The following is a 112,006-nucleotide window of genomic DNA, read 5'->3' as shown; positions in this document are numbered from 1 at the left end:
GCCGCCCACGCCGAGCAGACGCCCGCGACGCCGACCATCGAGACGCTGGTCGACCACCTCAACGCCGAGCACCCCCGGGGTGACCGGGCCTGGACGGCCGCCGACACCCTCAAGAACGTGCTCGTGCAGCTGCGCCACCCCACCGGGGAGCGCGAGGCGCTGGCCATCGGCGTGCCCGGCGACCGCGAGGTCGACCTCAAGCGCCTCGAGGGCCAGCTCGAGCCCATCGAGGTCGAGCCGATGGACGAGGCGGCGCTCAAGGAGCACCCCGCCCTGGTCAAGGGCTACATCGGCCCCGGCGTGCTGGGCGAGGAGAGCGACTCGGGCATCCGCTACCTGGTCGACCCGCGCGTGGTCGAGGGCACCCGCTGGGTCACCGGCGCGAACGTCGACGGCAGCCACGTGCTCGACCTCGTCGCCGGGCGCGACTTCACCCCCGACGGCACCATCGAGGCCGCCGACGTGCGCGAGGGCGACTCCTGCCCGCGCTGCGACGACGGGACCCTGCGGACCTCGCGCGGCATCGAGATGGGCCACATCTTCCAGCTCGGCCGCAAGTACGCCGAGGCGCTCGACCTGCGGGTGCTCGACGAGAACGGCAAGCTGGTCACCGTCACGATGGGCTCCTACGGCATCGGTGTGACCCGCGCGGTCGCCGCGGTGGCCGAGGGCACCCTCGACGACATCGGGCTGTGCTGGCCGCGCAACGTCGCCCCGGCCGACGTGCACCTGGTCGCCGCCGGCAAGGACGAGTCGATCATCGCCGCCGCCGAGCGGATCGCCCACGAGCTGGCCGAGGCCGGCGTCGAGGTGCTCTACGACGACCGCGTCGGCAAGGTCAGCCCCGGCGTGAAGTTCAAGGACGCCGAGCTCATCGGGGTGCCGACCATCGTCGTGGTGGGCCGCGGTCTGGCCGAGACCGGCGAGGTCGAGGTCAAGGACCGCGCCACGGGCGAGAAGACCGGGGTCGCCGCCGACCACGTCGTCGCCCACCTGGTCGACCTCGTAGGCCGGTGAGCGCCGCGGGGGCGCGCGTGCCGGGCGTGCCCGGCGGACCGGGGGTGGACGCCGTCATCTTCGACTGGGGCGGCACCCTGACCCGCTGGCACGACGTCGACTTCCACGCCGAGTCGCTCGCGCTGGCCGGCGCCGTACGCCGCACCCCGAGCACCGCCGACGACGACCTGCTCGACGACCGCGGGGAGCACGCCGCCCGGCTGCTCGGTGCGGGAGAGGTGGTGTGGGGGCGCAGCCGCGACCACCAGCGCAGCGCCACCGTGGCCGACCTCTTCGAGGAGGCCGGGCTCGACCACGACCCCGACCTGCTCGCGGCCTACTTCGAGTTCTGGGAGCCGCACACCGCGACCGACCCCGAGGTGCGTCCGCTGTGGGAGGCGCTGCGCGCCGACGGCATCAAGGTCGGCGTCCTGTCCAACACGCTGTGGCCGCGCGAGTGGCACGTCGGGTTCCTCGAGCGCGACGGGGTCTACGGCCTCGTCGACGGCGACGTCTACTCCAGCGAGATCGAGTGGACCAAGCCCTCCCCGCACGCCTTCCGCGCCGCCATGCACGCGGTGGGCGTCGACGACCCGGCCCGCTGCGTCTACGTCGGCGACCGGCTCTACGACGACGTGTGGGGCGCCCAGCAGGCCGGGATGCGCGCGGTGCACGTGCCGCACAGCCGAATCCCCGCCGGCCAGGTCGGCCACACCGAGGGCGTCCCCGACGCCGTGGCCCACCGCCTCGCCGACGTGCACGCGATCGTCTCGGGCTGGCGCTAGCCGGCACCGCACTTCTGCAGGTTCGTGCACTGCACGAAGAGGAGGGGGCGCGGGCCTCGCCGCCGGCCCTCGGCCGGGCCACGATCAGCGCACCGGCCGCTCACCCTGCGGCCCCGCGTAGATCGAGGAACCCCGCAGATGACCCTGTCGCACCGTCTCCCCGCCGCCCTGCTGGCCCTGGCCACCCCCGCCCTGGCCGGCGTCCTGGTCGGCACCGCGCTCGCCGCCCCCGCCTCCGCCCAGGTGCCGCTCGACACCCTGACCCCGCGCGTCGCCGAGTGCGTCGAGGGCGGCCACGACGGCACCGAGGCCGCGCGTGGCGGCCCGCGCGGCACCGACCACCGCGAGGTGACGCGCCGCGAGCAGCGGCGCATCGAGCGCGACATGGCCCGCCGCCTCGAGGCGCGCGGCACCAGGCCGGCCACGGCCGCCCGCGCGGGCGGCACCGTCCCGGTCTACGTGCACGTGATGCGCGACTCCGCGGGCGGCGGCGACGTCAGCGACAGCCGCATCCAGCAGCAGGTAGACGTGCTCAACCGCAGCTTCGCGGGCCAGAAGTCGGCCAGCGCCACCGACACCGGCTTCCGCTTCACGCTGGCCGGCATCGACCGGTACAGCAACACGAGCTGGCACCAGGACAAGCAGTCCTCCACCTACCGCCGCCAGACCCGCCAGGGCGGCGCCGACGCGCTCAACATCTGGCTCGTGGACTTCGCCTACCTCGGCGTGGCCACCTTCCCGTGGGACTACGCCCGCAACGGCGCGATCGACGGCATCCGGGTCAACTACACGACGGTGCCGGGCGGCTCGGCGACCAACTACGCCGCCGGCGAGACCACCACCCACGAGGCGGGCCACTGGCTGGGGCTCTACCACACGTTCCAGGGCGGCTGCACGAGCAGCAACGACCTGGTCGCCGACACCCCGGCCCAGTCGAGCTCGACCACCGGCTGCCCGGCCGGACGCGACTCGTGCTCGCTGCCCGGCCTCGACCCGATCCACAACTTCATGGACTACAGCTACGACGACTGCTACCTCGAGTTCACCCCCGGCCAGTCGAGCCGGGCCAACCAGGCCTTCGCCGCCTACCGGTGACCCCGGCCGGCCCTTCCCGGGCCCTTCCCGGGCCCTCCCCGGGTCGGTCCGGGGTCGTCCCGGGCCGCTGCAGTTAGTTGCATTGCAGGTTTGTGAGGAGGCGAGTGGGGGGCGTGGGGGTGCGGCGCAGGGCATGATCTAGGCGTCAGGAGCGCCGGGCCCCCCAGCAGGGCGCTCCTGACGCCACGCCTGCGGGGGAGATCTCGGGACTCCCTCGCAGGCGGCCGGGGTCGCCGACGGGTGCCGCCCGGACGCTCCTATGGATCGTCAAGTGGTCTGAGGGTGTTCGAGTAGTCGGTAAAGGTCTCTGGCTATGTAGCGCTTGAGGCAGCGTTTGATCTCGGGACTGGTCTTGCCCTCGGCGGTGCGCCGGTCGCGGTAGTCGCGGGTTGGCTGGTGGCAGGCCATGCGGGTGACGGTCACGGTGTGCAGGGCCCGGTTCAGCTGCCGGTCGCCGTAGGGGTTGAGCCGGTAGCGGGTGGTGGTCTGGCCGCTGTTGGCCGGGATGGGCGCGACACCAGCGAGCATCGCGAAGGCGGCCTCGGAGTGGATCCGCCCTGGGTGGGACCAGGCGCACAGCACCACCGCGGCCACGATCGGTCCGACCCCGAGCTGGGCGAGCAGATCGGGTCGCCAGGACCGGACGATCGCCACGATCGCGCGTTGGTGCTCTGCGGCCTCCTTGCTCAGCTCTTGTGAGCGCTTAGCCAGGGTCCGGAGCATGGCGGCGGTGGTGGTGGTCTCGGTGTCCCACGAGGCGTGCATGCGCAGCGCGGCGGCGGTCCTGACCATCGCCGGCAGCTTCTGGCCGCGGAACCGGGCACGGAGGGGTTCGGGCGCGGCGATGACCAGGCTGAACAGCTGGCGCTGAGCAACGGTGGCGCCCTCGACTGCCGAGCGCCGGGTCGCCAACAACACCGACAACGCTTGCCGGTCACCGCCACGACGAGGGGTGCCGAGCCGGGGACGCGCCAGGGCCTCCCGGGCTGCCCGGACCGCGTCCAGCGGGTCGGACTTGGCGCCGTTGCGACGCTTGGCCCGTTCGGGTCGATCGAGCTCGATCACGAACTCCTCACCGCGCTGCAGGTGCCTGGTGAGCCCGGCGCCGTGGCCGCCGGTGCCCTCGATCGCCCAGGCGCGTAGCGGGTGCTCCTCAGCGAACTCCACGAGCTCGTCGTACCCCTGTGCGGTGGTCTCGACCGTGATCTCCTCGATCACCGCGCCGGTGTGTGCATCGATTGCGGCCGCCGAGTGAGTGTGGACGTGGGTATCGACACCGATGACGACATCGACGACATCAGTCAGACTGGTCATGCGTTCTCTCCTTGCCATGGACGGGGACGTGGTTCCGGTCCAGGGCGGAGATTCGGCAGGACTGTGACGGGACACGCCGGCGCGGTAACGCCGGCGGTCAAGCTCCTGATCAGGCCAGCTACTCCGACCGGGCCGGGGCCGGCAACCACGAACGGACAAGTCCTGGCGAAGGCACAAGGCCAGTCAGAGCATGGGTCACGTCCGTGGTCACCGACCACAGCCCAGCAGCATCAGGCTGCGAAGGGAATCCTCACAGTCAGCGCGGCTGACCCAGCCCCGGCAGCGGCTCGGCCGCGCCGCCGAAGCCGAGCACCGCCACCGCGGTCTCGGTCAGCACCGCGACCGCCGCTCGCCGGCGAGCCCCCGAGGTGGCCGCCACCAGCGCGGCGTACGTCGAGGCGCAGCGCTGCTCCAGCAGCGCCGCGGTGGCCGAGATCTGCTCGGGGGTGCCGTACGGGCCCGGGGCGTCGTACGCCGCCCGGGTGCCCACCGGCTCCTCACCGAGCCCACGCAGCTCGACCTCGAGGGCGTCGCGGCGACCGCGGTGGCCGGCCCAGGCCAGCGAGACCCGCTCGTAGAGCTCGGGCGTCGCCGAGAGGGAGGTGGCCGCGCCGAGCGTGCCGTAGACGTGGATCGCGGCGTGCTCGGCGGCCAGGGCCTCCTGCAGCGCCTCGACGGTGCCCATCAGGCACCACCGGCGGGGGAGACCTCGCCCAGCAGCACCTGCTGCTGGGACACCCCGGCGCACACCGCGGCCACCAGCCTGGCCAGGGCGCCGCTCTCGGCGTCGACCGCGAGGTCGACGAGCCGCCGGCGGGCGGTCTCCTCGCGCTCGCGCACCGCGTCGAGGGCGGCGGCCGGACGGCCCGGCACCCGTGCCCGTCCCCGGGGGCCGGGGTCGTCGGCGCCGGTGGCCAGCACCGCCTCGAGCTGGGCCCGGTGCGCCCGCAGCGCCGGCGCGAGCGGCCGGCGCAGCGCGCCGTGCCGGGCGCGGGTCGCCTCGAGCAGCGCGACCAGGGCGCCGACCTCGCCCAGCACCCCGGCGACGACGGCCACGTCGGGGTCCTCGCTGCTCGCGTCGGGTGTGAGATCGGTCGCGGGCGCGTCGTTGCAGGCGCCCAGCAGCAGCGGCAGGGGAGCCCCGGCTGCGAGGGCACGCAACGCGGTACGACGGGTCGCGGAGGGCTCGTGGGGCACCGCCCGACCCTACCGGCCGAAGCGCGTCCCGGGCCGGACAGGGGCTATCGTGGCTGCACCGCAACGCCCGCACCAGCACAAGAGAACACCGGAGGTCTCCGACCCGTGACCCAGCCCAACCAGGACACCACCAGGGACCGGATCGAGGCGGAGCTCGTCGCGCCGCTGCTGGCCCTCGAGCTCGACGTCGAGGCCGTGGAGATCACTCCGGCCGGCAAGCGGCGGGTGCTGCGCGTGGCCGTGGACAAGGACGGCGGCGTGACGCTCGACGACGTGGCCGAGGCCACCCGCGAGGTCAACCGGGTCCTCGACGAGTCCGACGTGATGGGGGAGCAGCCCTACACCCTCGAGGTGACCTCGCGCGGCGTGGACCGCCCGCTCACGCTGGAGAGGCACTGGCGGCGCAACACCGGCCGCCTGGTCAAGCTCACCACGGCCGACGGGACCACCCTGACCGGCCGCATCCTCACCGCGGGACCCGAGTCGGCCACCGTCGAGGTCGACGGCGCCGAGCGCGAGGTGCGCTACGCCGACGCGACCAAGGCCCTGGTGCAGGTCGAGTTCAACCGCCCGGCCACCGCCGCCGAGCCCGACGGCGACCAGGACGGCGACCAGGACGGCGACCAGGACGACGACCAGGACGGCGACGGGGACGAGATCACCGACGAGAACACCGACGAGTCGGGAGAGGACGCCTGATGGACATCGACATGAGCATCCTGCGGATGCTGGAGCGCGAGAAGGAGATCTCCTTCGAGGTCCTGGTCGAGGCGATCGAGCAGGCGCTGCTGATGGCCTACCAGAAGACCTCGGGCGCCTACGAGGAGGCGCGGGTCGAGCTGGACCGCAAGACCGGGCACGTCACGGTGCTGGCCGCCGAGCTCGACGACGACGGCAAGAAGATCGGCGAGTTCGAGGACACCCCGCAGGGCTTCGGGCGGATCGCGGCCACCACGGCCAAGCAGATCATGCTGCAGCGGCTGCGCGACGCCGAGGACGACCTGCGCTTCGGCGAGTTCGCCGGCAAGGAGGGCGACATCGTCTCGGGCGTGATCCAGCAGGGTCGCAACCCCGACGACGTCATGGTCGACCTCGGCAAGCTCGAGGCCCTGCTGCCCGTCAGCGAGCGGGTCCCCGGCGAGGACTACAGCCACGGCACCCGGATCAAGTGCCTGGTCGTCTCGGTGCGCAAGGGCATGCGCGGCCCCCAGATCACGCTCTCGCGCTCGCACCCCAACCTGGTCAAGCGCCTCTTCGCCCTCGAGGTCCCCGAGATCGCCGACGGCACCGTCGAGATCGCGGCCGTGGCCCGCGAGGCCGGGCACCGCACGAAGATGGCAGTGACCAGCAGCGCGTCGGGCGTCAACCCCAAGGGGGCGTGCATCGGGCCGATGGGCCAGCGGGTGCGCAGCGTGATGGCCGAGCTCAACGGCGAGAAGATCGACATCGTGGACTGGGCCGAGGACCCCGCGGCCCTGGTCGCCTCCGCGCTGTCGCCGGCCCGGGTCACCTCGGTCGAGATCGTCGACGCGGCCGCGCGCTCGGCGCGCGTGGTGGTGCCCGACTTCCAGCTCTCGCTGGCCATCGGCAAGGAGGGGCAGAACGCCCGCCTGGCCGCTCGGCTGACCGGGTGGCGCATCGACATCCGCAGCGACGAGGCCCCCCGCGAGACCGAGGTCGTGGCCCCTCCCTCCTGAGCCTCCCGGTTCGGTGCCTGGAGGTCCGACCCGCTAAGGTTGTCGGTGGTGGTCCATCCAGACGTTGTCCCTGCGCCCACGGCCGATCCCGCGTCCAGCGGGCCCGTCCGCACCTGCGTGGGATGTCGGGAGCGGGCCACCAAGGACGAGCTGTTGCGTCTCGTCGTCGGCTCGGACTCGCACGGCCACCCGGCCGTCGTGCCCGATCCCGGGGGCGGCGCGGCCGGCCGCGGGGCGCACCTGCACCCCACGACCGCGTGTCTCGACCTCGCCGTGCGGAGGAAGGCATTCGCCCGCGCGCTGCGCGTCAGCGGCGGGCCGGGGCTCTCCAGCGCACCGGTGGCCGAGCACCTCGCGGCCAGCAGCACGATCAGCAGCACCGAAGACAGCGAGGCGGTCCGATGACCGCCCGGACGACCAGGAACTGGAGCAGCAGCTCATGAGCACTCGATGAGTTCTTCCCGATGAGTTTGCACCACCACTAACGGTCCCCAGGACGCCCGTGACCCGGGTCTGGGGCCAGAAGGAGAATTGTGGCCAAGACCCGCGTACACGAGCTCGCCAAGGAGTTCGGCGTCGAGAGCAAGTTCGTTCTCGAGAAGTTCAAGGAGATGGGGGAGTTCGTCAAGTCGGCGAGCTCCACCGTGGAGCTCCCTGCGGAGATGCGTTTCCGCAAGGAGTACGGCGACAAGCTGAAGGCCCAGGCGCCTGCCAGCCCCGCCCCGGCCAGCCCGGCCTCCTCCGCCCGCCCCGGCCCCAAGCCGGGCCCCAAGGCGCCCAAGCCGGCCGCCGCCCCCGAGGCCCCGGCCCCCGAGGCGCCCGCCGCTGAGCAGGCGCCCGCTCCGGAGGCGCCCGCCGCCCCCGAGACCCCTGCCGCGCCCGCCGCCGAGGCGCCCGCCGCCGCGTCCGCGCCGCGTCCGGGCCCCAAGCCGGCTCCGCGTCCGGCCGCCAAGCCCGCCCCCGAGAAGGCCGAGCCCCAGGCCCCGGCCGCCAAGTCCGACGGCGGCGAGGGCGGCAAGCCGGCCCCGCGGCCCGTCGGTCGTCCCGGCACCCCGCGTCCGGGCAACAACCCGTTCTCCTCGAGCCAGGGCATGGGCCGCAAGCCCAGCCCGGCTCCCGGTGGCGAGCGCGGCCCGTCGGCGCCCGGCGCCGGCGACCAGCGCCCGCCGCGTCCGCCTGCCGGTCGTGACGGCGGCGCCCCCGGGCGCTCCGGCATGCCGCGCCCCAACCCGGCGATGATGCCCAAGTCCCCGGCCGCCTTCGGCTCGGGCCCCGGCGGTCGTCCCGCTCCCGGCGCCGGCCGTCCCGGCCCCGGTGGCCGTCCCGGTGCTCCCGGTCGCGGTGGCGCCGGTGCCCCGGGTCGTCCCGGTGGCGCGCCCGGCGGCTTCGCCGGTCGCCCCGGCGGCGGTGGCCGCCCCGGCGGCGGTCGTCCCGGCCAGCGCGGCCAGACCCAGGGTGCCTTCGGGCGTCCCGGCGGTCCCTCGCGTCGTGGTCGCAAGTCGAAGCGGGCACGTCGTCAGGAGTTCGAGGCCATGGAGGCCCCGACCCTGGGCGGCATGCGCGTCCGCAAGGGCAACGGCGAGGTCGTGCGCCTGGCGCGCGGCGCCTCGCTGACCGACTTCGCCGAGAAGGTCGGCGTCGACGCCGCCCAGCTGGTGCAGATGCTCTTCCACCTCGGCGAGATGGTCACCGCGACCGAGTCGGTCAACGACGCGACGCTCGAGCTGATCGGCGAGGAGCTCAACTACGTCGTGCAGGTCGTCTCGCCCGAGGACGAGGACCGCGAGCTGCTGGAGTCCTTCGACCTCGAGTTCGGTGAGGACGAGGGCGACGAGTCCGACCTGATGGTGAGGCCGCCGGTCGTCACCGTCATGGGTCACGTCGACCACGGCAAGACCAAGCTCCTCGACGCGCTGCGCAGCGCCAACGTCGTCGACAAGGAGGCCGGTGGCATCACCCAGCACATCGGTGCCTACCAGGTCACCACCGACGTCGACGGCAACGAGCGACGCATCACCTTCATCGACACCCCGGGTCACGAGGCGTTCACCTCGATGCGTGCTCGTGGTGCCCAGGCCACCGACATCGCGATCCTCGTGGTCGCGGCCGACGACGGCGTGATGCCCCAGACCATCGAGGCGCTCAACCACGCCAAGGCGGCCGGTGTGCCGATCGTGGTCGCGGTCAACAAGATCGACAAGGAGAGCGCGGACCCGACCAAGGTCCGTGGTCAGCTCTCCGAGTACGGCCTGGTGCCCGAGGAGTACGGCGGCGACGCGATGTTCGTCGACGTCTCGGCCAAGTCCGAGCTCAACCTCGACAAGCTGCTCGAGGCCGTCGTGCTGACCGCCGACGCCTCGCTCGACCTGCGGGCCAACCCCGAGCAGGACGCGCAGGGCCTGGTCATCGAGGCGCACCTCGACCGCGGTCGCGGTCCGGTCGCCACGATCCTGGTCCAGCGCGGCACGCTGCGCGTGGGCGACTCGATCGTGGCGGGTCCGGCGTACGGCCGGGTGCGCGCCATGCTCGACGAGCACGGCGAGTCGATCACCGAGGCCGACCCGTCGCGTCCCGCGATGGTGCTGGGCCTGACGGCCACCCCGGGTGCGGGCCAGAACTTCCTGGTCGTCGACGACGACCGGATGGCCCGCCAGATCGCCGAGAAGCGCGAGGCGCGCGAGCGTGCGGCCATGCAGGCCAAGCGTCGCGTCCGCCGCACGCTCGAGGACTTCATGGCCTCCATGGAGAAGGGGGAGAGCCAGGAGCTCAACCTGATCCTCAAGGGCGACGTGTCCGGCTCGGTCGAGGCGCTCGAGGACGCCCTGTCCGGCCTCGACGTCGGCGACGAGGTCAGCCTGCGGGTCATCGACCGCGGTGTCGGTGCGATCACCGAGACCAACGTCGACCTCGCCGCTGCCTCCGACGCGATCATCATCGGCTTCAACGTCCGGCCCCAGGGCAAGGCGACCGAGATGGCCGACAAGGAGGGTGTCGAGATCCGCTACTACTCGGTCATCTACCAGGCGATCGAGGAGATCGAGGCGGCCCTCAAGGGCATGCTCAAGCCCATCTACGAGGAGTCGACCCTGGGTCAGGCGGAGATCCGCGCGATCTTCCGCTCCTCCAAGATCGGCAACATCGCGGGCTGCATGGTCACCAGCGGCCTGATCCGGCGCAACGCGAAGGTGCGGGTCATCCGCGACGGCAACGTCGTGGCCGACAACCTCGACCTGGCCTCGCTGAAGCGGGAGAAGGACGACGCCTCCGAGGTCCGCGAGGGCTTCGAGTGCGGTCTGGTGCTCAAGAACTTCCAGGACATCAAGGAGGGCGATGTCGTGGAGGCCTTCGAGATGAAGGAGATCCCGCGGGCCTGACGGGCCTCCCGCCTCCGGCGGGACAGGAAGGCATGGCGCTCGCTCCGCTCGCCGCCTCTCCTGTTCCGCCGGACCAGGCTCGCTCCGCTCGCGGTCCGACGGGCTCGCACCGCGAGCGACACCAACTCATGAGCAGGACAGAACTATGACCAACCCCCGGGTGCGCAAGATCGCCGACCGGATCCAGGTGATCGTCGCCGAGATGCTCGAGCGTCGGGTCAAGGACCCGCGTCTGGGCTTCGTGACCGTCACCGACGTGCGCGTCACCGGCGACACCCAGCACGCCAGCGTCTTCTACACCGTGCTGGGCGCCGCCGGCCCCGGCGCCACCGACGACGAGGAGGCCCAGCTCGTCGCCACCGCGGCGGCGCTGGAGTCGGCCAAGGGGCTGCTGCGCTCCGAGGTCGCCAAGCAGCTCGGCATGCGCCTGGCGCCCACGCTGGAGTTCATCCACGACGCGCTGCCCCAGACCGCGCGCCAGCTCGACGAGGTGCTCGCGCGGGCCCGGGCGCAGGACGAGGCCGTCGCCGCCCAGCGCGGCGCGGCGTACGCCGGCGAGGCCGACCCCTACAAGAAGCCCCGTGAGGAGTCCGCCGAGGAAGCCGCGGACGAGGACGCCGTGGACGAGGACGAGCCGGAGGCGTGAGGCCCTCCGCGCCGGTGACCCCGGGGCTGGTCGTGGTCGACAAGCCCGCAGGGATCACCTCCCACGACGTCGTCGCCCGGGTGCGACGCCTGGCCGGCACCCGCAAGGTCGGGCACGCGGGCACCCTCGACCCGATGGCCACGGGCGTGCTCGTGCTCGGGGTCGACCGGGCCACCCGCCTGCTGGGCCACCTGATGCTCACCGAGAAGGCGTACGACGCCACGGTGCGGCTGGGGGTCGCGACCGGCACCGACGACGCCGAGGGCGAGGTCAGCGCCACCGCTGGCGCCGCCGGCGTCGACAAGCAGCAGGTGCGCGCGGCCCTGACCGGCTTCGTGGGCGACATCGAGCAGGTCCCGACCGCCGTCTCGGCGATCAAGGTCGACGGCAAGCGCGCCTACCAGCGGGTGCGCGACGGCGAGCAGGTCGAGCTCGAGGCCCGACCGGTGACGATCCACGAGCTCGTCGTCCACGACGTGCGCAGGAGCACCGTCGAGGACCTCGAGGGTCTCGAGGTGCTCGACGCCGACATCACGATGCGCTGCTCGTCGGGCACCTACGTGCGTGCGGTCGCCCGCGACGCCGGCGCCCTCCTGGGCACCGGCGGCCACCTCACCGCGCTGCGCCGCACGGCCGTGGGCCCCTACGACCTCGGCGTCGCCCGCACGCTCGACGAGCTGGCCGACGACTTCGCCGTGCTCCCGCTGGCCGTGGCCGCACGGGCCGCCTTCCCGGCCGTCGACCTCGACGAGCAGCAGGCCCGAGACGTGCGCGTGGGGCGTCCGCTCGACCTGGCGCTCGACACCCTGACCGGCGTCTTCGACCCCGACGGGGAGTTCCTCGCCCTCTACGAGCCGCGCGAGGGCCGGGCCCGCCCGGTCGCGGTGTTCGTGCAGGGTTGAGCCGGGGATAGGGTCGTGCCCGTGCAGCTCTGGCGTTCCCTGGACGACGTGCCCGCCGACCTGGCCCGCACCGCCGTCACCATCGGCAACTTCGACGGCGTGCACCTGGGTCACCGCCAGGTGCTGGCGCGAGCGCGTCGCGTGGCCGACGAGCGCGGCCTGGCACTCGTGGTGGTCACCTTCGACCCGCACCCCATGGCGGTGCTGCGTCCCGAGCACGCGCCCACCTCGTTGACCACGCTCGAGGCCCGCGCCGACCTGCTCGGCCGGGCGGGCGCCGACGCAGTCCTGGCGCTGCCCTTCGACCGTGACGTGGCCTCCTGGTCGCCGGCCGAGTTCGTCGACCGGGTCCTGGTCGAGGCCCTCGGTGCCGCGGCCGTGGTGGTCGGTGCCAACTTCCGCTTCGGCCACCGGGCGAGCGGCGACGTGGCGACCCTGGTCGAGCTCGGCGGCCCGCGTGGCATGAGCGCCGAGGGCATCGAGCTCGACGGGGGCCCGCAGGTGTGGTCCTCCACCTACGTGCGCACCTGCCTGGCCGCCGGCGACGTCGCCGGCGCGGCCGAGGCGCTGGGACGGCCCTACGCCGTGCGCGGCGAGGTGGTGCGCGGCGACCAGCGCGGGCGCGACCTGGGCTACCCGACCGCCAACGTGCCGATCGACGCGCGCACCGCTGCCCCCGCCGACGGCGTGTACGCCGGGTGGCTGCGGCGTCTCGACACGGGGGAGACCCTCCCGGGGGCCATCAGCGTCGGCACCAACCCGACCTTCGCCGGCGAGCGCGAGCGCCGGGTCGAGACCTACGTGCTCGACCGCACCGACCTCGAGCTCTACGGCGTCGAGGTCGAGGTCGGCTTCGTCGAGCGGCTGCGCGGGATGACTGCCTTCGACTCCGTCGACGAGCTGCTCGAGCAGATGGCCGCCGACGTCGCGGGCGCGCGCGAGCTGCTGCGCGAGACCCGGGGGGCCTGAGCGCGTGCCGTCGCGCCCCTCGCTGCCGCTGCGCGGACGGCACGGTCGTGGCGACGACCCGCTCGAGCGCACCGACTCGTGGTTCCTGGCCAACGGGCTGTCCTACTTCGTGCCCGAGAAGCGCACCGAGGCCCGGGCGGCGCTCTCGCCCCGGCGCACCGTGCCGCGGCTGCTGCTGGTGGCCCTGGTCGCCGCGGCGGGCGGCGGCGCGCTCGCCTGGGTGACCGGGCAGGTGAGTGCCGCTCCCGCGGTGGTGCTGTCGCTGGTCATCGCCGCCACGGTCGTCTACGCCCTCACCGTGCTCCACGCACGCCCGATCGTGACCTGGGCGCTGGCACGCACCGTCGCCGGGCTGCGCTCGCTGCTGCCGTTGGCGACCCGGGCGCTACCGCTGCTGCTGGTCTTCGTCACGTTCCTGTTCATCAACGCCGAGGTGTGGCAGCTCGCCGCCGAGCTCGAGACCGGTGCACTGTGGCTGGTCGTGCTGCTCTTCGCGGTGCTCGCGGTGGCGTTCCTGGCGGTGCGGCTGCCCGAGGAGGTCGACAAGATCGACGACGAGGTCGACGACGCCTTCCTGGTGCGCGCCTGCGCCGGCACCCCGCTGGAGGCCGAGTGCACCCGCCTGGTGGCCGACCCCGACGCCGACCCGGCGTCGTACGCGACGGTGACGGGCTTCGAGCGCGCCAACCTGGTGGCGTTCATGGTCGTCATCCAGGCCGCGCAGGTGCTGCTGATGGCCGGCGGCGTGCTGGTGTTCTTCCTGCTCTTCGGGGCCCTGACCATGGGAGTCGACGTGCAGTCGGCTTGGACCGGGCTCGAGCAGGACGACATCACCAAGCTGCCCTACCTGGTGCAGGTCTCGGTGCCGCTCGGCAAGGTCTCGCTGTTCCTGGCGGCGTTCTCGCTGCTCTACCTGGCGGTCTCGACCGTCACCGACGACACCTACCGCGAGCAGTTCTTCGGCCGCGTGACCCGCGAGCTCGAGCGGGCCGTGGGCGTGCGGGCGGTCTACCTGGCACTGCGCCACGAGCGCGGGGCGGCCGGCCAGGAGTGACCGGCCGCCCCGCGCGGCGTCAGGCGTCGAGGTCCTTCTCGACCAGGGCGGCGACCACGTCGACGTCACCCTGGTCGTCGCCGGAGACGGTGACCTGGTCACCCTTGCCGGCGCCCAGCGTCATGATGAGCAGGGCGGAGGACGCCTCGACGGGCTCCTCGCCGTCGACGGCGAGGTAGACCTCGGTGTCGAGGTCGGCCGCGGCCTCGGAGATGGTGGCGGCGGGGCGGGCGTGCAGGCCGACGGCGGAGCCGACGATCACGGTCTTGCTGGGCATGGTGCTCCTCTGGGTGGTGTGGCGGACGCCGCGTCCGCCGGCGCCTTGTCCGCAGGGGCTGCGGCCTGCGCGGGGGTGAGCACGTCGCCGACCAGCGCCACGACCTGCTCGGCGGTGTCCGCCGCGCGCAGGGCGTCGGTGAAGGCGGGCTTCACCAGCGCGCGGGCGAGCTTGGTGAGCAGCTGGAGGTGGGTGGTGTCCCCGCCCTCGGGGGCGCAGATCAGGAACGCCAGGTCGGCCGGTCCGTCCTTGGCGCCGAAGTCGACCGCTGGAGCGAGGCGCGCGAAGACCAGGGTGGGCTCCTGCACCGCGGCCGTGCGGCAGTGCGGGATGGCGATGCCACCCGGGAGGCCCGTCGCGGAGGTCTCCTCGCGGGCCAGGACGTCGCGCACCAGCTGGTCGCGGTCGTGGCTGCGCCCGGCGGCCACGACCACGTCGGCCAGTGCGTGGATGGCCTGGTGCTTGTCGTCGCCGAGGTCGGCGTCGAGGCGCACGAGGTCCTGGTTGATGAGTTCTGACATGTCACCCTCCCTGGGTGTGGAACAGCTCGTGCACGCTGACCAGGTCCGGGTGGACCTGGGCGGGACACGGGATGGTGGTGCCGGGCAGCCCGGCGGCCGCACTGCCGTACGCGACGGCGAGGGCGAGACGGTGGTCGGTCGACCTGCGCTGCAGGTCGCCGAGCAGGTAGCCGAAGAGGCTGGAGTCGCCCGCGCCGACCGTGCTGACCACGGTCGTGGGCGGGGGAGTGGCGTGCCACGCGCCGCTGGCGTCGACGAGGACCGCGCCGTGCGGGCCGAGGGTGACCAGCACGGTGCCGACGCCCTTGTCGACGAGCAGACGGGCCGCGTTCGCGGCCGCCAGCGGGTCGGCCTCGAGCAGGTCGGGGTCCTGGCCGGTCAGGGAAGCGAGCTCGGCGCCGTTGGGCTTCATCAGGTCCGGAGCAGGCCCGGGCAGGGCGTCGACCAGTGCCCGCAGGGCCGCGTCGCTGGTGTCCACGGCCACCTTCGCTGGGCTCTCGGCCAGCAGGGCGACGAGGTCGGCGTACCAGCGGTCCGGGGTGGCCGGCGGCAACGAGCCCGCCAGCACGACCCAGTCGGCCGTGCCCGCGCGCAGGTGCAGCGACTCGGCCAGGGCCGACAACAGCTCGGGAGTCGCGTCGGCCCCGGGGCTGTTGAGCTTCGTGGTGGTGCCGTCGGGCTCCGTGACGGTGATGTTCACGCGGGGCGCGTGCGCGCTCGGCACCGGTCGTGCGTCGATGCCGGCGGCGAGCAGCTCGTGGACGAACGGGTCGTCCTGGGGCGCCGGCAGCACGGCGAGCGAGGGGATGCCGGCGGCCACGCACGCCCGGGAGATGTTCACGCCCTTGCCACCGGCCTGCGAGAGGACCGAGGCCACGCGGTGCACCGAGCCGCGCTCGAGGGGGGCGTCGAGGGTGACGGTCCGGTCGTGGCTGGGGTTGGCGGTCAGGGTGAGGATCATCCGACGAGCACCTCCACGCCGGCCTCGGTGAGCTCGGCCCGGGCACGCTGGCTGATGCCGGCGTCGGTGACCAGCACGTCGACGGCGCCGAGGGGGGCGAACTGCACCAGGGCCTCCTCGCCCACCTTGTGGCTGTCGGCCAGGACCACGACCCGGCGTGCAGCCCCCACGAGGGCCCGCTTGGTCGCGGCCTCCTCGCTGTCCGGGGTGCTCAGGCCGTGCCCGATGCTCAGACCGTTGGTGCCGACCACGGCCACGTCGGCGCGGATCCGGCCCAGCGCCTCGACGGTCTCGGGACCCACCGCGGCCTGGGTGGTGGCCCGGACCCGCCCCGGCAGGAGGTGCAGGTCGACCTGGGGGCGCCCGGCGAGGCGGCTGGCGATCGGCACCGAGTGGGTGAAGACCGTGAGCGGCAGGTCCGCGGGGAGCAGTGCTGCGAGCCGTGCCGTGGTCGACCCGGCGTCGAGCAGGAGGGCCGACCCGGCGCCGGGCAGCAGCTCCAGGGCGGCGCGGGCGATGGCCTCCTTCTCGTCGAGTCGGTCCAGGTCGCGCTCGCCGAGGCCGGACTCGAGCGTGGCGAGGGCCTGCGAGGGGACCGCGCCCCCGTGCACCCGGCGCAGCAGCCCGAGCCGCTCGAGGGCCGACAGGTCGCGTCGGACGGTCTCGCTGGTCACCTCGAAGGCATCGGCCAGCTCGGTCACCGAGCGACGGCCCCGCTCGGTGACGAGCTGGACCATGGCCTGCTGGCGCTCCTGGGCATACATCGGCTGCGTCCTCCTGGCGAGCGACCGCTGTGGCGCGGATCGCTATCTGTGTTTGTGTTTTTTTATGCCCGAATAGGTTTGACTGTCAACCCCTTGCGGCGATATCTTGTGAGCATGGTCACCAACACCACCCTGCGCGGCACCCCCGTGGTGCCCGGTCTCGTCGTCGGGCCCGCCGTCCTCGTCCGTGCCGACATCGACCCCGCGGCCGTGGCGTCGTACGACGCGACCGCGCTCGACGAGGGCGCCGCGCTGACGGCGTACGACGAGGCCGTCGAGGCGGTCGCGCACGGCTACGAGCAGCGCTCGGCCACGACCTCGGGGGCGGCCGCCGAGGTGCTGACGGCCAGCGCAGGCCTGGCGCGCGACCGAGGGCTGCGCTCGGCGGTGCGCAAGCACCTGCGCGCCGGGGAGGACCTGCTGGGAGCCCTGTCCGGCGCGATCGACCAGTTCGTCGGCATCTTCACCGAGATGGGCGGGCTGATGGCCGAGCGGGCCAGCGACCTGCGTGACATCGAGCGGCGCACGCTCGCCCACCTGGTCGGTGCCCCCGAGCCCGGCGTCGCGCGGCCCTCGGTGCCCTCCGTGCTCGTGGCCCAGGACCTCGCGCCGGCCGACGCCGCCGGTCTCGACCCGACGGTGGTGCTGGCCCTGGTCACCGAGCGTGGTGGCCCCACGAGCCACACCGCCATCATCGCCCGCCAGCTGGCCATCCCGTGCGTGGTGGGCGTGGCCGGGGCGCTCGCGGTGCCCGAGGGCGGCGACCTGCTCGTCGACGGCACCACCGGTGGGGTCGAGGTCGCCCCGGACCCGGCAGAGGCGCAGGAGCGGGTGCTGGCCGACCGGGCCCGGCGCGAGCAGGTGGCGGCCTGGTCGGGGCCCGGCGCCACCGCGGACGGCGTGCCCGTCAAGCTCGTGGCCAACGTCGCCGACACCGAGTCCGCCGCCACGGCCGGCGCGGAGCCGGTGGAGGGCGTGGGGCTCTTCCGCACCGAGCTGTGCTTCCTCAACCGTGCCGACGAGCCGGGCGTCGAGGAGCAGGCCGCCATCTACGCCGAGGTGCTGCGCCCGTTCACGGGCCAGGTGGTGGTGGTGCGCACCCTCGACGCCGGCTCCGACAAGCCGGTGGCCTTCGCGACCCAGGTGGGGGAGGAGAACCCCGCGCTCGGGGTGCGCGGACTGCGTCTCTCCTTCGACAACCCGGCGCTGCTGGTGCGCCAGCTCGACGCCATCCGGCTCGCCGCCGACCGCACGGGTGCCGAGGTGCAGGTGATGGCGCCGATGGTGGCGACCGTGGCCGAGGCCGCCGGCTTCGCGGGGCTGGTGCGTGAGCGGGGCCTGCGCGCCGGGGTGATGATCGAGGTGCCGGCCGCGGCCCTGCTCGCCCACCGCATGCTCGAGGTCGTCGACTTCCTCTCGATCGGCACCAACGACCTGACCCAGTACACGATGGCCGCCGACCGGATGGCCACGGACCTGGCCCACCTCACCGACCCGTGGCAGCCCGCGGTGCTCCAGCTGATCGCCATCACCGCGCACGCCGGGCGCCAGGCGGGCAAGCCCGTGGGGGTCTGCGGTGAGGCCGCCGCCGACCCGCTGCTCGCCTGCGCCCTGGTCGGCATGGGCATCACGTCGCTGTCGATGGCGCCGGCAGCCGTCCGTGCGGTCGGGGCCCGGCTGGCCGGGGTGAGCGCCGAGACGTGCGAGGAGGTCGCCGAGGCCGTGCTGGGGGCCACCGACCCCGCGGCCGCCCGCGCGGCGGCGCTCCTCGTGGTGGAGCGCCGGGGCTGACCCCGGCGCTGACCCCGGGGCTGACCCCGGCGCGGCGGGGAGCCCGGAGACCTGCGCGCGGGTGGGGTGGTCTGCTCCGGTCGCGCTGCCGAGTTTGAACGACGGGCCAGGTGGACACGATGGTCCGAGGCGCCCTCACCCATCCCCTGAGCCGGGCGCCACCGACGAAAGGACACACCATGGGTTACGGACTCGGAGCCTTCCTGATCGCTCTCGGCCTCATCCTCGCGCTCGCCGTGCAGGACGCCATCGAGGGCGTCGACCTGCAGATGGTCGGCTGGATCCTGACCATCGTCGGCCTCGGCGTGCTGATCCTGACCGCGGTCACCCTCAACTCCAGCCGCCGCAAGGGCACCACACAGACCACGACCCACCCCGACGGCTCGGTCAGCGAGCGCCGCACCGAGCACGACCTCTGAGCACGGCCCCGGGGCTCGACGGCCGAGCCCCTCGCTGACCCGCCACGAGCGGCGTCCGGCCCGGGATTTCGGGTTGGGCGCCGCTCGTCGCTATTGTTGCCCGGTTGCCGTAGAACGGCCGCGGACCAAGAGTGCCCGGGTGAACAGGCCCCGGCGCGCCGCGCAGCGAGAGCCCCAGCAGGGGCGAGAAGGGAGCCCGCATGTCGATCGGAACCGACGCGGAGACCAAGAAGAAGATCATCGCAGAGTACGCCGTCGCCGAGGGCGACACCGGCTCGCCCGAGGTGCAGATCGCGCTGCTGAGCCACCGCATCAGCCACCTGACCGAGCACCTGAAGACCCACAAGCACGACCACCACAGCCGTCGTGGCCTGCTGCTCCTCGTGGGTCAGCGCCGCCGGCTGCTGAACTACCTCAACAAGTCCGACATCAGCCGGTACCGCTCGATCATCGAGCGCCTGGGTCTGCGTCGCTGACCACGCACCACTCGTGAAGGGCGGAGCGGCTGCCCGACTGGGCAGCCGCTTCGTCGCATTCCGGGCCCGGAGCACTAGGCTCGGGCCTGCACAACTGAAGAACCCACACCAGGAGCGACCCGCGCGCACCGGCCCGGTCCTCGGTAGTGGCTCTCAGCACCGCGAGCGAGCGGTCTGCGGGCCTCGATCGAAGACCGGCCCCCGCACCACCGGCGGGCCTGGCAACGCCCCCCGCCACGCAGCGGGACGCGGCGGATCGCTCCGTGAGAAGGACAAGGATCCCTTTTGACTGAGAACACCATGGCCGAGCCCGTCATCTCCGCTGTCGAGACCGTCCTCGACAACGGCAAGTTCGGCACCCGCACCATCAAGTTCGAGACCGGGCTGCTGGCCCGCCAGGCCGCCGGTTCGGTGACCGCCTACCTCGACGACGACACGATGCTGCTCTCGGCGACCACCGCCGGCAAGCACCCCAAGGACCACTTCGACTTCTTCCCCCTGACGATCGACGTCGAGGAGCGGATGTACGCCGCGGGCCAGATCCCCGGCTCGTTCTTCCGCAGCGAGGGTCGCCCGGGCGAGGACGCGATCCTCACCTGCCGCCTCATCGACCGGCCGCTGCGCCCGACCTTCAAGAAGGGCCTGCGCAACGAGGTCCAGGTCGTCATCACGGTGATGGCGCTCAACCCCGACCAGCCCTACGACGTGCTCGCGATCAACGCGGCCTCGATCTCCACCCAGCTCTCCGGCCTGCCGTTCTCCGGCCCCGTCGGCGGCGTGCGCGTGGCGCTCATCGAGGGCCAGTGGGTCGCCTTCCCGACCCACACCCAGCTCGAGGACGCCGTCTTCGACATGGTCGTGGCCGGTCGGGTCACCGACACCGGCGACGTGGCCATCATGATGGTCGAGGCCGAGGCCACCGAGCAGGCCTGGACCCTGATCCAGGGCGGCGTGCAGGCGCCCACCGAGGAGGTCGTGGCCAGCGGCCTCGACGCCGCGAAGCCCTTCATCAAGCAGCTGTGCGACGCCCAGGCCGAGCTGGCCAACGTGGCCGCCAAGCCGGTCCAGGACTTCCCGGTCTTCCTCGACTTCGAGGACGACGTCTACGAGGCGGTCTCCTCGGCGGTCAAGGCCGACCTGAGCACCGCGATGACCATCGGTGACAAGCAGGAGCGCGACGCGCGCACCGACGAGCTCAAGGCCGGGCTGCTCGAGAAGCTGGCCGGTCAGTTCGAGGGTCGCGAGAAGGAGATCGGCGCGGCGTTCCGCGGCCTCAACAAGGAGGTCGTGCGCGAGCGCGTGCTGCGCGACAAGGTCCGCATCGACGGTCGCGGCCTCGCCGACATCCGCCCGCTGCACTCCGAGGTCGGCCTGATCCCGCGCGTGCACGGCTCGGCGCTGTTCGAGCGTGGCGAGACCCAGATCCTGGGCGTCACCACGCTCAACATGCTCAAGATGGAGCAGCAGCTCGACACCCTCTCCCCGGAGAAGTCGCGCCGCTACATGCACAAGTACGTCTTCCCGCCGTTCTCCACCGGCGAGACCGGTCGCGTGGGCTCGCCCAAGCGCCGCGAGGTCGGCCACGGCGCCCTGGCGCGCCGCGCGCTGCTGCCGGTGCTGCCCAGCCGCGAGGAGTTCCCCTATGCGATCCGCCAGCTCTCCGAGGCGATGGGCTCCAACGGCTCCACCTCGATGGGCTCGGTCTGCGCCTCCACGATGTCGCTGCTGCACGCGGGTGTCCCGCTGCGCGCCGCCGTCGCCGGCATCGCGATGGGCCTCATCTCCGGCGAGGTCGACGGCCAGACGCAGTACGTCGCGCTGACCGACATCCTCGGCGCCGAGGACGCGTTCGGCGACATGGACTTCAAGGTCGCCGGCACCCGTGAGTTCGTCACCGCGCTGCAGCTCGACACCAAGCTCGACGGCATCCCCGCCGAGGTGCTGGCCGCCGCGCTGACCCAGGCCCGCGACGCGCGCCTGGCGATCCTCGACGTGATGGCCGAGGCCATCGACGCCCCCGAGGAGATGTCGCTGCACGCGCCGCGGATCATCACCGTCAAGGTGCCCGTCGACAAGATCGGCGAGGTCATCGGCCCCAAGGGCAAGGTGATCAACCAGATCCAGGACGACACCGGCGCCACGCTGTCGATCGAGGACGACGGCACCGTCTACATCGGTGCCACCAACGGCGAGGCTGCCGAGGCGGCCCGCTCGGCCGTCAACGCGATCGCCAACCCGACGATGCCCGAGGTCGGCGAGCGCTACCTCGGCACCGTCGTCAAGACGACGAACTTCGGCGCGTTCGTCTCGCTGATGCCGGGCAAGGACGGGCTGCTGCACATCAGCAAGCTGCGCGGCCTCGCCGGCGGCAAGCGGGTCGACTCCGTCGAGGACGTCGTCTCCGTCGGCCAGAAGCTCCAGGTCGAGATCGGCGAGATCGACGACCGCGGCAAGCTCTCCCTCGTGCCCGTGCTCGAGGAGGGCGCCGAGGGCGCCGACGAGGTCGTGGACGAGAGCACCGAGCAGGAGTGACCTCCCGCGCCTGACCAGCTGCACCGGCCGACCCGCTCGAGACGACCTCTCGGGCGGGTCGGCCGCTTTTCCCAGGAGGACCACGTGAGCCACACCCAGCACACCAGCACCGCACCCCCGGCGACCCGCACCGAGGACCTCGCCGACGCACCCGGCGTACGCCGCAGCGTGCTGCCCTCGGGCCTGCGCGTGGTCACCGAGCACATGCCCGGCGTCCGCTCGGCGGCCGTGGGGGTCTGGGTCGGTGTCGGGTCCGTCGACGAGGACGACACCCTGCACGGGTGCTCGCACTTCCTCGAGCACCTGCTCTTCAAGGGCACCCGCTCGCGCTCGGCGCTCGACATCTCGATCGCCCTCGACACCGTGGGCGGCGAGTTCAACGCCTTCACCGCCAAGGAGTACACCTGCTTCCACGCGCGGGTGCTCGACGAGGACCTGCCCCTGGCCGTGGACGTGCTCGGGGACATGATGACCGACAGCCTCCTCGAGGCCGTCGACGTCGAGGCCGAGCGCGAGGTGATCCTCGACGAGATCGCGATGCACGACGACGACCCCGACGACGTGGTGCACCAGCTCTTCGCCGAGCAGGCCTACGGCGCCACCTCCGACCTCGGCCGCTCCATCGCGGGCACCGAGGCGAGCATCCGTGCGCTGACGCGCGAGCAGGTGCACGGCTTCTACCGCCGCCACTACCGCCCGGCCACCATGGTGGTCTCGGCCGCTGGCAACGTCGACCACGACGACGTGGTGCGACTGGTCGAGCAGGCCTTCGGGCGCGGCGGCTTCCTCGACGTGCTCGAGGAGCCGGTGCCCGTGACGGGCACCGGAGCCGCGGTGCCGGTGACGCCGGGCCGCTCCAGCGAGAAGCGCCCCTTCGAGCAGGTCAACGTGGTGCTGGGCATGGAGGGGCTGCGCCGCGACGACCCGCGCCGCTTCGCGCTCGGCGTGCTCAACACCGCCCTGGGCGGGGGCACGTCCAGCAGGCTGTTCCAGGAGGTGCGCGAGGTGCGCGGCCTGGCCTACTCCGTCTACTCCTTCGCCGGGCACCACGCCGACTCCGGGCTGGTGGGCGTCGGGGTGGGCTGCCTGCCGGGCAAGCTCGACGCTGTGCTCGAGGTGGTGCGCGCCGAGCTGGCCAAGGTGGCGGCCGAGGGCATCAGCGCCGAGGAGCTGTCGCGCGGCCAGGGCCAGCTGCGCGGTGGCCTCGTGCTGGGCCTGGAGGACTCCGGCTCGCGGATGGCCCGCATCGGCAAGGCCGAGCTGGTGCACACCGAGCTGCTGGGCATCGAGGAGGTGCTGCGCCGCATCGACGCCGTCACGCTCGAGCAGGTGCGCGAGGTGGCCGCCGACGTGTTCGCGCGACCCGAGGTCCTCGCGGTGGTCGGCCCGGCCTAGGCATCACACCTAGGCCCGGGCCGACCGCGTGGGCTCAGCCCCCGACGGGACCCTCGTTGCGCGCGGCGTCGAGCACGCGGCGTACGTCGGCGGCGGGGGTGGGGGAGGACGGCGGCATCCCCGCGGCCTGGCCCGGCTTGGCGGCGGAGGCGTCGGCGTCGGGGTCGAAGTAGACCGCGCCGTAGGCAGGCGTGCCGGGCTCGAAGCGCCAGCTCTCGGCGAGGTCGCCGGCCACGACGGTGTCGTAGCCCAGCGTGTCGAGGAACGCGGTGGCCTCGCGCAGCGCGGCCTCGTCGTCACCGGCGATCGGCAGCGCCGAGCGCTCGGGGGAGCCCGAGGGCCGGGCCAGCTCGGGCAGGTGGCCGTAGAAGATGTTGTTGAAGACCTTCACGACGCGCGCGCCGGGCAGGTGCTGCTGGACCCAGGCGCTGGTGGTGGTGCTGCGGTCGTCGAGCGCGGCGACGTTGCCGTCGCGCTGCGGGTAGTAGTTGCTGGTGTCGAGGACCAGGCGCCCGGCCAGGGCCTGCGCCGGCAGCGAGGGCACCGCCTTGAGGGGCACCGTCACGACGACGACGTCACCGGCCCGGGCCGCCTCCTCGGCGGTGGCGGCACGGGCGCGGGGGCCCAGCTCGGCCACCAGGTCGGTCAGGGTCTCGGGGCCGCGGGAGTTGCTCAGGACGACGTCGTGTCCGGCGGCGACCGCCAGCCGGGCCACGCCGCTGCCGATGTTGCCGCTGCCGATGAGTGCGAGAGTTGTCATGGAGGGAGAGCGTCGTCGCGTCCCTGCTGATTCCCCGGCGGCGCGGAGGCGGACGTCACGCCGCCCGGGTGGTGCGTGGTCGGCTCAGCCGATGCGCTTGCCGATGATGCCGACCACGGCGGGGGCCTTGCGCTGGACCACCGAGACCCGGAAGCCGCCCTGGGCCAGGGCCCCCGAGGCCTTCTCGACGATCGTGGGCACCTGCTCGGGCCGGGTCGCCTCGAAGAACAGGTAGACCGCACCCCCCGGGAGCACCCGCTCGTGCAGCAGCGCGATCTCGTCGGCGCAGTCGCGCACCCAGAAGAGGTTGACGTTGAACGCGTAGACCTTGGTCAGGCGCTTGACCGGCACCCGCAGCGTCGCGAGGTCGATCTGGCGCACGGTGAGCCGCCCCGCTTCGACGTACTGCGCGCAGCGCCGCTTGGTGCGGTCGACACCCGACTCGGAGCGGTCGATGGCGAACACCTTGCCGGCGCTCACCCGGCTGCAGATCAGCTCGGCCCCGGCCCCCGGGCCGCAGCCGATCTCGAGCACGTGGTCGTTCGGCTGGAGGTCCATGATGTCGACCGCCCACCGGATCCGTGCCGGAATCGTCTGCAGTGCCATGGCAGCAGCCTGCCAGAAACTCTGCCTCGCGTGTCGCGGAGGTCCCCCCTGGACGCTCCCCGCGTGTCGCGCAGCACGTGTGGGAGGCTGGGTGGTCGTGACGGACCAGGAGCGAGGACACGGTGGCGAGAGCGTGCTGGAGGTAGGCGTGCTGGGCGCGCGGGGCAAGGTCGGCAGCGAGGTGTGCCGGGCCGTCGAGGCCGCCGAGGACACCCGCCTGGTCGCCGAGGTGGACGCCGGTGACGACCTCGAGACGCTGGTGCGTGCCGGGGCCCGGGCCGTCGTCGACTTCACCCACCCCGACGTCGTGATGGACAACCTGGAGTTCTGCATCGGCCACGGCATCCACGCCGTCGTCGGCACGACCGGCTTCGACGAGGCCCGCCTGGCCACCCTGCGCGGGTGGTTGGCCGACTCGCCCGGCACCGGCGTGCTGGTCGCCCCCAACTTCTCCATCGGTGCGGTGCTGATGATGCGCTTCGCCGCCGCCGCGGCGAAGTTCTACGAGTCGGTCGAGATCGTCGAGCTGCACCACCCCGACAAGGCCGACGCGCCCTCCGGGACCGCCTGGCGCACCGCCGAGCTGGTCGCGGCAGCGCGTCGCGACGCTGGCTGCGCGCCGGTGCCCGACGCCACCTCGACCTCTCTCGAGGGGGCCCGCGGCGCCGACGTCGAGGGCATTCGGGTGCACGGACTGCGCATCCGCGGACTGGTCGCGCACCAGGAGGTCGTGCTGGGCGGGGTGGGGGAGACGCTGACCATCCGCCACGACTCCCTCGACCGCGCCTCGTTCACCCCCGGTGTGCTCACCGGCCTGCGGGCCATCACCGGGCGCCCGGGCCTCACGGTCGGCCTCGAGCACCTGCTCGACCTCGACGCCTGAGCGGGGCTGCCTCACCTTCCTGCAGCGCGAGAAGCTGAGGCGGCCGCCTGGTTCCTCCCGCCCCTGTCGTGGGACAGGGTCGGTGCCGCGACGCCCGCTCGGAGGCGTCGCGGGAGAGAGGAACCGGATGAAGACCACCATGGGGCTGGCCACCGCCGCCGTGCTCGCCGTCGGCAGCCTCGGCGTCGCCACCGCGACCGCCGCGACCAGCCAGGCAGCACCGACCGCACCGACCACCACGATCACCGGCCTGAGCAGCGCCGACCGGGGCGACGACGCCCGCGTCGCGGCCGCAGCCGTCGAGGCGCTGCGCGCCCACCCGCGTGCCGCCCGGGCGAGCACCGGTCAGTCGGTGGAGGTCACCGACACCGTCGTCGACCCCGACGGGGCGACCCACGTGCGCATGGAGCGCACCTTCCGCGGCCTGCGGGTGCTCGGCGGCGACCTCGTCGTGCACCAGGGGGCCGGGAGCGACGCCTGGAGGGGCGTCTCGCAGACGCTCGACGCGCCGCTGGCGCTGGGCACCACCCCGACGCTCGGCGCCGACGCCGCCGGCACCCGTGCGCTGGCGCCGGCCGAGGCGCTGCGCGAGGTCGCGCAGCTCGAGCGGTCGGGTCGCCCCACGCTGGTCGTCGACGCCCACGGCGCCGAGCCGGTGCTGGCCTGGGAGGTCGTGACCACCGGGGTGCGCGCGGACGGCACCCCCAGCCGCCTGGCCAGCTACGTCGACGCCCGCACGGGCCGGGTGCTGCGCCGCGAGGAGCAGATCCACACCGCCGACGGGCAGGGCGAGTCGCTCTACAGCGGCACCGTCGCCCTGCAGGTGACGCAGAAGGGCTCCTCGCACGAGCTGCGCGACGCCACGCGCGGCGGCAACCACACGACCGACATGAACGGTGCGACCGACGGCTTCGCGTGCTCGGCCTTCGGATGGAGCTGCAAGACCGGCACGATCGTCACCAGCCCGAGCACGACGTTCGGCGACGGCACCGGCGCGGACCCCGACACCGCCGCCGTCGACGCCCAGTACGGCACCGCCGTGACGTGGGACTACTTCAAGGGCGAGCACGGGCGCAACGGCATCTTCGGCAACGGCTCGGGCTCCTACAACCGGGTGCACTACGGGCGTGACTACGTCAACGCCTTCTGGGACGGCCAGAAGATGACCTACGGCGACGGCGACGGCGTCGACTACGGCCCGCTGGTCTCCCTCGACGTGGCGGGGCACGAGATGACCCACGGCGTCACCCAGAACACCGCGAACCTGACCTACTCGGGGGAGTCGGGTGGTCTCAACGAGGCCACCTCCGACATCTTCGGCACCATGGTCGAGTTCTACGCCGCCAACAGCGAGGACCCCGGCGACTACCTGGTGGGCGAGGAGTTCGACCTGCGCAACGGGCGTGGCTTCCGTCGCATGGACAACCCGATCGCCGACGGCACGTCGCCCAACTGCTGGTCGAGCAACACCAAGAACCTCGACGTGCACTACTCCTCGGGAGTGGGCAACCACTTCTTCTACCTGCTGGCCGAGGGGTCGGGCTCGACGACCTTCGGCGGGGTCGCGCACAGCTCGACCACCTGCAACGGCTCGACCATCACCGGCATCGGGCGCGAGGCGGCCGCCGACATCTGGTTCCGGGCGCTCAACGTCTACATGACCTCGAGCACCACCTACGCCCAGGCCCGCACCGCCACCCTGGCGGCGGCCCGCGACCTGTACGGCGCCGGCAGCACCCAGGCGAGCGCGGTCGCAGCCGCCTGGAGCGCGGTCTCGGTGTCCTGACGCCAGTGGCCCCGACCGGAGCCGGCACACGCTCGAGGGGCGTGCACCGGCTCCGGTCGCTGCCCGGTCGGTCTCATCCGGTCAACAGTCGCAGCAGCGCCGCGGTGGTGGCCGCGCCGGCGACCACGAGCAGGAAGGGGGCGCGCAGCGCCAGCAGCACCACGGCCGCCCCGAGACCGGCCGCCCGGGCGTCGAGCACCAACCGCTGGCCGTCGCTGCCCACCTGCACCGCCACCAGCGCGGCGAGCAGGGCGACCGGCACCAGGTCGGCGGTGCGGCGCACCCAGCCCCGGTCGAGCACCGACGCGGGCACCGCCAGGCCGGCGAGCTTGAGCAGGTAGCAGCCGACACCGCCGGCCAGCACCGCCAGCCACAGCCCGCTCACGGTGCCCCCCGGCGCGGGAGCAGCCCCATGAGCAGCGCGACGCCACCTGCGGCCAGCACGGGTACGCCCGCCGCTGTGACGGGGACGAGCCCCAGCGCGACGGCTGCGGCCAGGAGTGCCGCGACCCGGTGCACGGGGTCGGCGAGGCGCGGCCACAGCAGCGCCAGGAAGGCCGCTCCGACCGCGGCGTCGAGGCCGTAGGTGCGCGGGTCGCCGAGCACCGTGCCGCCGACCGCGCCGAGCAGGGTGAACAGGTTCCACAGCACGAAGATGCCGCCGCCGGTGACCAGGAAGCCGAGCCTGGCCAGGGCGGGGTCGCCACGGGTCACCGACATCGCCGTCGACTCGTCGATGACCAGGTGTGCACCCAGCGCCCGGCGGCGACCCCGCCAGCCCAGCAACGGGCCGAGCCGAAGGCCGTAGAGGGTGTTGCGGGTGCCCAGCAGCCACGCGGTGGCCGCCGCCGAGACCGGGGCCCCGCCCGACGCGACCACGCCCACCAGGGCGAACTGCGAGGCACCGGTGAACATCACCAGCGACAGCGCGCAGGTCTGGGCGACCGAGAGCCCCGAGGCCACCGACACGGCGCCGAACGAGACGCCGTACGTGCCGGTCGCGAGGGCGACGCCGAGGCTGTCGCGCACCACCGCCCGCCGCTCGGCGGTCACGCTCTCGCCGGGGGGAGGAGGAAGAGGCGCGCCGGTCACGCCCGGGACTCTAGGTGTGGTGGGTGCCGCGCGTCGCGCGCGGGCTCAGGTCCCGCCGCGGGGGTGGCGCAGCGCGGGGGCGGTGTGCGCGCCCGTGTGCGCGCTCGGCCAGCCCCCGTCGAGCACCAGCCCGAGCAGCGCACCGGCGCCGGCGCCGGCGAGCGTCGTGAGGGCCACCGGGACGCCCGGGCTGCTGAGAGCCACGGAGAGGCCGGTCAGCGCGCCGAGGCAGACCAGCAGGGCGACGAGCACCGAGCGGTGCAGCCGGGGGAGCGGTCCGAGCATGAGGAGGGTCCTTCGATCCGGTGCGGCCACGGTGGCCGCGTCCATCCACCCGTTCCTTTACCCTGGTGGGCCCTCGGCAATCCCGCCCGTACGGGTGGCACCGGGACCCGGTGGGCGGCGGTGGTCGGCGGTGGTCGGGGCGACGGTCCTCAGACGAGGGCGGTGTGCAGGCGGACCTGCTTCACCGTGACCGTGCCGCTGCCGTCGAGGTCGAGCTCGCGGTGCGCCCCGTCGCTGTCCCAGCCGGCGCCGACGAGGAAGGCTCGGGTCGTGTCGTCGGTGGCCACCAACCAGGTCACGGCCCGGGTGAAGCGGTCGGCGCGCAGCGTGTCGACGGCCGCCTGCTGCAACCGCGACCCGTGGCCCTTGCCACGCTCCTCCGGGTCGAGGACCAGCTCGGTGAGCTCGCCGTCGGAGACCGGGTCGCAGTCGGGGTCGGTGGCCGGCGTGGTGATCGCGAAGCCGACCACGCGGTTGCGCTCGAGCGCCACGAGGGTGCGATGCCGGGCGTCGGCCGGGCGCGCGAGGGCCTGGGTCCACGCGGCGGTCACGGCCTCGAGGGCCTCGGGGCCCGAGGGCAGCGACTCGGCGGGGACCAGCCCGGCGTACATCACCGGCCAGGCGCGCAGCTGCAGGGCGGCGACGGCCGCGGCGTCCTCGGCCCAGGCCACGCGCACGGACACGTCGGCGGTGGGGCTGCTCATGGCCTCATCCTCGCAGCAGCGACCGCGGGCCCTCCGGTGGGGTGAGACGCCGTGGGTAGGTTGGAGGCATGGAGATCCGCAACCTCGGAAAGAGTGGCCTGAAGGTCTCGGCCATCTCGTACGGCAACTGGCTCACCCACGGCTCGCAGGTCGAGGAGGACGCCGCGCTGGCCTGCGTGCGCCAGGCCCTCGACGAGGGCATCACCACGTTCGACACGGCCGACGTCTACGCGAACACCGCGGCCGAGACGGTGCTGGGCAAGGCCCTCGCCGGCGAGCGCCGCGAGGGCCTGGAGATCTTCACGAAGGTCTACTGGCCCACCGGCCCCGGCGCGCACAACGACCACGGGCTCTCGCGCAAGCACATCATGGAGTCGATCGACGCCTCGCTGCGTCGCCTCCAGACCGACCACGTCGACCTCTACCAGGCGCACCGCTACGACCACGAGACGCCCCTGGAGGAGACGATGGAGGCCTTCGCCGACGTCGTGCACGCCGGCAAGGCGCACTACATCGGGGTCTCGGAGTGGCGCGCCGAGGAGATCCGCGCGGCCCACGCGCTGGCCCGCGAGCTGCGCATCCCGCTCGTCTCCAACCAGCCGCAGTACAACCTGCTGTGGCGCGTCATCGAGTCCGAGGTGGTGCCCACCTGCGAGGAGCTCGGCATGGGCCAGGTCGTCTGGTCCCCGATCGCGCAGGGGGTGCTGACCGGCAAGTACCGCGTCGGCCAGGACCACCCGGCGGGCTCGCGCGCGACCGACGAGAAGGGCGGCGACAAGATGATCAGCCGCTGGCTGCAGGACGACGTGCTGCAGCGGGTCGAGAAGCTCGAGCCGCTGGCCGAGCAGGCCGGGCTGTCGATGGCCCAGCTGGCCGTCGCCTGGGTGCTGCAGAACCCCAACGTCTCGTCGGCGATCATCGGCGCCAGCCGGCCCGAGCAGGTCAGCGACAACGTCAAGGCCGCCGGGGTGCGCCTCGACGACGACCTGATGGCCGCCATCGACGAGGCCGTCGCGCCCGTCGTCGAGCGCGACCCGGCGAAGACGGTCTCACCCGCTCGGCGCGAGTTCGGCTGAGCCCTGGTCCGTGGGGCGGTGCGGACGGGCCAGGTCACCCGCGCGGCCCAGCCGCACCGCTCCCCACGTCGAGACGACCAGCCCCAGCAGCACCACGGGCTCCCAGCCGTGCCGCACGGTGTCGCCGAGCAGGGCCACCCCCACGGCCGCCGGCACGAACGTCTGGCCCACGTTCATCGGTGCCGTGGCCGACGACACCGCGGCGCGGTCCATGCCCAGCGAGTAGAGCCAGAAGGCCACCAGGCTGAAGGACGGCACCGCCAGGGCGCAGACCAGCACCGGTCCGTCCACCGGCAGCTGCACGCCCCGCACCGCCACCGCCGAGCCCGCGTAGCCGAGCCCGGCGAGCGCTCCCAGCCCGGCGGGGCCCAGGCGGTGGCGCAGCACGCTGGCCAGGGCGAGGGCGAGCGCCGCGAGGGCCAGCACCAGCGCCAGCACCGGGTCGGTGCGGGTCGCGCCGGCGCTGCCCGAGCCCGCCGCCAGGAGCACCAGCCCGAGCACGACCAGCCCCACCGAGGTCCAGTGCGCTAGCCCCAGCGGCTCCTCGACGTGGCGCTGGGCCAGCGCCGCGACCGGCAGCGCCATGGCCACCGTGGCCTGGGCCAGGTAGAGCGGCAGCCACCAGATGGCCACGACGTGCAGCAGGAAGCCGCCGAGGTAGGCGGCCAGCACCAGCCACGTCCACGGGTCGCGCACCGAGCGCGCCACGAAGCCGGCCAGGTGCCCCGGCGGCGCCGGGTGACGGCGTACGCCATGGGCCTGGGCGACCGCGCCGCACCCGAAGAGCACGGCACCGAGCAGGCCCGCAGCCAGGCCCACGGCCTCCAGCGGCCCCACGGCGCCGGCCTAGCGGTAGTGCTCGGGCAGGCTCTGCCCGATCTTGACCTGCGTCTTGGGCAGGCGCATGAAGCGCATCTGCATGGCGCGGGTGATGGCGTAGTAGGTGGTGCCCTTGTGCGAGTCGTCGGGGAAGCGTGCGACGAGCTCACGACGCAGGCGGAAGCGCAGCAGCACCATGTCCATGACCACCAGCAGCATCGCCAGCAGCAGCACCGAGCTGCCGAAGCTGGCCAGCCCGGCGTTGCCGGAGTAGCTGAGGACCATCGTCACCAGCAGGATGGGGATCATCAGCTCGACGAAGGAGAAGCGGGCGTCGACGAAGTCGCGGGTGAAGCGGCGCACCGGGCCCTTGTCGCGGGCCATCAGGTAGCGCTCCTCGCCGGCCTTCATGCCGGCCTTGACCCGGGCGGTCGACTCGCCGCGCGCCGAGCGCTGGGCCTGGGCCATCTCGCGGCGGGTCCGCGGCGGCTTGGCCCGGGCCCGGGCCATCGCCTCGGCCTCCTTGCGCGTCGGCGTGGGGCGACCCTTGGTGCTGGGCCGCTCGGTCGTGGGCCCGGCGCCGGGGACGGCGGAGGAGGTGGTGTCCGGGACGGGCTCGCTCTTGCTGCGACGGAACAACGCTGGACCTTCTGGTGGGGGACGCCGCGCGGGCGACCGGGGGTGGGACGGCTGGGCCCTCCAGCCTACCGGCGAGCCACCGCGACCCCCTCGCGGCACCTTGCCGTCGAGCCGTAAGGTGAGGTGACCCGCAGCACCACACGCGACCGACCGGAAGAGGGACCGCACCACCATGAGCCTCTGGAAGCGCATGACCTTGATCTTCCGCTCGAAGGCCAACACGGCCCTCGACCGCGCGGAGGACCCGCGTCAGACCCTCGACTACAGCTACCAGCGCCAGCTGGACCTGCTCTCCAAGGTACGTCGCGGCGTCGCCGACGTGGCCACCTCGCGCAAGCGCGTGGAGCTGCAGATGAACCAGCTGCAGCAGCAGTCCGACAAGCTGCAGGCCCAGGCGCAGAAGGCGATCTCGGTCGAGCGCGAGGACCTGGCCCGCGAGGCGCTGACCCGCAAGTCGGCGCTGACCCAGCAGATCGACGACCTGCGCGCCCAGCACGCGCAGCTGCAGGGCGAGGAGGAGAAGCTCACCCTGGCCCAACAGCGGCTGCAGGCCAAGGTCGAGTCCTTCCGCACCCGCAAGGAGACGATCAAGGCGACCTACACCGCCGCCGAGGCGCAGACCCGCATCAACGAGGCGATGTCGGGGATCGGCGAGGAGATGGGCGACGTCGGCATGGCGATCCAGCGCGCCGAGGACAAGACGGCCAACATGCAGGCGCGCGCCGGCGCCATCGACGAGCTGATCGCCTCCGGGGCGCTCGACGACGCGAGCTCGCTGAACCGCGGCGACGACATCTCCCGCGAGCTCGACGCGATGAGCAGCCACTCCGACGTCGAGGCCGAGCTGGCCCGGCTCAAGGGCTCCGCCCAGCCCGGCCAGCTCGAGAGCGGGGGCGACATCCTCGACTCGCAGCCGGAGGGCGAGAAGGTCGAGCGTCCCGAGGACCGGGCATGATCGTCCGCATCCTCGGCGAGGGCCAGCTCGACGTCCCCGACGAGGCCATGGAGCGCCTGAACACGCTGGACGCCGAGGTCGAGGCGGCCGTGGAGGCCGGCGACGAGGCCGCCTTCACCACGGCGCTCGCCGCGCTGCTGGAGGCGGTGCGTGCCGAGGCCGCCCCGCACCAGCTCGACAGCCTCGACGAGTCCGACCTGATCCTGCCCCCGGCCGACGCCACGATGGCCGAGGTCGCGCAGATGCTCAGCGGCGACGGGCTGATCCCGGGCTGATCCCCAGGGGATCGGGATCGGCGCCTGGACGACGACCGACCGGGCGCCGCCCAGGCTGCTTGGACCACGGGGGAGGATGAGGGCATGGCACGCACGCGTTTCGTCGGCGACGCCGGGCTGACCGCCCGGATGACGCTGGTCATGTTCCTGCTCGGCCTGCTCTTCGTGGTGCTGGTCGGCTCGCTGATGGCGGTGGCCGGCGGGTACGGCGGCACTGGTCTCGCGATGATCGTCGGCCTGGCCGGCATCGGGGTCGCGGTCTACCAGTGGTGGAGCAGCGACACCGTGGCCATGAAGGCGATGCGGGCCCGCGAGGTGAGCCCCGAACAGGCGCCCGAGCTGCACGGCATGATCGACCGGCTCTGCGCCATGGCCGACATGCCCAAGCCCCGCGTCGGCGTCGCCGACTCCCGCATCCCCAACGCCTTCGCCACCGGCCGCTCCCCGGACCGCTCGGTGGTGGTCGTGACCACCGGCATCATGAACACGCTCACCGCCGAGGAGCTCGAGGGCGTCCTCGCCCACGAGCTGTCCCACGTGGCCCACCGCGACGTGCTGGTGATGACCGTGGCGTCCTCGGCCGGCATCGCCGCCGGCATGCTCACCTCCGGTGCGCGCTACGGGATGCTCTTCGGCGGCAACCGGCGCGACAACAACAACAGCGCGTTGCCGGTCTGGCTGGTGATCCTGCTGGTGAGCGTCGTCGTGTACGCCGTCAGCTTCGTGCTGCTCAAGCTGCTCTCGCGCTACCGCGAGATGGCCGCCGACCGGGCGGGCGCGTACCTGACGATGAAGCCGCAGGCGCTGGCTTCTGCGCTGCAGAAGATCACCGGTGAGATGGAGGCGGTGCCGCAGAAGGACCTGCGTGCCAGCTCGGCGATGAACGCCTTCTTCATCGCCCCGGCGATCAAGGGCGTCTCGATGCGCAGCCTGACCTCCACCCACCCCAGCCTCGAGCAGCGCCTCGAGCAGCTGGCCAAGATCCAGGCCGAGCTCGGCCGCCCGACGGGCTGAGGGGCAGCGGTGGGTTTCCTCGACTCCATCCTGGGCCGCAGCCGGCCCAAGCAGGCCGACCTCGACGCGCTGTTCGGGGTGCCGAGCGCCGCGATCACGCTGCAGGCCTCGCTGGGCCTGCGGCCCACCGGGCTCGGCTCGGTCTGCTACCGCGCGGCCGGTGGGGCGGCCTTCGCCGAGACCGAGGCCGAGATCCTGACGCTGCTGCGCAACGCCGCCGACGCCCCCGAGGTCAGCACCTCCCACGACGAGTTCGGCTACACGTGGCTGGTCGTCGACGACGACCCCGACGACGTCGGGGGCCTGGTCACCGACCTGCACGCGGTCAACACCACCCTGGAGTCGCAGGGCTTCGGGCCGGGGCTGCTGTGCTCGCTGGTGCCCTTCGAGGACGCCGCCGGACGCCGCGTCGGTCTGGTCTACCTCTACAAGCAGGGCACCTTCTACCCCTTCGCCCCGCAGCCCGGTGGCGCGCGGCAGCGCGACAGCCTGCTCGAGATCAACCTGCGCGAGACGCTGAGCGGGGAGCTGCCGGTCGAGCAGCAGGCGTCGCGCTGGCTCGCGCTGTGGGGTGCGCCGGGCCTCTAGGGCCTCCGGTCCCGGCCCGCCGAGAGTCTTTGCAGGACGCGCCTCGTTTTCGGGTGCGGCGCGTCAGGAGGGCTCCCTAGACTGGGCGCCGTCCCGCCGTGGCACCACTCCCTCCTGTCCGGCCCCGGCCGGACGACTGGAGGAACGCGTGCTGGAGCAGCTGTCGGACCACGCCCCCGTCGTGGAGGACCGGCGCCGGGTCCTGGAGATCGACCGCTACCAGGTGCTGCTCGACCCGCCCCGCAGCGACCTCGTCGCGCTGGTCGACATCGCGGCCCAGGTCGCCGACGTGCCCCTGGCGACCATCAACCTGATCACCGACGTCGCCCAGCACCAGATCGCCACGAAGGGATTCGACGCCTCCGTGTGCACCCGCGAGGACTCGATGTGCAACGTGGTGCTGCACGAGGGCGTCCCGGTGGTGGTCCCCGACGCCTCCCAGGACCCCCGCTTCGCCGACAACCCGTTCGTCACCGGGGAGATCGGCGACGTGCGCTTCTACGCCACCCACCAGCTCGTCACCCCGCACGGAGTGGTGATCGGGACCCTGTGCGTCTTCGACACCGTGCCCCGTGAGATCACCGACGACCAGGAGCGTGCCCTGGCCGAGCTGGCCGAGCGGGTCGTCGACCTGCTCGAGCTCGAGCTGCGCACCCGTGAGCTGGCCTCGTCGGTCTGCGAGCTCGAGCGGGTGCGCGACGAGCTGCAGCGCTCCAACAGCCAGCTGACAGCCTTCGCGGGCCAGGTGAGCCACGACCTGCGCAACCCGCTCACGGCGGTGCGGATGTCGCTCTCGATGCTCGCCGAGGAGGTCGAGGCTGGAGGGCTCGACCCGGTCACGGCCGAGTACCTCGTCGGGCGGGCCGAGAAGGGGGCGGAGCGGATGCAGGCGCTGATCGACGACCTGCTCGCCTACGCCCGCATCGGTGGCCAGATCGCCAGCAAGCCGGTCGACCTGGGCGGGCTGGTCCAGGACGTGCGCGACGACCTGGCCGAGGCGCTGGGCGGTGCGAGCCTCGAGGTCGGCGGGCTGCCGGTGGTCACCGGCGACCCGGTGCAGCTGCGGGCCGTGGTGCAGAACCTGGTGGCCAACGCCGCGAAGTTCGTACCCGCGGGCCAGAGCGCCCGGATCCGCGTGCACGCGAGGCCGGCCGCTGCCGGCTGGCGCGTCGAGGTGGTCGACCACGGGCTCGGCATCGCGCCCGAGGACCGTGAGCGCGTCTTCGAGCCGCTCACCCGCACCCACGCCGACGTACCCGGCTCGGGGATCGGCCTCGCGACGGTTCGTCGCGTGGTCGACGCGCACGGCGGGACCATCGGGATCGAGGAGACGCCCGGCGGCGGCACCACGGTGTGGTTCGAGCTGCCGTCCCGCGAGCAGTAGTCACCCGCGACGAGCAGTCACCTTCGCACCACCGACCGGTCACTCCGACCCCCAGGCCGGTGCGAAAGTGACTGGTCGACGGTGCGGAAGTGACTGCTCGTGCGTCAGTCCTTGGCGGTGCGACCGGGCAGCGCCAGCATCCGCTCGAGGGCGACCAGCGCCTCCCGCTCGGTGTCGGCGTCGACCTCGATGCGGTTGACCACGGTGCCGGCCGCCAGCGACTCGAGCGCCCAGACCAGGTGCGGCAGGTCGATGCGGTTCATCGTCGAGCAGTAGCACACGGTGCGGTCGAGGAAGGCGATGGACTTGTCGGGGTGGCTGTCGGCCAGGCGCTTGACGAGGTTGAGCTCGGTGCCGATGGCCCACGACGAGCCGGCCGGGGCGGCCTCGATGGTCTGGATGATGAACTCGGTCGAGCCGACCAGGTCGGCCTTGAGCACGACCTCGTGACGGCACTCGGGGTGCACCAGGATCTGGATGTCAGGGTCCTGGGCGCGCAGCGCGTCGACGACGTCGGGGGAGAAGCGGCCGTGCACCGAGCAGTGGCCCTTCCACAGGATCATCTTGGCGTCGCGCAGCTGCTCGGGGGTCAGGCCGCCGCTGGGGCGGTGCGGGTCCCAGACCACGCAGTCCTCGAGGGTGAGGCCCATCTGCAGCACGGCGGTGTTGCGGCCCAGGTGCTGGTCGGGCAGGAAGAGGACCTTGGCGCCACCCTCGACGTCGGGCAACTGGTCGTAGGCCCACTCCAGCGCGACCTCGGCGTTGCTGGAGGTGCACACGACGCCGCCGTTGCGCCCGCAGAAGGCCTTGATGTCGGCGCTGGAGTTCATGTAGGTCACCGGCACCACGGCGTCCTGGATGCCGGCCTCGGCCATCGCGTCCCAGGCGGTCTCGACCTGCTGCAGGCGGGCCATGTCGGCCATCGAGCATCCGGCCGCGAGGTCGGGCAGCACGACCTGCTGGTCGGGGGAGGTCAGGATGTCGGCCGACTCGGCCATGAAGTGCACGCCGCAGAAGACGATGAACTCGGCGTCGGGGCGGGCCGCGGCCTCGCGGGCCAGCTTGAAGGAGTCGCCCGTGACGTCGGCGAACTGGATGACCTCGTCGCGCTGGTAGTGGTGGCCCAGCACGAAGACGCGCTCGCCGAGGGCCTCCTTCGCCGCGCGCGCACGCGCGACCAGGTCGGGGTCGGACGCGGCCGGCAGGTCACCGGGGCACTCGACCCCGCGCTCGGACTGCAGGTCGACGCCACGGCCCAGCGGCAGCAGCGGGAGGTCGACGGTCGTCATGGCCCCATCGTAGGCGCCGACCTCACAGCAGCGAGCCGTGGTGCAGGTACGGCGACGGCGGACGCATCGCCCGCAGCGCCAGGTAGCCCACCGTCCAGACCTCCAGCCGGGCGGCCAGACCGATGTCGAGGGCCCACTCGTTGGCCGCGGTGACGTGCGCGACCTCGGTCTGCTCGGGCCCGTCGGCCAGCGCCGACCACAGCAGCCGCCCGGCCGTGCGGCGGTTCGTCGCGGCCAGCAGCGCCACCCGGCCGTCGGGGTAGGCGTAGGCGTAGCCGGACCCGGTGGAGGTCTCGGAGACCAGCAGCCGCGACTGCGTCATGAGCAGGGGGTGGTCGGCACCGTGCGCGCTCCCGCGGGCCTGCCGGTCGACCGAGTCGAGCAGGTCCTGGTCACCGGCGCTGCCCTCGCGCACCTTGTCGCCCGTGCCGAGCGGGATCGCGGTGCGGTCGAGGGTGCCGCGCAGCACCATCTGCGGGTGCAGCGAGAGCCCGGCCTGGCGGTAGACGCGGACCGCGCGGGGGTCGGCCGAGCTCGACAGCATGCCGCGCAGGGCGCCCCGGCCGTGGTGCAGCGCTGCCGCCAGCAGCGGCTTGCCGACGCCGCGGCCCTGGTGGCCCGGCCGCACGGCGTACGTCGAGAGGATCCAGGTGCCCTCGCGCACCAGCGAGGTCACGACCCCCACCATCGTGCCGTCCTCCTCGGCCACCCAGCAACCGCCCGGGTCGGTGCGCAGCAGGTGCTGGGTGCGGGCCTGCCACGACCGGCTCCGGCCGCCCTGCCGCGGCTCCGGCTCGGGCCAGGCGCGGGGCAGCGTGAGCCGGTCGAGCGCGTGGAGGCTCTCCGAGCTGACCTGCTCGGCCTCGGCGACGTCGTCGGGGCGCATCGGGCGGATGGCGGCGGTCGGGCTCGGCACCTGCCCACCGTAGGCGGCAGCGCCGTGGCCGGGCCCGCCCGCGGCTGCGAGGATGCGCCCATGCGAGTCCTGGTCGCCCCTGACAAGTTCGCCGGCACTCTCACCGCCGTGGAGGCCGCCGAGGCGATCGCCGCGGGCTGGCGGCGCCACGCGCCCGGCGACGAGCTCGACCTGGCGCCGATGTCGGACGGCGGCCCCGGCTTCGTCGACGTGCTGCACGCCACCCTGGGCGGCGAGCTGCTGGTCTCGACGGTGAGCGGCCCGCACGGCGAGGAGGTGCCGGCCACGGTGCTGGTCGTCGGCGAGACGGCGTACGTCGAGACCGCGCAGGCCTGCGGGCGGCACCTGGCCGCCGAGGGCGACCCCGAGCTCGCGACCACCGTCGGCGTGGGCCAGCTGCTGCTGGCGGCGCTCGCGACCGGCGCCACCACGGTCGTGGTCGGCCTCGGCGGCAGCGGCACCAACGACGGGGGAGCGGGGCTGCTGCACGCCCTGGGCGCCACGACCGAGACCGGACGGCTGGACGCCGGCCCGGCCCGCTTCGGCGATCTCGCCGCCGTCGACCTGGCTCCGGCGCGCGAGCGCGTGGGCCGGGTGCGGCTCGTCGCCGCCAGCGACGTCGACAACCCGCTGACCGGCCTGTTCGGCGCCACCAAGACCTACGGCCCCCAGAAGGGCATCGCCGAGGAGCGCCACCTCGAGGTGGACGGCTGGCTCGAGCGGCTGGCCGCCGCCACCGACCGGCGCACCTCGCTGCAGAAGGGGGCAGGGGCGGCCGGAGGGCTGGGCCACGCGCTGCTGTGCCTGGGCGCGGTGCGCGAGCCCGGCATCGCCCTGGTCGCCGAGGCCGTGGGGCTGGCCGACCGGGCCCGCGCCGCGGACCTCGTGGTGACCGGCGAGGGCGCCTTCGACTTCTCCAGCCGCTCGGGCAAGGTGCCGTACGGCGTCGCCGAGGTCGCCGCCGAGGCGCTGCGGCCGTGCGTGGCGCTGGCCGGGCAGGTGCTGGTCGGCTCGCGGGAGATGCGCGCGCTGGGCGTGGAGTCGGCGTACTCGCTGGTCGACCTCGTCGGTGAGCAGCAGGCCTTCGAGGACCCCGTGGGCAGCCTCGAGGCGCTGGGGCAGCGGGTCGCCCGGACATGGTCGAGGGAATAACCCGGCGTGGCCTACCCTTGACCCGGAGACCGCTGCAGTCGACGACGTGCCGGCGGCCCGCACCAGACCACGCAGCACGCAACCCATGTTGGGAGCACAGACATGACCGAGCAGGTGGAGACCACTCCTGAGCGCCGCACCGACAGCATCAACCTGAGCCCGGTGGCCGCAGCCAAGGTGCAGAGCCTGCTGGAGCAGGAGGGACGCGACGACCTCGCGCTGCGCATCTCCGTGCAGCCCGGTGGCTGCTCGGGCCTGCGCTACCAGCTCTTCTTCGACGAGCGCACCCTCGACGGCGACGTCGTCACCGACTTCGACGGCGTCAGCGTCGTCGTCGACCGGATGAGCGTGCCCTACCTCAACGGCGCGATGATCGACTTCGTCGACACCATCGAGAAGCAGGGCTTCACCATCGACAACCCCAACTCGACCGGCTCCTGCGCCTGCGGCGACAGCTTCCACTGAGCAAGGACGCGCCAGCGGACTTGCTGTTGGTGGTCGAGCAAGGCGCACGGCTGAGCCTGCGAAGCCGTGACCGCCGTGCCGAGACCCAGTTGCTGATGGGTCAGAGCACCGCCCAGCACCAGCACTGAGACACACCGAAGCCCCCGGACCGACCAGGTCCGGGGGCTTCGTCGTACGCCGGAGCGCTCAGTCCAGATGCAGCGACAGCGCGTTGGCGAGCCGCTGGGCGGCCTCGCCGACCTCGATGTCGCGCTTGGGCACCTCGCGGGGGAAGTCGGCGAAGTGGATGCTGGGGGCGGGGCGGACCGCGGCGCGCGCCACGGCTGCGGCAGCCACGGCCTCGCGGCCCACGCTCAGGTGCAGGGCGCGGCCGGCGGCCTCGCAGTCGGTGCCCATGTCGCTGATGGGGGCCAGGTCGTCGTAGGCGAGCCGGGCCGAGGGCCCGACGGGGCCGGGGGAGGACGTCGAGGAGGTCATGGCCGTGACGCTAGGGGCTACTGGGGGGTACTCCCAGCAGTACCCGCAGGTAGTGTTCGCGCCGTGCCCGACACCTCCTCGACGCCCCTGACCGACCCCCCGGCCGACCCCCAGGCGGTGGTCCCGACCGGTGGCCCGCTCCTGGTCGCCGGGTCGATCGCGACCGACCACCTGATGAGCTTCGCCGGGAAGTTCGAGGACTCCCTGGTCGTCGAGCAGCTGCACAAGCTGTCGGTCTCGTTCCTGGTCGACGACCTCGAGATCCGCCGCGGCGGGGTCGCGCCCAACATGTGCTTCGGGATGGCGCGCCTGGGCCTGCGCCCGGTGCTGGTGGGATCGGCGGGCGAGGACTTCGCCGACTACCGCTCCTGGCTGGAGCGCCACGGCGTCGACTGCGACCACGTGCGGATCTCGGAGTCGCTGCACACGGCTCGCTTCGTGTGCACCACCGACACCACGATGGCCCAGTTCGCCTCCTTCTACCCCGGTGCGATGAAGGAGGCCCGGCTCATCGAGCTGGCCCCGATCGTGGCCCGGGTGGGGGCGCCGTCGTTCGTGCTCATCGGCGCCGACGACCCCGACGGGATGCTGCGCCACACCGACGAGTGCCGCCAGCGCGGCTACCCCTTCATCGCCGACCCCAGCCAGCAGCTCGCCTTCGGCGAGGGCGACCTGATCCGCCCGCTGGTCGAGGGCGCCGCGATCCTCTTCAGCAACGAGTACGAGTCGCACCTGATCCAGCAGAAGACCGGCTGGTCGGCCGACGAGGTGCTGGCCCGGGTGGGCGTGCAGGTCACCACCCTGGGCGCCGACGGCGTGCGGGTGCTGCGCGCCGGCGAGGACGACATCGTCGTGCCCGCCGCCAAGAACGTCACCGCGGTCGAGCCGACCGGCGTCGGCGACGCCTTCCGTGCCGGCTACCTCGCCGCGACCGCGTGGGGCCTCGACCTGACCCGCAGCGCGCAGGTCGGGTGCGTCCTGGCGGCGTACGTGGTGGAGACCGTCGGCACCCAGGAGTACAGCTTCACCGCCGAGCAGTTCCTGGCCCGGCTCGAGGAGTCCTACGGCGCCGAGGCGGCCGCCGACGTGGCGCCGCACCTGGCCGCAGCGCACCAGGCGCGCTAGGTCAGCCGCCGCACCAGGTAGCGGGGGACCCCGTCGTCGGCGGCGTCCTCGCCCAGGTACTCCTGGCCGCGCATCCGGCACCAGGCCGGTACGTCGACCCGCGCAGCCGCGTCGTCGGCGACGACGCCCACGACGTCGCCGACCGCCACCTCGGGCAGCGCCCGCGCCAGGTCGATCACCGGCAGCGGGCACAGCCGGCCGCGGCAGTCGAGCTCGCGCAGGTCCGCGCCGGGCTCGGGGGTGCTCACATGCCCACCCGCGCGCGCAGGTCGGCGACGACGCCGGGCAGCACCGCGAGCAGCCGCTCGACGTCGTCGGCGCCGGTGTCGCGGTGCAGGGAGACCCGGGCGTTGCCGTGGGTCAGGGCGCCCATCGCGGCCAGCACGTGGCTGGGCTCGAAGGTCGACGACGTGCACGCCGAGCCGCTGGCGACCCCGAAGCCGTGCCTCTCGAGCTCGTGGACCAGCGCCTCGCCGTCGACGTAGAGGAACGAGAAGGTCACCAGGTGGGGCAGCCGGTCGTCGGGGTCGCCCACCACGTCGACGTCGGGGATCACCGTGACGCCCTCGCGCAGTCGGGCGACCAGGGCGTGCTGGCGGGTCGCCACCTCGTCTCGCTCGGTCACCACCGCCTGCAGCGCTGCTGCTGCGGCCAGGGCCGCCGGCACGTTCTCGAAGCCCGAGGTGCGCTCGTCGACGCGGTCGTCGCCGGGGAAGGGGGAGGCCCAACGGGCGCCCTTGCGCACCAGCAGCACCCCCACGCCGGGCGGGCCGCCCCACTTGTGCGCGGACGCGGCCGCGGCGTCCCAGCCGCGGGGCAGCGCCCGTCGCCCGGCGGCGGCGCAGGCGTCGACGAAGAGCGGGACCCGCCCGTCGAGGCGCGCCGCGACCTCCGCGACGGGCTGGACGGTGCCGACCTCGTGGTTGGCGGCCTGGAGGGCCACCACCCCGGTGCCGGGCGCGACCAGGTCGACGACGTCGTCGGGGGAGACCCGCCCGTGCCGGTCGACCGGCACCACGGCGCCCGGCACGCCGCTGCGCCGGGCCCACCAGTCGGCGGCGTGGCCCACGGCGCTGTGCTCGACGGCGCTGAGCAGCGTGGCGTCGCGGCCGTCGGCACGGCCCTCGAGGAGCCCGAGCAGGCCCCGGTGCACGGCCTCGGTGCCCGAGGAGGTGAAGGAGACCTCGTCGCGGCGCACCCCCAGCGCCCCGGCCACCACCTCGCGGGCGTTGTCGAGCAGCAGCCGGGCGTCGCGGCCGGCCCGGTGCAGGCGCCGCGGGTCGCCCCAGCCACGCTCGTGCGCCGCGGCCAGGACCTCGCTCGCCGCGGGGTGCAGCGGCTCGCCCGAGGCCGCGTCGAGGTCGACCGGCGCGGCATTCGTCACAACCGCCACGGTAGGCCACCCTGTGCAGCCGGACGGCTGGTGGGCGGGGTACTCTGACGCCAACTTCTGATCGCTTGAGAGGAAGGCTCGTTCGTGAGTCTGCAGCTCCCCCAGATGGCACCAGGACGTCGGCGGGCCTCGGCCCGTCGTGCGGGCCTGGGCGCCACGCTCGGCCTCGGCCTCGTGCTGCTCGCCGGTTGTTCGTCGGAGTCCCGCGGTGAGTGGGAGCGCCTGGCCATGCCAGAGCCCATCACCGAGCAGGGCGAGTCGACCCTCGCGCTGTGGCAGGGCGCGTGGATCGCGGCTCTGATCACCGGTGTCGTCGTGTGGGGCCTCATCGCCTGGGTGGTGGTCGCCTACCGCCGGCGAAGCGACGACGAGGTCCCGGTCCAGACGCGCTACAACCTGCCGCTGGAGATCTTCTACACGGTCGCGCCGATCATGATGGTCGTGGTGTTCTTCGCCCAGACCATCCGGGTCCAGGACATCGTGCTCGAGGAGTCCCCAGCCCCCGACAACATCGTCGAGGTGACCGCCCAGAAGTGGTCGTGGACCTTCAACCACGGCATCGGCGCCGTCGACGTGGCAGCTGACGAGGACAACGAGGACGACGAGTTCCCCTACGAGGGCTACGCCTACCTCGCGGGCACTCTCACCGACATCCCCACGTTGGTGCTGCCGGTCGGTGAGACCACGCGTTTCAACCTGCACTCGCCCGACGTGATCCACGACTTCGGTGTACCGGCGTTCCTGATCAAGATGGACGTCATCCCGGGTCGCGTGAACTCCTTCGAGGTCACTCCCACGACCGAGGGCACCTTCAAGGGCAAGTGCTACGAGCTCTGCGGTGCCTACCACTCGCGGATGCTCTTCAACGTCGAGGTCGTCAGCGCTGAGGAGTACGACGCCTACGTGGCGGACCTGGCCGACTCCAACCTCGCCAGCACGGGCGTCCAGGCCGAGCTGCCCATCCTCGGAGGCGAGGACGCCCGCACCCAGGTGGGCCTCGCATCCACCCGATCCGGAGGAGAGGGCCAGTGAGCGCCGCCACCGCCCAGAGGCCGACCGCACCCGGCGAGCCCCGCAAGCCGCTCGGCCAGCTGGCCGTGCGGATGATGACGACGACCGATCACAAGCTGATCGGCAAGATGTACCTGATCACCTCGTTCGCGTGGTTCCTCATCGGTGGCCTGATGGCCTTGGTGATCCGCTCCGAGCTGGCTTTCCCGGGCCAGCAGGTGGTCAACGAGGAGCTCTACAACCAGCTCTTCACCATGCACGGCACGATCATGCTGCTGCTCTTCGCGACGCCGCTGTTCTTCGGCTTCGCCAACGTGATCATGCCGATCCAGATCGGCTCACCCGACGTCGCGTTCCCGCGGTTGAACATGTTCAGCTACTGGCTGTTCCTCTTCGGCGGCCTGATCGCCGCATCGGGCTTCCTGACCCCTGAGGGCGCAGCCTCCTTCGGGTGGTTCGCCTACACCCCGCTGTCCAACGCCGTCAACAGCCCCAGCGTGGGCGGTGACCTGTGGATCATGGGTCTGTGGATGGCCGGACTCGGCTCCATCCTGGGCGCGGTCAACTTCATCACCACGATCATCTGCATGCGCGCCCCCGGCATGACCATGTTCCGGATGCCGTTGTTCGTGTGGAACACCTTGATCACCAGCCTGCTGGTGCTCATCGCCTTCCCGGTGCTCGCCGGCGCGCTGCTGATGCTCGAAGCGGACCGCATCCTGGGGGCTAACGTCTTCGACACCGCCCACGGCGGCGCGATCCTGTGGCAGCACCTGTTCTGGTTCTTCGGCCACCCGGAGGTCTACATCATCGCGCTGCCGTTCTTCGGCATCGTGACCGAGATCTTCCCGGTCTTCAGCCGCAAGCCGCTGTTCGGCTACGTCGGCCTGGTGGGCGCGACCCTGGGCATCGCGATCCTCTCGGTCGCGGTCTGGGCGCACCACATGTTCGTCACAGGCGCGGTCAACCTGCCGTTCTTCTCCGGCATGACGTTCCTGATCGCGGTGCCGACCGGCGTGAAGTTCTTCAACTGGATCGGCACGATGTGGGGCGGGTCGCTGTCCTTCGACACCCCGATGCTGTGGTCGATCGGCTTCCTGACCACGTTCCTGTTCGGTGGTCTGACCGGCATCATCCTGGCCAGCCCGCCGCTCGACTTCCAGGTCTCGGACTCCTACTTCGTGGTCGCGCACTTCCACTACGTCGTCTTCGGCACCGTGGTCTTCGCGATGTTCGCGGGCTTCTACTTCTGGTGGCCCAAGTTCACGGGTCGGATGCTCGACGAGCGGCTGGGCAAGCTGCACTTCTGGATCCTGTTCATCGGCTTCCACCTGACCTTCCTGGTCCAGCACTGGCTCGGTGTCGAGGGCATGCCGCGCCGCTACGCCGACTACCTGCCCGACGACGGGTTCACCCTGCTCAACCAGATCTCCACCGTGGGTGCGTTCCTGCTGAGCCTGTCGATGCTGCCGTTCTTCTACAACGTGTGGATCTCGCGCAAGGCACCGCTGGTCGAGGTCGATGACCCGTGGGGCTGGGGTCGCTCGCTGGAGTGGGCCACCTCGTGCCCGCCGCCGCGCCACAACTTCGTGACCATCCCGCGCATCCGCTCGGAGTCGCCGGCCTTCGACCTGCACCACCCGGAGATCGCGGCCATCGAGCTCGACCAGAACGAGGCGGCGCGCGAGGGTCGCTTCGCCGACGCCCCCGACATGGCCGGGCGCGGAGAGACCGTGGGTGAGCGTCGGTCCACCGGCACTCGGTCCGACGACGGGAAGGACAGCTGATGAGGGCCGAGGCCTTGATCTTCGCGATCTGCACCGTGTTCCTGGTGCTGATCACCCCGGCGTACTGGTTCATCACCAGTGCCGGCGACACCGGTGGCGACTGGACGGGCACCTCCGCCCTGACGATGACCACGCTGCTCACCCTGATGGTCACCTTCTACCTCGGCTTCCACGCCAAGAAGATGGAGCCGCGTCCGGAGGACCGCAAGGACGCCGAGATCGCCGACGGCGCCGGAGAGCTGGGCTTCTTCCCGCCGTACTCCTGGTGGCCGCTGTGGGCCGCGCTGACCCTCGGCACGATCGTCTTCGGAGTTGCGATGACAGCATGGTGGCTGGCCATCATCGGAGCCGTCCTGGGTGCCGTGGCCACCTCCGGGCTGGTCTACGAGTACTACCGCGGTGAGCACGCGCACTGAGCGCCCTCCCGACCCACCACCACGACGACTCCGCCCTCGGGCCGCGGAGTCGTCGTGTCCTCCTCGTCGACCAACCGGCAACATGACCTCCGAGCTCCCGGTGCCTCGCGCTCGCCCCGACGACGGCGACGTACGGCAGCCTGGCCGCGCTGGCGGTTTCCCTCAGCGTCCTGGGCGCCTACGAAAGTGCCTCCGACGTTGCGGACCACCTGCACACCGGGCCGGCCACCCGTAGTGCGGACGGGCCCCAACGGGTGCCGGGCCGGCCCCGGTCGGGCTGCGCAGCAAAGTGCGCAAGCGCGCGCAGGACGTGTCGGTCGACACGCTGCTCGAGGTCGACGCCGCCGGCGGCGACCTGCTGGGGGTGCGGGTCACCTCCGCCGCCCGGGGGGACGGGCCGCCGTCAGGACGGCTCCTGGCGGGCCACCGAGCGGCTCGAGCCCGGCACGGCGTACGTCGTGCGCGCGCGGGTGCGTGGCGCCGACGGGCCGGTCGTGCGCGAGCGCCGCTTCCGCACCGCCGACCTGTCGCTGTCGCAGCAGACCTATGCCTCGGTGGCCCCGCTGGCCGGGGAGACGGTCGGGGTCGGGATGCCGGTCGTGGTGCAGTTCGACCTTCCGGTCACCGACCGGGCTGCGATGGAGCCCGAGATGGCCGTCGAGTCCACGCCGCGCCAGGCCGGCTCCTGGCACTGGCTCAGCGACACCGAGGCGCACTACCGCCCCAAGGAGTACTGGCAGGCCGGCAGCGAGGTGGTGGTCGACCTCGACATCAACGGCGTCGACGCCGGGGGAGGGATCTACGGCCAGGAGAGCCGCGAGGTCGCCTTCACCGTGGGGGAGGCCCACGTCTACCGCATCGACGCGCAGCGCCACACCATGGAGGTCTTCTCCGAGGGCCGGTTGCTGCGCACCATCCCGATCACCACCGGCAAGGCCGGGTTCACCACCCGCTCCGGCACCAAGGTGGTGATGGAGAAGTACGAGTCGAAGCGGATGGACTCCGAGACCGTCGGCATCGGCGGCGACGAGGCCTACGACATCGCCGACGTGCAGTGGGCGATGCGGCTGACCAGCTCGGGGGAGTTCATCCACGCCGCGCCCTGGTCGGTCGGCAGCCAGGGCAGCGCCAACGTCTCGCACGGCTGCACCGGTCTGAGCACCGAGCAGGCCGCCTGGCTCTACTCGATGACCCGGCGCGGCGACGTCGTGGAGTACACCGGCACCGACCGGGCGATGACCCTCGACAACGGCTTCGGCGACTGGAACCTCGGCTGGGCGGAGTACCGGGCCGGCTCCGCCCTGGGCTGAGCCACCCGGCACGACGAAGGCCCCCACCCGACGGATCGGGTGGGGGCCTTCGTGTCGTGCCGGTGCCTCAGTGGCTGCCGCGCAACGTCTCGCCCTCGACGGCGTGGTGTCCGTCGAACTGGTGGCCGTCGGCCGAGTGGCCCTCCAGGGGCGCCTGCAGCTCGTGCTCGTGCTCGGCGTGGTGGTGCGCCTCCTCGAGCTCGGCCGCGGTCGGCTTCTGCACGTTGTCGGCGTACCAGGTCTTGTTGAGCCTGGCCCGCAGGCCGCTGAGTCGACCGCCGGGACGACGTACGCCGTTCTCGTCGGTCTCCGCCTCGGGCGTCCACATCTCGTCGCGGTCGCGCGCGGTGAGGGTGTAGGCCGAGGCCGGGGCGATCGGCAGGTGCCGCTCGCTGTAGCCACCCTCGGGGGAGCGCATGATCACGCCCGTCTCGTAGCCGTGCAGCAGCTTCTCCTGGTCGTGGCGCTGCAACGAGATGCACCAGCGCTTGGTGATCATGAAGGCGATCACCGGACCCAGGAAGACCGCTACCCGCAGGAAGTAGGTGATCTGGTTGATGCTCAGGTTGAGCTTGATCGCGATGATGTCGTTGCCGCCCGCAGCCCACATCAGGCCGTAGAACGTCATCAGCGCGACCATGATGGCGGTCCGGGTCGGGGCGTTGCGCGGGCGCTCCAGCAGGTGGTGGTCGCGCTTGTCCCCGGTGATCCAGGACTCGATGAACGGCAGCATCAGCAGGATCGTGAACATCAGGCCGGGCAGCACGATGACAGGCAGGAAGACGTTCCAGGCGATCGTGTAGCCGAACAGGTGGGTCTCCCAGCCCGGCATGATGCGCAGCGCGCCGTCGGGCCAGCCCATGTACCAGTCGGGCTGCGAACCTGCCGTCACCTTGGTCGGGTCGTAGGGGCCGAGCTTCCAGACGGGGTTGATGTTGAGCAGCGCACCCATCATGGCGGTGACACCGAAGACGATGAAGAAGAAGCCACCGGCCTTGGCGGCGTACACGGGGAGCATCGGGAAGCCGACGACGTTCTCCTCGGTGCGGCCGGGACCAGGCCACTGCGTGTGCTTGTGGTAGACGAGCAGCAGCATGTGGGCCGCGATCAGCCCCAGCAGCAGGCCGGGGATCAGCAGGACGTGGATGGTGTAGAGGCGCGGGATGATCGAGTCACCCGGGAACTCGCCACCGAAGAGGAAGAACGACATGTAGGTGCCCACGACCGGGATCGACTTCATGAAGCCGTCGGCGGCGCGGATGCCGGTGCCGGAGAGCAGGTCGTCGGGCAGCGAGTAGCCGGTGAAGCCCTCGAGGGTGCCCAGCAGCAGCAGCAGCGAGCCGATGACCCAGTTGAGCTCTCGCGGCTTGCGGAACGCACCGGTGAAGTAGACGCGCAGCAGGTGGATCATCATCGAGGCGATGAAGATGTTGGCTGCCCAGTGGTGCATCTGGCGCATCAGCAGGCCGCCGCGGACGTCGAAGCTGATGTTGAGGGTCGAGGCCATCGCCTCGGACATGTGCAGCCCGCGCAGCTGGTCGTAGGAGCCCATGTAGGTCACCTCGGCCATGCTCGGCCGGTACCAGAACGTCAGGAAGACACCGGTCAGCAGCAGCACGACGAAGCTCCACAGAGCAATTTCGCCGAGCATGAAGGACCAGTGGTCGGGGAAGACCTTGCGCAGGTTCTTCTTCATGGCCGTGCCCAGGCCCAGGCGCTCGTCGGCCCAGTTGGCCACGACTCCTGCCTTGCCGGGCTTCTTGGCTGTCGCGGCCGAGCTGTTGCTCGTCGCGACCTTGCTGGTGTCCATGCTCACAGCTCTGCCTCACCCTGCTCGCCGATGTCCTTGTGGTCACGTTCCCAGTAGCTGGGCCCCACCGGCTCGGTGAAGTCGCTCTGCGCGACCAGGAAGCCCTCGGCATCGACCGCCAGCGGGAGCTGGGGAAGATGCCGTCCGGCGGGACCGAAGACGACACGCCCGGAGTCGGCGAGGTCGAAGGTGGACTGGTGGCAGGGGCACAGCAGGTGGTGCGTGGTGCGCTCGTAGAGCGAGATCGGGCACCCGACGTGGGTGCAGATCTTGGAGTAGCAGACGATCCCGTCGACCGACCAGTTGTCGCGCCCCTCGCCGGGGATCACGTCGTCGGGGTCCATCCGGACCACGACGACCGCGGCCTTCGACTTCGCCACGTACAGCTCGACGCCCTCGATCTCGGGGTAGCCGTTCTCCTCGGTCGGGAAGATGGCCTCGGGCTCGGCGTTGACCAGGTCGCCGACCTCGAGGTCGGCGGCGCGGATCGGGGTGCCGATGACATCGCGCACAACACGCATGTCGGGCTTCCAGATGGTGTTCTCGAGGCCCGCGTCGGGGCCGCTGGCTGCTGCCTGGCTGGGTGTGGGGCCCAGGTCGCGGAACAGCACCACGGCCGGCGCGAGCAGCAGGGTGATCGAGGCGATCAGCGAGTTGCGCACCAGCGGGCGACGCGCGATGCCGGACTCCTCGAGCCCGGCGTCGAGGGCGGCCAGCGTCGCGGCGCGGTCCTCGTCGGAGGAACGGGCCGGGTGGCGCATCTCGACCATCTCGTGGTCGGCCATCAGCTTGCGGGCCCACTGGATGATCCCGACGCCGATGAGCAGCAGGGCCATGCCCAGCGTGGTGCCCAGGGCGATGTTCGAGGCGCCGAGGCCCAGCACCGTCTCCCAGCTGTCGCCGACGTCGAAGGAGAAGTAGGCCACCACGAAGAGGACCGCGAAGACCGAGGCGAGACCGAACATCGTCGCGACCTGGCGCTCGGCTCGTCGTGCCGCGTCGTCGTCGACGTCGGTGGGTCGCCAGGTGTGCTCGGGGAGGCCCGGGTTGGCGATCGGCTCCTCGGTCGTCGCGGGCAGGTGCTTGCCGGCCTGCTCGCCGTGCTGGATGTCCGTCACGAAGTCACCTTCTTCTTCGATCGGGTGGTGTGCGCAGCGATCCAGATCGCGAAGGCGACCAGACCGCCGATACCGACCAGCCACGCGAAGACGCCGTCGGTCACGGGGCCGAGGCCGCCCATGCCGAAGCCGCCGTACCCGGGCTGCTCCTCGAGCGACTTCAGGTAGGCGATGACGTCGCGCTTCTCCTCGGGTGCGAGGTTGCCGTTGCTGAAGCTGGGCATGTTCTGCGGGCCGGTCAGCAGGGCCTCGTAGATGTACTTGGACTCCACGCCGTCGAGAGCCGGGGCATAGCCGCCGCGCGGCATGGCGCCACCCGATCCCTCGAAGTTGTGGCAGGCGGTGCAGTTGGTCAGGAAGATCTGGCCACCACGGACGACCGCCGCCTCCTTGGCGTCGTCGTCGAGACCCTCGATCGAGTAGTCGGACTCGTCGGGGATGGCGGGGCCGGGGCCCAGCGAGGCGACGTACGCCGCGAGCTGGGCGGTCTCCTCCTCCGAGTAGGTGACCGGCTTGCGGGGAGCCTGGGCGCCGGGCTGGGCCATCGGCATCCGGCCGGTGCCGACCTGGAAGTCGACCGCCGCGGCGCCGACGCCGACGAGCGAGGGGCCGAGGTTGTTGCCGTCGAGCGTGCTGACGCCCTCGCCGTTGAGGCCGTGGCAGCTCGAGCAGCCCACGAGGAACAGCTCGCGGCCCTTCTCGACCTCGATGGCCAGGGTGTCGGAGTCCTGCGCCTGGGCGGGGGCCAGCGCGGTGTAGAGACCACCGGCGGTCACCAGGCCGACCAGCAGCAGGACGAGTCCGGCCAACGGGCCGCGACGGTGACGGGAGAGGCGACCGGCGGAGCGGTTCACGAAGCGCACTGGGGGTCCTTGGGTTCGGGGTGCAGCGACTCAGGAGTTACTTGACAAGGTAGATCGTGGCGAAAAGCCCGATCCAGACGACGTCGACGAAGTGCCAGTAGTACGAGACGACGATGGCGCTGACGGCCTGCTCGTGGGTGAACTTGCGGGCCAGGTAGGTGCGCCCCAGCACGAGGAGGAAGGCGATGAGGCCGCCCGCCACGTGGATGCCGTGGAAGCCGGTCGTCAGGTAGAACATCGAGCCGTAGGCCGAGTCCTGCATCGTGACGCCCTCCTGCACGAGGTTGGCGTACTCGACGGCCTGGCCGGCCACGAAGACCGAGCCCATCAGGTAGGTCAGGATGAACCACTCCCGCAGGCCCCACAGCTTGAACTGCAGCAGCGAGCCGGTGCGCCCCGCCTGGCCGCGCTCGGCGGCGAAGACGCCGAGCTGGCAGGTCAGCGAGGACAGCACCAGGATCGTGGTGTTGGCCAGTGCGAAGGGCACGTCGAGGAGCTGGGTGTTCTGCTCCCACAGGTCCGGACTGACCGAGCGGATCGTGAAGTACGCCGCGAAGAGCGCCGCGAAGAACATCAGCTCGCTCGAGAGCCAGATGATGGTCCCGACACTGACCATGCTGGGTCGGTCGTGGTGCCCGTGCAGACGGGATGCTGGGAGGGTTGCCGCTGTCGCCACACGAGCATTATGTCCTGCGATCTGAACGAGGTCACCCCGACCCCCGGTTAGTGCCGGGTCATAAAGTTCACAACGTGCCGTTCCCCGCTCCAGTCCCCTCGCAGGAGGTCTCGTCGTGCTCGCGATGACCATCGGCGCCGGCCTGCCCGCCTTCTCCCTGGGAGAGGTCCTGGGGCAGTGGTCGCTGGCCCCGGTGCCCACGATCGGGACCGTCTGGGTGGTGGGTCTCTACCTGCTGGGCGTGCGGCGGCTGCGGGCCCGCGGGGACCACTGGCCGGTGGGGCGCACCGTCGCCTTCGTGGGCGGGGGGATGGGCTCGTTCTACTTCGCGACGGCCTCGGGGCTGGCGGCGTACGACACGACGCTGCTGAGCGTGCACATGGTCCAGCACATGATCCTGTCGATGCTGGTGCCGCTCGCGCTGGCGCTGGGCGCCCCGGTGACCCTCGCGCTGCGCACGCTGCCGCGGCGCCCGCGCGGTTGGCTGCTGGCGCTGCTGCACTCACGCCTGGCCAAGGTGCTCTCCTTCGCGCCGCTGGCGTTCCTGCTCTACATCGTCTCGCCGTGGGCGCTCTACTTCACCGACTGGTACCGCGCCTCGCTGGAGTCGGTCTTCGTGCACGAGATGATGCACGTGCACCTCGTGGCGGTGGGCGCGCTGTTCTTCTGGCCGCTGGTGGGCATCGACCCGCTGCCAGGTCGCCACGGCTACCCCTTCCGGATGCTGCTCACGGTGCTCACGCTGCCCTTCCACGCGTTCCTGGGCGTCACGATCATGGGCCAGTCCACGCTGCTGGCCGGCGACTACTACCCGCGCCTGCGCGAGGGGCCGATGGGCTCGTGGCTGCCCGACCCCTACGACGACCAGCAGTTGGCCGGCGGCATCCTGTGGGGCTCGGGCGACCTGATCGCCCTGACCTTCTTCGCGGTGCTCTTCACCCAGTGGGTGCGCTCCTCGATGGCCGAGGCCAAGCGCGAGGACCGGCGCCTGGACAGGCTGGAGGCGCGCGAGCAGGCCGCGGCGTCCGCCCGCACCGGCGACGGGTAGCATCGCCGGCGTGAGCGACACCACTGCCTCCCGCACGCCGTTGAAGGTGCTCGTCTACAGCGACGACGTCAACACCCGCAAGCAGGTCATCCTGGCGCTGGGCCGACGCCCGCACCCGGACCTGCCCGAGCTGAAGTACGTCGAGGTCGCCACCGAGCCGGTCGTCATCCAGAACATGGACGCCGGCCACATCTCGCTCGCGATCCTCGACGGCGAGGCCGTGCCCGCCGGCGGCATGGGCATCGCCAAGCAGCTCAAGGACGAGATCCACCAGTGCCCGCCGGTGGTCGTCCTCACCGGCCGCCCCCAGGACGCCTGGCTGGCCACCTGGTCGCGCGCGGAGGCGGCCGTGCCGCACCCGATCGACCCCCTCCAGCTGGCCGAGGCCGTGGTCGCGCTGCTGCGCGCCCGCGTGCCCGCCACCACCGCCTGAGCGTGGGCGCCTGGCCCGAGGTCCTCGGCGCGCTCGTCGCGGGGGAGGACCTGAGCGCGGCCCAGACGGGCTGGGCGATGGGCGAGATCCTGGCGGGTCAGGCCACCGAGGCCCAGATCGCCGGCTTCGCCGTCGCGCTGCGCGCCAAGGGCGAGAGCATCGAGGAGGTGCTCGGGCTGGTCGAGGCGATGTACGACGTCGCCACCCCGCTGAGCGTCCCGGGCCGCACCCTCGACGTCGTCGGCACCGGCGGTGACCGGTCGATGTCGGTGAACATCTCGACGATGGCCGCGATCGTCGCCGCCGGCGCGGGCGCCCGCGTGGTCAAGCACGGCAACCGCTCGGCCTCCTCGACCTCGGGCACCGCCGACGTGCTCGAGGTGCTCGGGGTGCGTCTCGACCTGCCGGCCGCCCGGGTGGCCGAGGTCGCCGAGGAGGCCGGCATCACGTTCTGCTTCGCCTCGGCCTTCCACCCCGCGCTGCGCCACGCGGCCGTGCCGCGTCGCGAGCTCGGCATCGGCACCACCTTCAACCTGCTGGGCCCGCTCGCCAACCCCTCGCGCCCGGCCGCGCAGGCCATCGGCTGCGCCTACGCCGGCAAGCCGCCGCTGATGGCCGGCGTCTTCGCCCGCCGCGGCGTCGACGCCTGGGTCTTCCGTGGCGACGACGGCCTCGACGAGCTCACCACGACCACGACCTCGTCGCTGTGGGTGGTCCACGACGGCGAGGTCCGCACCGAGACGGTCGACCCGGCCGCCCTCGGCCTGGCGCCCGCGACCACCGCCGACCTGCGCGGCGGCGACGCGGCCCACAACGCCGACGTCGTACGACGGGTGCTGGCGGGGGAGCGCGGACCCGTGCGCGAGGCGGTGCTGCTCAACGCCGGCGCCGCCCTGGCCGTGCACGACGAGCCCGCCGCCGACCCGCTGCCGGCCCTGGCCGCCGGCATCGAGCGCGCCACCCGCGCCGTCGACTCCGGTGCCGCCGCCGCGACCCTGCAGGGCTGGGTCGAGGCCTCCGCAGGCTGAGCCGACCCGGCCTGAACTTCCCCCCGACCCGGCCTGAACTTCCCCCCGACCCGGCCTGAACCTCCCCCCGACCCGGCCTGACCTTCCCCCCGACCCGGCCCATACTTCCCCCCGACCCGGCCTGAACTTCCCCCGACCCGGCCTGACCTTCCCCCGACCCGGCCCATGCTTCGTGGGTGCCGGGACGGGCCGACTCGGTGAGAGATCCAGGCCGGGTCAGCGCGAAGTTCGGGCCGGGTGGGCGGGAGATCTGGGCCGGGTCGGCACCGGTCAGGCGGGGGCGAGGTCGAGCACGTAGGAGTCGGCCTCGCGGTGGAAGCCCAGGTGGTCGTAGTAGGCGCCGACCATGCCCGGGGCGGTGACCACGCGGCGGAACCCGAGCTCGCGCAGCGTGTCGCTGCGCCGCCACACGAACTCGCCCGGGGTGAAGTCGCGGAAGCGCGGGGTGACGTAGTCGAGGCGCACCTGGGCGACGTCGCCCAGGTCTCCCTCGCGGCGCACCACGACGACCCCGACGGTCTCGTCGCCGCGCTGGACCAGGAAGGCGTGGTCGCCGTCGGGGTCGGGCCGGCCGTCGAAGTCGGGCTGGAAACGGGCGATGTCGCTGCGGTGGGTGCGCAGCACGTGGTGCAGGTAGACGTCGTCGGCGCGGACCTCGAGGACCTCGAAGACGTGGTCGTCGTGGCGGTGGCCGAGCAGCTTGACCAGGAACCAGACGTTGATGGCGCTGGTGACCGCGTTGAGGCCGACCATCGGCCAGACCTCGATGATTGCGTTGAAGACCAGGAGCGCGACCCCGGCGGCGAGGTTGAGCACCCGGAAGCGCAGCACCCGCTGCTGCATCAGCGAGAAGACCAGCAGGGCGCTGCCGCCCCAGCCGAGCACGTCGAGCCAGTAGTCGGCCAGGAGGTCCACGAGCGGCCTCAGTCGAGCCCGAGGGAGAAGGCGCTCTCGAGGTCGTGGCGGGAGTAGGCGCGGAACGCGATGTGGGTCTCGGTCGACGTCACGCCGGGGACCTTGTTGAGGGTGTCGGCCACGACGCTGGCGACCTCGTCGTGGTCACGGACCCGGACCAGGGCGATCAGGTCGATCTGTCCGGTGACGGAGTAGACCTCGGAGACCCCCTCGAGGGCGGCGATCTGCTCGGCCACCTCGGGGATGCGGGCGACGTCGGCCTTGACGAAGACGATGGCGGTGATCACGCAGGTCACCGTAGCGCCTCAGCGCGCGGGACGGTGGGCGGTGGCGAGCGGGCGGCGCTCGTCGTCGGGCACCAGCCGGCGCCGCGACTCCGCGACCGCGTCGTGCACCGCGAGGTGGCGGGTCGCCCCGGCCACCGGGCAGGCCCACTCGCCCGTGACCTCGACCAGGCGCACCTGGTCGAGCTCGAGCCAGCGCAGGATCTTCTCGGTCTCCTCGGCGCTGGCTGCCGGCACCGGGCCGGGGGCGTCGCGCACGGTCTCGGCCGCGGCGCGCAGCTGGTCGACGTAGGCGTGGGCGTCGGCCCCGGCCGGGATGACTCCGGCGGCGGCGAGCCGGCCGTGGCGCACCACGTGCACCGCCCAGCGGCCGTCGTCCTCGCGGCGGGCGGCGACCACCTCGGGGCAGCCGGTCAGCGCGCTGAGCCGCTGGGTGCGGGCCGCGGCGCGCACGAAGGAGGCGAGCCGGTCGCGGTGGGAGCCGGCCTCCTCGAAGCGCTCGTCGGCGGCCAGCAGGCTCATGCGGTGGTTGATGGTCTCCACGACGTCGTCGGGACGGTGCAGCAGCGCGTCGCGCAGCTGGCGCACGAGGGCGGCGTACGACAGCTCGTCGACGCTGCCGTCGCAGGGCGCCAGGCACTTGCCCATCTCGGCGAGCACGCAGGCGCTGCGCGAGGGTCGGCGTGCCAGCCGGTCGGTGCACTGGCGCACCGGGAACGTCTCGTGCAGCGCCGACAGGCAGCTCTCGGCGGCGCGCTTGGAGGAGAACGGGCCGAGGTAGTCGGCGTCGTCCTCGAGGACCCGGGTGACCAGCGAGAGCCGCGGCCACGGCTCGCGGGTGAGCTTGAGGAAGTGCATCTTCTCGGGGAAGCGGGAGCGCCGGTTGTAGCGCGGCTTGTGCTCGGCGATCAGGCGCAGCTCGCGCACCTGCGCCTCGAGAGGGGTCGCGCACTCGACGTGGTCGACACGGTCGGCCAGCCGCACCATCTCGCCCATGCGCGAGCGGGTCTCGGAGGCAGTGAAGTAGGAGCGGACACGGGTGCGCAGGTCGCGGGAGGTGCCGACGTAGAGCACCCGCTCGTGGTCGTCGCGGAAAAGGTAGACGCCCGGCGCGTGCGGCAGCTGCTCGGCGAGGTGGCGCTTCTTGCGCTGGGCGGCGCTGACGCGCGCGGAGAAGGTCTGCAGCTCCTCGAGGGTCTGCACACCGACGCTGCCCAGGCGGGCGAAGAGCCCGTGCAGCACGTCGACGGTGGCGCGGGCGTCGGCGAGCGCGCGGTGGTTGGGCGTGGTCTCGGCGCCGAAGAGACGGGCCAGGGAGGAGAGCTTGCAGTTGGGGGCGTCGTCGCGGGTGATGACCCGGCGCGCGACCTTGGCGGTGTCGACCACCTCGAAGCGCGGCCAGGGGCGTTGCTGCTCGGCGGCGAAGTGCTGCAGGAAGCCGACGTCGAAGGGCGCGTTGTGGGCCACCAGCACGCAGCCGGCGGCGAACTCGAGGAAGGCGGGCAGTGCGGACTCGATGCCGGGGGAGTCGGCGACCATCGTGTTGGTGATGCCGGTGAGCACCGAGATGAACGGCGGGATGGCGGTGTGCGGGTTGACCAGGGTCTGGAACTCCCCGAGCACCTCGCCGCCGCGCACCTTGACCGCGCCGATCTCGGTGATCATCGCCCCGTGCGCCGCCGAGCCGCCGGTCGTCTCGAGGTCGACCACGCAGAAGGTGAGGTCGCGCAGCGGACGGCCCAGCTCGTCGAAGCTCAGCTGCGCCTCCCGCGGCGGGGTGCTGGTGACGGTCTGCGCACGGGCCCTGCTCATGGTGGCGACGCTAGGCGCCGGCACCGACAGTGCGCGGTAGGCGCGCGCCCTAGGGTGGGCACAGGTGCGGTCGAGGACCGGTGTCGAGCAGTGAGGAGGCGGGGTGGCGGAGCACGAGCACGCTGCCGGCGCCGACGGCGATGCCGAGGTCGCGCTGGAGGACCTGCCGGTCGCGGTGCGCACGCGGGTCGTCGCCGTGGTCGCCTCGGTGCTGCCGGAGGTCACCGGGCTGCCGCCCGCGCTGCGGCGGGTGGCCGGCTTCGCGCCGGCCCGCCGGGCGCGCCTGGGAGGTACGGCGATCGCGGCCGCCCTGGCCGACCCCGACCTGCGCGAGCGGGCCGCCCACCAGGTCGCCACGGCCCGTGCCACGGAGGTCGCGGCGCTGCGCGAGGGCGGGGCGGGCGACGCGCTGGAGGACGCGGCGCTCGGGTGGCTGCTGCGCCCCCGCGGCTGGACCCGGCGCCTCGACGACGCGGTCAGCACGGTGGCGGCACGCGAGGAGAGCGCCGAGCGCTCCCGCGAGGCGCGGCTGACCGAGCGGGCCGAGCAGGCCGAGCAGGCGGTGCGCGAGGCGCGCGCGAGCCACCGCGCCCAGCTGGACGAGCAGAAGTCGGAGAACGCGACGCTGCGTCGCCGGCTCGGCGAGACGCGGGCCGCCGAGCGTGCGGTGCGCGAGGAGCTGGAGCAGGCGCGCGCCGAGGTCGAGGGCGCCCAGGCGCGGGAGCAGGCGGCGCTGGCGGCACAGGAGAAGGAGCTGCGGCGGCTGCGGGCCCGGGTCGAGACGCTCGAGGCGCAGGCCCAGGCCCAGAGCCAGGCGCAGCGCCGCGCGGACCGCACCGAGCGCGACGACGCCACCGCCCGCGCCCGGGTGCTGCTCGAGACGCTCGTCGACGCCGCCGCTGGGCTGCGCCGTGAGCTCGGCCTTCCGGCGGGCTCGACGGCGCCGGGGGAGTCGGTGGAGCAGCGGCTGGAGGACGACGCCGCCCGGGACGGCGCCCGTGCGGTGAGCGCACCGATCACGGCCTCGGTGCTCGAGCAGCACCTGGCGCTGCCGCAGGCCCGGCTGGTCGTCGACGGCTACAACGTCACCAAGACCGTGTGGTCGTCGACCTCGCTGGAGACCCAGCGCTCCCGGCTGCTGGCCCTGCTGGCGCCGCTGGTCGCGCGCACGCGCGCGGAGACGACCGTGGTCTTCGACGCCGCCGAGGTCGACGTGCGCCCCGGCGTCACCGCGCCGCGCGGCGTCAAGGTGCTCTTCAGCCCGTACGGCGTCATCGCCGACCGGGTCATCGAGGACCTCGTCGCCGCCGAGCCCGAGGGCCGCGTGGTGGTCGTCGTCACCGACGACCAGGAGCTGCGGGCCCGGACGCGTGCGCGGGGCGTGCGGCACGTGTCGTCGCGGGTGCTGCTGGACCTGCTGGCGCGCTGAGCGCACCCGCGGACAGCCCGCCGGCAGCCCGTCGCGACACGCCGGGACACGCCGTCGGTGTGTCGCCGCGGCGCCGTTGTCGGTGGCCCCTGCCAGCCTCACCTGCATGACGACGAGAATCGACTGCGACACCTGTGTGGTCCGGGGACTGGCCTGCCACGACTGCGTGGTCTCCGTGCTGCTGGGGCCGCCGCCCGAGCTGACCATCGACGACGACGAGAGGGCGGCGCTCGACGCGCTGGCCGCGGGCGGGCTGGTGCCTCCGCTGCGGCTGGTCGAGCCGGTCAGCGGCCCCGAGGCCGAGTCGGCCTGACCGGGCGAGACCCGGCCGCCGGTCCAGGCAACCTGTGGTGCATGTGACCTGTGTGACACGGGTGGCTCCTGGGGCTGCGACGTCCGCAAATTCGATGGCGACGCGCGGCGGATGATTGGTCTCGGCGCCAGCCAGCGACTAACGTCCGTGGCTGGTGTCCGTGGGAGTGGATCGTCCTGGTCCGCGCGGACACCGCGTCGAGTCCGGAGCGCACGCGCTCGGGAGCCGGGGAACCATCGGTCGTGGGGTCGCACCCTCCTGCTCACCCGGCAGACGTCGATAGCTGAGGGAGACCGCCCACTCGTGCTTCACGGTCACAAGCGCCTGACCACGGCCTTCGCCGGAGCCCTGCTCGTGGGAGCAGTGGCCCTCGTGCCCACCAGCCCGGCCCAGGCCGAGCCCGACATCGACGACGTGCAGGCCCGCGTCGACAAGCTCTACCACGAGGCCGAGCAGGCCTCGGAGCGTCACAACGACGCCCGCATCGAGCTGGAGGAGCTGCAGCGCGAGCTCGACGCCGTGCGCGCCGACCAGCAGCGCCAGGACGAGCAGATGAGCTCGGTCCGCGAGCAGGTGCGCGACTCGATCGTGCGCACCTACCAGGGCCAGAGCCTCTCCGCCGTCGGCCAGGTCGTCGTCGCCGACGACCCCAGCGCCTTCCTCGCTCAGATGTCGACCCTCAGCGCCTACGACGGCCTGCAGGACCAGCTCTTCGACACCTACTCCCTCGAGGTCGAGGCGCTCGACATCCGGCGCCAGGCCACCGCGGCCCAGGCCGCCGAGCTCGCCGACGTCGAGGAGGAGCTCGCAGAGGAGCAGGCGACCATCGACGAGAAGGTCGAGGAGGCCGAGGCACTGCTCTCGCGCCTCAAGACCGAGGAGCGCGAGGCCCTCGAGGCACGTGAGGCGGTCGTCTCGCGCGACGCCCAGCGCACCGAGACCGCCCCGGTGGCGGCGCCCGCCTCGGGTCGTGCGGCTGCCGCGGTGCAGTACGCCCTGGCCCAGGTCGGCAAGAGCTACGTGTGGGGCGCGGCCGGCCCGAGCGGCTTCGACTGCTCCGGCCTGACGATGATGGCCTGGCGCCAGGCCGGCGTCTCGCTGCCGCACTCGTCGAGCGCCCAGTACGGCGGCGGCACCAAGGTCTCGACCTCGGCGCTGCAGCCGGGCGACCTGGTCTACTACTACAGCCCGATCAGCCACGTCGGCATCTACATCGGCAACGGCCAGATCGTCGACGCCGCGAACCCGAGCACCGGTGTCCGGATCACCAGCGTCGACTCGATGCCCCTCGTCGGGGCCACCCGACCCGGCTGATCACGCTGGCCAGCACCGCACGTCGAGAGGCCGGTCGCCCACGCTCGTGGGTGGCCGGCCTCTCGCTGTCCCTGCTGCTGGTGGTGCTCGGGCTCGTCGTCTGGCGCGCCCTCGACGACCCGTACGTCGCCACGCCGGGCGCCGAGCCCGGGGCGGCACCGACCGCGCGGCCCGGGCAGGCGGCCGCCGCCCTGGCCGACCTCGAGGCCGCGATCTCGAGCGGCGACGCGGAGGCGGCCGCGGCGCTGGCCCCCGACGACGACCCCGCGGCCGGGCGCCGGCTCCGTGATGTCGTCGAGAACGCTGCGGACCTTGGGCTCGAGGGCGTGACACTGCGCTACGTCGACCAGGAGGGCGGGACCGACCCGCAGGGAGCCTGGCGCGCCGTGGTCGACGTGACCTGGCAGGTCGCGGGCTTCGACCCCGCCCCGGCGCGCAGCGAGGTCGTCTTCGCCCTGCGCAACGTCACCGGCGGAAGCGACGGGACCAACGGGACCGAGGGCAGCAGCGAGCGGGTGGCCGTGACGGCGGCCGGGGTCGCCGGCGGCCGGGCGCCGCTCTGGCTCACCGACGACCTGCGGGTGCGGCGTACGGACTCGCGGGTGGTGGCGGTGGCCGGCTCGGCCCGCGACCTGGCCCGCTACGACCGCCTCGCCAAGCGGGCCGTCCCCGTGGTGCGCAGGGTGCTGCCCGGCATCGGGCGCGGGCTGGTGGTCGAGGTGCCGCGCACCGCCGCCGGCCTCGACGCCGCGCTGGGCGTCGACGAGGGCACCTACGCCGAGGTCGCGGCCGTGACGACCAGCCCGGACGGCGAGGTCGTCGACGGCGGTCCGCTGCACGTGCTGGTCAACCCCGCCGAGATGGATCGGCTCGAGCCGGTCGGCGCGCAGGTCGTGATGAGCCACGAGGCCGTGCACGCGCTCACCGAGGCGCCCACCAGCCGCGCCCCGTTGTGGCTGGTGGAGGGCTTCGCCGACTACGTGGCGCTGCGCGACGTCGACCTGCCCGACACCACCCTGGCCGCGCAGGTGGTCGACCAGGTGCGCGAGAGCGGGGTGCCCGAGGCCCTGCCGGGCCCCACCGACCTCGGGGTGGGCGCGCCGTACCTGGGCGCGGCGTACGAGGCCGCCTGGCTGGCCACGCGCGAGCTGGCTCGCGCGGGCGGCCAGGACGTCCTGGTCGAGCTCTACCGGTCGGCCGGCGCGGGCGAGGACTTCGCCGCCGCGCTGCGCGAGGTGGCGGGCATCAGCCAGGCCGAGCTGACGCGACGCTGGCGCGACGAGCTGCGCTCGCTGGCCGACGAGGCGGGAGCGGCATGACGCACACCCGCACCGCCTGGGCGGTGCTGCTCCTCGCGGGGGCGGCCTTCGCGCTGCTGGCGTGGTGGCTGGTGCCGTGGGATCCGGTGCCGGGCGGGCGCCCCGAGCCGGTGGACCCGGAGGACTACTTCACGCCTGAGCACATCGCCCGCGCCGAGTCGTTCTCCACCTGGGTGCGGACCTGGAGCCTGGGCTCGCTGGGCGTCTCGCTGCTGGTGGCGTGCGTGGTCGGCTTCACCTCGCTGGGTCGCCGCCTCGTGGCCCGGCTGCCTGGGCCGTGGTGGGCGCAGGTGGTGCTCGTGGTCGCGGTCCTCGAGGTCCTGGGGCGCACGATCACGCTGCCCTTCGCCGTGCTGGTGCGCCGGCGGGTGCTGGAGGAGGGCCTCTCGACCCAGTCGTGGCTCGGCTTCGCCCGCGACCTGGCGGTGCGCGAGGGCCTGGCCGTCGTGGTGACCTCGGTGGGCCTGCTCGCGCTGATGCTCTGCGCCCGGCGCTTCCCGCGGCGCTGGCCCGCGGTGGCCGGGGGAGTGCTCGGCCTGCTGGTGCTGCTCGGGTCGTTCGTCTACCCGCTGTTGGTCGAGCCGCTCTTCAACGACTTCGAGCCGCTCGAGGCCGGGGCGCTGCGCACCGGCGTGCTCGAGCTGGCCGACGCCGAGGGGGTCGGTGTCGACGAGGTGCTGGTGGCCGACGCGTCGCGGCGTACGACGACGCTGAACGCCTACGTCTCCGGTTTCGGCGGGACTCGCCGGGTGGTCCTCTACGACACCCTGGTGCGCGACCTGCCGCAGGACCAGGCGCTCTCGGTGGTCGCCCACGAGCTGGCGCACGCCAAGCACGACGACGTGCTCGTCGGCTCGCTGCTCGGCGCGGTCGGTGTGGCCGCCGCCGTGGGGCTGGCCGGGGTGCTGCTGCGCCGTCACGACGTACGCCGCGCGGGCACGGTGCCGCTGGTGCTGGCGCTGCTGGCCGTGGGCACGGTGCTCGCCGCGCCCCTCCAGAACGGGATCAGCCGGACTGTGGAGACGCGTGCCGACGTCGAAGCCCTCCGGGCCACGGGGGACCCGGAGGGCTTCGTCGAGCTGCAACGTCAGCTGGCGGTGCGGTCGCTAGCGGAGCCGGTGCCTGGGACGCTCTACTGCGTGTGGTTCAGAAGTCACCCATCGACGGTGGCCCGGCTTGCGCTGGCGTTGCCGACTACTCGGGGGCAGGTGTCACGCCGTTTTCAGTGAGCTCGTCGGAGGTCCCTGAGAATGCAGCGTCCAGCTGGTCGCCGAGCAGGAACACGGCCGTGATTACGACGGCGGCGATGCCGGCGACAAGCAGTCCGTACTCCACCGCGGAGGCGCCGCGCTCGTCCATCTTGGCCTTCTGGCCGGCGATCATGGTCATCAGAAACTGCAGCATGGTGGTCTCCCTCAAGACACGGTCCCGGACAGGGGTGGGACCTGATGCATCTCAGCATGCTGGCGCAGCGCCCCGCCGCGGATCGGGAGAAGGTTTGCCGTCGTGGTAGCCCGTTCGGACTACCCCTGCTCGCGAGCGGTCAGCGCTCGCCCGGGTTGCGCTGAACCGAGGACAGCAGGCCGACCCGCATGGCAGTGACCAGCGCCTGCGCCCGGTTGGCCGCGCCGAGCTTCTGGTAGATCTTCGCGATGTGCGACTTGGCGGTCGACTCGCTCATGTAGAGCTTGTCGCCGATCGCCGCAGCGCCCAGCCCGTCTGCCAGCAGCACCAGCACCTCGTGCTCGCGGTCGGTGAGCCGGGTCGACTCGGCCGCGCCGCGGCGCATCATCGCGCCGACCAAGCCGGAGCAGACGAAGGAGCGCGGGGAGACCTTGGCGTGCCGCGCGGCCTTGACCACCTCGTCGGAGGGGGCGTCCTTGCCGACGAAGCCGGAGGCGCCGGCCTCCATCGCGGCGAAGATCTGGTCGTCGCCCGAGTGCATGGTCAGCACCACGAGGCCGACCTCGGGATGGTCGCGGCGCAGAGCACGCACGATGTCGAGGCCGGTGCCGTCCTGCAGCTGCAGGTCGGTGACCACGACGTCGGGACGGTGCTCGGCGAAGAGGGCGAGGGCCTCGGCGACCGAGGCGGCGGTGCCGACCACGCTCATGTCGGCGTGCATCTCGAAGACGCCGCCGAGGCCGTCGCGGATCAGCTGGTGGTCGTCGACCAGCATCACCCTCGTCAGCGACTCGCTCATGTGGACACCTGGATCTCTCGGGGGGACTCGCTCGCCTGCCGGGTGGGCGGGGGCGGGTGCCCGGACGATACCGCGACGGCGACCCGGAGCCCGCCTCCCGGCGGCTCCTCGATGTCGAGGTGGGCGCCGATCAGCGCGGCGCGCTCGCGCATGATGCCCAGTCCGTAGGAGTCGGCCCGGGCGTCGAGGGGCAGCCCGATGTCGCCCAGGCCCCGGCCGTTGTCGGTGACGGAGATGGTGGCCGCGGGGGCGTCGACGTGGCACTGCACGCGGATCAGGGTGCACTGGGCGTGCTTGACGGCGTTGTTGAGCGCCTCCTGCGTGATCCGGAAGAGCTCGGCCTCGACCTCGCCGCGCAGCCGCTGCGACTTCTCGTCGAGGGTCACCTCGATGGCGACGCCCGAGAGCTGGCTGAGGTTGCGCGCTAGCGACCCGATCGCCGCCCCCAGGCTCTCGCTCTCGCCCACGGTGGTGCGCAGCGTGACGACCGACCGGCGCACCTCGGCGACCACCTCGCTGACCCGCTCGCGCAGCATCAGGAACCGCGCAGCCTGCTCGTCGGAGGCGGGCGTGGCGGCGAGCGCGTCGACGAGGTAGCCGAGCGAGGCGATCTCCTGCGCGACGCCGTCGTGCATCTCGCGGGAGAGCCGGCGCCTTTCGTCGGCGGTGGCCGCGTCGCGGAAGGCCGTGAAGAGCAGCGCCGTCTCGAGGTGCACGGTGCTGACCTCGAGCTGGCGGGTCAGCCGGCGCACCGTGCGCGGCAGGTCGAGCGCGCCCGGGTCGAGCCGGTCGGAGAAGACGCCGGCGACGATGCCGGGCTGGCCCGACTCGGGACGCAGCGGGAAGGCGAAGGTCTGGCCGTCGGTCTCGAGGCGTCCCGAGCGCTGGGCCAGCCGGGCCAGCAGGGCGGTGTGCGTCGAGCCCGAGTCGTCGAGGGTGCGGCTCAGCAGCGGTGTCAGCTCGTCGTCGCCGACGTAGAGCACCAGGTCTGCCGTGGGCAGCTCGTCGCGCACCGCGCTGAGGATGGCGCCACCCAGGCTACGCGGCTCGAGGCCCGAGCTGAGCCCCTCGGAGAGCTGGTTGAGCTCGTGCAGCAGCGAGCTGGCGTGCCGGTAGGGCAGCAGCGGGTCGGGCTGGCCGAGGGCGGAGCGCAGGAACGAGGCGATCATCCCGAGGCCGAGGCCCATGGTCAGCCAGGTGAAGGCCGCCAGCAGCTCGTCGGTGCTGAGCGACGCCTCGCCCAGCCCCAGCACCAGCGCGGCGGTGGGCACGACGGTGCCGAGCGCGGCGAGCACGCCCTTGGCGCCGCAGCGCAGCCCGGCCACGAACGGGGGTGCAGCCAGGGCGCCGAGGATGGCCGGCGAGCTGCTCAGCGCCAGCAGGCAGGTCGTCGTCACCGCGGCCGACTCGAGCACCGTCAGCAGGAGCGGTCGGGAGCGGGCGCGCTGCTCCACCGGGACGAGGCCGACCCACAGTGCGCCCAGCACCGCGAGGCCCAGCAGTCCGCCACGGTCCTGGCCCCACAGCAGGGGGCCGCCGATCGCCAGCAGGACGAAGGCGCGGGCGGCGGCGTTGATGCGCAGCGCCTGGCGGTGGGCTAGGAGCACGGGTGGATCATCCCAGACCATCCATGATCCCGATCGCCGCCGGGCCCATCACGGCCACGAAGAGGCAGGGCAGGATGAAGAAGATCAGCGGCACCGTGATCTTGACCGGCACCTGCTGGGCCTTCTCCTCCGCGCGCTGGCGGCGCTTGACCCGCATCTCCTGGGCCTGGATGCGCAGCACCTGCGCCACCGGGATGCCGAACGAGTCGGCCTGCACCATCGCGCTGACGAAGGACTTGAGGTCGGCGACGTCGGTGCGCTCGGCCATCGCGCGCAGTGCATCGGAGCGGCCCTGGCCGATCTGCATCTCGCGCAGCACCCGCGCGAACTCCTCGGCCACCGGGCCCTCGGTGTTGCGGGCCACCTGCTGCACCGCGGCGTCGAAGCCGAGGCCCGACTCGACGCTGATCGTCATCAGGTCGATGGCGTCGGGCAGGTCGCGGGTGATCCGCTGGGTGCGGTCGTAGGCCTTCTGGTAGAGGTACAGCCCTGGCGAGAAGAAGCCCAGCACGAGCCCGGCGACCACGGCGACGATGAACGTGGGTGTCGAGAGCCCGAGCAGCAGCGCCAGGACGACGCCGGCGACCAGGCCGGCGACCGCGCCGACCACCTTGCCGGAGACCACCCGGTCGACGTCCCAGCCGCGGGGGTTGCCCGCGAGGTCGAGCTTGCGGCGCACCCGGTCGGCGGAGTCGGCGCCGGAGAGCCGGCGGCCGACCGCCAGGGCCCGGGCCTGCAGGGGCTCGAGGACCCGCTCGGAGAACGGCCGGTCGACCTCGTCGGTCAGCTCCTCGGGCGCGTCGGTCATCGCCTGCAGCACCGCCAGCGACCTGCCGACCCCGCTGGCCTCGGCGTCACTGGTGGTCGCGGCTGCCAGCAGCACCAGGGCGGCGGCGATCATCACGACGCCGAGGAGGAGCAGCACCACCATCTCAGACCTCCACCTTGATCAGCTTGCTCATCCAGAACGCGCCGATGGCCAGCCACAGGCCCGCCCCGACGAGCATGACCAGCCCCCGGGGGTCGGTGAAGAGCACCATCACGTAGTCGCGCTGGGTGAGGAAGAGGTACGCCAGGAAGAGCGGCGGCAGGCCGCCCAGCACGTACGCCGACAGCTTGCCCTCGGCCGCGAGCGCGGAGACCTGCCGGCGGATGTAGGCCCGCTCGCGCATCGTCCCGGCGACGGTGTCGAGCAGCTCGGCAAGGTTGCCGCCGACCTGGCGCTGGATGCGGATCGCCATCACCACCCACTCGAAGTCCTTGCTGTCGAAGCGCTCGGCCACCCCTTCGAGCGCCTCCTCGAGGGTGACGCCCAGGCGGGTCTCGGCGAGCACGCGGCGGAACTCGCCGGCGATCGGCTCCTGGCCCTCGCGGACCACCGTGTCGACCGACTGGCTCAGCGACAGGCCGGCGGACAGCGACCCCGAGATCAGCCCGAGGGTCTCGGGCAGCAGCTCGTTGAACTTCTTGCGGCGGCGCGAGCTCCGCAGGCCCAGGTAGAGCCAGGGCCCGAGCAGGCCGAGCACGACGAGGAGCAGCGCGACTCCCAGGCTGCCGCCGCCGAGCAGCAGGCCCAGGAGCCCTGCGCCGACGACGATGCCGACGTGGACCAGCAGCCACTCGGGGGCCTTCAGCTGGCTGCCGGCGCTCTCGAGCCGGGCGGCGATGCGGGCCTCGAGGCCGCGGCTGCGGCGCAGCACCTGCCCGGCCGCCTCCTTGGCCTGGGCCAGCGCCTGCTCGGGGTCGACCCGGGCCGGTGCGGCGGCCGAGGAGCCGGGGCGACCGGTGGCGGCGGCGTACTGCTCGACGCGCTCGGCAGGGCCGGCGGCCACCTGGCGCCGTGGCACCAGGAGCACGGCGAGCGCCACGAGCCCGGCTCCGAGGGCCAGCACGCCCGCCCACATGGTCCAGCCGGGCGCGCTCCACCCGTTGTCGCTGCGCACGAGGTCGTCGACGCCGGTGCCGCCGGCGACCGACTCGGCGACCGGCACGAACGCCTCGGCGACGACGGGTCCGGTGGGCGAGTCGAGGGTGACCCGCACGGTCTGCTCGGTGGCGCCCAGGTCGCCGGGCACGGCGGCGGTGACCAGCAGCTGTCGGTCGAGGGCGTCGGCCTCCGCGGCGAAGGCGGCCGCCAGCGCCTGGCTCGTCGCCGGCACGACGCGACCCTCGCCGGCCTCGGCGAGCTCGCGCAGGGTCGGCTTGGCGCCCTGCAGCGAGATGACGTCGAGGCCGATGCCGGAGGCGGCCACCGCGGCGGTGGCCTCGGCCAGCGGGGTCGAGGTGGTGTCGGCGCCGTCGGAGAGCACCAGCACGGTGCGCTGGCCCTCGCTGCCGGCCAGGTCGACCGCGGCCAGGACGGCGTCGTGGAGGGCCGTGCCGCGGCTCAGCGTCAACTCGTCGACGACCGTGCGGGCCGCGTCGCGGTCGGCGGTGAGTGCCTGCGGGGTGGCCACGTCGCCGGCGAAGGTGACCACGCCGACCAGCACGTCGTCGGGCACCAGGGCGAGGAAGTCGCGAGCGGCCTGCTGCGCCGCCTCGAACCGCTCGCCCGACATCGAGTTGCTGGTGTCGATGGCGAGCACCGCGCTGCGCCGGACCGTGCTCGAGGAGCCGGCCGGCTCCGCCTGCGCGCCGACGCTCGCTCCGCCGACTTGCACGGCCACCGAGGCCGGGTCGACGTCGGCGTCGGCGGGCACCGAGACCAGCAGGGAGACGCCGTCGGCGGTCGGCTCGGCGTACGAGATGCTCGCCCCCTCACCGGCGGTGCCCGTCGCGGTCGCGGGGCTGGTTCCCAGCAGCACGGGCACCAGCAGCGCCCAGACCAGCAGGCCCAGCAGCGGCAGCAGGAGGAGCGGGTGCCGGGAGCGCATCAGATCCGGTCCGTGGCGAAGATCAGCGGGTCGACGGTGACGTTGGCGTAGGCCATCTTCTCCAGGAACTTCGGACGCAGCCCGGTCGCGCGCAGCCGGCCCAGCGAGCGGCCGTCACGGTCGAAGCCCGCCGAGCCGTCGAAGACGAAGATGTCCTGCAGCGTGATGACGTCGCCCTCCATCCGCTCCACCTCGGTGATGTGGGTGATGCGGCGGGTGCCGTCCTTGAAGCGGGTCTGGTGCACGATCAGGTCGACCGCGGAGGCCACCTGCTCGCGGATCGCGCGCACCGGCAGGTCCATGCCGGCCATCAGCACCATCGTCTCCATCCGCGAGAGCGTGTCGCGGGGGCCGTTGGAGTGCAGGGTGCAGATGGAGCCGTCGTGGCCGGTGTTCATCGCCTGCAGCATGTCGAGCGCCGAGGCGTCGCGGACCTCGCCGACGATGATGCGGTCGGGGCGCATCCGCAGGCTGTTCTTGACCAGGTCGCGGATCGAGACCGCGCCCTTGCCCTCGATGTTGGCCGGGCGCGACTCCAGGCGCACCACGTGGTCCTGCTTGAGCTGCAGCTCGGCGGCGTCCTCGATCGTCACGATTCGCTCGTCGCCGGGGATGAACGAGCTCAGCACGTTGAGGGTGGTGGTCTTGCCGGCGCCGGTGGAGCCCGAGACGATCACGTTGAGCCGTCCGCGCACGCACGCGTCGAGGAAGCCGGCGGTCTGGTCGGAGAGCGAGCCGAAGCGGACCAGGTCGGCCACGGTCAGCGGGTCGGCCGCGAACTTGCGGATGGTCAGGGCCGAGCCGTCGACGGCCAGCGGCGGCACCACCGCGTTGACGCGGCTGCCGTCGGGCAGCCGGGCGTCGACCATGGGCGAGGACTCGTCGACGCGGCGACCGATGCGGGAGACGATCTTGTCGATGGTGCGGCGCAGGTGGGCCTCGTCGGCGAACTTGGCGCTCGCCGGCACCAGCCGCCCGCTCTTCTCCAGCCAGATCGAGTCGTGGCCGTTGACCATCACCTCGGAGACGTCGGGGTCGCGCAGGTAGGGCTCGATCGGCCCGTAGCCGAGGATGTCGTCGCTGATCTCCTGCGAGACCCGCTGCCGGTCGCTGCTCGACAGCGGCCGGTCCTGCTTGCCCAGCACGTCGGCGAGCACGGAGCGGACCCGCTGGTCGAGCTCGTCGGTGTCCATGTCGGCGTCGTAGAGGTGCGGGCCGAGCTGCGTGACGAGCTCGGCGTGCACGCTGGCCTTGAGCTGCTCGATCCGGTCGTCCTCGCGCCCGCCCAGCGAGCGCCGGGGCGCGGCCGCGGGTGCCGGTACGACGTCGGCGCCGGCGGGGCGAGCGGCCTCGACCGGTCCGCCCGGCACCAGCGTGGTCGGGTCCTCGGGGTCGGCGTCCACGTCGACCCCGGCGCGGCGGGCGGCGGCCAGCCGGTCGGAGAGGCTCATCCTGGTCTCCTCATCCGGAAGCGGGCCCGGCCCCGGCCCGCGGTGCCCTCGGGGCGCTCCTGGCCGCCGGCCCCGTCGTCGGCGTCCGGGCCCGGCGCCGCCGACCCGCTCTCGCCCGACAGGGTGGCCGCGAAGCGGCGCAGCGCGGTGCTGCCGGCGTGGTCGGGGGAGTCCACGACGAGCGGCGTGCCGGAGTTCGTCGAGGCCGCGATGTCGATGGAGGAGCCGACCTGGGTGGCGATCGGCATGCCCAGGATGGCCTCGACCTTCTCGGGGCCGATGCCCACCGCGTCGTCGGCGCGGTTGAGCAGCAGGTGCCGGTGCCCGCGGGCGATGTCGAGCATGTCGAGGGTCTCGAGGGCCACCTTGACGTTCTTGAGCGTCGGCACGTCGAGGGTGGCCACGATGACGCACTCGTCGGTCTCGTCGAGGGCGGTCAGCACCTGCTCGTCGAAGGCGGGAGCGGTGTCGACGACCACGTGGTCGAAGGACTCGCGCAGGGTGCGCAGCACCCGGGTGACCAGTGCCGGGGTGACCCGCTCGCGCGCGTCGGGGTGGGCGGGTGCGGCGAGCACCATCAGCGACTTGTCGTGGCGGGTGAGCAGGGCGTCGAGCTGCTCGACGTCGAGGTCGTGCTCGGAGCCGATGGCGTGCTCGATGGAGTGGGTGGGGAAGAGCTGCATGGTGATCGCGACGTCGCCGAAGGCCAGGTCGAGGTCGACCAGGCAGACCCTGCGCGCGCCGCCGTCGGCCAGCGCCAGCGCCAGGTTGACCGCCATGGTGGTCTTGCCGACCCCGCCCTTGGGCGAGAAGACGGTGACCACCCGCCCCAGCTGGTGGGCCCCGGTGGGCCCGCGCAGCGCCACGTGCAGCTCCCGGGCGCGCGCGACGGCCGCGGCCACGCCGGAGGTGTCGCCGTCGGGCACGACGTCGCGGGCGCCGGCCTGCATCGCCCGGGTCAGCACGTCGGTGTCGAGCGCGGCGCGCACCAGCACGACGCTGACGGTGGGCCGGGTGGTGCGCAGGTCCTCGCAGACCTTCAGGGCGTCGTCGAGGTCGAGGTGCGGCCCGAGCACGACGACGTACTCGTCGGGGTGCAGGTCGAGCCAGGCACGCATCCGCTCGACGGAGTCGACGCCCTGGCTGCCGGGCGGCAGCGCGCCGAGCAGGGTGGTGACCACTGTGGCCTCCGGGTCGGTGACGACGGGCATCGGTGCTGCCTCCTTCGATGCTTCGTGGGGGAGAGGGGAACCGGCGGGGGTGCTGCGGCTCAGCCCTGGAAGAGGTTCTGCGGGGTGGTGGCCGGGCTCAGCCTGACCTTCGAGTCCTCGGTGAGCAGCGCGAACGACAGCTCGCCCTGGCTCTGGCCCAGGAGCACCTTCTGCACCTGCGGCTGGCTGACCGAGAGCGTGATCAGGGTGCGGGGCAGCGTCTCGGCGACCTGCTCGCCGCCCTGGCCCTCGGCCGTCGTGGTCGTGGTGGTGATGGGGGTGGTCGAGCCCACCGCGATCACGGTGACGCGGGTCAGCAGCACCCGGCTGTAGGGCTGGGCGGTGGTGGCGTCGGTGCCGTTGACGAAGATCGCGACCTCGGAGCCGGGATTGACGAAGCCGGCGACCCTGGCGGGATCGGTGAGGTTGATCGACATCGCCATGTCGCCCTTGTCGGGGATCTGCAGGCGCGTCTCCTCGACGGCACTGGCACCCAGCTTCTGGGGCACCACCTGCTCGCCGGGGTAGATGTCGATCATCGCCACGTCCTGCTCGACGCCCTCGGTGGTGGTCAGGGCGCCTGGGAGGATCTGCCCGCGGGCCACCGGCTCGAGGGCCAGCTTGCCGCCGGCGGCGGCAGCCGCCACCGTCTCGCCGCGCTCGATCTGCTGGGTCGCGACCAGCACCTCGGTGGTCTCGTAGGCGTCGCGGGCACGGTTGTCGGCGCCCTGCACGTAGACCAGCACCAGCACGGTGCCCAGGGCTGCGACGACCGCAGCGGCGATGAGCAGCACTCGTCGACGATCCATCGGTGCACTTCCTCCCGTCGGCGGTCGCACTGGCGAGGGGTCCCCATGCTCCGCCCGTCGACCCGGGCGCACAGGTGCGCCCGCCTCCCTGAGGAATGCTAGGGAGGACTCCGGGGTCGTGTGGCCGGTTTGCCCGGACCGCTCAGTTAAAGGGTGTGACCTGCGCCACGCCGCGCCGGTCGCCCGATCAGGCCGGGGGAGCCGCGTACAGCTCCGCGACGCGGGTGCGCTGCTCGCGCATCACCACCGAGCGCTTGAGCTTGAGGCTGGGGGTGAGCTGGCCGCCCTCCTCGGTCCACTCGTCGGCCAGCAGCACGAACCTGCGGATCGACTCGGCCTTCGAGACCGCCTTGTTGGCGTCGTCGACGGCCTTCTCGATCTCGGCGCGCAGCTCGGCGTCGTCGACGAGCTCGGCGGCGTCGGCCGGCTTGCCGTGCGCCTCGGCCCACCCCGGCAGCACGTCGCGGTCGAGGGTGACCAGCGCCGCGATGTAGGGCTGGCCGTCACCGACGACGACGCACTGGTCGACCAGCGGGTGCGCGCGCAGGCGGTCCTCGAGCACCGCCGGGGCGACGTTCTTGCCCCCGGCGGTCACCAGGATCTCCTTCTTGCGACCGGTGATGCGCACGAAGCCCTCGTCGTCGACCTCGCCCACGTCGCCGCTGTGGAACCAGCCGTCGGCCTCGAGGGTCTCGGCGGTGGCCTGCTCGTTGTCCCAGTAGCCGGCGAAGACCTGGCCGCCGCGGAAGAGCAGCTCGCCGTCGTCGGCCACCCGCACCGCGGTGCCGGGCATCGGGCGCCCGACGGTGCCGATGCGCGTCGCCTCGGGGGTGTTCACGCACAGCGCAGCGGTGGTCTCGGTCAGCCCGTAGCCCTCGAGCACGCTCAGGCCGATGCCGCGGTAGAAGTGGCCCAGGCGCTCGCCCAGGGGAGCCCCGCCCGAGACGGCGAACTCGCACCTGCCGCCCAGCGCGTCGCGCAGCTTGGCGTAGACCAGGCGCGAGAAGACCGCGTGCGCGGCCCGCACCCGCAGCGGGACGCGGCCCTTGTCCTGGCCGCGCGACCAGGCGATCGCGGTCTCAGCGGCCTTGTCGAAGATCGCGCCGCGGCCCTCGGCGGCCGCCTTCTGCGAGGCGGTGTTGAAGACCTTCTCGAAGACCCGCGGCACCGCCAGGATGAAGGTGGGCCGGAAGACCTGGAGGTCGGCGAGCAGGTTCTTGATGTCGGAGCTGTGCCCGAGGCGGACCCGCTTCTTGACCGCGCCGACCTGGATGATCCGTGCGAAGACGTGGGCCAGCGGCAGGAAGAGCAGGGTGGCGGCGCCCTCGGACTCGAAGAGCGCGTCGAGCTCGTCGGTGGCCACACCCAGCTCGAACATGAAGTTGGCGTGGGTGAGCATGCAGCCCTTGGGGCGCCCGGTGGTGCCGGAGGTGTAGATGAGCGTGGCCAGGTCGAGCGGGGTGGCGCTCGTACGCCGCTTCTCCAGCTCGGCGTCGTCGATGTCGGCACCCAGGCTGGTCAGCACCTCGACCGCGTTGTCGGCGAAGGACCACAGGTGGTTGAGCTCGCTGAGCTCGGAGCGCACGGCGCTCACCCGGGCGACGTGCTCGGCGCTCTCGGCCACGACGGCACGGGCCCCCGAGTCGCTGAGGATCCACCCGACCTGCTCCTGCGAGGAGGTCTCGTAGACCGGCACCGTGACCGCGCCGGCGAACCAGATCGCGTAGTCGAGCAGCGTCCACTCGTAGCGGGTCTTGGAGATCAGGGCGACCCGGTCGCCCACCTCGACACCGGCCGCGACCAGGCCCTTGGCCACCCCGCGCACCTCGGCGAGGAACTCCGCGGCCGTCACGTCCTGCCAGGCGTCCCCGTCGTGGCCCGGGCGGCTGAAGACGACCGCGTCGGGTGCCTGCTCGGCGTTGGCGACGACGTCGTCGGTCAGGTTGCCCGTCGCTGGGACCTCGATGGTCAGGGGCGTGGAGAACTCACGCACGTCTGTCTCCTTCTTGCTCACGAATCCGGCCCGGTCGGGCTCGCGGTCATGCCCGCCGCGGCCCGGGGCGGGACGCGCACGGCACGTTACCGCCGCCGGGCGGCCCCGGCCCATCCGGTACAGTCGCCGCGCACTCGGGGGAGAGACCCGGGTCACCACCGGGAGGGACAGGGGGCAGCCAGATGGCCGAGCAGACCACCTCGTCGATCGTGATCGACGCCACAGCCGCGCAGGTCATGGACGTGATCGCCGACTTCCCGGCGTACCCCGCCTGGGCCAAGGGCGTGAAGACCGCCGAGGTGCGCTCCACCATCGACGAGGGTCCCGAGGCGGGCCGGGCGCGCGAGGTGTTCTTCTCCCTCGACGTCTCCCCGATCAAGGACGAGTACACACTGGCCTACGAGTGGGACGGCGACCGCCAGGTCACCTGGAGCCTCGTCGAGGGCAAGATGCTGCGCATGCTCGACGGCGCCTACGTGCTGCGCGAGCGCGACGGCGCCACCGAGGTGACCTACCGCCTCGCCCTCGACGTCTCGATCCCGCTGATCGGCATGCTCAAGCGCAAGGGCGAGAAGATCCTCATCGACACGGCGCTGAAGGGCTTGAAGAAGCGCGTCGAGTCGCTCGGCTGAGCGGGGCCGCTGCGTGCGCATCCTGCTGTTCACCGGCAAGGGCGGGGTCGGCAAGTCGACCGTCGCCGCGGGCACCGCGGCGCTCGCCGCGGCCGCCGGGCACCGCACCCTGGTGCTGTCGACCGACGCCGCGCACTCCCTGGCCGACGCCTTCGGCGTGAGCGCCGGGCCCGAGCCCAGAGAGGTGGCGCCGCGCCTGCACGTCCAGCAGGTCGACGCGCAGCGCAAGCTGCAGCAGTCGTGGGCCGAGGTGCAGCACTACCTGCTCTCGGTCCTCGACGCGGCCGGCGTCGACCCGGTCGCGGCCGAGGAGCTGACCGTGCTGCCGGGCGCCGAGGAGGTGCTGGCGCTGCTCGAGCTGCGCCAGCAGGCGCTGTCGGGACGCTGGGACGTCGTGGTCGTCGACTGCGCCCCCACCGCCGAGACGCTGCGCCTGCTGGCCCTGCCCGAGGCGCTGGGCTGGTACATGCAGCGCGTCTTCCCCGCCGAGCGGCGCATCATCAAGGCCCTCAAGCCGGTGCTGACCCGCAGCGTGGGGGTGCCGATGCCCGATGACCACGTCTTCGACGCGATCGAGCGGCTGCACGCCGAGCTCGACGAGGTCCGCACCCTGCTGTCGGGCCCCGACGCCAGCGTGCGGGTCGTGCTCACTCCCGAGAACGTCGTGCTCGCCGAGGCCCGCCGCAGCTGGACCCACCTCTCCCTCTTCGGCTACCGCGTCGACGGCGTCGTGGCCAACCGCGTCTTCCCCGAGGCCGGCGGCGACGACTGGCGCGCCGGCTGGGTGGCCTCGCAGGCCGCGGTGCTCGGGCAGGTCGAGCAGTCCTTCGCCGGGCTGCCGGTGTGGCGCTCGGAGTACCGCGCCGAGGAGCCCGTCGGCGTCGAGGCGCTGCGCGGGCTCGCCGAGCAGGTCTACGCCGGCGCCGACCCGCTGGCGGTGCCGGCGGGGCCGGGGCCCTTCAGCATCGAGCGCACCGAGGGCGGCGCGCTGCTGCGCCTCGCGCTGCCGCTCGTCACCCGCGCCGAGGTCGACCTGGCCCGCAACGGCGACGAGCTGGTGGTCACGGTCGGGTCCTACCGCCGGCTGCTGACCCTGCCGGCCGGACTGGCCCGCCTGCGGGTGGCCGGCGCGCGGGTCGAGGCCGGCGGCCTGCGGGTCCGCTTCGTCGAGCACGAGGAGCCGGGCGCCGCGAGCGGCGTACGACGGGAGGCGGCGCGGTGAGCGACGAGAAGCCCCCCGGCGGCGCGGACCGCTCCGGCGACCGGAGCGGCGAGGACGTCGGTTCCCTCGCCGAGGAGGCCGCCAAGCTCTTCGGCGCCCTCACCGACTGGGCCCAGGACCAGGCCGGTGACCTGGGCGACCTGGGTGACCTGGGTGACCTGGGTGACTTGGGCGACCTGGGCGCGGCCGGGGCGAAGGCCGCGCAGGGCGACCTGCACGATCTCGGCTCCCACCTCGCGGGTCTGGCCGGGCACGCCGCCGAGGCAGCCGCCCGGGTGCAGGAGCACCTCGCCGGCGCCCTCGACGACAACCTCGCCACCGGCGCGCCCGAGTGCCGCTGGTGCCCGGTGTGCCGGGGCGTGCACGCCGTGCGACAGGTCAGCCCCGAGGTCCGCGCGCACCTCGGCGCGGCCGCCTCGTCGCTGGTGCAGGCGGCCGCGGCGCTGCTGGCGACCACCCCGCCGTCGGGCCGCTCGCGCGACGTCGAGACGATCGACCTCGACGACGAGCCGGACGACGAGACCGAGCCCCGCACCGACCCCGGAGACCTCCCATGAGCCTGACCTGTGGCATCGACATCGGCGGCACCAAGATCGCCGGCGGTGTCGTCGACGAGGAGGGCACCATCCTCGAGGAGCTGAGGGTGGTCTCGCCCGCCAGCTCCGAGGAGGCGATCGAGGAGGCCGTCGCCGGCCTGGTGCGCGAGCTGCGCTCGCGCCACGACGTGCGCGCCGTGGGTGTAGGGGCGGCCGGGTACGTCGACCGCTCGCGCTCGGTGGTCATGTTCGCGCCCAACATCGCCTGGCGCGACGTGGCGATGCGCGCCGACCTCGAGCGCCGCCTCGACCTGCCGGTGGTCATCGAGAACGACGCCAACGCCGCGGCCTGGGGCGAGTTCCGCTTCGGCGCCGGCCACGACGTCGAGGACCTGCTGCTGGTCACCGTCGGCACGGGCGTGGGCGGCGGCATCGTGCTCGACGGCGCCCTGCACCGGGGCGCCTTCGGCGTCGGCGCCGAGATCGGCCACATGCGCGTCGTGCCCAACGGCATCCTGTGCGGCTGCGGCAACCGCGGCTGCTTCGAGCAGTACGGCTCGGGCTCGGCGCTGGTGCGCGAGGCCCGCGCGGCCGCTGCCGGCGGATCGCTCCTGGCCCGTGAGGTCCTCGACCTCGCCGGCGGCGACCCCGAGGCCATCACCGGCCCCCTCATCACCGAGGCCGCCCGCGCCGGCGACCCCTTCGCCGTCGAGCAGCTCGCCGACCTCGGGCGGTGGCTCGGCGAGGGGATCGCCTCCCTCACCGCCGTGCTCGACCCGGCCGCCGTGGTGATCGGCGGGGGAGTCAGCGAGGCCGGCGACCTGCTGCTCAACCCGATCCGGGCCGCCTTCGCCGCCCAGCTCACCGGTCGCGGCCACCGGCCCAGCCTCGAGATCCGCAAGGCCCGCCTGGGCAACCGGGCCGGTCTCATCGGCGCCGCCGACCTCGCCCGCGTCTGAGCCCGCCGTGTCGCTCCTGCAGGCGGGCTCGGGGGCCCTGCGCCCGGTCGTGATCGGCGTCGACGTCGGCGGCACCAAGGTGATGGCCGCCGAGGTGGCCATCGACGGCAGCGTCTCGCGGGTCGCCCACCGGGCCACCCCCGGCCGGCGCGTCGACGTCGCGCTGCTCGAGGACGCGCTCAGCGAGGCGGTGCACGAGGTCGCCGACGGCCGGCGGGTGGCCGGCGTCGGCCTGGCCGCCGCCGGCTTCGTCGACGCCGCAGGCGAGCGGGTGGCCTTCGCCCCGCACCTGCCCTGGCGCGGCCACCAGGTGCGGGCCCGGCTCACCGACCGGTGGGGCGTGCCGGTCTTCCTCGACAACGACGCCAACTGCGTGGCCCGGGCCGAGTCGGCGCACGGGTCGGCGATGGGGGCCGCCGACGCGCTGGTGCTGACGCTGGGCACCGGCATCGGGGGCGCGGTCGTGGTCGGCGGGGTGCTGCACCGCGGCCGCAACGGCATGGCCGGCGAGTTCGGCCACACCCGCGTCGTGCCCGGGGGCCGCGACTGCGAGTGCGGCGGGCGCGGCTGCTGGGAGCAGTACTGCAGCGGCAACGCCCTGGTGCGCGCCGCCCGCGCGGGGCTCGGCCCCGACGGTGCGCTGGCCGCGGCCTGCGGCGGCGACCCGGCCGCCCTGACCGGCCCGATGGTCACCGACGCCGCACGCGCCGGCGACCCCGCGGCGCTGGCGGCGTACGCCGAGGTCGGGGAGTGGCTGGGCCTCGGGGTGGCCAACCTGGTCGCAGGGCTCGACCCCAGCGTCGTGGTCGTCGGCGGCGGGGTGTCGGCCGCGGGCGACCTGCTGCTCGAGCCGGCGCGCGAGGAGCTGGGCCGCTCGCTGGTCGGCGCGCAGCACCGGGTCGTGCCGCCGCTGCTGCGGGCGCGCTACGGCCCCGAGGCCGGGGTGGTCGGCGCCGCCGACCTGGTGCGTGAGGGCCTGGGCCGGCACGCGCGTCCGCGCGGCTGAGCCGGCCCGGCCAGGTCTGTCGGTCGGGCTTGGAGGCCCGGGTCAGACCCGGGAGCCGTCGTCCCAGGGGTCGCGGGGCTCGCGGGGCATCTGGTGGACCAGGTAGACGAAGCCGCCGACGAACCAGGCGACCATCAGCCACCCGACCCAGCGCGGCAGGTCGATGCCGGCCAGCAGTGAGACCAGCAGCACCACCGGGGCCCCGAAGACCCCGATCCAGGCGATGCCGCGGTCGGGGGCGGGCACCGGCAGCGGGCCCGGCTCGGGGGGCACGAAGCGGTCCTCGTCGTCGACCGGGGGTGCGGGTGCCGGCGGGGGAGCCGGGGCAGGCTCCGGGGCAGGCTCCGGGGCCGGGTCCGGGTCGGGTCCCGCGGCGGGACCGGGCTCGGGGTCGGGCTCGGTCCTCGTCTCCGAGGCAGCCTCCGGGTCGTCGAGCTCGGCGCGCTCGCCGAAGTTCTCCACGATCGCGCGCCAGGCCTCGTCGTCCTCCTCGCGATGCACCCTTCGAGCGTAGGCGGTGGGCCTCAGCCCGAGGTCACCCGGGCGACGAAGGCAGCGGTCTCCTCGACGAGCAGCGGCAGGTCGTTGTCGAGGGTGGCCACGTGGTAGCTGTCGGGCAGCCGCAGCACCGTCACGTCACGTGAGGAGACCCGCGAGGTGATCAGCGGCTCCGACGACTCGTCGACCACGTGGTCGACCGCCGAGCGGGCGTAGAGCACGGGCGCGGTGACCCGCGGCAGGTCGGCCACCAGCACCGGCCAGGCCCGCATCATCGAGTGCACCGCCTTCAGGGGCGCGCGCGGGTAGCCGTGCTCGGTGACGCCGGGCTTCCTGATGTCGTCGGTGATGCCCCGGAACGACGGCACGAGGTGCTTGAGCACCGGCAGCAGCTTGACGTCGAGGCGCTTGGTGGCCACGGCCGGGTTGACCACCACGACCCCCGCGACCTGGTCGGAGGACTCCACGTCGGCGGCCAGTCGCAGCACCAGCGCCCCGCCCATCGACAGCCCGGCCAGCACCACGACGTCGCAGCGCTCCAGCAGCCTGCGGTGCGCCGCGCGGACCTCGGCGTACCAGTCCTCCCAGCGGTAGCCGTTGAGGTCCTGCCAGGTCGTGCCGTGCCCGGGCAGGCGCGGCACCTCGACGGCGTACCCGCGCCCGGCCAGCGCCTGCGCCCACGGCTTCACCGAGGCGGGCTGCCCGGTGAAGCCGTGGCAGACCAGCACCCCGACGCGCCGGTCGCCGGTCAGCGACGGGTCGGGGTCGGTGGCGAGGGGGGCGGCCAGCGGGTGCACGGGCGGGGCCGACGCAGGAGTCATGCGCGAGATCATGCCCTAGGCTGGTGCGCGCCGCAGGAGTCCCCAGCGGCAGTCGTCGTACGTGGTCGGGGAGGGTCGTCTCGGTGTTCTACTGGTTCCTCAAGTGGGTGGCCATCGGGCCGCTGCTGCGCGTGGTCTTCCGGCCCCAGGTCGAGGGCGCCGAGCACGTGCCCGAGAACGGTCCGGCCATCCTGGCCAGCAACCACCTCTCGTACGCCGACTGGCTGTTCATGCCGCTCACGCTCTCGCGCCGGGTCACCTTCGTGGCCAAGGCCGAGTACTTCACCGGCACCGGTCTCAAGGGCTGGCTGCAGAAGACGTTCTTCTCCGGCTCGGGCCAGGTGCCCATCGACCGCTCCGGCGCCGACGCGGCGGCCGGTGCGCTGCTCTCGGCCAAGCGGGTGCTGGGCGAGGGCGGCCTCTTCGGCATCTACCCCGAGGGCACCCGCTCCCACGACGGCAAGCTCTACCGCGGCAAGACCGGGGTGGCGCGCCTGGCGCTCGAGAGCGGCGTCCCGGTGGTCCCGGTGGCCGTCGTCGGCACCGACGTGGTGGCCCCGCCGGGCAAGAAGTTCGGCACCGTCACCCGGCCCGTGGTGCGCTTCGGCAAGCCCCTGGACTTCTCGCGCTACGAGGGCCTCGAGAACGACCGCTACATCCTGCGCTCGATCACCGACGAGATCATGTACGAGATCATGCGCCTCTCGGGCCAGGAGTACGTCGACATGTACGCCGCCCGCGCCAAGGAGGAGTCGAAGAAGGCCGACGCCGCCGCCGCGGCGCAGTCGGCGGGCGAGCAGAAGAAGGCGTCCTGACCCGGCTCCGTGCGGCACTGCCCGGCCGCACCCGGCCCGGCGCGGCCGATCCCGACCACCCGGCGGCCGTGGCCGTCGAGGACCGGCTCTTCCAGGCCCTGGCCTGGCTGCGCTGGGTGGTGCTGGCCAACACGGTGGCGCTCAACGTCTACCGCTACGACAACTTCGACCGCCCCGTGCTGGGCCTCGGTGTGGTCGCCTCGCTCGCGGTCTGGACCGTGCTGGCCGGGCACTTCTACGCCGACCACGCCCGGCGCGGCTGGGCACTGCTGGGCACCGACCTCGCCATCGCGGTCGTGGCGCTGGTGAGCAGCCCGCTGGTCAAGGGGCCCGACTTCAACGCCTCGGTGCCCGGCTTCTGGGTGATGACCGCGCTGCTGGCCTGGGCGGTGCACCTGCGCTGGCAGGGTGGGCTCGTGGCGGCGCTGGTGCTGGCCGGCACCGACCTGGCGGTGCGCCAGGACGTCAGCCAGGCCGTCTACGGCAACGTCTTCCTGCTGCTCATCGGGGGCCCCGTGGTCGGCTACATGGCCGGGTCGCTGCAGCAGATGGCCGTTGAGCGCGACCGCGCCGAGCGGGCCGCCGCCACCGCGGCCGAGCGCACCCGGCTGGCCCGGGCGGTGCACGACGGGGTGCTGCAGGTGCTGGCGCTGGTCCAGCGCCGTGGCCACGAGCTGGGCGGCCAGGGCGAGGAGCTGGCGCGGCTGGCCGGTGAGCAGGAGGACGTGCTGCGCGGGCTGATCCGCAGCCAGGACGCGGCCGGGGTGGCCGGGACCGCAGGCCCCGCCAGCGCGGGGAGTGCCGGCGGACTGCGGGTGCTCGACCTGGCCTCCGAGCTGGTCGCGCTGGGACGTCGACCCGGTGTCGAGGTGGCGGTGCCGGCCGAGCCGGTGCCCCTCGACGCGCACGCGGTCGTCGAGCTCGTGGCCGCGGTGGGTGCGTGCCTCGACAACGTGGCCCGGCACGTGCCGGCCGCCGCCGACGGCGCGCCCCCGCGCTCGTGGGTGCTGCTCGAGGCGCTGCCCGACCGGGTCGAGGTGTCGGTGCGCGACGAGGGACCCGGCATCCCCGAGGGTCGACTCGACGAGGCGGTCGCCGAGGGCCGGCTCGGCGTCAGCGGCTCGGTGCGCGGCCGTCTCGACGACCTGGGCGGCACCGCTACCCTGAGCACCGGTGGCCTCGGCACCGAGTGGGAGCTGGTGGTGCCGCGGTGACCATCCACGACTCGCACCCCTTCGCCGACCCCGATCCCGACCCCGTACGCCGCCTCCGCGGCCGGCTCGGCGGCGCCGTCAGCCTGTGGGCCGCCGGCGAGGGCGCGCTGCGCGACGGGCTGACCGTCACCTCGTTGATGCTGGCCCACGGCGAGGAGCCCGGCCTGCTCGCGCTGCTCGACCCCGACGCCGACCTGACCGGAACGCTGCTCGACACCGGCCGCGCGGTCGTCTCGCTGCTGGCCTGGGAGCACCGCTACCTGGCCGACGCGTTCGCCGGCACCGCCCCCGCCCCCGGCGGACCGTGGCGGCTGGCCGACTTCGAGCAGACCGGGTGGGGGCCGCGGCTGCTCTCGGCGCCCACCTGGGCCGGGGTCGAGCTGGTCGGCCGGCGCGAGGTCGGCTGGTCGCTCGAGGTCACCTGCCGGCTGGCGCACGTGGCGGTCGGCGACGACGACGGCCCCGGCGGGGCGCTGGGCCACCGCCGGGGGCGCTACCTGCGGCTCGGCGCGGGGCCGGCCCCGGGGTCCGGTGCGGGGTCGGGCCAGGGATCGACCCCCGGACCGGCATAGGGTCGGCGCCATGACCGAGGTCACACCGCTCGACTCAGAATCCACCGGGTCCACCGGGTCCACCGGGTCCGCCGCGGCCCTCCGCGTGATGGTGGTCGACGACCACCCGATGTGGCGCGACGCGGTCGAGCGCGACCTGGCCGCCGCCGGCCACCAGGTGGTCGCGGTGGCGGCCACCGGCGACGAGGCGCTGGCGCGGTTCCCGGCCGCCCGGCCCCAGGTGGTCGTCCTCGACCTGCAGATCCCGGGACCCTCGGGCGTCGAGGTCGCCGCCGAGGTGCTGCGCGTCGACCCGTCGGCACGGGTGCTGATCCTCTCCGCGTCGGGCGAGCAGGCCGACGTGCTGGCCGCGGTCAAGGCCGGCGCCACCGGCTACCTGGTCAAGTCGGCCTCGCGGGCCGAGCTGCTGGCGGCGGTCGCTGCCGTCGCCGCCGGCGACCCCGTCTTCACCCCGGGCCTGGCCGGGCTCGTGCTGGGGGAGTACCGCCGGCTCTCCGACACCCCTGCCGACGACCCCGCCGACGGGCACCCCGAGCTGACCGAGCGCGAGACCGAGGTGCTGCGGATGGTCGCGAAGGGCTGGTCCTACAAGCAGATCGCCGAGCGGCTGGTGCTCTCGCACCGCACGGTGCAGAACCACGTGCAGAACACGCTGCGCAAGCTGCAGATGCACAACCGCGTCGAGCTCACCCGGTGGGCGATCGAGCGTGGCCTCGACGACGATGAGTGAGGAGACCGGGGACGAGCCGGGCGACGGTGCCGGGCTGCTCGACCTCGCCGAGCGGCTCTACTCGCTGCCGCTGGGCGAGTTCACCGCCGCCCGCGACGCCCTGGTCAAGCAGCACCGCGGCACCGACCTGGCCCGCGACCTCAAGGCCCTGCGCAAGCCGACCACCGCCGCGTGGGTCGTCGACCTGCTGGTGCGCCACGAGACCGAGCAGGTCGAGCAGGTGCTCTCGGTGGGCGCCGCGCTGCGCGAGGCGCAGGCGGCGATGTCGGCCGACGAGCTGCGCACCCTGACCCGGCAGCGCCGCCAGCTGACCGCGGCGGTCACCACGACCGCGCGAGGCCTGGCCCGCGAGCACGGCCTGCGGGTCACCGAGGCCGTCGCCGAGCAGGTGCAGGCCACGCTCACGGCCGCGATGGTCGACGCCGAGTGCGCCCAGGCCGTGCGCAGCGGGCTGCTGGTGGCGCCGCTGGAGACCACCGGCATGGGCGACGTCGACGTCGCCGGGGCGCTCGCGCTGCCGCAGGCGCTCGGCTTCGAGGCCCCGGCCGCAGCCCCGCCCGAGGCGCCCCCGCGACCCGAGCTGCGCGTCGTACCGGACCCGGAGGCGGCCGCGAAGGCCCGCGCCGCCGCCCAGGACGAGCTCGACGCCGCCGACGAGGAGCTGGTCGTGGCCCGCGGCTCCCGCGAGGAGGCCGGGCAGCGGGTGGAGGAGCTGGAGGCGCGCAGCCTGCAGGTGCAGTCGGAGATCGACGAGCTGCGCCGGCGCCTCGCCGAGCTGGAGTCGACCAGCGACGAGGTCGAGGAGGAGCTGGGCGAGGCGGAGGAGGAGCGTGACGAGGCGCAGGCGGCCCTCGAGGACGCCCAGGCCGAGCGCGACCGCGCCGCCGCCGCTCTCACCGCCCTCGACCCCTGACCCGGCCCATGTCTCCCGCCCACCCGGCCCGAACTTCCCCTCGACCCGGCCTGAATCTCCCGCCCACCCGGCCTGAACTTCCAGCCGACCCGGCGGCCTGGCCCTCGGATGAAGGCGGGCCCCGGACCCATCGGGATCCCGGTGGTGCCGGAGATGAGATCCGGGCCGACTCAGTGCGAAGTCTGGGCCGGGTCAGTGCGAAGTCTGGGCCGGGTCAGCGCGAAGATTGGGCCGGGTCAGCGGGGGCGCAGGGCGAGGAGGGCCGCGCCGCGCAGGGTGGCGTCGGGCGCGCTCGCGCGGCGCACGTCGAGACCCAGCCGTTCGCCCAGGTCGTGGCAGAGCCGGTCGTCGACGCCGTCCTCGACGCGCAGCGAGGCGAGCTCGGGGGCCGCCTCGCGCACGCCGGGCAGCCACTCCGAGGACCTGTCGACGCCCGACGCGACCTCCAGCGCGAAGGTGTCGGCGCCGTCGGGGGAGCGCCACGCGGCGGTGGTGAGCACCTGCGCGGTGCGCACCGGGCGCCGGTCGGTGGTGACCAGCAGGCTCGACGCGGCGTCGTCCCACGAGGCGTCGCCGGCGTCGAGGCAGCCCAGGCCGAGGTGCGCCGCGGACCGGTCGGCGACGAGGGCGGCGACGGGCAGCGACAGCCCCAGGAAGGCGCGCGGGTCGGTGGTGGCGGCCCCGCCCCAGCTGGGCACGAGCTCGGGCAGCGCGTCCACGGGCACCCCGAAGAGCGAGCACAGCTCGCCCGACCAGCCGCCGCCCTCGAGGTCGTGCAGGAGCGTGCGCGCGGCGTTGGAGACGTCGGTGACGTGCTCGAGGCCGCGGGTCATCCGCGCCACCAGGTAGGAGTCGACCGTGCCGACGGCGTAGCGGCCCTCCTCGACCAGCGCCCAGGTGCGCGGCTCGTGCTCGGCCAGCCAGGCCAGGGCGGGAGCGGCTCGACCGGGCTCGAGGCCCTGGCCCGTCAGCTCCTCGACCCGGGCCTCGTGGCCCGCCTCGCGCAGCGCCGCGCACACCTGCGTCGTACGCCGGTCCTGCCCGGCCACCGTCGGCCGCGGGGAGCCCAGCGTCTCGCGGTCCCACAGCAGCACCGTGTCGCGCTGGTTGGTGATCGCGACCGAGCCCAGCCCCGAGGCGTCGACGTGGCCCAGCACCCCGCGGACCGCGCCCAGCACCGCCTGCCAGATCTCGTCGGGGGCGTGCTCGACCTGCCCCGCCGCGGGCCGGTGCTGCGCCAGCTCGTGGTGACCCCGGGCCCGGACGGTGCCGGCGGCGTCGACGGCCGCGGCCGCGACGCCGGTGGTGCCGGCGTGGACCGCCAGCACGCAGGTGGTCACGCGGCGCCGCCGCGCACCACCGCCAGGATGCGCCGGTCGATCCAGGACAGGTCGGGCGCGACCCGCATCTCGTAGTTCTCGGTGCCGACCCAGGCGTGGAAGTCGCGGTGGCCGGCGTCGGCGGCGAAGCGCTCGAGCTCGGCCTGCAGCTCGGCGGTGACCGGCACCTGCTCCTCCTCGGTGGAGGCGGTCAGGTAGAGCTCGTTGAGGTCGAGCAGCCGGGCGAGCTCGACCACGGGGTCGGTGTGGTCGTCGACGCGCAGGTCGACCTCGATGTCGTCGAGCCCGCCGTAGCCGGCCTCGTCGCGCACCACCAGCAGCGCCGCCGACTGCCGCCCGCGGCGGTCGCCCCCGGCACGGTCGCCGGCGTGCAGCGCGGCGAGGAGCCGGGTGCCCAGCGGGGCCCCGGGGTCGGAGCCGAGGAAGGCCCGCTCCATCGCCTCGAGCACCTCCTCGCCCGCCAGCACGTTGCCCTGCAGCGCGTAGCCCTCGCCGCTGCGACCGCCCGCCCAGTCGAGGCAGGCCGGGCCGGTGTACGTCGCCGCCCCGCCGTCGACGTCGACGATGCCGACCTGGCGGTGGTCGCGGCCGTCGTCCTCCTCGAGCAGCCGCTCGAGGGCGACGGCGGCGGTGGCGCCCTCGTCGAGGTGCGAGAGGGCCAGCCCCTTGAACGCCACGTTGGCGTCGGCCTGGGTGGCGATGGCGCCCACCTGCGCCACGGCGGCCGGGACGGCACTGCCGACGGCCAGGAACTTCGAGGCCACCGCCACCCCCCAGGACTCACCGTCGGCGGAGCGGGCCACGATCGAGAAGGTCATGCCGGGACTGTAGCGATCCTGGAACAGGTCCCCGGGTGCCGTACCGGGCTGTGAGGATGCCACGCGTGCCGCACACGACCTCCTGGGCCGAGCGCCTGGGCTGGCCCTCTCTCGGGGACCACCGCCGCTTCGTGACCGCCATCGCCATCGACGCGGTCGGCAGCGGCGTGTTCATGCCGGTGCTGGTGCTCTACTTCCTGGCCACGACCGACCTCGACCTGGTGCAGGTCGGCGCGGCCCTGTCGCTGGCCTCGCTGATCGCGCTGCCCGTCGGGCCGCTGCTGGGCGGGGTGGTCGACCGCTTCGGCGCGAAGTCGGTGCTGCTGGCCGGCAACGCCCTGCAGGGCCTGGGCTTCGTGGCCTACCTGGCCACCGAGTCGTTCGGCGCCGTCGTCGTGTGGACCGTGGTGGTCTCGCTGGGCCGCACCGCCTTCTGGGGCTCCTACGGCACCATCGTCGCGGCCATCTCGCGCCCCGGCGAGCGCGAGCGCTGGTTCGGCTTCCTGGGGGCGCTGCGCAACGTCGGCTTCGCGGTCGGCGGGCTGGCGGCCGGGCTCGCCATCACCGTCGGCACGCCGTCGGCGTACGCCGCCATCGTGCTGGTCAACGCCGCGTCGTACGCCGCCGCCTTCGTGCTGCTGCTCTCGGTGCCGCCCGCCGCCTCGGTCGGGCACCGGCCCGAGCCAGGCTCGTGGGCCACGGTGCTGCGCGACCGGCCCTACCGGCTGCTGGTGCTCGGCCAGCTCACCTTCGCCCTGGCGATGATGGTGCTCAGCGTCGCGCTGCCGGTCTACGCCACCACGGTGCTGGGGCTGCCGGGCTGGGTGACGGGCGTGGTCTTCACCCTCAACACGGTGCTGGTCGGGCTGGGGCAGGGCCTGGTGGTGCGCGCGATGACGGGCGTGCGCCGCTGGCGGGTGCTGCTGCTGGCCCACGTCACGTTCGTGCTCGGGTACGCCGCCATGCTGCTGGCCGGCGCGCTGCCGGTGGGCCTCGCGGTGGTCGCGCTGCTCCTCGGCTCGGTGGTCTACACCGTCGGGGAGCTGCTCGGGGGCCCGGTGCACGGTGCGCTGTCGGCCGAGGCCGCGCCCGAGCACCTGCGCGGTCGCTACCTCTCGCTGGTGCAGCTGTCGTGGAACGTCGCGGCGACCGTGGCGCCGATCAGCTTCGCGTGGCTGCTGGCCCGGGGCGAGTGGCCGATCTGGGCGGCGCTCAGCGGGGTCGCGGTGGTCGGTGCGCTGGTGGCGCTGCGACTGGGCCGGGTGCTGCCGCTGGCCGACGAGCGGGTGGCGGCCCGGGCCGACGAGGTGATGGTGGGCTGAGCCCGGCACGACTAGGGTCGGGGCATGCGAGTCGGAGTCCTGACCGGAGGCGGGGACTGCCCCGGCCTCAACGCCGTGATCCGTGCCGTCGTGCGCCGTGGGGTCCGTGACCACGGGTTCGAGCTGATCGGCTACCGCGACGGCTGGAAGGGGCCCCTGGAGGGCCTGACCATGCCGCTGGGCATCGAGGAGTGCCGCGGCATCCTGCCCCGCGGCGGCACCATCCTCGGCTCCTCGCGCACCAACCCGTTCGCCATCGACGACGGCGTGGAGCGGATCCGCGCCAACCTGGCCAGCGACGGCGTCGACGCGCTCGTGGCCATCGGCGGCGAGGACACGCTGGGCGTGGCCACCAAGCTCGCCGACGCGGGCGTCTCGGTGGTGGGCGTGCCCAAGACCATCGACAACGACCTGTCGGGCACCGACTTCACCTTCGGCTTCGACACGGCCGTCAACATCGCCACCGACGCGATCGACCGGCTGCACACCACCGCGGAGTCGCACCACCGGGTGCTGGTCGTCGAGGTGATGGGCCGCCACGCGGGCTGGATCGCCCTGCACTCGGGCATGGCCGGCGGCGCGAGCGCGATCCTGATCCCCGAGCAGCCCTTCGACATCGACGCGGTCTGCGACCACGTGCAGACCCGCTTCGAGAGCGAGTACGCCCCCATCGTCGTGGTCTCCGAGGGAGCGGTGCCCAAGGACGGCGGCGACATGACGCTTTCGTCGGGGGAGAAGGACTCGTTCGGCCACGTGCGCCTCGGCGGCATCGGCGACCGGCTGGCCCACGAGATCGAGCAGCGCACCGGCAAGGAGGCCCGCGCGGTCGTGCTGGGCCACATCCAGCGGGGCGGCACCCCCACCGCCTTCGACCGCTGGCTGGCCACCCGCTTCGGGCTGCAGGCCGCCGACGCCGTCGCCGACGGCGACTTCGGCACCATGATGGCGCTGCGCGGCACCCGCATCGACCGGGTGCCGCTGCACGAGGGCACCGGCGAGCTCAAGACCGTCAGCCCCGCCGAGTACGCCGAGGCCGAGGTCTTCTTCGGCTAGGAGGGCTGCCGGGGGTGCCGGGGCTGACGGGCGCCGGGCTGCTCGTCAGTGCCCGGCGGAGACGTCGAGGTCGCGGGGCGCGAGCCGCGCCACGACCAGCGCCGCCACCAGCATCAGCGCGCCTCCGGCGAGCCCGGTCACGGCCAGCGCCTCGGTGAAAGCCTCCTGCGCCGCGACCAGCAGCGCGGCCCCGTCGGGCCCCGACCGCACGGAGATCTCGACGGCTCCGCCGACCGACTCGCGCGCGGCCGCCGCGTCGGCCGGCGACAGGGTGTCGAGACCGCCCACCGGCAGCCCGGCCCGGTAGACCGCCGCGGCGAGGCTGCCCAGCACGGCGACGCCGAGCACCGCGCCGATCTCGTAGCTGGACTCCTCGATCGCGGCGGCGCTGCCGGCCTGGTCGGCCGGGGCCGCCGACATGATGACCGCCGAGGCGACCGCGAGCGAGGCGGTGCCCAGCCCCACGAGGCCCAGCCCGACGGCGACACCGGCGTACGGCAGGGGCTGGGGCAGGACTCCGATGAGCGCGAAGCCCAGGCCGCCCGAGACCAGACCGCCCACGAGCACCGCGCGGGCGCCGGTGCGCGCGGCCACCGCGGGTGCGAAGGGGCCGGCCAGCACGCCGGTGACCGCGGCGGGGAGCAGGGCCAGGCCCGACTGCAGCGGCGACCAGCCCTGCACCAGCTGCAGCCACTGGCTGACCAGCAGGAACAGCGCCGCCATCGCGATGCTGGTGGCCAGCGCGGTCAGCACGCCCGCGCTGAAGCTGCGCTGGCCCAGCAGCCGCACCTCGAGCATCGGGTGGGCCAGGGCCAGGTTGCGGCGGGCGAAGAGGACGAGCAGGGCGAGGGCCAGCAGGAGCGCCGCGAGCGGCAGCGCCTCGAGGCCGTCCTCGGCGAGCTGCTTGACGGCGTACACGAACCCGACCATGCCCAGCACCGACAGGACGACCGAGGCGGGGTCGAGGACCCCCGGCTCGGCCGAGCGGCTCTCGGGCAGCAGCAGTGCGGCGGCCACCAGGGCCGCGGCCATGACGGGCACGTTGACCAGGAACGCGGCCGGCCAGCTCCAGTGCTCGAGCAGCACCCCGCCGGCGATCGGACCCAGCGCGGCACCCACGGCCGCGGTCGATCCCCACACCCCGAGGGCGGTGGCCCGCTCGCGCGGGTCGGTGAAGAGCGTGCGCACCAGCGACAGCGTGGTCGGCATGATCATCGCGCCGCCGACGCCGAGCAGGGCGCGGACCGCGATCAGGCCCAGCGGCCCGGTCACCACGAGGGCACCCAGGGAGGCCAGCGCGAAGACGGCGAAGCCGCCCATCAGCATCCGACGGCGTCCCCACCGGTCGGCGAGCACGCTGGCGGTGACCAGCAGCCCGGCCAGCGCCAGCGGGTAGGCGTCGACCATCCAGAGCAGCTCGACGGAGCCGGGCTCGAGGTCGCGGGTGATGGAGGGCAGGGCCAGGTTGAGGATGGTCATGTCCATCACGACCACCAGCAGGCTGGCGCTGAGCACCGCGAGCCCGGCCCACCGGCGGCGTCGGGAGAGCGGGGGCGCGGGCGACACGGGCGTGCGGATGTGGCTCATCGCGCGGACACCCCGTCCAAGAACGTGGAGACGACGATGTCCTCGAGCGGACGACGAGCGACGTCGCCGGCGCGCAGGGCGTTGCGCGAGCCGAGCATCAGGCCCCACACCGCGTGGCTGAGCCAGGCGGGGGGCAGGTCGCGGCGCAGCACGCCGGCCTGCTGCGCCGCGGCGTACAGCGCCACGTCGAGGCGCTCGAGGCCGGCCGCCCGCTCGACCAGCTCGGCCGAGTGGGACAGGAAGTGGTCGGTGAGCGCGAAGCCGAACTCCTCGGCGTCGACCACGCAGTCACGCAGGTGGGCCTCGACGCAGGCGCGCAGCCGGGCCGGGTCGCCCGAGTCGATGGCCGCCTGCTGCTCGCAGCGCTGCTGGGAGGCCTCCCAGCTGTCCAGGGAGGCGCGGCCGATCTCGGTGAGCAGGGCCTCGCGGGTGGAGAAGTGCCGGTGCAGCGTCGCCCGGGCCATGCCCATCCGGGCCGCGAGGTCGCCGAGGCTGAGGGTCGGGTCCTCGTTGAGGTGGCGGCGGGCCGCGTCGCGGGCCTCGTCACGAGGTGTCATGAGCACTCCCAAAGACAGATGTGTCGCAGATGAGACAGAAGTGTCTCATAGGCGGATGTGCCACGCCCCATCCGGGGAGCCCGCGCCGGTTTGAGCCGTCGACGGCGGAGGCACAGTGTCCTCACCAGGGCAGTGTCCTCACCGACCGCGGGGTCGCGCACCGGCTCTGGGCCGATCGAGGACCGGAGGACCCATGGCGACGCAGAGCCCCGCCGAGCAGGTGCACGACAGCGACCAGGGAGAGCTCAAACGGGCGATCGGGCCGCGGCTGCTGCTCTTCTTCATCGTCGGTGACATCATCGGCGCCGGCGTCTTCGCCATCACCGGCGACGTGGCCGGCGAGGTGGGGGGCGTGGCCTGGGTGCCGTTCCTGGTCGCCTTCGCGGTGGCCGCACTGACCGCGCTGTCCTACCTCGAGCTCGTCACCAAGCACCCGCAGGCCGCGGGTGCCGCGCTCTTCGTGCACAAGGCCTTCAACGTGCACTTCCTGACCTTCATCGTGGCCTTCGCCGTGGTCTGCTCCGGCATCACCAGCGCCTCGACCTCCTCGGGCCTGGTGGCCTCCAACCTGCTGGTCGGTCTCGACGGTCTCGTCGGGGGCGTGCCCACCGGCGACACCGCGACGCTGCTGGTGGCGCTGGGCTTCATGGTGCTGCTCGCGCTGGTCAACCTGCGCGGCGTCGGCGAGAGCGTGCGCTTCAACGTGGTGCTGACCTCGGTCGTGGTGCTCGCCCTCGGCGTCATCATCGCGATCGGCTTCTGGGCGATGGCCACCGACGGCGACGTCGGCCGGGTGGTGGTCTTCGAGTCGCCGGGGGAGAAGAACGTCTTCGCCGCGATCACCATCGCCACCACCGTGGCGTTCTTCGCGATGGTGGGCTTCGAGGACTCCGTCAACATGGTCGAGGAGGTCCAGGACCCGGGTCGCACCTTCCCGCGGATCATGCTGACCGGCCTGGGCGTCTGCGCGGTCGTCTACGTGCTGGTGGCCATCACCGTGGTGGTGGTGATCCCGCCCGGCGACATCACCGACCCCGTCAACCCCGAGGCGGGCATCCTGCTCGACGTCGTGCGGGTCGGGGCCCCCGGCCTGCCGATCGACGACATCTTCCCGTTCCTGACGGTCTTCGCGGTCGCCAACACCGCGCTGATCAACATGCTGATGGCCAGCCGGCTGATCTACGGCATGGGCAAGCAGGACGTGCTGCCGCGCTCGCTGTCGGCCGTGCTGCCCGGGCGCCGCTCCCCGTGGGCCGCGATCCTCTTCACCACCGCGATGGCGCTGGGCCTGATCACCTACGTGCGGCTGCGCTCCGACAGCGACATCGTCGTGGCGCTCGCCGGCACCACCGGGCTGCTCCTGCTCGCCGTCTTCACGGTCGTCAACATCGCCTGCCTGGTGCTGCGCCGCGACACCCGCACCGAGCCGGTCTTCCGCGCCCCGACCTGGGTGCCGTACGTCGGCGCCGCCACCGCGGCGTTCCTCGTGGGTCCCTGGGCGCGCAACGAGGACGACCACATCCAGTACTCCATCGCCGGCGTGCTGCTGCTGATCGGGGTGGCGCTGTGGGTGCTGACCTGGGCCACCAACCGCGGTGTGCGGGCCCAGCGCACCGGGTTCCGCGACATCGACAGCCTCGAGGAGCAGTAGCTCGATCGGCGTGCGCGGCGTGGGTCGGGACACACCCCGTCCCACGCGCGGACGACGAATCGGAGGGCCGGCGGCGCCGGACGTAGGCTGGTGCGGTGAGCGCCATCCCCGACCTCGAGAGCCTGCACGCCCGCGGAGCGGCCCAGCAGCCGTCGTACCCCGACCGCGCGGCGGTCGACGCCGCCGTGTCCCGGCTGCGCACGATGCCGCCGCTGGTCTTCGCCGGTGAGTGCGACGACCTGACCGACAAGATCGCCGCGGTCACCCGCGGCGAGGCGTTCCTGCTGCAGGGCGGCGACTGCGCCGAGACCTTCGCGGGCGTCACCGCCGACAACGTGCGCAACAAGCTGCGCGTGCTGCTGCAGATGGCGGTCGTGCTGACCTACGCCGGCTCCGTGCCGGTGGTCAAGGTGGGCCGCCTCGCCGGCCAGTACGCCAAGCCGCGCTCCTCCGACAACGAGACCCGCACCGTCGACGGGCAGAGCGTCACGCTGCCCGCCTACCGCGGCGACGCGGTCAACGGCTTCGAGTTCACCCCCGAGTCGCGGGTCCCCGACCCGCAGCGCCTCGTCGACGTCTACAACGCCTCGGCCGCCACGCTCAACCTGGTGCGCGCCTTCGTGACCGGCGGCTACGCCGACCTGCGCCAGGTGCACACCTGGAACACCGACTTCGTGCGCTCCAGCCCGATCGGGCAGCGCTACGAGTCGATGGCCGCCGACATCGAGCGCGCGCTGACCTTCATGAAGGCCATCGGCGCCGACCCCGACGAGTTCCACCGCGTCGACTTCCACTCCAGCCACGAGGCGCTGGTGCTGGAGTACGAGCACGCGATGACCCGCATCGACTCGCGCACCGAGGCGCCGTACGACGTCTCGGGCCACTTCGTGTGGATCGGCGAGCGCACCCGCCAGCTCGACGGCGCCCACGTCGAGCTGCTGAGCAAGATCCGCAACCCCATCGGCGTCAAGCTCGGCCCGACCACCACGGCCGACGACGCGATCGCGCTGGCGGCCAGGCTCAACCCCGACAACACCCCGGGCCGGCTGACCTTCATCACCCGCTTCGGTGCCGGCAAGATCCGTGACGGCCTGCCCGACCTCGTCGAGAAGGTGACCGCGGCCGGGGTGCAGGTCGCGTGGGTGTGCGACCCGATGCACGGCAACACCTTCGAGGCCTCCTCGGGCTACAAGACCCGCAAGTTCGAGGACGTCATCGACGAGCTGCAGGGCTTCTTCGACGTGCACCGTGCGCTGGGCACCTGGCCCGGCGGCATCCACATCGAGCTCACCGGCGACGACGTGACCGAGTGCGTCGGCGGTGGCGAGGAGCTGGCCGAGGTCGACCTCGGCAACCGCTACGAGTCGGTCTGCGACCCGCGCCTCAACCGGGTGCAGTCGCTCGAGACCGCGTTCCTCGTGGCGGAGATGCTGCGCAAGGCCTGAGTACGGCGACCCGGCGCCAGTTCCCGGAACTGGCGCCGGCTCGGCGTGGGCCCCGACCCGGCCGGTTCGAACCGGCCGGGTCGCGGGTGTGAGGATGCCGGGGTGATCGACCTGCGCTCCGACACCCTGACCAAGCCCACCGAGTCGATGCGTGCCGCCATGGCGCGCGCCGAGGTCGGCGACGACGTGTACGGCGAGGACCCGACCGTGCTCGACCTCGAGGAGCACGTCGCGGGCCTGCTGGGCCACGAGGCGGCGCTGTTCACCCCCACCGGGTCGATGGCCAACGTGCTGGCGGTGCGGGCCCTGGTCGAGCCGGGCCAGGAGGTGCTCTGCGAGGCCTCGGCCCACATCGCGCGGGCCGAGCTCGGCGCGCACGGCGCGATCAGCGGCGTGACGATGCGCACCTGGCTGCACCCCCGCGGCCAGCTCGACCTCGACGTCGTCGAGCACATGCTGGCCCCCGACATGGGCCCGTTCTTCGTGCGCACCGCGGCGGTCTCGGTCGAGAACACCCACAACTTCGCCGGCGGCACCGTGCTGCCGATGAGCGACCTGCGCGACCTGCGCGAGCTCGCCGACGGCGCCGGGATCGCGGTGCACGTCGACGGCGCCCGGCTGTGGAACGCGCACGTGGCGACCGGCACGCCCCTGGCGGAGTACGGCGCGGTCGCCGACACGATGGCGGTCTGCCTCTCCAAGGGCCTCGGTGCGCCGGTGGGCTCGCTGATGGTCGGCTCCGCCGACGCGATCGCCGAGGCGCGGGTGCGCCGCAAGCGGATGGGTGGCGGGATGCGGCAGGTGGGCATCCTGGCCGCGGCCGGCCGGCACGCGCTCGACCACCACATGGACCGGCTCGCCGACGACCACGAGCACGCCGCCCTCCTGGCCGAGGCCTGCGGCGTCGACCCGGCCGGCGTGGACACCAACATCGTGGTGGTGCCGCACGACGACGCCTCCGGCTTCGTGGCCCGCGCCACCGAGGCCGGCGTACGCGTCTCGGCGGTGGGACCGCGCACCGTGCGCCTGGTGACCCACCTCGGGGTGGACCGCGCCGCCGCCGAGAAGGCGGCAGCGGTGCTCGCCGGCCTCTGAGGGCCGCCTACCCGCCCGCGGGCGGAGCCCGGTCGACGAGCCCGTCGAGCACCACGTCGCTGATGGCGGTGGTGTCGCGCGCGGCCGGGCCCGAGCCGGGCTCGGTGACCGACTCGATGCGCAGGCGCACGGTGTCGGTGGTGACCGCACCGACGTCGATCGCCTGCGGCTCGCGGGCCTGGTCGAGCTCCTGGCGCACCGGGGGAGCGTCGCCGAGCAGCCAGGTCACGGCGGTGACCCGGCGTCCGCCCGTGTAGAGGTCGTAGGTGGTGCCGTCGGAGACCGACGTCTTCGCGTAGCCGTTGACCAGCCCGACGCTGGTCAGCGTGACGGGGGAGTCGAAGCGCAGCACCAGCTCGGTGCCGACCGCCGCCCCGGCCACCCGCCACGCGGTGGCGGGGTCGTCGTCGAGCAGGTTCGCCGCGTCGTACGTCGTGGTCGCGCCGGTGGCGATGTCGACGCTGTCGTCGTCCTGGGCGGGTGCGAAGGCCTGCGCCAGATCGAGCAGCGAGCGGGGCTCGGCGTCGCCGCCGGCACCGGGTGCGCCCGGCCCGGCCCCGTCGTCGCGACCGCCCAGCCAGGCGGCGCCGCCGACGGTGAGCGCGGCCAGGAGCAGCAGGACGAGCACCAGGAGCGGCCCCCGACGTCGAGCCCGCGGCTCGGGCGGGGGAGACGGCGGGGGAGACTGCGGAGGAGCAGCGGGCACCGCGGGCAGGCCCGTCTCCGTCGGCTGGTGCCACGAGCCGGGCCGTGGGGACGTCGGCCCGGGGTCGACGTAGAGCGGGTAGCGGGCCGGGCCGGGCTGCTGGCCGACGGGCGGCGGAGCCTCCACCTCGGGGGCGTCGGCGCGGCGGTGGCCACAGCTCGTGCAGTAGCGCCCGACGTCGACGAGGGCGGCTCCGCAGGCGGTGCAGTACGCCGTCACGTCCCTCCCCAGGTGCCGCGGGCCCCTCCCGTGCGGCGCGACCAGCCTAGCCAGCGACCCCAGCCGTCTCGGTCGGCCCCGACCGGCCCCGACCGGCCCCGACCGGTCCCGACCGGGCCCGGCGCGTGGGTCAGGCGGTGCGGATCCGCTCGCCGGCGTCGACGCGGCCCAGCACCGGGGGCAGCCGGCGCACGGCCGAGGCGAGCTCACGCAGGTCGGTGCCCAGCAGCGCCTGCGGGCCGTCGCAGAGCGCGGTCTCGGGGTCGGGGTGCACGTCGACGATCACGCCGTCGGCCCCGGCCGCGATGGAGGCCCGCGACAGCGGCACCACGAGGTCCTTGCGTCCGGCGGCGTGCGAGGGGTCGGTGATCACCGGCAGGTGGCTGGTGGCCTGCACGACCGGCACCGCCGAGATGTCGAGGGTGTTGCGGGTGGCCGGCTCGAAGGTGCGGATGCCCCGTTCGCACAGCACGATGTCGAGGTTGCCGCGCTGGGCGACGTACTCGGCGGCCATCAGCCACTCCTCGATGGTCGCGGTCATGCCGCGCTTGAGCAGCACCGGCTTGCCGGCGTCGCCGACGGCCTGCAGCAGCCCGAAGTTGGCCATGTTGCGGGTGCCGACCTGCAGCATGTCGGCGTGCTCGGCGACCACGGCCACGTCGCGGGCGTCGACGACCTCGGTGACCACGGGCAGCCCGGTGGCCTGGCGGACGTCGGCGAGGATCTCGAGGCCGCGCACCCCCAGGCCCTGGAAGGCGTACGGCGAGGTGCGTGGCTTGAACGCTCCGCCGCGCAGGATCGTGGCGCCCGCGGAGGCGGCCATCTGCGCCGCCTCGAGCGTCTGCGCCGCGGTCTCGACCGCGCACGGCCCGGCCAGGAAGGTGAACGTGTCGGGGCCGATCGGCACCTGGTGCCCCGGCGGGCCGACCCACACCGTCGAGCGGTGCGGGTGGTGCTGGCGGCTGACCAGCTTGTAGGGGTCGGAGATGCGGTGCACGTCGGCGACCCCGCGCAGGGTGCGCAGGTTGAGGTGGTGGAAGGACTCGATGTCGCCGACCAGCCCGATGATCGTGCGCAGCACGCCCTTGCTGACGAACGCCTCGCCGCCGACGCCCTCGACCCGCTCGACGACCCGCGCGACGTCCTCGTCGGTGGCGTCGGGGGACATGACGACGACCATGGGAGGAGGGTAGGCGCGGGCGAGGACGGCGCTGCGGGGCTTCCAGCCCGCGAGACCGGCGTCACGTGCCGCTCACACCGCCAGGTGGGTGACCTGTCCCTCGATCGGGCCGTCGTCGGGGCTGGGGCGCGGGCCCGGCGGATGCTGGCTGCGCGGCGGGCGCAGCTCGACGACGAGCATCGCGGTGAGCACCATCAGGCCGCCGCCCAGCATCCGGGCGGTGGTCGCCTCGCCGCCCAGCCACACCGCGAAGGTGGCCGCGAAGACCGGCTCCATGCTCATGATCAGCGCGGTGCGGGTGGGCGGCAGGTGCGCCTGCGCCCAGGTCTGGGCCAGCATCGCCAGCGCCCCCGCGACCAGCGCCATGTAGACCACCGAGGCCCAGTCGGCGCGGGTGCTCGGCAGCACCATGCCGTCGGGGGCGGTGGCCAGGGTGCAGACCAGGGCGATCACCGCGATCTGCAGGATCGCCATGCCCAGCGCCTGGCGGGCGTCCGACCAGGCACCCAGGCCCACGATGTGCAGCGCGTAGAGGATCGCCGAGACGAAGGTGATCGCCTCGCCGTAGCCCACCGAGAGCCCTTCGAGGCTCAGCACCGCCAGGCCGGCGGTGGCCAGGGCCACCGCGGCCCAGGTGGTGCGGCCGATGCGGGTGCGCAGCAGCACGGCGGCCAGCAGCGGCGTGATGACGACGTACATGCCGGTGATGAAGCCCGAGACGCTGGCCGGGGTGTGCGCGAGCCCGGCGGTCTGGAGGATCTGGGCCAGCCCGTAGACGAGCCCGAGCACCGCCGCGTGGCGTCGCGACCCCGCGCTGAGCCGCGACAGGGCGCGCGGGGCGACCACCACCATCGCCACGGTCGCCACGGCGAAGCGCACTGCCAGGAAGTCGAGGGTGGGCACCCGCTCGAGCAGGTCCTTGATCAGGAAGAAGGTGCTGCCCCAGCTGGCGGTCATCGCCAGCAGCGCCAGCGTCGCGAGCACCGAGGTACGGCGCCCGACGACCGCCGCCGTCCCGCCCGTCGTCCCGGTCGTCACCGAGGCACGCCGTGGGCCTCGGCGCGCAGGCGCTTGAGCAGGGGGATGTCGGCGTTGTCGTCGTCGCGGGAGCCGGGCGTCTCGAGCACGAACGGCACCCCCTCGGTCGCCGCGTGGGCGAAGAGCTCGCCGAAGGCGGCGGTGCCGATGTGGCCCTCGCCGATCCGCTCGTGGCGGTCCTTGAAGGCGCCGCGCACGTCCTTGGAGTCGTTGGCGTGCACCAGCCGCAGCCGACCCGGCCCGCCGATCTCCACGATGCGGTCGAGGGTGGCCGCGGCCCCGCCCGGCTCGTCGAGCGGCGCACCGGCCGCGAAGACGTGGCAGGTGTCGAGGCAGATCCCGGCGCGCGGGTGGTGGTCGAGCGCGTCGAGGTACGCCGCCAGGTCCTCGACGCCGGCGCACAGGGAGCGGCCCTGGCCCGCGGTGGGCTCGAGCAGCAGCCAGGGCGCGTCGTCGCCGAGGGTCTCCAGCAGCGGCAGCAGCCCCTGGCGGACCTGGCCCAGCGCGGCTGCGTGGCGCTCGGCGGCGCCGGCCGGGTCGCCCTGCGGCTCGACGTACGAGCCGGTGTGCACCACGACCCCCTCGGCGCCGATCTCGGCGGCGCGGCGCAGGTTGTGGGCCACCACGGCGACGCTGTTGTCGTAGGTGCTCTGCGTCGGCGAGCCGAGGTTGACCAGGTAGGGGGAGTGGATGAAGGTGCGGATGCCGCGCTCGGTCGTCGCGGTGCGGAAGGCCTCGTCGTCGGCCGGGCGGCCCGGGCTCAGCGCCCAGCCGCGCGGGTTGCCCACGAAGACCTGCAGGGTCTCGCAGCCCAGTCGTTCGGCGTCGGCCAGGGCACCGGCCGCCAGGCCCTTGCCGACCAGGACGTGGGTGCCGACGGGGTTGCGCCGGACGAGCGCGGCGGAGTCGAGGGTGCTCACGCGAGCACGCTAGGGAGCGCGGCTCGGGGGCCGCCAATCCGCGTCGACGTGCCGGCCTCACACGGCGTGCAGCGGACGGTCGTCCTCGGTGCGGTCCGGAGCCTGGTCCGCGGAGCCGGCCGCGGTGGACCGTGTGGCGGGCTGCGCTCCTGCTCGCACCAGGGTGACCACGAAGCAGCACCCCACGGGCGTCGGCTCCAGGTGCAGCGCGCCGCCCATGCCCCGCGCCAGCTCGCGCGAGATGTGCAGGCCGAGCCCGGTGCTGAGCACGTGCCCGCCGTGCACGCCCCGCTCGAAGACCGACGGGGCCAGCGCGGCGCTGATGCCGGGGCCGTCGTCGTGGACCCGCAGCTCGAGGACGTCGCCGACCTCGGTGGTGGACACGCGCACCTCGGCGCCCGGCGCGTGCCGCATGGCGTTGACCAGCAGGTTGCCCAGCACCGTCGACAGGTCGTCCGGCGAGCCGAGCGCCCGTCCGGCGACCTCGTCGGTGCGCACCCGCAGGCCGGCGACCTGGCGGGTCAGGGCGACGTCGCGGACCACCTCGCGCACGTCGAAGGCGACCAGGTCGCAGCCCTGCTGGCGCAGCAGCCGCTCGAGGTGGTCGACCTCGCGCAGCGCCGCCGACTGCAGCCGGTGGGCCAGGTCGCGGTCGAGCTCGTCGGCGTAGCGGTCGAGGGTCGAGAGCGCCGACCGCAGCGCCCCCAGCGCGCTGCGGGTGTCGTGCTCGACCTCCTCGGCCCGCGCCTCGCGGCGCGCTCCGACGAGCGCGGCCTCGAGGAGCGCGGCCTCGAGTGCTGCTCGCTGCTCCTCGACCAGCCGCACCACCCGGGCGGCCGCTCGGTGCACGACCAGCCCGACGGCCAGCACCAGCAGCAGGGTGCTCCCCAGCACGAGGGGGTCGACGAGGCGCGGGTCACGGCCCAGTGCCTCGGGCAGCAGGCCCACCGACACCGCCACGGCCGCAGCCACCCCACTGACCGCGACCACCGTGTGCGTGTCGTGCCACCGTCCGGTGCCGGCTGCGGCGCACGCTCTCCCGTGTCGGCGCATCGTCGCCCCCTCGTGCTGCCCCTCCCCAGGGGTTGCGGACCCCGAGCCCGCGAGAACGAGTGTGCTACCCGATCGGTCGAAGCAGAATGACCCGTAGGGACCAGGTGGGCATGGTCAGAAATGACTAGATGAGGTAGAGCGTGATCGTCGAGCCCCTCGGCACGAGCTCGCCTCCCCCGGGGTCGGTGCGGAAGACGAAGCCGAGGCCGAGGTAGTCGGAGATGTTCTCGACGCGCACCACGAAGCCGAGCGACTCCAGCTCGGCCCGCGCGGCGTCGACGCCCTGGGCCTTCACGCCGGGCACCTCGACGAGCTCGGGGCCCTTGGAGACGGTGAGCGTCACGGTGTCGCCCTTGAACAGGGTGCCGCCACCCGGCTCCTGGGACACCACGTCCCCGGCGGGGACGCCGTCGGAGAAGACGTCCTCGTTGCGCTGGACGACCAGGCCCTTGCGCTCGAGCGTGCGCTGGGCCTCGTCGGCCGGCTCGCCGACCCAGTCACCGACGTTGATCGGGCGCCGGCCCTTGCTGACCACGAGGTCCACGGCCGCGCCGGGACGCAGCTCCCTGCCGGCGACCGGCGTGCTGCGCACCACCTGGTCGTCGGGCACGGTCTCGGAGAACTTCTCGCGCACCCGGCCGAGCTCGAGGTCCACCTCGGCCAGGGCGGCCTCGGCCTCCTCGAGGCTGCGGCCGGCGAGCTCGGGCACGGGGTACAGCTCGACCCCCAGGCTCAGCACGATCGTCACGTCGTCGCCCGTCAGGGCCCGGCTGCCGGCGCCCGGGTCGGCGCTGACCACCCGGCCCTCGGGCACCCGGTTGCTGTAGACGGCCTCGCCGACGACGACGCCGAAGCCGGCGTCCTCGAGCTCGGCGACCGCCGAGGCACGGCCCTGCTCCAGGACGCTGGGCACGGTCGAGTAGCGGGCCCAGCCGTACCACCAGGCGCCCAGGCCGAGGGTCGTGGCCAGCACCACGGCCAGCAGCACCAGCAGCGGACCGCGCCAGCGCCGGCGCCGCCGACCGGGCCGACCGGGCTGACCGGGCTGACCGGGCCCAGCGGGTCGGGCCGGCGCTGCGGCAGCCCCCGCCGGGCGGCTCACCGGGTGGGCCGGGTGCGGTCCGTCCGGGGCGCTCGCCGCAGCCGGTACGCCGGCGCGCAGCAGCGACGTCGGCTCGTGGTCGCCGTCCGCAGGGGCGCCCAGCGACGGGCCGGGGCCCTCGCGGACGGGCTCCTCGAGCACGGGCGCCCCGGTGTCGGGGTGCAGCAGCAGCGGTGCCAGGTCCTGGGTGAGCTCGGGGTCCTCGCGCACGCCCTCCGCCAGGGCGTGCGCCACCCGGTGCACGTGGTGCAGCAGGACGCCGGCGTCGGCCGGGCGCAGCCCGCGGTCGCGTGCGGTGGCGCGGGCCACCAGCGCGTCGACGTACCCCGGCAGCGTCGGCTCGAGCCGCGAGGGCGGGGCGACGTCCTCGTGCACGTGCTTGTAGGCGACCTGGATGGGGCTCTCGCCCTCGTGCGGCTTGGCGCCGGTGAGCAGCTCGTAGAGCAGCACGCCCACCGCGTAGACGTCGGCGCGGGCGTCGCTGATGCCCTGCGAGACCAGCTCGGGGGCCAGGTAGGAGACGGTGCCGATCAGCACGCCGCCCGTCGCGGTGTGCTGGGTGTCGGTGCCCACGGCCTTGGCCAGGCCGAAGTCGGCCACCTTGACCCGGCCGTCGTCGGCGATCAGCACGTTCTCGGGCTTCACGTCGCGGTGCACAATGCCCGAGCGGTGCGCCGCGGCCAGCGCGGAGACGACCGGCTCGACGAGCGCCAGCGCGCGGGCCGGCGACATCGGCGCCTCCTTGACGATGACGTCGCGCAGCGTGTGGCCCGCGATGAGCTCCATGGCCAGGAACACCGTGCCGTCGTCGTCGCCCTGGTCGAAGACGGCCACCACGTTGGGGTGCGAGAGCCGGGCGGCGGCCCGCGCCTCGCGCACGAAGCGGGCGGCGAACTCCTCGTCGTCACCCAGCCCGACGTGCATCACCTTCACGGCCACGACGCGGTCCAGACGCAGGTCGGTGGCCTCGTAGACGCTGGCCATGCCGCCGCGCGCGATGCGGGGGCCGATGCGGTAGCGACCGTCGAGCAGCCGCCCGGTCATGGGGTCGGCGGGACCGCCGGACGTGCCCTGTCGGGCAGGCCGGGCGACCTCGTGCGGCTGCCGGTCTGGCGGCACAGCGACCTCCTGCGGGACCGGACGGGGAAGGTTCCGGCCGCTCCATGGTAGGCGGGCGGGCCGCCGGGGGCGGGCACCGGCGGCCCGCAGGCGGGTCGGCGCACCGGCCCACGGGCGGCTCGGTTGGGCGGGCCTGGTGCGGGGTGGGACCATGGAGCCATGAGCGAGACTTCCCTGGCCGAGCACGACCTGGCCGCCCTGGTCGACGACTGGATCGACTGGGCCGAGGCGGCGCGCCGACTCGAGGTCAGCGTCGGCAAGGTCCGCACGATGATCCGTACCCACGAGCTGGCGGCCGCGGTGCCGGTGCCGGGGGAGGGCCAGAAGATCCCCGCCCTCTTCATCGACGAGGAGGAGCGGCTGCCCGTCAAGGGCCTGCCCGGGCTGCTGACCGTGCTCCACGACGGTCGCTACGACGACCGCGAGTGCATCGCCTGGCTGTTCCTCGACCAGGCGCTGCCGGGCCGGCCGATCGACGCGCTGCGCGAGAACCGCGGCTCCGAGGTCAAGCGCCGCGCCCAGGCGATGGCGCTCTAGCCCCCAGCAGGAGCCGACGAGGACCTGAGCAGGAGCCGACGCCGTGGTCTACCGGATCTCTCCCGAGAACGTCCGCCCCCCGCGCGGGGGACCCTCCGGCGCGCTCGCCATGGTGCTGGTGCTGGCCCTGGCCGTCGGCATCTGGCTGCTGGCCGGTCGCGACCCCGGCAGCTCGACCTTCGGCGGCCAGGACCCCGACCAGCGCACCGCCCCCTCCGGGGAGGTCGCGCCCGTCGACCCGGTCAGCGGGCTGCCCTACGTCTCTCCCGTCGACCTGCCGCTGCGGGTCATCGACCTGCTGGCCGACGTCGACACCGGCGCCGACCTGCCCGCCGGGGTGGTCCGGCGTCCCTTCCCCGACGCCGCGGGCGTCCTGCCCGCGCAGCCCGGCAGCCGCTACTACACCGAGTACGACGTCGGCGACGGCGCGCTGCTGGTCGCCGGCCCGCGCGGGGAGCGCTACTACAGCGACGACGCCGGGGCGACGTACGCCCGTATCGGCCCCTGACCCTCGCGTCAGACGACGCGCTGGGTGGCCGCGGCCGCGAGGGTGGTGAGGACCGTCCGGGCCTCGGGGTCCAGGCCGCTGCGCTCGAGCGAGTCGGTGGCGCGCCGGGTCAGCGCGGTGATGACCTCCTCGACCTGGGCCTGGGCGCCGGAGCCGGTGATGATCGAGCGCAGCCGCTCGACCTGGTCGGCGTCGAGGGGGCGGCCCAGGGCCCGGTCGAGCAGGGCCGCGTCGTCCTCGTCGGCCCCGTCGAGGGCCAGTGCGACCAGCACCGTGCGCTTGCCCTCGACCAGGTCGTCGCCAGCGGGCTTGCCGGTCGTGGCCGGGTCGCCGTAGACGCCCAGCAGGTCGTCGCGCAGCTGGAAGGCCTCGCCGAGCGGGAGGCCGAAGGCGCTCAGCTGGTCCATCGCGGCGGCGTCGGCGCCGGCGAGCGCCGCCCCGACCTGGAGCGGACGCTCGATCGAGTACTTCGCGGACTTGTAGCGCAGCACCGTCATCGCGGCGTCGACGTCGGCGCGGCCCCGGGCCTGCACCGAGACGTCGAGGAACTGCCCCGCGATCACCTCGGTGCGGCACAGGTCGAGCACCTCGAGGGCCGCGACCACGCGCGGCAGCGGCAGCCCGCAGCCGCGCAGCAGCTCGTCGGACCACGACAGCAGCAGGTCGCCGAGCAGGATCGCCGCGGCGGCGCCGTACTGCTCCGGGTCGCCGCGCCAGGCGTCGGAGCGGTGCTCGCGCTCGAAGGCGCGGTGCGTGGCCGGGCGCCCGCGACGGGTGTCGGAGGCGTCCATCAGGTCGTCGTGCACGAGCGCGCTCGCGTGCAGCAGCTCGAGCGCGGCGCAGGCGCGCACCAGTGCCTGCTCGTCGACCGGTGCGGCCACGGCCAGGTGGCCCCACCAGCAGAATGCGGCGCGCAGGCGCTTGCCGCCGGCGACCACGGCGCGGGCCTCGGCGAGCAGCCGCTCCGCGTCGGGGCCCAGCGGGGCCAGGCGGTCGGCCTGCCGGTCGAGGAACTGCTCCAGTGCGGCCTGGACCTGGTCGCGGAAGCCGTCGGCGTCCCAGGTGGTGGAGGCCGCGGGGGCGGGGGAGTCGCTCACCGCATCACAGTAGGAGACGTACCCAGAACTGGCGCCGTTGGGTGGACGCCCACCCCTAGGTGCGCAGGCGCTCCATAGAATCGGCGCCATGACCATCGGCCGCGGACGTGCGCTCACCGACCTGATCGCTGCGGGTGGGCGCTCCTTCTCGTTCGAGTTCTTCCCGCCCAAGGACGAGGCCGGAGAGGCCCAGCTGTGGGACGCCGTGCGCGCGCTCGAGCCCTACGACCCGACCTTCGTCTCGGTCACCTACGGCGCCGGCGGCAGCAGTCGCGGCACCACGGTGCGCCTGACCGGACGGATCGCGCGCGAGACCTCGATGCTGCCGATGGCCCACCTGACCTGCGTGGGGCACACCCGCACCGAGCTCGAGCAGATCCTCGACGAGTACGCCGCCGCCGGCGTCCACCACGTGATGGCCCTGCGCGGCGACCCCACCGAGGGCCCGCGCGCCGAGTGGACGCCCACCGAGGGCGGCCTCGACCACGCCGACCAGCTGGTCGAGCTGGTCGCCGCCCGTCGCGAGTTCCGCATCGGCGTCGCGGCGTTCCCCGAGCGGCACCCCTCGTCGGCCTCGCTCGAGCACGACGCCGACGTGCTTGTCGCCAAGGCCCGCGCCGGCGCCGAGTTCGCCGTGACCCAGATGTTCTTCCGGGCCGCCGACTACTTCTCGCTCGTCGAGCGGGTGCGTGAGCGGGGCGTGGACCTGCCGATCCTGCCGGGCATCATGCCGATCCTGAACCTGCAGGCGATCCGCCGCCAGGGCGAGCTCATCGGCACCGACGTGCCCGCCGACGTGGTCGAGCGCATCAGCGCCCACGACGGCGACCCGGTCTCGATGCGCGCCGAGGGCATCACCCAGGCCGCCGAGCTGTGCCAGGAGCTGCTCGAGGGCGGAGCACCGGGGCTGCACTTCTACACGCTGAACCGGTCGAAGGCCACGCGCGAGATCTTCGAGAAGCTCGACGTCCGCCCCTGACGGGCCGGCAGGGGCCGTGGCCGTCGCCGCGGTGTCAGGCGGGTCCCACGCACTGGGCCACCAGGGCCGCCGACAGCCCCACGAAGGGCAGCCCCGCGCCCGGTGTCGCGTGCGCGCCGGCGGCGTACACACCGGGCACGGGCGTGTCGGGGCCGAGGCGGCGCTGCACCGTGGCCCGGCCCTGCCACAGCAGGCCGAGCGGTGAGCCGCCCCAGGCCTCGACGAGGTCGCGCGGGGAGCGGTCGACCCGGGTGACGACCTGGCCGCGCACGTCGATGCGGTGCCGTGCCAGCGCGACCAGCACGTCCTCGGCCAGGCGGCCGCGGCCCTGCACGGTCCAGGCGGCGCCGCCGTCGGGGGCCTCGCCGCCGGTGCGCACCACCAGCGTGGGGTCGCCGTGCAGCACGAGCTCGTGGGGCACCTCGGGCAGGTCACCGCTCAGCCCCACGTGGCACACGACGGGCGGGATCGCCGGCATGGTGCGCTCGACCAGCCTGGCCAGTGCCGGCAGGCCGCGGGGGTCGATCGCGCAGACGACGACGTCGGCGTCGACCTCGCCGTCGTCGGTGCTGACCGCCACGGCCCGGCCGCCGCGCACCACGACGTCGCGCACGACGGTGCGCAGGCGCACGTCGACCCCGCGGGTGCTCATCCGCGCGGCGAGCACCTCGCCGACCCGTGCCATCCCGCCGGGCACCGTCCAGGACCCGAAGCGCTGCTCGAGGTAGGCCACCAGGCCCATCCAGGCGGGGACGTCGCGGACGGCGTGGCCGTCGGTGACGAAGGGGTGGGCCGCGACGTCGCGCAGCCGGTCGTCCTTGAGCGTGCGGCGCAGCCGCCGCTGCAGGGTCTCGCGCGAGCCCAGCCGCTCCTTGAGGTCGGCCGGCAGCGAGGTGCGCTCCCACGGCTGCTCGAGGTAGTGGCGGCGCAGCACCTCCCAGTCGTCGGTGTAGGCCGCGACGTGGTCGAGCCACGCCTGGCCCTGGCCGGGGGAGAGCTCCTCCACCGCCCGCAGCTGCCCCGAGCGCGACCCGCCGGGCAGGGCCAGCTCGGAGCCGTCGACGAAGCGGTGCGTGCGCACCGTCTCCAGCGCGACCAGGTCGAGCTCGCGCTCGAGCGGGCGCCCGGTCTTGCGGAACAGGTCGCGCAGCACCGCGGGAAGCAGCGTCGACGTCGGGCCGGCGTCCCAGCGGTAGCCGTCGGCGTGCACCGAGCCCAGGGCCCCGCCGAGGGTCGCGGCACGCTCGAGGAGGGTGACGTCGTGGCCGGTCTTGGCGAGCCGGCCGGCGGTGGCGAGGCCGGCGTACCCGCCCCCGACCACCACGACCCTCGCCACGGGCACAGACTAGCCAGGCGGCTCAGGCCGGCGGGGCCTCGACGTCGACGACGCCGGCGCCGGTCATCTGGCGCAGCTCCTCGAAGGAGGTCGAGAAGACGGCGGCGGGGTGGCCCGCGGCCGCCCAGACGACCTCGTGGCGCGCCAGCCACTCGTCGAGGTACGTCGGCACCGGCGCCGGGTGGGCGAGGGGGGAGACCCCGCCGATCACCTGCCCCGTGTGCTCGCGCACGAAGTCGGGGCCGGCCCGGGCGAGGCGCTCGACCCCGATGCGCTCGGCGAGCGCCCGCACGTCGACCCGGTGCGCGCCCGAGGTCAGCACCAGCACCGGCGAGCCGCCGGCGTCGAAGAGCAGGCTGTTGGCGATCGCGCCCACCTCGCAGCCCAGGGCCTCGGCGGCCAGCGCGGCGGTGTGGACGGCGTCGGGCAGGACGACGACCTCGCCGTGCCCACCCAGGCGGGCCAGCTCGGCGCGGAACCGGGCGATGCCCGGGTGCTCGGTGCTCATGGCTGCGACCCTAGAGTTCGCACCGGGTGCCCCGCACCCGGCTGCCGCCCCCGGACCACGAGACCACGCACGAGACCACGCACGAGAGAGGGCCGTCATGGACGACGACCGCCTGGAACGACCGCGCGCGCTGAGGGCGTGCCTGCGGCTGCACCTGGTGCTGCTGGCGCTGGGGGCCCTGACCGTGGTCCTGACGGCGGTGCTGCGCGACGACCTGGTGCTCAACTGGGCGCGGGGGCACCGCTCGGCCGCCGAGATCCTCGAGCGGCAGGGTCTCGACTACCTGATCGAGGAGCAGCCGATCGCGGTCCCGCAGTTCTTCCCGGTCGCCGCGGTGCTCTTCGTGGTGATGGCGATGCTGATGGGGGTGCTGCTGGTCTTCTTCCGCAACGGCCACCACTGGGCGCGGGTGTGCCTGGCGGTGCTGGTGGTGATGACGGCGGTCGCGACCCTGAGCGGCATCCGCGTCGAGCCGCCCCAGGTCTTCGTGGTGCTCAGCTACCTCTCGCTGGTGGTCGAGGTCGCGATCCTGGTCACCATGTTCCACCCCGACACCGACCGCTACCTCAGCGCCACGCACGACCGGATCGCCGCCTCCTGAGCCGTCGGCGGCGCTCCTCCACAGGGCCCCGCCACGATCCTTGACCCACTGTCGGTGGGGGCGTGTACCTTGGGAACAAGTTCGAACACAGATTCGAACATGCTCCCGGCGGGGGCGACCTCGACCCCGCCTCCGCTGGGGGCTCCAGGCGGACCTGGCGCCCGGCGCGCCGGAGAGGTGGCAGTGATGGAGCTGATGCGACGCTACGACGAGCCCGTCGAGGTGCGGTGCGGCCAGCTGGCCGGCGCCGAGACGATGGTCCCCGAGCAGTTCCTGTGGCGCGGGCGGCTCTGGAAGGTCCGCTCGGTGCTGGAGCACTGGGTGGAGACCGGGGAGTGGTGGCGCCACGCCGGCGTGCGGGCGGTGCTGGGGTCCGAGGAGCCCGCCGACGGCTCGAGCGCCGAGCGGCCGGCCCGCCCCCGCCCGCTCGAGGAGCTGCTCGCCGAGCGCGCGCTGTGGCGCGTCGAGGCCGGGCGTGGTGCCGCGGTGCGCGGGGCCGAGGACGCCGGCGGGGTCTTCGACCTCGCCCTCGACGTCGACGCCGGGCAGTGGCTGCTCGTCGGCTGCGCGGACTGACGGGGTGCCGGTGATGACCCGCTCCTCCTTCTCCGCGCCCGTGCCGCACCCGCAGGCCCTGCCGGTGACCACGCACTCCTACCTCGCCCGGGCCGCGGAGTCGCTCAGCGAGGCGATGGCCACCCCCGAGGTCCCGGCCCGCTACGCCGGGGCGCACGTGTCGGCGCTGCGCTCGGCCGCCGCCCTGCTCTCCGCGCGGGCCCGGCCCGCCGGTCCGCGCCGCCGGGCCCAGAAGAACGCCTGGGTGCTGCTGGCCGAGGTGGCCCCCGAGCTCGCCGAGTGGGCCACGTTCTTCTCCGCCGGCGCCGCCAAGCGGGCCGCGGCCGAGGCCGGCTCCTCGCGGGCGGTCACCGAGCGCGAGGCCGACGACCTCGTCCGCGACGCCGACCGGTTCCTCGCCGTGGTCGAGCAGTGCCTGGGGCTGGTGCCGCACCCGCCGCTCCAGGAGCGCATCGCCCGCGCCGGGTGAGGCAGGCTGGGCCCATGCCTCCCGTCCTCGCCCCGCGTCGGCTCGGCGTCCTCCTCCTCGTCGGTGTCCTGGGGCTGCTCCCGGCCTGCGCCGGCCAGGAGCCCGCCGAGGAGGCCGGGTCCGCGGGCGGGGCGCGCACGTTGCTCGACCCCGTCGCGACGGCCGGCGCGACCGCCGTCGCGCAGGCGCTGGCCAGCCCCGACGGCACGGCGCTGAGCGTGCGGGGGCACCTGGTCGGCCAGCCCGTCGCCCCGGGCGAGGTGGTGCGCGGCCCCTTCTCCTCCGACCTGGCGCTCGCGGTGGCCGACGACCCGGGGGAGCGCGACCCGGCGCGGATGCTCCTGGTCCAGCTGCCCGCCCCGCTGCGCAGCACCTGGGGCCTGGCCTCGCACCCCGAGCTGCTGGGTGCGGAGGTGGTGCTCGGCGGCGAGCGGGCGTCGTACTTCTCGGCCGCCGGGCTCAAGCAGGTCGACGCGGTCGCGCTCGTCGGTGCCGCGCCACCGACCCCGGCCCCGAGCGCCGCCGGCGACCTGCCCGCGGTGGTGCAGGAGTACTACGCCGACGCCGAGGGTCGCTCCGGCGACGACCTGGCTCGCGCGCTGCACGAGATCGTCTCGACCGACGTCGAGCGGCTGCGCTACGACGAGCTGTGGGAGGCGCTGCGCGACACCGACGCCGACCCCGCAGCGCCCGGTCGCGTGATCGAGCTCTACACCGGCGACAGCGTGCCGGGCGACGCCAACGGTGGAGACCCCGAGGAGTGGAACCGCGAGCACGTGTGGCCGCAGAGCCGTGGCGGGTTCGGCACCGCCGCGGGCCCCGGCACCGACCTGCACCACGTGCGCCCGGCCGACGTCAGCGTCAACGCCGACCGCTCCAGCCTCGACTTCGACGACGGCGGCAGCCCCCAGGGCGAGGCCGCCGACACCTACCGCGACGCCGACTCCTGGGAGCCGCGCGAGGCGGTGAAGGGCGACGTGGCCCGGATGGTGCTCTACATGGCGGTGCGCTACGAGGGCGGCGACGGCTTCGCCGACCTCGAGGTCTCCGAGCAGGTGGGCCGGCGCGACCTCGACGCGCTGGGCCACCTCGGTCGGCTCTCGACCCTGCTGCGCTGGCACGAGCAGGACCCGCCCGACGCCTTCGAGCGCGCCCGCAACGACGCGATCTTCGAGACCTGGCAGGGCAACCGCAACCCCTTCGTCGACCGTCCGGAGTGGGTCGCCGCGATCTGGTGAGGGCGGGTTGGCGCCGGGGACGCGGCGGGGTTAGGCTGGACGTCTTCTCGAACATGAGTTCGAGAAGATTGTCGTCAGGGTCGAGCCGACGCGAGAGGTGGACCGACCCGTGCCCGACCCGTTCCCGCACCTGCACGTCGCCTCCGGCTACTCCCTGCAGCACGGCGCCTCGCTGCCGCACCTGCTGGTCCAGCGCGCGGCCGACCTCGGCATGGACCTGCTGGCGCTGACCGACCGCGACGGCACCTACGGTGCGGTGAAGTTCGCCAAGGCGTGCCTGCAGGCCGGGATCAGCCCGGTCCTCGGGGTCGACCTGGCCCACCGCCCGGCCCCCGTCGAGGGCCGGGCGCCGGTGCCCGGGCGCGGGCGCACCCCGGTGCGGGGCGGCGTCTTCCGCGACCCGCGGCTGCCCCGGGTCACCCTGCTGGCCCACGCCGCCGGCCCCGGCGGCGGGCGGGGCGGCTGGGCCGCGCTGTGCCGGGTGCTCTCGACCACCCACCTCGCCGGCGAGCGCGGCACCCCGGTCCTGGACCCCGAGGACCCCGAGGTCGCGGCGCTGCTCGGCTCCGGCGACCTGGTCGTGCTGCTCGGCCCCGCCTCCGAGGTCGGGGCCGCGGCGGCCGTGCGCCGCCGCGACCACGCCCGGGCCGCCCTGGAGCGCTGGCGGGCCCTGGTGCCGCGCGAGAACCTCCAGGTCGAGGTGGTCTCGCACCGCCTGGCCGGCGACGGCCCCGGCTCGACCCGGCATGCCGCCCGGATGCTCGCCCTGGCCGAGGAGAGCGGCGCGGGCTCGGTGCTGACCAACGCGGTGCGCTACGCCGATCGCAGCGACGCCGCCACCGTCGACGTGCTCGACGCCGCCCGGCGCCTGGTCGCCCTCGACCGGCGCCACGTCGACCGCGGCAACGCCGAGGGGCACCTGAAGTCCGGTCCGCAGATGCGCGAGGTCGCCCACGAGGTCGTGGCCCGCGCCGGCGCCGGCACCGGGCGCGAGGCGCTGCGCCTGCTGGCCCGCACCCGGGCGCTGGCCGAGCGCTGCGCCCTCGACCCGCGTGCCGACCTCGGCCTGGGCGAGGTGCACTTCCCCGAGTTCAGCCTCTCCACCGACCACCCCAGCGCCGACGTGGCGCTGCGCGCACGCTGCGAGGGCGCCATCGGCGACCGCTACGGCAGCGGCGGGCTCGCGGTGGTGTGGAAGCGGCTCGACGACGAGCTCGCGGTGATCGGCGAGCTCGGCTACGCGTCGTACTTCCTGACCGTCGGCGACGTCACCGACCTGGTCAAGCAGATGGGGGTGCGGGTCGCCGCGCGCGGCTCGGGGGCCGGCAGCCTGGTCAACTACCTGCTCGGCATCTCCGGGGTCGACCCGATCCGCCACCAGCTGCTGATGGAGCGCTTCCTCTCGCCGCTGCGCCAGGCGCTGCCCGACATCGACGTCGACGTCGAGTCCGACCGGCGCACCGAGGTCTACGAGCGCATCCTCGACCGCTACGGCGGCGAGCGCTGCGTGTGCGTCTCGATGATGGACACCTACCGGGTGCGCCACGCGGTGCGCGACGTCGGCGCCGCGCTCGGCATGCCGCCGGCCGAGACCGACGCGATCGCCAAGGCCTTCCCCCACATCCGGGCCCGCGACGCGCGGGCGGCGCTGGCCGAGCTGCCCGAGCTGCGCGCCAGCGGGCTGGGCGAGGCCCGGCTCGACCTGATGTTCCAGCTCGTCGAGCGCCTCGACGGGCTGCCGCGCCACGTCGCGGTGCACCCGTGCGGGGTACTGCTCTCCGACGCGACCCTGCTCGACCGCACCCCCGTCGAGGCGTCGTACGCCGGCTTCCCGATGAGCCAGTTCGACAAGGACGACGTCGAGGACCTCGGCCTGCTCAAGCTCGACGTGCTCGGCATCCGGATGCAGTCGGCGATGGCGCACGCGCTCACCGAGATCGAGCGGGCCGAGGGGGTGCGCATCGACCTCGAGGACGACCAGCAGGTGCCCTTCGACGACCCCGCGACCTACCGGATGATCTCGGCGGCGCGCACCCTCGGGGTCTTCCAGATCGAGTCGCCGGGCCAGCGCGAGCTGGTCGGCAAGTCCGGCATCGAGACCTTCGAGGACATCATCACCGACATCTCGCTCTTCCGGCCCGGGCCGGTCAAGA

Annotated in this window: 112 protein-coding genes and 1 pseudogene (2 of these 113 cut by a window edge); 62 read left to right on the top strand and 51 right to left on the bottom strand. The window is 73.7% G+C overall.

The genetic code is table 11. The features are described from left to right. From JOE61_RS03325 to JOE61_RS03315, 3 genes are all read left to right on the top strand, one after another. Nucleotides 1-1,017: the 3' portion of a proline--tRNA ligase gene (locus JOE61_RS03325; protein WP_227491404.1), read on the top strand. It extends 783 nt beyond the left edge of the window; the window shows 1,017 of its 1,800 coding nt (coding positions 784-1,800); the start codon falls outside the window, past its left edge; its stop codon occupies nt 1,015-1,017. Next, nucleotides 1,014-1,781, top strand: coding sequence for an HAD family hydrolase (locus JOE61_RS03320; RefSeq protein ID WP_307822781.1), 768 nt, complete (start codon nt 1,014-1,016; stop codon nt 1,779-1,781). Before JOE61_RS03325 ends, JOE61_RS03320 begins: the two co-directional genes overlap by 4 nt. 138 nt (nt 1,782-1,919) lie before the next feature. Next, nucleotides 1,920-2,876 carry a zinc metalloprotease gene (locus JOE61_RS03315; protein WP_193667996.1) on the top strand — a complete coding sequence of 319 codons (957 nt, stop codon included), beginning with the start codon at nt 1,920-1,922 and terminating at the stop codon, nt 2,874-2,876. Nucleotides 2,877-3,143: 267 nt separating this feature from the next. On the opposite strand, the gene JOE61_RS03310 is transcribed toward JOE61_RS03315, so the two are convergent. The 3 genes from JOE61_RS03310 to JOE61_RS03300 form a co-directional block, all read right to left on the bottom strand. Further along, a complete protein-coding gene (locus tag JOE61_RS03310; RefSeq protein WP_204797130.1) occupies nt 3,144-4,208 on the bottom strand; it encodes an IS110 family RNA-guided transposase in 1,065 nt (354 codons plus the stop codon). A 238-nt stretch (nt 4,209-4,446) separates the two neighbouring features. After that, nucleotides 4,447-4,875 (bottom strand): ferritin-like domain-containing protein, encoded by a 429-nt coding sequence (locus tag JOE61_RS03305; RefSeq protein ID WP_193670477.1) that lies wholly within the window; start codon nt 4,873-4,875, stop codon nt 4,447-4,449. Further along, entirely contained in the window at nt 4,875-5,387 is a 513-nt protein-coding gene (locus JOE61_RS03300; RefSeq protein ID WP_193670476.1) for a hypothetical protein, read from the bottom strand. Before JOE61_RS03300 ends, JOE61_RS03305 begins: the two co-directional genes overlap by 1 nt. 105 nt (nt 5,388-5,492) lie before the next feature. On the opposite strand from JOE61_RS03300, the gene rimP reads away from it, so the two are divergent. The 8 genes from rimP (at nt 5,493) to JOE61_RS03260 (ending at nt 14,029) form a co-directional block, all read left to right on the top strand. Continuing rightward, the gene (gene rimP, locus JOE61_RS03295; RefSeq protein WP_193670475.1) at nt 5,493-6,086 is read left to right on the top strand and encodes a ribosome maturation factor RimP; all 594 of its coding nucleotides are present in this window, start codon (nt 5,493-5,495) and stop codon (nt 6,084-6,086) included. Continuing rightward, nucleotides 6,086-7,084, top strand: coding sequence for a transcription termination factor NusA (gene nusA / locus JOE61_RS03290; RefSeq protein ID WP_193670474.1), 999 nt, complete (start codon nt 6,086-6,088; stop codon nt 7,082-7,084). The genes rimP and nusA overlap by 1 nt, the downstream gene beginning before the upstream one ends. Nucleotides 7,085-7,129: 45 nt before the next feature. Next, complete coding sequence (locus JOE61_RS03285; RefSeq protein ID WP_307823153.1) at nt 7,130-7,489, top strand: YlxR family protein; 360 nt, start codon at nt 7,130-7,132, stop codon at nt 7,487-7,489. A 128-nt stretch (nt 7,490-7,617) separates the two neighbouring features. Beyond that, entirely contained in the window at nt 7,618-10,458 is a 2,841-nt protein-coding gene (infB, locus tag JOE61_RS22010; protein ID WP_193670472.1) for a translation initiation factor IF-2, read from the top strand. Nucleotides 10,459-10,603: 145 nt separating this feature from the next. Beyond that, entirely contained in the window at nt 10,604-11,104 is a 501-nt protein-coding gene (gene rbfA / locus JOE61_RS03275; protein ID WP_193670471.1) for a 30S ribosome-binding factor RbfA, read from the top strand. After that, nucleotides 11,101-12,006, top strand: a complete 906-nt coding sequence (gene truB / locus JOE61_RS03270) for a tRNA pseudouridine(55) synthase TruB (protein ID WP_193670470.1) — start codon at nt 11,101-11,103, stop codon at nt 12,004-12,006. Before rbfA ends, truB begins: the two co-directional genes overlap by 4 nt. A gap of 21 nt (nt 12,007-12,027) precedes the next feature. Further along, nucleotides 12,028-12,975 (top strand): bifunctional riboflavin kinase/FAD synthetase, encoded by a 948-nt coding sequence (locus tag JOE61_RS03265; RefSeq protein WP_193670469.1) that lies wholly within the window; start codon nt 12,028-12,030, stop codon nt 12,973-12,975. 4 nt (nt 12,976-12,979) lie between these two features. After that, complete coding sequence (locus tag JOE61_RS03260) at nt 12,980-14,029, top strand: hypothetical protein (RefSeq protein WP_307822780.1); 1,050 nt, start codon at nt 12,980-12,982, stop codon at nt 14,027-14,029. A 19-nt stretch (nt 14,030-14,048) separates the two neighbouring features. Here the strand turns inward: JOE61_RS03260 and JOE61_RS03255 are convergent, their stop codons facing one another. From JOE61_RS03255 to JOE61_RS03240, 4 genes are read right to left on the bottom strand one after another with little or no spacing between them, the layout of a single operon-like run. Further along, the gene (locus JOE61_RS03255) at nt 14,049-14,306 is read right to left on the bottom strand and encodes an HPr family phosphocarrier protein (RefSeq protein ID WP_193670468.1); all 258 of its coding nucleotides are present in this window, start codon (nt 14,304-14,306) and stop codon (nt 14,049-14,051) included. Continuing rightward, nucleotides 14,288-14,827: a PTS sugar transporter subunit IIA gene (locus JOE61_RS03250; protein WP_193670467.1), complete on the bottom strand. Its 540-nt coding sequence runs from the start codon at nt 14,825-14,827 to the stop codon at nt 14,288-14,290. The genes JOE61_RS03255 and JOE61_RS03250 overlap by 19 nt, the downstream gene beginning before the upstream one ends. Before the next feature lies 1 nt (nt 14,828). Continuing rightward, complete coding sequence (locus JOE61_RS03245; RefSeq protein WP_193670466.1) at nt 14,829-15,788, bottom strand: 1-phosphofructokinase family hexose kinase; 960 nt, start codon at nt 15,786-15,788, stop codon at nt 14,829-14,831. After that, nucleotides 15,785-16,552, bottom strand: coding sequence for a DeoR/GlpR family DNA-binding transcription regulator (locus JOE61_RS03240; protein WP_193670465.1), 768 nt, complete (start codon nt 16,550-16,552; stop codon nt 15,785-15,787). The genes JOE61_RS03245 and JOE61_RS03240 overlap by 4 nt, the downstream gene beginning before the upstream one ends. A gap of 114 nt (nt 16,553-16,666) precedes the next feature. On the opposite strand from JOE61_RS03240, the gene ptsP reads away from it, so the two are divergent. From ptsP to JOE61_RS03215, 5 genes are all read left to right on the top strand, one after another. Then, nucleotides 16,667-18,343 carry a phosphoenolpyruvate--protein phosphotransferase gene (gene ptsP / locus JOE61_RS03235; RefSeq protein ID WP_193670464.1) on the top strand — a complete coding sequence of 559 codons (1,677 nt, stop codon included), beginning with the start codon at nt 16,667-16,669 and terminating at the stop codon, nt 18,341-18,343. Nucleotides 18,344-18,522: 179 nt separating this feature from the next. Continuing rightward, entirely contained in the window at nt 18,523-18,762 is a 240-nt protein-coding gene (locus JOE61_RS03230) for a DUF6458 family protein (RefSeq protein WP_193670463.1), read from the top strand. Nucleotides 18,763-18,962: 200 nt separating this feature from the next. Continuing rightward, entirely contained in the window at nt 18,963-19,238 is a 276-nt protein-coding gene (rpsO, locus tag JOE61_RS03225) for a 30S ribosomal protein S15 (RefSeq protein ID WP_193670462.1), read from the top strand. A 300-nt stretch (nt 19,239-19,538) separates the two neighbouring features. Continuing rightward, complete coding sequence (locus JOE61_RS03220) at nt 19,539-21,770, top strand: polyribonucleotide nucleotidyltransferase (RefSeq protein WP_193670498.1); 2,232 nt, start codon at nt 19,539-19,541, stop codon at nt 21,768-21,770. Between the two features lie 84 nt (nt 21,771-21,854). Further along, nucleotides 21,855-23,165: a M16 family metallopeptidase gene (locus JOE61_RS03215; protein WP_307822778.1), complete on the top strand. Its 1,311-nt coding sequence runs from the start codon at nt 21,855-21,857 to the stop codon at nt 23,163-23,165. A 34-nt stretch (nt 23,166-23,199) separates the two neighbouring features. Here JOE61_RS03215 and JOE61_RS03210 read toward each other — a convergent pair. Next, nucleotides 23,200-23,943, bottom strand: a pseudogene (locus JOE61_RS03210) (NADPH-dependent F420 reductase); the annotation flags it as partial. Between the two features lie 66 nt (nt 23,944-24,009). After that, nucleotides 24,010-24,531 carry a class I SAM-dependent methyltransferase gene (locus JOE61_RS03205; RefSeq protein WP_193670460.1) on the bottom strand — a complete coding sequence of 174 codons (522 nt, stop codon included), beginning with the start codon at nt 24,529-24,531 and terminating at the stop codon, nt 24,010-24,012. Between the two features lie 133 nt (nt 24,532-24,664). Between JOE61_RS03205 and dapB the strand changes: the two genes are divergently transcribed. Together dapB and JOE61_RS03195 are read left to right on the top strand one after the other, a co-directional pair. After that, nucleotides 24,665-25,414: a 4-hydroxy-tetrahydrodipicolinate reductase gene (gene dapB, locus JOE61_RS03200; protein ID WP_204797354.1), complete on the top strand. Its 750-nt coding sequence runs from the start codon at nt 24,665-24,667 to the stop codon at nt 25,412-25,414. Between the two features lie 127 nt (nt 25,415-25,541). Further along, on the top strand, nt 25,542-27,200 hold the full coding sequence (locus JOE61_RS03195; RefSeq protein WP_193670458.1) for a M4 family metallopeptidase: 1,659 nt from the start codon (nt 25,542-25,544) through the stop codon (nt 27,198-27,200). Between the two features lie 73 nt (nt 27,201-27,273). Here the strand turns inward: JOE61_RS03195 and JOE61_RS03190 are convergent, their stop codons facing one another. From JOE61_RS03190 to JOE61_RS03175, 4 genes are all read right to left on the bottom strand, one after another. Beyond that, on the bottom strand, nt 27,274-27,585 hold the full coding sequence (locus JOE61_RS03190) for an AzlD domain-containing protein (protein ID WP_193670457.1): 312 nt from the start codon (nt 27,583-27,585) through the stop codon (nt 27,274-27,276). After that, nucleotides 27,582-28,292: an AzlC family ABC transporter permease gene (locus JOE61_RS03185; RefSeq protein WP_193670456.1), complete on the bottom strand. Its 711-nt coding sequence runs from the start codon at nt 28,290-28,292 to the stop codon at nt 27,582-27,584. The genes JOE61_RS03190 and JOE61_RS03185 overlap by 4 nt, the downstream gene beginning before the upstream one ends. A gap of 45 nt (nt 28,293-28,337) precedes the next feature. Beyond that, nucleotides 28,338-28,577 (bottom strand): hypothetical protein, encoded by a 240-nt coding sequence (locus JOE61_RS03180; RefSeq protein WP_193670455.1) that lies wholly within the window; start codon nt 28,575-28,577, stop codon nt 28,338-28,340. A gap of 149 nt (nt 28,578-28,726) precedes the next feature. Beyond that, nucleotides 28,727-29,281 carry a GNAT family N-acetyltransferase gene (locus JOE61_RS03175; protein WP_193670454.1) on the bottom strand — a complete coding sequence of 185 codons (555 nt, stop codon included), beginning with the start codon at nt 29,279-29,281 and terminating at the stop codon, nt 28,727-28,729. A gap of 68 nt (nt 29,282-29,349) precedes the next feature. On the opposite strand from JOE61_RS03175, the gene JOE61_RS03170 reads away from it, so the two are divergent. Next, complete coding sequence (locus tag JOE61_RS03170; protein ID WP_193670453.1) at nt 29,350-30,357, top strand: aldo/keto reductase family protein; 1,008 nt, start codon at nt 29,350-29,352, stop codon at nt 30,355-30,357. Here the strand turns inward: JOE61_RS03170 and JOE61_RS03165 are convergent. Together JOE61_RS03165 and JOE61_RS03160 are read right to left on the bottom strand one after the other, a co-directional pair. Next, nucleotides 30,331-31,194, bottom strand: a complete 864-nt coding sequence (locus JOE61_RS03165; protein WP_193670452.1) for a hypothetical protein — start codon at nt 31,192-31,194, stop codon at nt 30,331-30,333. The genes JOE61_RS03170 and JOE61_RS03165 overlap by 27 nt on opposite strands. A 9-nt stretch (nt 31,195-31,203) precedes the next feature. Continuing rightward, the gene (locus JOE61_RS03160) at nt 31,204-31,815 is read right to left on the bottom strand and encodes a DUF3043 domain-containing protein (protein WP_227492167.1); all 612 of its coding nucleotides are present in this window, start codon (nt 31,813-31,815) and stop codon (nt 31,204-31,206) included. 172 nt (nt 31,816-31,987) lie between these two features. Here JOE61_RS03160 and JOE61_RS03155 point away from each other — a divergent pair, with 172 nt between their 5' ends. The 5 genes from JOE61_RS03155 (at nt 31,988) to JOE61_RS03135 (ending at nt 36,031) form a co-directional block, all read left to right on the top strand. Next, the gene (locus JOE61_RS03155; RefSeq protein WP_193670451.1) at nt 31,988-32,770 is read left to right on the top strand and encodes a PspA/IM30 family protein; all 783 of its coding nucleotides are present in this window, start codon (nt 31,988-31,990) and stop codon (nt 32,768-32,770) included. Continuing rightward, nucleotides 32,767-33,045, top strand: a complete 279-nt coding sequence (gene pspAA / locus JOE61_RS03150; protein WP_193670450.1) for a PspA-associated protein PspAA — start codon at nt 32,767-32,769, stop codon at nt 33,043-33,045. Before JOE61_RS03155 ends, pspAA begins: the two co-directional genes overlap by 4 nt. 84 nt (nt 33,046-33,129) lie before the next feature. After that, on the top strand, nt 33,130-34,059 hold the full coding sequence (gene htpX, locus JOE61_RS03145; RefSeq protein ID WP_193670449.1) for a zinc metalloprotease HtpX: 930 nt from the start codon (nt 33,130-33,132) through the stop codon (nt 34,057-34,059). Between the two features lie 9 nt (nt 34,060-34,068). Further along, the gene (pspAB, locus tag JOE61_RS03140) at nt 34,069-34,647 is read left to right on the top strand and encodes a PspA-associated protein PspAB (RefSeq protein ID WP_193670448.1); all 579 of its coding nucleotides are present in this window, start codon (nt 34,069-34,071) and stop codon (nt 34,645-34,647) included. Nucleotides 34,648-34,795: 148 nt separating this feature from the next. Further along, entirely contained in the window at nt 34,796-36,031 is a 1,236-nt protein-coding gene (locus JOE61_RS03135) for a sensor histidine kinase (protein ID WP_204797129.1), read from the top strand. A 104-nt stretch (nt 36,032-36,135) separates the two neighbouring features. Here JOE61_RS03135 and nadA read toward each other — a convergent pair whose 3' ends face one another. Further along, nucleotides 36,136-37,320 (bottom strand): quinolinate synthase NadA, encoded by a 1,185-nt coding sequence (gene nadA / locus JOE61_RS03130; protein ID WP_193670447.1) that lies wholly within the window; start codon nt 37,318-37,320, stop codon nt 36,136-36,138. Nucleotides 37,321-37,342: 22 nt separating this feature from the next. Further along, entirely contained in the window at nt 37,343-38,236 is an 894-nt protein-coding gene (locus JOE61_RS03125) for a GNAT family N-acetyltransferase (protein WP_307822777.1), read from the bottom strand. Nucleotides 38,237-38,296: 60 nt separating this feature from the next. Here JOE61_RS03125 and JOE61_RS03120 point away from each other — a divergent pair, with 60 nt between their 5' ends. After that, the gene (locus JOE61_RS03120; protein WP_193670446.1) at nt 38,297-39,388 is read left to right on the top strand and encodes a glycerate kinase family protein; all 1,092 of its coding nucleotides are present in this window, start codon (nt 38,297-38,299) and stop codon (nt 39,386-39,388) included. Nucleotides 39,389-39,490: 102 nt separating this feature from the next. Further along, nucleotides 39,491-39,853, top strand: coding sequence for a HesB/IscA family protein (locus JOE61_RS03115; RefSeq protein ID WP_193670445.1), 363 nt, complete (start codon nt 39,491-39,493; stop codon nt 39,851-39,853). 186 nt (nt 39,854-40,039) lie between these two features. On the opposite strand, the gene JOE61_RS03110 is transcribed toward JOE61_RS03115, so the two are convergent. Next, on the bottom strand, nt 40,040-40,330 hold the full coding sequence (locus tag JOE61_RS03110) for a hypothetical protein (protein WP_193670444.1): 291 nt from the start codon (nt 40,328-40,330) through the stop codon (nt 40,040-40,042). Between the two features lie 174 nt (nt 40,331-40,504). Between JOE61_RS03110 and JOE61_RS03105 the strand changes: the two genes are divergently transcribed. After that, nucleotides 40,505-41,455, top strand: a complete 951-nt coding sequence (locus JOE61_RS03105; RefSeq protein WP_193670493.1) for a carbohydrate kinase family protein — start codon at nt 40,505-40,507, stop codon at nt 41,453-41,455. Here JOE61_RS03105 and JOE61_RS03100 read toward each other — a convergent pair. After that, a complete protein-coding gene (locus JOE61_RS03100) occupies nt 41,452-41,703 on the bottom strand; it encodes a sulfurtransferase TusA family protein (RefSeq protein WP_193670443.1) in 252 nt (83 codons plus the stop codon). The genes JOE61_RS03105 and JOE61_RS03100 overlap by 4 nt on opposite strands. Next, complete coding sequence (locus JOE61_RS03095) at nt 41,700-42,839, bottom strand: cysteine desulfurase family protein (protein WP_193670442.1); 1,140 nt, start codon at nt 42,837-42,839, stop codon at nt 41,700-41,702. The genes JOE61_RS03100 and JOE61_RS03095 overlap by 4 nt, the downstream gene beginning before the upstream one ends. A gap of 93 nt (nt 42,840-42,932) precedes the next feature. Between JOE61_RS03095 and ctaC the strand changes: the two genes are divergently transcribed. The 4 genes from ctaC to JOE61_RS03075 all read left to right on the top strand — a co-directional run bounded on the left by ctaC (nt 42,933) and on the right by JOE61_RS03075 (nt 47,372). Next, a complete protein-coding gene (gene ctaC, locus JOE61_RS03090; protein WP_302707956.1) occupies nt 42,933-43,880 on the top strand; it encodes an aa3-type cytochrome oxidase subunit II in 948 nt (315 codons plus the stop codon). After that, on the top strand, nt 43,877-45,646 hold the full coding sequence (gene ctaD, locus JOE61_RS03085; protein ID WP_439117316.1) for an aa3-type cytochrome oxidase subunit I: 1,770 nt from the start codon (nt 43,877-43,879) through the stop codon (nt 45,644-45,646). The genes ctaC and ctaD overlap by 4 nt, the downstream gene beginning before the upstream one ends. Continuing rightward, nucleotides 45,646-46,062: a cytochrome c oxidase subunit 4 gene (locus JOE61_RS03080; protein WP_193670441.1), complete on the top strand. Its 417-nt coding sequence runs from the start codon at nt 45,646-45,648 to the stop codon at nt 46,060-46,062. Before ctaD ends, JOE61_RS03080 begins: the two co-directional genes overlap by 1 nt. Nucleotides 46,063-46,520: 458 nt before the next feature. Further along, nucleotides 46,521-47,372, top strand: a complete 852-nt coding sequence (locus JOE61_RS03075) for a L,D-transpeptidase (protein ID WP_193670440.1) — start codon at nt 46,521-46,523, stop codon at nt 47,370-47,372. Nucleotides 47,373-47,439: 67 nt separating this feature from the next. On the opposite strand, the gene qcrB is transcribed toward JOE61_RS03075, so the two are convergent. From qcrB to ctaE, 4 genes are read right to left on the bottom strand one after another with little or no spacing between them, the layout of a single operon-like run. Continuing rightward, complete coding sequence (gene qcrB, locus JOE61_RS03070) at nt 47,440-49,182, bottom strand: cytochrome bc1 complex cytochrome b subunit (RefSeq protein ID WP_193670439.1); 1,743 nt, start codon at nt 49,180-49,182, stop codon at nt 47,440-47,442. Between the two features lie 2 nt (nt 49,183-49,184). After that, nucleotides 49,185-50,300 carry a cytochrome bc1 complex Rieske iron-sulfur subunit gene (gene qcrA / locus JOE61_RS03065; RefSeq protein WP_193670438.1) on the bottom strand — a complete coding sequence of 372 codons (1,116 nt, stop codon included), beginning with the start codon at nt 50,298-50,300 and terminating at the stop codon, nt 49,185-49,187. Next, on the bottom strand, nt 50,297-51,163 hold the full coding sequence (gene qcrC, locus JOE61_RS03060) for a cytochrome bc1 complex diheme cytochrome c subunit (protein WP_193670437.1): 867 nt from the start codon (nt 51,161-51,163) through the stop codon (nt 50,297-50,299). The genes qcrA and qcrC overlap by 4 nt, the downstream gene beginning before the upstream one ends. A 37-nt stretch (nt 51,164-51,200) precedes the next feature. Continuing rightward, nucleotides 51,201-51,839, bottom strand: coding sequence for an aa3-type cytochrome oxidase subunit III (ctaE, locus tag JOE61_RS03055; protein ID WP_439117317.1), 639 nt, complete (start codon nt 51,837-51,839; stop codon nt 51,201-51,203). Between the two features lie 124 nt (nt 51,840-51,963). Here ctaE and JOE61_RS03050 point away from each other — a divergent pair, with 124 nt between their 5' ends. From JOE61_RS03050 to trpD, 3 genes are read left to right on the top strand one after another with little or no spacing between them, the layout of a single operon-like run. Next, nucleotides 51,964-52,887 (top strand): cytochrome c oxidase assembly protein, encoded by a 924-nt coding sequence (locus JOE61_RS03050; protein WP_193670490.1) that lies wholly within the window; start codon nt 51,964-51,966, stop codon nt 52,885-52,887. A 10-nt stretch (nt 52,888-52,897) separates the two neighbouring features. Further along, complete coding sequence (locus tag JOE61_RS03045; protein WP_193670435.1) at nt 52,898-53,320, top strand: Rv3143 family two-component system response regulator; 423 nt, start codon at nt 52,898-52,900, stop codon at nt 53,318-53,320. Between the two features lie 2 nt (nt 53,321-53,322). Then, nucleotides 53,323-54,348: an anthranilate phosphoribosyltransferase gene (gene trpD, locus JOE61_RS03040; protein WP_193670434.1), complete on the top strand. Its 1,026-nt coding sequence runs from the start codon at nt 53,323-53,325 to the stop codon at nt 54,346-54,348. Nucleotides 54,349-54,618: 270 nt separating this feature from the next. On the opposite strand, the gene JOE61_RS03035 is transcribed toward trpD, so the two are convergent. The 3 genes from JOE61_RS03035 to JOE61_RS03025 are packed head-to-tail and all read right to left on the bottom strand — an operon-like array spanning nt 54,619 to nt 57,359. Then, nucleotides 54,619-55,263, bottom strand: a complete 645-nt coding sequence (locus JOE61_RS03035; protein ID WP_204797128.1) for a hypothetical protein — start codon at nt 55,261-55,263, stop codon at nt 54,619-54,621. An 8-nt stretch (nt 55,264-55,271) separates the two neighbouring features. Beyond that, entirely contained in the window at nt 55,272-55,550 is a 279-nt protein-coding gene (locus JOE61_RS03030; protein ID WP_193670433.1) for an Lrp/AsnC family transcriptional regulator, read from the bottom strand. Nucleotides 55,551-55,568: 18 nt separating this feature from the next. Continuing rightward, on the bottom strand, nt 55,569-57,359 hold the full coding sequence (locus tag JOE61_RS03025; RefSeq protein WP_193670432.1) for a DEDD exonuclease domain-containing protein: 1,791 nt from the start codon (nt 57,357-57,359) through the stop codon (nt 55,569-55,571). Nucleotides 57,360-57,462: 103 nt separating this feature from the next. On the opposite strand from JOE61_RS03025, the gene JOE61_RS22380 reads away from it, so the two are divergent. The 5 genes from JOE61_RS22380 (at nt 57,463) to JOE61_RS03000 (ending at nt 62,963) form a co-directional block, all read left to right on the top strand. Continuing rightward, complete coding sequence (locus JOE61_RS22380; RefSeq protein ID WP_193670431.1) at nt 57,463-58,788, top strand: NYN domain-containing protein; 1,326 nt, start codon at nt 57,463-57,465, stop codon at nt 58,786-58,788. Nucleotides 58,789-58,894: 106 nt separating this feature from the next. After that, complete coding sequence (locus JOE61_RS03015; RefSeq protein ID WP_193670430.1) at nt 58,895-59,101, top strand: hypothetical protein; 207 nt, start codon at nt 58,895-58,897, stop codon at nt 59,099-59,101. A 303-nt stretch (nt 59,102-59,404) separates the two neighbouring features. Further along, nucleotides 59,405-60,415 carry a C40 family peptidase gene (locus JOE61_RS03010; RefSeq protein ID WP_307822775.1) on the top strand — a complete coding sequence of 337 codons (1,011 nt, stop codon included), beginning with the start codon at nt 59,405-59,407 and terminating at the stop codon, nt 60,413-60,415. A gap of 50 nt (nt 60,416-60,465) precedes the next feature. After that, the gene (locus JOE61_RS03005; RefSeq protein ID WP_193670428.1) at nt 60,466-61,734 is read left to right on the top strand and encodes a hypothetical protein; all 1,269 of its coding nucleotides are present in this window, start codon (nt 60,466-60,468) and stop codon (nt 61,732-61,734) included. Continuing rightward, complete coding sequence (locus JOE61_RS03000) at nt 61,731-62,963, top strand: M48 family metalloprotease (RefSeq protein ID WP_193670427.1); 1,233 nt, start codon at nt 61,731-61,733, stop codon at nt 62,961-62,963. The genes JOE61_RS03005 and JOE61_RS03000 overlap by 4 nt, the downstream gene beginning before the upstream one ends. On the opposite strand, the gene JOE61_RS02995 is transcribed toward JOE61_RS03000, so the two are convergent. The 9 genes from JOE61_RS02995 to JOE61_RS02955 form a co-directional block, all read right to left on the bottom strand. Then, a complete protein-coding gene (locus JOE61_RS02995) occupies nt 62,929-63,138 on the bottom strand; it encodes a Flp family type IVb pilin (RefSeq protein WP_193670426.1) in 210 nt (69 codons plus the stop codon). The genes JOE61_RS03000 and JOE61_RS02995 overlap by 35 nt on opposite strands. Before the next feature lie 139 nt (nt 63,139-63,277). Next, a complete protein-coding gene (locus JOE61_RS02990) occupies nt 63,278-63,937 on the bottom strand; it encodes a response regulator transcription factor (protein WP_193670425.1) in 660 nt (219 codons plus the stop codon). Beyond that, nucleotides 63,934-65,544, bottom strand: coding sequence for a sensor histidine kinase (locus JOE61_RS22005; RefSeq protein ID WP_193670424.1), 1,611 nt, complete (start codon nt 65,542-65,544; stop codon nt 63,934-63,936). Before JOE61_RS22005 ends, JOE61_RS02990 begins: the two co-directional genes overlap by 4 nt. Before the next feature lie 7 nt (nt 65,545-65,551). Then, on the bottom strand, nt 65,552-66,475 hold the full coding sequence (locus tag JOE61_RS02980; RefSeq protein WP_193670423.1) for a type II secretion system F family protein: 924 nt from the start codon (nt 66,473-66,475) through the stop codon (nt 65,552-65,554). A 1-nt stretch (nt 66,476) separates the two neighbouring features. Next, complete coding sequence (locus JOE61_RS02975) at nt 66,477-68,417, bottom strand: type II secretion system F family protein (RefSeq protein WP_193670422.1); 1,941 nt, start codon at nt 68,415-68,417, stop codon at nt 66,477-66,479. Next, nucleotides 68,417-69,868 (bottom strand): TadA family conjugal transfer-associated ATPase, encoded by a 1,452-nt coding sequence (locus tag JOE61_RS02970; RefSeq protein ID WP_193670421.1) that lies wholly within the window; start codon nt 69,866-69,868, stop codon nt 68,417-68,419. Before JOE61_RS02970 ends, JOE61_RS02975 begins: the two co-directional genes overlap by 1 nt. Continuing rightward, nucleotides 69,865-71,079: a CpaE/TadZ family protein gene (locus tag JOE61_RS02965; RefSeq protein WP_193670420.1), complete on the bottom strand. Its 1,215-nt coding sequence runs from the start codon at nt 71,077-71,079 to the stop codon at nt 69,865-69,867. The genes JOE61_RS02970 and JOE61_RS02965 overlap by 4 nt, the downstream gene beginning before the upstream one ends. Before the next feature lie 59 nt (nt 71,080-71,138). After that, on the bottom strand, nt 71,139-71,888 hold the full coding sequence (gene cpaB / locus JOE61_RS02960; protein WP_193670419.1) for a Flp pilus assembly protein CpaB: 750 nt from the start codon (nt 71,886-71,888) through the stop codon (nt 71,139-71,141). Nucleotides 71,889-72,075: 187 nt separating this feature from the next. Beyond that, entirely contained in the window at nt 72,076-73,881 is a 1,806-nt protein-coding gene (locus JOE61_RS02955) for an AMP-dependent synthetase/ligase (RefSeq protein WP_193670418.1), read from the bottom strand. Between the two features lie 182 nt (nt 73,882-74,063). Between JOE61_RS02955 and JOE61_RS02950 the strand changes: the two genes are divergently transcribed. The 5 genes from JOE61_RS02950 to JOE61_RS02930 are packed head-to-tail and all read left to right on the top strand — an operon-like array spanning nt 74,064 to nt 78,236. After that, nucleotides 74,064-74,513, top strand: coding sequence for an SRPBCC family protein (locus tag JOE61_RS02950; RefSeq protein ID WP_193670417.1), 450 nt, complete (start codon nt 74,064-74,066; stop codon nt 74,511-74,513). Nucleotides 74,514-74,526: 13 nt separating this feature from the next. After that, nucleotides 74,527-75,735 carry an ArsA family ATPase gene (locus JOE61_RS02945; RefSeq protein WP_193670416.1) on the top strand — a complete coding sequence of 403 codons (1,209 nt, stop codon included), beginning with the start codon at nt 74,527-74,529 and terminating at the stop codon, nt 75,733-75,735. After that, nucleotides 75,732-76,292 (top strand): hypothetical protein, encoded by a 561-nt coding sequence (locus JOE61_RS02940; protein ID WP_193670415.1) that lies wholly within the window; start codon nt 75,732-75,734, stop codon nt 76,290-76,292. Before JOE61_RS02945 ends, JOE61_RS02940 begins: the two co-directional genes overlap by 4 nt. Next, on the top strand, nt 76,289-77,230 hold the full coding sequence (locus JOE61_RS02935) for an ROK family glucokinase (RefSeq protein WP_193670414.1): 942 nt from the start codon (nt 76,289-76,291) through the stop codon (nt 77,228-77,230). The genes JOE61_RS02940 and JOE61_RS02935 overlap by 4 nt, the downstream gene beginning before the upstream one ends. 7 nt (nt 77,231-77,237) lie before the next feature. Further along, a complete protein-coding gene (locus JOE61_RS02930; RefSeq protein ID WP_307822774.1) occupies nt 77,238-78,236 on the top strand; it encodes an ROK family protein in 999 nt (332 codons plus the stop codon). A gap of 42 nt (nt 78,237-78,278) precedes the next feature. On the opposite strand, the gene JOE61_RS02925 is transcribed toward JOE61_RS02930, so the two are convergent. After that, nucleotides 78,279-78,737: a hypothetical protein gene (locus tag JOE61_RS02925; protein WP_193670413.1), complete on the bottom strand. Its 459-nt coding sequence runs from the start codon at nt 78,735-78,737 to the stop codon at nt 78,279-78,281. Between the two features lie 23 nt (nt 78,738-78,760). Then, on the bottom strand, nt 78,761-79,555 hold the full coding sequence (locus JOE61_RS02920; protein WP_193670412.1) for an alpha/beta hydrolase: 795 nt from the start codon (nt 79,553-79,555) through the stop codon (nt 78,761-78,763). 83 nt (nt 79,556-79,638) lie between these two features. On the opposite strand from JOE61_RS02920, the gene JOE61_RS02915 reads away from it, so the two are divergent. The 5 genes from JOE61_RS02915 (at nt 79,639) to JOE61_RS02895 (ending at nt 83,799) form a co-directional block, all read left to right on the top strand. Then, nucleotides 79,639-80,370, top strand: a complete 732-nt coding sequence (locus JOE61_RS02915; RefSeq protein WP_193670411.1) for a lysophospholipid acyltransferase family protein — start codon at nt 79,639-79,641, stop codon at nt 80,368-80,370. 68 nt (nt 80,371-80,438) lie between these two features. Further along, nucleotides 80,439-81,584, top strand: coding sequence for a MacS family sensor histidine kinase (gene macS / locus JOE61_RS02910; RefSeq protein ID WP_307822773.1), 1,146 nt, complete (start codon nt 80,439-80,441; stop codon nt 81,582-81,584). Beyond that, nucleotides 81,581-82,156 carry a flavin reductase family protein gene (locus JOE61_RS02905; protein ID WP_193670410.1) on the top strand — a complete coding sequence of 192 codons (576 nt, stop codon included), beginning with the start codon at nt 81,581-81,583 and terminating at the stop codon, nt 82,154-82,156. Before macS ends, JOE61_RS02905 begins: the two co-directional genes overlap by 4 nt. A 10-nt stretch (nt 82,157-82,166) precedes the next feature. Continuing rightward, the gene (locus JOE61_RS02900) at nt 82,167-82,886 is read left to right on the top strand and encodes a response regulator (RefSeq protein WP_193670409.1); all 720 of its coding nucleotides are present in this window, start codon (nt 82,167-82,169) and stop codon (nt 82,884-82,886) included. After that, nucleotides 82,879-83,799 (top strand): coiled-coil domain-containing protein, encoded by a 921-nt coding sequence (locus JOE61_RS02895; RefSeq protein ID WP_193670408.1) that lies wholly within the window; start codon nt 82,879-82,881, stop codon nt 83,797-83,799. The genes JOE61_RS02900 and JOE61_RS02895 overlap by 8 nt, the downstream gene beginning before the upstream one ends. 236 nt (nt 83,800-84,035) lie before the next feature. Here JOE61_RS02895 and JOE61_RS02890 read toward each other — a convergent pair whose 3' ends face one another. Continuing rightward, nucleotides 84,036-85,139 (bottom strand): FGGY family carbohydrate kinase, encoded by a 1,104-nt coding sequence (locus JOE61_RS02890; protein ID WP_193670407.1) that lies wholly within the window; start codon nt 85,137-85,139, stop codon nt 84,036-84,038. Beyond that, nucleotides 85,136-85,957 (bottom strand): DUF1028 domain-containing protein, encoded by an 822-nt coding sequence (locus tag JOE61_RS02885; protein ID WP_193670406.1) that lies wholly within the window; start codon nt 85,955-85,957, stop codon nt 85,136-85,138. Before JOE61_RS02885 ends, JOE61_RS02890 begins: the two co-directional genes overlap by 4 nt. Before the next feature lie 65 nt (nt 85,958-86,022). On the opposite strand from JOE61_RS02885, the gene JOE61_RS02880 reads away from it, so the two are divergent. Continuing rightward, complete coding sequence (locus JOE61_RS02880) at nt 86,023-87,279, top strand: MFS transporter (protein ID WP_307822772.1); 1,257 nt, start codon at nt 86,023-86,025, stop codon at nt 87,277-87,279. 24 nt (nt 87,280-87,303) lie between these two features. Beyond that, nucleotides 87,304-88,332: a 6-phosphofructokinase gene (locus tag JOE61_RS02875; RefSeq protein ID WP_193670405.1), complete on the top strand. Its 1,029-nt coding sequence runs from the start codon at nt 87,304-87,306 to the stop codon at nt 88,330-88,332. A gap of 45 nt (nt 88,333-88,377) precedes the next feature. On the opposite strand, the gene JOE61_RS02870 is transcribed toward JOE61_RS02875, so the two are convergent. Then, nucleotides 88,378-89,919 (bottom strand): MFS transporter, encoded by a 1,542-nt coding sequence (locus JOE61_RS02870; RefSeq protein WP_193670404.1) that lies wholly within the window; start codon nt 89,917-89,919, stop codon nt 88,378-88,380. Next, nucleotides 89,916-90,476 (bottom strand): TetR/AcrR family transcriptional regulator, encoded by a 561-nt coding sequence (locus JOE61_RS02865; RefSeq protein WP_193670403.1) that lies wholly within the window; start codon nt 90,474-90,476, stop codon nt 89,916-89,918. The genes JOE61_RS02870 and JOE61_RS02865 overlap by 4 nt, the downstream gene beginning before the upstream one ends. 193 nt (nt 90,477-90,669) lie before the next feature. Between JOE61_RS02865 and JOE61_RS02860 the strand changes: the two genes are divergently transcribed. The 3 genes from JOE61_RS02860 to JOE61_RS02850 all read left to right on the top strand — a co-directional run bounded on the left by JOE61_RS02860 (nt 90,670) and on the right by JOE61_RS02850 (nt 94,667). Then, entirely contained in the window at nt 90,670-92,127 is a 1,458-nt protein-coding gene (locus JOE61_RS02860; RefSeq protein ID WP_193670402.1) for an APC family permease, read from the top strand. 95 nt (nt 92,128-92,222) lie between these two features. Next, on the top strand, nt 92,223-93,572 hold the full coding sequence (locus JOE61_RS02855; RefSeq protein ID WP_193670401.1) for a class II 3-deoxy-7-phosphoheptulonate synthase: 1,350 nt from the start codon (nt 92,223-92,225) through the stop codon (nt 93,570-93,572). Nucleotides 93,573-93,674: 102 nt separating this feature from the next. Next, complete coding sequence (locus tag JOE61_RS02850) at nt 93,675-94,667, top strand: threonine aldolase family protein (RefSeq protein WP_193670400.1); 993 nt, start codon at nt 93,675-93,677, stop codon at nt 94,665-94,667. Between the two features lie 7 nt (nt 94,668-94,674). Here the strand turns inward: JOE61_RS02850 and JOE61_RS02845 are convergent, their stop codons facing one another. From JOE61_RS02845 to pknB, 6 genes are all read right to left on the bottom strand, one after another. Continuing rightward, nucleotides 94,675-95,592, bottom strand: coding sequence for an NADase-type glycan-binding domain-containing protein (locus tag JOE61_RS02845; RefSeq protein WP_193670399.1), 918 nt, complete (start codon nt 95,590-95,592; stop codon nt 94,675-94,677). 130 nt (nt 95,593-95,722) lie between these two features. Then, nucleotides 95,723-96,772, bottom strand: a complete 1,050-nt coding sequence (gene aroF, locus JOE61_RS02840) for a 3-deoxy-7-phosphoheptulonate synthase (RefSeq protein WP_193670398.1) — start codon at nt 96,770-96,772, stop codon at nt 95,723-95,725. A 72-nt stretch (nt 96,773-96,844) separates the two neighbouring features. Next, nucleotides 96,845-97,810: a DMT family transporter gene (locus tag JOE61_RS02835; protein ID WP_307822771.1), complete on the bottom strand. Its 966-nt coding sequence runs from the start codon at nt 97,808-97,810 to the stop codon at nt 96,845-96,847. Continuing rightward, the gene (locus tag JOE61_RS02830) at nt 97,807-98,730 is read right to left on the bottom strand and encodes a deoxyribonuclease IV (RefSeq protein WP_193670397.1); all 924 of its coding nucleotides are present in this window, start codon (nt 98,728-98,730) and stop codon (nt 97,807-97,809) included. The genes JOE61_RS02835 and JOE61_RS02830 overlap by 4 nt, the downstream gene beginning before the upstream one ends. 57 nt (nt 98,731-98,787) lie before the next feature. Continuing rightward, nucleotides 98,788-99,690 (bottom strand): sensor histidine kinase, encoded by a 903-nt coding sequence (locus tag JOE61_RS22000; protein ID WP_193670396.1) that lies wholly within the window; start codon nt 99,688-99,690, stop codon nt 98,788-98,790. Nucleotides 99,691-99,907: 217 nt separating this feature from the next. Beyond that, nucleotides 99,908-102,004 carry a Stk1 family PASTA domain-containing Ser/Thr kinase gene (gene pknB / locus JOE61_RS02820; protein ID WP_307822770.1) on the bottom strand — a complete coding sequence of 699 codons (2,097 nt, stop codon included), beginning with the start codon at nt 102,002-102,004 and terminating at the stop codon, nt 99,908-99,910. A 159-nt stretch (nt 102,005-102,163) separates the two neighbouring features. On the opposite strand from pknB, the gene JOE61_RS02815 reads away from it, so the two are divergent. Both JOE61_RS02815 and JOE61_RS02810 read left to right on the top strand, forming a co-directional pair. After that, a complete protein-coding gene (locus JOE61_RS02815; RefSeq protein WP_193670395.1) occupies nt 102,164-102,541 on the top strand; it encodes an Rv2175c family DNA-binding protein in 378 nt (125 codons plus the stop codon). A gap of 43 nt (nt 102,542-102,584) precedes the next feature. Continuing rightward, on the top strand, nt 102,585-103,049 hold the full coding sequence (locus tag JOE61_RS02810) for a hypothetical protein (RefSeq protein ID WP_193670394.1): 465 nt from the start codon (nt 102,585-102,587) through the stop codon (nt 103,047-103,049). A gap of 8 nt (nt 103,050-103,057) precedes the next feature. On the opposite strand, the gene JOE61_RS02805 is transcribed toward JOE61_RS02810, so the two are convergent. Then, on the bottom strand, nt 103,058-104,146 hold the full coding sequence (locus tag JOE61_RS02805) for a polyprenyl synthetase family protein (RefSeq protein WP_307822769.1): 1,089 nt from the start codon (nt 104,144-104,146) through the stop codon (nt 103,058-103,060). A gap of 88 nt (nt 104,147-104,234) precedes the next feature. Between JOE61_RS02805 and metF the strand changes: the two genes are divergently transcribed. Further along, nucleotides 104,235-105,125 (top strand): methylenetetrahydrofolate reductase [NAD(P)H], encoded by an 891-nt coding sequence (metF, locus tag JOE61_RS02800; RefSeq protein WP_193670393.1) that lies wholly within the window; start codon nt 104,235-104,237, stop codon nt 105,123-105,125. 34 nt (nt 105,126-105,159) lie between these two features. On the opposite strand, the gene JOE61_RS02795 is transcribed toward metF, so the two are convergent. Together JOE61_RS02795 and JOE61_RS02790 are read right to left on the bottom strand one after the other, a co-directional pair. Then, complete coding sequence (locus tag JOE61_RS02795; protein WP_193670392.1) at nt 105,160-106,461, bottom strand: phytoene desaturase family protein; 1,302 nt, start codon at nt 106,459-106,461, stop codon at nt 105,160-105,162. A 22-nt stretch (nt 106,462-106,483) separates the two neighbouring features. Then, on the bottom strand, nt 106,484-106,969 hold the full coding sequence (locus JOE61_RS02790) for a YbaK/EbsC family protein (protein ID WP_193670391.1): 486 nt from the start codon (nt 106,967-106,969) through the stop codon (nt 106,484-106,486). 97 nt (nt 106,970-107,066) lie between these two features. Between JOE61_RS02790 and JOE61_RS02785 the strand changes: the two genes are divergently transcribed. The 5 genes from JOE61_RS02785 to JOE61_RS02765 form a co-directional block, all read left to right on the top strand. Continuing rightward, the gene (locus JOE61_RS02785; protein WP_193670390.1) at nt 107,067-107,570 is read left to right on the top strand and encodes a hypothetical protein; all 504 of its coding nucleotides are present in this window, start codon (nt 107,067-107,069) and stop codon (nt 107,568-107,570) included. Between the two features lie 186 nt (nt 107,571-107,756). After that, on the top strand, nt 107,757-108,146 hold the full coding sequence (locus JOE61_RS02780) for a DUF6504 family protein (RefSeq protein WP_227492163.1): 390 nt from the start codon (nt 107,757-107,759) through the stop codon (nt 108,144-108,146). Nucleotides 108,147-108,159: 13 nt separating this feature from the next. After that, nucleotides 108,160-108,615: an SAV_6107 family HEPN domain-containing protein gene (locus tag JOE61_RS02775; RefSeq protein ID WP_193670389.1), complete on the top strand. Its 456-nt coding sequence runs from the start codon at nt 108,160-108,162 to the stop codon at nt 108,613-108,615. A gap of 14 nt (nt 108,616-108,629) precedes the next feature. Further along, on the top strand, nt 108,630-109,853 hold the full coding sequence (locus JOE61_RS02770) for an endonuclease (protein WP_193670388.1): 1,224 nt from the start codon (nt 108,630-108,632) through the stop codon (nt 109,851-109,853). Between the two features lie 109 nt (nt 109,854-109,962). Continuing rightward, a protein-coding gene (locus JOE61_RS02765) for a DNA polymerase III subunit alpha (RefSeq protein ID WP_193670387.1) crosses the window boundary here: on the top strand, nt 109,963-112,006 show its 5' portion. 1,904 nt of this gene lie beyond the right edge of the window; only the first 2,044 of its 3,948 coding nucleotides appear in the window; the start codon lies at nt 109,963-109,965; its stop codon lies beyond the right edge, outside the window.

The sequence above is a fragment of the Nocardioides salarius genome (genome assembly GCF_016907435.1).
GTDB lineage: Bacteria > Actinomycetota > Actinomycetes > Propionibacteriales > Nocardioidaceae > Nocardioides > Nocardioides salarius.
The sequence above is the reverse complement of the archived record's forward strand: the minus strand, read 5'-3'. Positions and strand labels throughout refer to the sequence as shown.

Coding starts and splice junctions, on each gene's coding strand:
- JOE61_RS03205 (WP_193670460.1), bottom strand. CDS start 24,531: ATGGCACTGCAGACGATTCCGGCACGGATCCGGTGGGCGGTCGACATC.
- qcrB (WP_193670439.1), bottom strand. CDS start 49,182: ATGGACACCAGCAAGGTCGCGACGAGCAACAGCTCGGCCGCGACAGCC.
- JOE61_RS03220 (WP_193670498.1), top strand. CDS start 19,539: ATGGCCGAGCCCGTCATCTCCGCTGTCGAGACCGTCCTCGACAACGGC.
- JOE61_RS03115 (WP_193670445.1), top strand. CDS start 39,491: ATGACCGAGCAGGTGGAGACCACTCCTGAGCGCCGCACCGACAGCATC.
- metF (WP_193670393.1), top strand. CDS start 104,235: ATGACCATCGGCCGCGGACGTGCGCTCACCGACCTGATCGCTGCGGGT.
- JOE61_RS03155 (WP_193670451.1), top strand. CDS start 31,988: ATGAGCCTCTGGAAGCGCATGACCTTGATCTTCCGCTCGAAGGCCAAC.
- aroF (WP_193670398.1), bottom strand. CDS start 96,772: ATGGTCGTCGTCATGTCCCCCGACGCCACCGACGAGGACGTCGCGCGG.
- JOE61_RS03310 (WP_204797130.1), bottom strand. CDS start 4,208: ATGGCAAGGAGAGAACGCATGACCAGTCTGACTGATGTCGTCGATGTC.
- JOE61_RS02785 (WP_193670390.1), top strand. CDS start 107,067: ATGGACGACGACCGCCTGGAACGACCGCGCGCGCTGAGGGCGTGCCTG.
- rbfA (WP_193670471.1), top strand. CDS start 10,604: ATGACCAACCCCCGGGTGCGCAAGATCGCCGACCGGATCCAGGTGATC.
- JOE61_RS02935 (WP_193670414.1), top strand. CDS start 76,289: ATGAGCCTGACCTGTGGCATCGACATCGGCGGCACCAAGATCGCCGGC.
- htpX (WP_193670449.1), top strand. CDS start 33,130: ATGGCACGCACGCGTTTCGTCGGCGACGCCGGGCTGACCGCCCGGATG.
- JOE61_RS02975 (WP_193670422.1), bottom strand. CDS start 68,417: ATGCGCTCCCGGCACCCGCTCCTCCTGCTGCCGCTGCTGGGCCTGCTG.
- JOE61_RS03240 (WP_193670465.1), bottom strand. CDS start 16,552: ATGTATGCCCAGGAGCGCCAGCAGGCCATGGTCCAGCTCGTCACCGAG.
- JOE61_RS03110 (WP_193670444.1), bottom strand. CDS start 40,330: ATGACCTCCTCGACGTCCTCCCCCGGCCCCGTCGGGCCCTCGGCCCGG.
- JOE61_RS02990 (WP_193670425.1), bottom strand. CDS start 63,937: ATGAGCGAGTCGCTGACGAGGGTGATGCTGGTCGACGACCACCAGCTG.
- JOE61_RS03025 (WP_193670432.1), bottom strand. CDS start 57,359: ATGAGCAGGGCCCGTGCGCAGACCGTCACCAGCACCCCGCCGCGGGAG.
- JOE61_RS02775 (WP_193670389.1), top strand. CDS start 108,160: ATGACCCGCTCCTCCTTCTCCGCGCCCGTGCCGCACCCGCAGGCCCTG.
- JOE61_RS03000 (WP_193670427.1), top strand. CDS start 61,731: ATGACGCACACCCGCACCGCCTGGGCGGTGCTGCTCCTCGCGGGGGCG.
- JOE61_RS02965 (WP_193670420.1), bottom strand. CDS start 71,079: ATGCCCGTCGTCACCGACCCGGAGGCCACAGTGGTCACCACCCTGCTC.
- JOE61_RS02895 (WP_193670408.1), top strand. CDS start 82,879: ATGAGTGAGGAGACCGGGGACGAGCCGGGCGACGGTGCCGGGCTGCTC.
- rpsO (WP_193670462.1), top strand. CDS start 18,963: ATGTCGATCGGAACCGACGCGGAGACCAAGAAGAAGATCATCGCAGAG.
- JOE61_RS03305 (WP_193670477.1), bottom strand. CDS start 4,875: ATGGGCACCGTCGAGGCGCTGCAGGAGGCCCTGGCCGCCGAGCACGCC.
- JOE61_RS03120 (WP_193670446.1), top strand. CDS start 38,297: ATGCGAGTCCTGGTCGCCCCTGACAAGTTCGCCGGCACTCTCACCGCC.
- JOE61_RS03245 (WP_193670466.1), bottom strand. CDS start 15,788: ATGATCCTCACCCTGACCGCCAACCCCAGCCACGACCGGACCGTCACC.
- nadA (WP_193670447.1), bottom strand. CDS start 37,320: ATGACGACCGTCGACCTCCCGCTGCTGCCGCTGGGCCGTGGCGTCGAC.
- JOE61_RS02770 (WP_193670388.1), top strand. CDS start 108,630: ATGCCTCCCGTCCTCGCCCCGCGTCGGCTCGGCGTCCTCCTCCTCGTC.
- JOE61_RS02950 (WP_193670417.1), top strand. CDS start 74,064: ATGGCCGAGCAGACCACCTCGTCGATCGTGATCGACGCCACAGCCGCG.
- JOE61_RS03230 (WP_193670463.1), top strand. CDS start 18,523: ATGGGTTACGGACTCGGAGCCTTCCTGATCGCTCTCGGCCTCATCCTC.
- JOE61_RS03180 (WP_193670455.1), bottom strand. CDS start 28,577: ATGCTCGGACCGCTCCCCCGGCTGCACCGCTCGGTGCTCGTCGCCCTG.
- JOE61_RS02790 (WP_193670391.1), bottom strand. CDS start 106,969: ATGAGCACCGAGCACCCGGGCATCGCCCGGTTCCGCGCCGAGCTGGCC.
- JOE61_RS02995 (WP_193670426.1), bottom strand. CDS start 63,138: ATGCTGCAGTTTCTGATGACCATGATCGCCGGCCAGAAGGCCAAGATG.
- JOE61_RS02780 (WP_227492163.1), top strand. CDS start 107,757: ATGGAGCTGATGCGACGCTACGACGAGCCCGTCGAGGTGCGGTGCGGC.
- JOE61_RS03255 (WP_193670468.1), bottom strand. CDS start 14,306: ATGCCCAGCAAGACCGTGATCGTCGGCTCCGCCGTCGGCCTGCACGCC.
- JOE61_RS03250 (WP_193670467.1), bottom strand. CDS start 14,827: ATGTCAGAACTCATCAACCAGGACCTCGTGCGCCTCGACGCCGACCTC.
- JOE61_RS02900 (WP_193670409.1), top strand. CDS start 82,167: ATGACCGAGGTCACACCGCTCGACTCAGAATCCACCGGGTCCACCGGG.
- JOE61_RS03315 (WP_193667996.1), top strand. CDS start 1,920: ATGACCCTGTCGCACCGTCTCCCCGCCGCCCTGCTGGCCCTGGCCACC.
- JOE61_RS03015 (WP_193670430.1), top strand. CDS start 58,895: ATGACGACGAGAATCGACTGCGACACCTGTGTGGTCCGGGGACTGGCC.
- nusA (WP_193670474.1), top strand. CDS start 6,086: ATGGACATCGACATGAGCATCCTGCGGATGCTGGAGCGCGAGAAGGAG.
- JOE61_RS02870 (WP_193670404.1), bottom strand. CDS start 89,919: ATGAGCCACATCCGCACGCCCGTGTCGCCCGCGCCCCCGCTCTCCCGA.
- JOE61_RS03080 (WP_193670441.1), top strand. CDS start 45,646: ATGAGGGCCGAGGCCTTGATCTTCGCGATCTGCACCGTGTTCCTGGTG.
- pspAA (WP_193670450.1), top strand. CDS start 32,767: ATGATCGTCCGCATCCTCGGCGAGGGCCAGCTCGACGTCCCCGACGAG.
- JOE61_RS03175 (WP_193670454.1), bottom strand. CDS start 29,281: ATGAGCAGCCCCACCGCCGACGTGTCCGTGCGCGTGGCCTGGGCCGAG.
- JOE61_RS02980 (WP_193670423.1), bottom strand. CDS start 66,475: ATGGTGGTGCTGCTCCTCCTCGGCGTCGTGATGATCGCCGCCGCCCTG.
- JOE61_RS02815 (WP_193670395.1), top strand. CDS start 102,164: ATGAGCGAGACTTCCCTGGCCGAGCACGACCTGGCCGCCCTGGTCGAC.
- JOE61_RS02885 (WP_193670406.1), bottom strand. CDS start 85,957: ATGACCTTCTCGATCGTGGCCCGCTCCGCCGACGGTGAGTCCTGGGGG.
- JOE61_RS03050 (WP_193670490.1), top strand. CDS start 51,964: ATGACCATCGGCGCCGGCCTGCCCGCCTTCTCCCTGGGAGAGGTCCTG.
- JOE61_RS02920 (WP_193670412.1), bottom strand. CDS start 79,555: ATGACTCCTGCGTCGGCCCCGCCCGTGCACCCGCTGGCCGCCCCCCTC.
- JOE61_RS02865 (WP_193670403.1), bottom strand. CDS start 90,476: ATGACACCTCGTGACGAGGCCCGCGACGCGGCCCGCCGCCACCTCAAC.
- JOE61_RS03105 (WP_193670493.1), top strand. CDS start 40,505: ATGAGCTTCGCCGGGAAGTTCGAGGACTCCCTGGTCGTCGAGCAGCTG.
- cpaB (WP_193670419.1), bottom strand. CDS start 71,888: ATGGATCGTCGACGAGTGCTGCTCATCGCCGCTGCGGTCGTCGCAGCC.
- JOE61_RS02875 (WP_193670405.1), top strand. CDS start 87,304: ATGCGAGTCGGAGTCCTGACCGGAGGCGGGGACTGCCCCGGCCTCAAC.
- JOE61_RS03195 (WP_193670458.1), top strand. CDS start 25,542: ATGAAGACCACCATGGGGCTGGCCACCGCCGCCGTGCTCGCCGTCGGC.
- JOE61_RS03170 (WP_193670453.1), top strand. CDS start 29,350: ATGGAGATCCGCAACCTCGGAAAGAGTGGCCTGAAGGTCTCGGCCATC.
- ptsP (WP_193670464.1), top strand. CDS start 16,667: ATGGTCACCAACACCACCCTGCGCGGCACCCCCGTGGTGCCCGGTCTC.
- JOE61_RS02970 (WP_193670421.1), bottom strand. CDS start 69,868: ATGAGCCTCTCCGACCGGCTGGCCGCCGCCCGCCGCGCCGGGGTCGAC.
- JOE61_RS02860 (WP_193670402.1), top strand. CDS start 90,670: ATGGCGACGCAGAGCCCCGCCGAGCAGGTGCACGACAGCGACCAGGGA.